The 111047-nt window shown below is 72.9% G+C and carries 106 protein-coding genes, 3 pseudogenes and 1 riboswitch (2 of these 110 only partly in view); of the genes and pseudogenes, 50 read left to right on the top strand and 59 right to left on the bottom strand.

What is annotated here, in order from left to right; genetic code table 11:
• On the top strand, positions 1-689 hold the 3' portion of the coding sequence (gene purB, locus ACFXKZ_RS15860) for an adenylosuccinate lyase (protein WP_380000668.1). Its footprint begins 754 nt before the window's first position; only the last 689 of its 1443 coding nucleotides appear in the window; the start codon falls outside the window, past its left edge; the stop codon is at positions 687-689.
• A 303-nt stretch (positions 690-992) separates the two neighbouring features.
• Positions 993-2535, top strand: a pseudogene (locus ACFXKZ_RS15855) (ATP-dependent DNA ligase).
• A 29-nt stretch (positions 2536-2564) separates the two neighbouring features.
• Here ACFXKZ_RS15855 and ACFXKZ_RS15850 read toward each other — a convergent pair.
• Positions 2565-3263: an amidohydrolase family protein gene (locus ACFXKZ_RS15850; protein ID WP_380001145.1), complete on the bottom strand. Its 699-nt coding sequence runs from the start codon at positions 3261-3263 to the stop codon at positions 2565-2567.
• Positions 3264-3510: 247 nt separating this feature from the next.
• On the opposite strand from ACFXKZ_RS15850, the gene ACFXKZ_RS15845 reads away from it, so the two are divergent.
• The 6 genes from ACFXKZ_RS15845 to ACFXKZ_RS15820 all read left to right on the top strand — a co-directional run bounded on the left by ACFXKZ_RS15845 (position 3511) and on the right by ACFXKZ_RS15820 (position 9916).
• Positions 3511-4008 carry a MarR family winged helix-turn-helix transcriptional regulator gene (locus ACFXKZ_RS15845; RefSeq protein ID WP_380000666.1) on the top strand — a complete coding sequence of 166 codons (498 nt, stop codon included), beginning with the start codon at positions 3511-3513 and terminating at the stop codon, positions 4006-4008.
• A gap of 5 nt (positions 4009-4013) precedes the next feature.
• Entirely contained in the window at positions 4014-4838 is an 825-nt protein-coding gene (locus ACFXKZ_RS15840; protein ID WP_380000665.1) for a GNAT family N-acetyltransferase, read from the top strand.
• 95 nt (positions 4839-4933) lie between these two features.
• On the top strand, positions 4934-5494 hold the full coding sequence (gene mug, locus ACFXKZ_RS15835) for a G/U mismatch-specific DNA glycosylase (protein ID WP_380001143.1): 561 nt from the start codon (positions 4934-4936) through the stop codon (positions 5492-5494).
• A 159-nt stretch (positions 5495-5653) separates the two neighbouring features.
• Positions 5654-5842, top strand: coding sequence for a hypothetical protein (locus tag ACFXKZ_RS15830; protein ID WP_380000663.1), 189 nt, complete (start codon positions 5654-5656; stop codon positions 5840-5842).
• A 430-nt stretch (positions 5843-6272) separates the two neighbouring features.
• Positions 6273-6526: riboswitch (cobalamin riboswitch) on the top strand.
• Positions 6527-6602: 76 nt separating this feature from the next.
• A complete protein-coding gene (locus tag ACFXKZ_RS15825) occupies positions 6603-8921 on the top strand; it encodes a ribonucleoside-diphosphate reductase subunit alpha (RefSeq protein WP_380001141.1) in 2319 nt (772 codons plus the stop codon).
• A gap of 17 nt (positions 8922-8938) precedes the next feature.
• Positions 8939-9916, top strand: a complete 978-nt coding sequence (locus tag ACFXKZ_RS15820) for a ribonucleotide-diphosphate reductase subunit beta (RefSeq protein ID WP_380001139.1) — start codon at positions 8939-8941, stop codon at positions 9914-9916.
• A gap of 120 nt (positions 9917-10036) precedes the next feature.
• Here the strand turns inward: ACFXKZ_RS15820 and ACFXKZ_RS15815 are convergent, their stop codons facing one another.
• On the bottom strand, positions 10037-10837 hold the full coding sequence (locus ACFXKZ_RS15815) for a helix-turn-helix domain-containing protein (RefSeq protein ID WP_380000661.1): 801 nt from the start codon (positions 10835-10837) through the stop codon (positions 10037-10039).
• A gap of 157 nt (positions 10838-10994) precedes the next feature.
• Between ACFXKZ_RS15815 and ACFXKZ_RS15810 the strand changes: the two genes are divergently transcribed.
• A complete protein-coding gene (locus ACFXKZ_RS15810) occupies positions 10995-12008 on the top strand; it encodes an NAD(P)-dependent alcohol dehydrogenase (RefSeq protein WP_380000659.1) in 1014 nt (337 codons plus the stop codon).
• A 93-nt stretch (positions 12009-12101) separates the two neighbouring features.
• On the top strand, positions 12102-12479 hold the full coding sequence (locus ACFXKZ_RS15805) for a VOC family protein (RefSeq protein ID WP_380000657.1): 378 nt from the start codon (positions 12102-12104) through the stop codon (positions 12477-12479).
• A 201-nt stretch (positions 12480-12680) separates the two neighbouring features.
• Here ACFXKZ_RS15805 and ACFXKZ_RS15800 read toward each other — a convergent pair whose 3' ends face one another.
• On the bottom strand, positions 12681-12830 hold the full coding sequence (locus ACFXKZ_RS15800) for a hypothetical protein (protein WP_380000654.1): 150 nt from the start codon (positions 12828-12830) through the stop codon (positions 12681-12683).
• Between the two features lie 187 nt (positions 12831-13017).
• Here ACFXKZ_RS15800 and ACFXKZ_RS15795 point away from each other — a divergent pair, with 187 nt between their 5' ends.
• Complete coding sequence (locus ACFXKZ_RS15795) at positions 13018-13713, top strand: MOSC domain-containing protein (protein ID WP_380000652.1); 696 nt, start codon at positions 13018-13020, stop codon at positions 13711-13713.
• Between the two features lie 3 nt (positions 13714-13716).
• Here ACFXKZ_RS15795 and ACFXKZ_RS15790 read toward each other — a convergent pair whose 3' ends face one another.
• The 4 genes from ACFXKZ_RS15790 to ACFXKZ_RS15775 form a co-directional block, all read right to left on the bottom strand.
• Positions 13717-15144: an amidase gene (locus ACFXKZ_RS15790; RefSeq protein ID WP_380000650.1), complete on the bottom strand. Its 1428-nt coding sequence runs from the start codon at positions 15142-15144 to the stop codon at positions 13717-13719.
• Positions 15145-15175: 31 nt separating this feature from the next.
• A complete protein-coding gene (locus ACFXKZ_RS15785) occupies positions 15176-15772 on the bottom strand; it encodes a LysE family translocator (protein WP_380001137.1) in 597 nt (198 codons plus the stop codon).
• Positions 15773-15930: 158 nt separating this feature from the next.
• Positions 15931-20553 (bottom strand): caspase family protein, encoded by a 4623-nt coding sequence (locus tag ACFXKZ_RS15780; RefSeq protein WP_380000647.1) that lies wholly within the window; start codon positions 20551-20553, stop codon positions 15931-15933.
• Positions 20550-21500: an antibiotic ABC transporter ATP-binding protein gene (locus ACFXKZ_RS15775; RefSeq protein WP_380000645.1), complete on the bottom strand. Its 951-nt coding sequence runs from the start codon at positions 21498-21500 to the stop codon at positions 20550-20552. The genes ACFXKZ_RS15780 and ACFXKZ_RS15775 overlap by 4 nt, the downstream gene beginning before the upstream one ends.
• Before the next feature lie 83 nt (positions 21501-21583).
• On the opposite strand from ACFXKZ_RS15775, the gene ACFXKZ_RS15770 reads away from it, so the two are divergent.
• On the top strand, positions 21584-22387 hold the full coding sequence (locus tag ACFXKZ_RS15770; RefSeq protein WP_380000643.1) for a hypothetical protein: 804 nt from the start codon (positions 21584-21586) through the stop codon (positions 22385-22387).
• A 73-nt stretch (positions 22388-22460) separates the two neighbouring features.
• Here ACFXKZ_RS15770 and ACFXKZ_RS15765 read toward each other — a convergent pair whose 3' ends face one another.
• The gene (locus ACFXKZ_RS15765) at positions 22461-22916 is read right to left on the bottom strand and encodes a hypothetical protein (protein ID WP_380000641.1); all 456 of its coding nucleotides are present in this window, start codon (positions 22914-22916) and stop codon (positions 22461-22463) included.
• Between the two features lie 122 nt (positions 22917-23038).
• On the opposite strand from ACFXKZ_RS15765, the gene ACFXKZ_RS15760 reads away from it, so the two are divergent.
• Both ACFXKZ_RS15760 and ACFXKZ_RS15755 read left to right on the top strand, forming a co-directional pair.
• Positions 23039-23383, top strand: a complete 345-nt coding sequence (locus ACFXKZ_RS15760) for a S26 family signal peptidase (RefSeq protein ID WP_246127020.1) — start codon at positions 23039-23041, stop codon at positions 23381-23383.
• 217 nt (positions 23384-23600) lie between these two features.
• A complete protein-coding gene (locus ACFXKZ_RS15755; protein ID WP_380000639.1) occupies positions 23601-25292 on the top strand; it encodes a dihydroxyacetone kinase family protein in 1692 nt (563 codons plus the stop codon).
• Positions 25293-25381: 89 nt separating this feature from the next.
• On the opposite strand, the gene ACFXKZ_RS15750 is transcribed toward ACFXKZ_RS15755, so the two are convergent.
• The 5 genes from ACFXKZ_RS15750 to ACFXKZ_RS15730 form a co-directional block, all read right to left on the bottom strand.
• Entirely contained in the window at positions 25382-26392 is a 1011-nt protein-coding gene (locus ACFXKZ_RS15750) for a serine hydrolase domain-containing protein (RefSeq protein ID WP_380000637.1), read from the bottom strand.
• The gene (locus ACFXKZ_RS15745) at positions 26389-27318 is read right to left on the bottom strand and encodes a DUF6895 family protein (RefSeq protein ID WP_380000635.1); all 930 of its coding nucleotides are present in this window, start codon (positions 27316-27318) and stop codon (positions 26389-26391) included. The genes ACFXKZ_RS15750 and ACFXKZ_RS15745 overlap by 4 nt, the downstream gene beginning before the upstream one ends.
• Positions 27315-28052, bottom strand: a complete 738-nt coding sequence (locus ACFXKZ_RS15740; RefSeq protein ID WP_380000633.1) for a hypothetical protein — start codon at positions 28050-28052, stop codon at positions 27315-27317. Before ACFXKZ_RS15740 ends, ACFXKZ_RS15745 begins: the two co-directional genes overlap by 4 nt.
• A gap of 54 nt (positions 28053-28106) precedes the next feature.
• Complete coding sequence (locus tag ACFXKZ_RS15735; RefSeq protein ID WP_380000631.1) at positions 28107-28283, bottom strand: hypothetical protein; 177 nt, start codon at positions 28281-28283, stop codon at positions 28107-28109.
• 236 nt (positions 28284-28519) lie between these two features.
• Positions 28520-29413, bottom strand: a complete 894-nt coding sequence (locus ACFXKZ_RS15730) for a virginiamycin B lyase (protein ID WP_380000628.1) — start codon at positions 29411-29413, stop codon at positions 28520-28522.
• A 143-nt stretch (positions 29414-29556) separates the two neighbouring features.
• On the opposite strand from ACFXKZ_RS15730, the gene ACFXKZ_RS15725 reads away from it, so the two are divergent.
• Positions 29557-30189, top strand: a complete 633-nt coding sequence (locus tag ACFXKZ_RS15725) for a TetR/AcrR family transcriptional regulator (RefSeq protein WP_380000626.1) — start codon at positions 29557-29559, stop codon at positions 30187-30189.
• A gap of 33 nt (positions 30190-30222) precedes the next feature.
• Positions 30223-30783 carry a DUF4240 domain-containing protein gene (locus ACFXKZ_RS15720; RefSeq protein WP_380000624.1) on the top strand — a complete coding sequence of 187 codons (561 nt, stop codon included), beginning with the start codon at positions 30223-30225 and terminating at the stop codon, positions 30781-30783.
• Between the two features lie 15 nt (positions 30784-30798).
• Here ACFXKZ_RS15720 and ACFXKZ_RS15715 read toward each other — a convergent pair whose 3' ends face one another.
• From ACFXKZ_RS15715 to ACFXKZ_RS15705, 3 genes are all read right to left on the bottom strand, one after another.
• Positions 30799-31602 carry an APH(3') family aminoglycoside O-phosphotransferase gene (locus ACFXKZ_RS15715; RefSeq protein WP_380000622.1) on the bottom strand — a complete coding sequence of 268 codons (804 nt, stop codon included), beginning with the start codon at positions 31600-31602 and terminating at the stop codon, positions 30799-30801.
• Between the two features lie 61 nt (positions 31603-31663).
• A complete protein-coding gene (locus ACFXKZ_RS15710; protein ID WP_380000620.1) occupies positions 31664-32665 on the bottom strand; it encodes an acyltransferase domain-containing protein in 1002 nt (333 codons plus the stop codon).
• An 86-nt stretch (positions 32666-32751) separates the two neighbouring features.
• Positions 32752-33270 carry a GNAT family N-acetyltransferase gene (locus ACFXKZ_RS15705; protein ID WP_380001135.1) on the bottom strand — a complete coding sequence of 173 codons (519 nt, stop codon included), beginning with the start codon at positions 33268-33270 and terminating at the stop codon, positions 32752-32754.
• A gap of 138 nt (positions 33271-33408) precedes the next feature.
• Here ACFXKZ_RS15705 and ACFXKZ_RS15700 point away from each other — a divergent pair, with 138 nt between their 5' ends.
• Positions 33409-34152: an SDR family NAD(P)-dependent oxidoreductase gene (locus tag ACFXKZ_RS15700; protein WP_380000618.1), complete on the top strand. Its 744-nt coding sequence runs from the start codon at positions 33409-33411 to the stop codon at positions 34150-34152.
• A gap of 6 nt (positions 34153-34158) precedes the next feature.
• On the opposite strand, the gene ACFXKZ_RS15695 is transcribed toward ACFXKZ_RS15700, so the two are convergent.
• On the bottom strand, positions 34159-34677 hold the full coding sequence (locus ACFXKZ_RS15695) for an HD domain-containing protein (RefSeq protein WP_380000616.1): 519 nt from the start codon (positions 34675-34677) through the stop codon (positions 34159-34161).
• Positions 34678-34706: 29 nt separating this feature from the next.
• Positions 34707-35447, bottom strand: a complete 741-nt coding sequence (locus tag ACFXKZ_RS15690) for a L,D-transpeptidase family protein (RefSeq protein WP_380000614.1) — start codon at positions 35445-35447, stop codon at positions 34707-34709.
• A gap of 200 nt (positions 35448-35647) precedes the next feature.
• Between ACFXKZ_RS15690 and ACFXKZ_RS15685 the strand changes: the two genes are divergently transcribed.
• Entirely contained in the window at positions 35648-36577 is a 930-nt protein-coding gene (locus ACFXKZ_RS15685) for a Gfo/Idh/MocA family oxidoreductase (protein ID WP_380000612.1), read from the top strand.
• Between the two features lie 55 nt (positions 36578-36632).
• Here the strand turns inward: ACFXKZ_RS15685 and map are convergent, their stop codons facing one another.
• Entirely contained in the window at positions 36633-37400 is a 768-nt protein-coding gene (map, locus tag ACFXKZ_RS15680) for a type I methionyl aminopeptidase (protein ID WP_380000610.1), read from the bottom strand.
• Between the two features lie 47 nt (positions 37401-37447).
• Here map and ACFXKZ_RS15675 point away from each other — a divergent pair, with 47 nt between their 5' ends.
• Positions 37448-37714, top strand: a complete 267-nt coding sequence (locus ACFXKZ_RS15675; RefSeq protein ID WP_380000608.1) for a helix-turn-helix domain-containing protein — start codon at positions 37448-37450, stop codon at positions 37712-37714.
• Positions 37715-37740: 26 nt separating this feature from the next.
• Here the strand turns inward: ACFXKZ_RS15675 and ACFXKZ_RS15670 are convergent, their stop codons facing one another.
• The gene (locus ACFXKZ_RS15670) at positions 37741-37881 is read right to left on the bottom strand and encodes a hypothetical protein (RefSeq protein ID WP_380000606.1); all 141 of its coding nucleotides are present in this window, start codon (positions 37879-37881) and stop codon (positions 37741-37743) included.
• A 207-nt stretch (positions 37882-38088) separates the two neighbouring features.
• On the opposite strand from ACFXKZ_RS15670, the gene ACFXKZ_RS15665 reads away from it, so the two are divergent.
• On the top strand, positions 38089-38979 hold the full coding sequence (locus tag ACFXKZ_RS15665; protein ID WP_380000604.1) for a phosphotransferase family protein: 891 nt from the start codon (positions 38089-38091) through the stop codon (positions 38977-38979).
• Between the two features lie 638 nt (positions 38980-39617).
• On the opposite strand, the gene ACFXKZ_RS15660 is transcribed toward ACFXKZ_RS15665, so the two are convergent.
• On the bottom strand, positions 39618-41225 hold the full coding sequence (locus tag ACFXKZ_RS15660) for an MFS transporter (RefSeq protein ID WP_380000602.1): 1608 nt from the start codon (positions 41223-41225) through the stop codon (positions 39618-39620).
• Positions 41226-41425: 200 nt separating this feature from the next.
• On the opposite strand from ACFXKZ_RS15660, the gene ACFXKZ_RS15655 reads away from it, so the two are divergent.
• Entirely contained in the window at positions 41426-42133 is a 708-nt protein-coding gene (locus tag ACFXKZ_RS15655; protein ID WP_380000600.1) for a TetR/AcrR family transcriptional regulator, read from the top strand.
• A 69-nt stretch (positions 42134-42202) separates the two neighbouring features.
• On the opposite strand, the gene ACFXKZ_RS15650 is transcribed toward ACFXKZ_RS15655, so the two are convergent.
• Both ACFXKZ_RS15650 and ACFXKZ_RS15645 read right to left on the bottom strand, forming a co-directional pair.
• On the bottom strand, positions 42203-42865 hold the full coding sequence (locus ACFXKZ_RS15650; protein ID WP_380000598.1) for an HAD family hydrolase: 663 nt from the start codon (positions 42863-42865) through the stop codon (positions 42203-42205).
• 74 nt (positions 42866-42939) lie between these two features.
• A complete protein-coding gene (locus ACFXKZ_RS15645; RefSeq protein WP_380000596.1) occupies positions 42940-44562 on the bottom strand; it encodes an acyl-CoA dehydrogenase family protein in 1623 nt (540 codons plus the stop codon).
• Between the two features lie 88 nt (positions 44563-44650).
• On the opposite strand from ACFXKZ_RS15645, the pseudogene ACFXKZ_RS15640 reads away from it, so the two are divergent.
• Positions 44651-45467: pseudogene (locus ACFXKZ_RS15640) on the top strand (MOSC domain-containing protein).
• Between the two features lie 64 nt (positions 45468-45531).
• On the opposite strand, the pseudogene ACFXKZ_RS15635 reads toward ACFXKZ_RS15640, so the two are convergent.
• The 7 genes and pseudogenes from ACFXKZ_RS15635 to ACFXKZ_RS15605 form a co-directional block, all read right to left on the bottom strand.
• Positions 45532-45930 (bottom strand): annotated as a pseudogene (locus tag ACFXKZ_RS15635) (YchJ family protein); the annotation flags it as partial.
• A gap of 67 nt (positions 45931-45997) precedes the next feature.
• Entirely contained in the window at positions 45998-46489 is a 492-nt protein-coding gene (locus ACFXKZ_RS15630; RefSeq protein WP_380000594.1) for a TetR/AcrR family transcriptional regulator, read from the bottom strand.
• Between the two features lie 74 nt (positions 46490-46563).
• Entirely contained in the window at positions 46564-47823 is a 1260-nt protein-coding gene (locus ACFXKZ_RS15625) for an MFS transporter (RefSeq protein WP_380000592.1), read from the bottom strand.
• A 170-nt stretch (positions 47824-47993) separates the two neighbouring features.
• Positions 47994-49454 carry a M1 family metallopeptidase gene (locus tag ACFXKZ_RS15620; protein WP_380000590.1) on the bottom strand — a complete coding sequence of 487 codons (1461 nt, stop codon included), beginning with the start codon at positions 49452-49454 and terminating at the stop codon, positions 47994-47996.
• A 221-nt stretch (positions 49455-49675) separates the two neighbouring features.
• Positions 49676-50521 carry a siderophore-interacting protein gene (locus tag ACFXKZ_RS15615; protein WP_380000588.1) on the bottom strand — a complete coding sequence of 282 codons (846 nt, stop codon included), beginning with the start codon at positions 50519-50521 and terminating at the stop codon, positions 49676-49678.
• A gap of 123 nt (positions 50522-50644) precedes the next feature.
• Positions 50645-51421 carry an SGNH/GDSL hydrolase family protein gene (locus ACFXKZ_RS15610; protein WP_380000586.1) on the bottom strand — a complete coding sequence of 259 codons (777 nt, stop codon included), beginning with the start codon at positions 51419-51421 and terminating at the stop codon, positions 50645-50647.
• Between the two features lie 12 nt (positions 51422-51433).
• Positions 51434-52171, bottom strand: a complete 738-nt coding sequence (locus ACFXKZ_RS15605; RefSeq protein WP_380000583.1) for a class I SAM-dependent methyltransferase — start codon at positions 52169-52171, stop codon at positions 51434-51436.
• Positions 52172-52425: 254 nt separating this feature from the next.
• On the opposite strand from ACFXKZ_RS15605, the gene ACFXKZ_RS15600 reads away from it, so the two are divergent.
• On the top strand, positions 52426-52854 hold the full coding sequence (locus tag ACFXKZ_RS15600) for a response regulator (RefSeq protein WP_380000581.1): 429 nt from the start codon (positions 52426-52428) through the stop codon (positions 52852-52854).
• A gap of 34 nt (positions 52855-52888) precedes the next feature.
• On the opposite strand, the gene ACFXKZ_RS15595 is transcribed toward ACFXKZ_RS15600, so the two are convergent.
• Positions 52889-53830 carry a TetR/AcrR family transcriptional regulator C-terminal domain-containing protein gene (locus ACFXKZ_RS15595; RefSeq protein ID WP_380000579.1) on the bottom strand — a complete coding sequence of 314 codons (942 nt, stop codon included), beginning with the start codon at positions 53828-53830 and terminating at the stop codon, positions 52889-52891.
• A 214-nt stretch (positions 53831-54044) separates the two neighbouring features.
• On the opposite strand from ACFXKZ_RS15595, the gene ACFXKZ_RS15590 reads away from it, so the two are divergent.
• Entirely contained in the window at positions 54045-55664 is a 1620-nt protein-coding gene (locus tag ACFXKZ_RS15590; protein WP_380000577.1) for an MFS transporter, read from the top strand.
• A gap of 21 nt (positions 55665-55685) precedes the next feature.
• Here the strand turns inward: ACFXKZ_RS15590 and ACFXKZ_RS15585 are convergent, their stop codons facing one another.
• Positions 55686-56570 (bottom strand): class I SAM-dependent methyltransferase, encoded by an 885-nt coding sequence (locus tag ACFXKZ_RS15585; RefSeq protein WP_380000576.1) that lies wholly within the window; start codon positions 56568-56570, stop codon positions 55686-55688.
• 222 nt (positions 56571-56792) lie between these two features.
• Here ACFXKZ_RS15585 and ACFXKZ_RS15580 point away from each other — a divergent pair, with 222 nt between their 5' ends.
• A complete protein-coding gene (locus ACFXKZ_RS15580) occupies positions 56793-57170 on the top strand; it encodes a DUF952 domain-containing protein (protein WP_380000574.1) in 378 nt (125 codons plus the stop codon).
• 52 nt (positions 57171-57222) lie between these two features.
• Here the strand turns inward: ACFXKZ_RS15580 and ACFXKZ_RS15575 are convergent, their stop codons facing one another.
• A complete protein-coding gene (locus ACFXKZ_RS15575) occupies positions 57223-58380 on the bottom strand; it encodes a hypothetical protein (RefSeq protein WP_380000571.1) in 1158 nt (385 codons plus the stop codon).
• A gap of 265 nt (positions 58381-58645) precedes the next feature.
• Entirely contained in the window at positions 58646-59443 is a 798-nt protein-coding gene (locus ACFXKZ_RS15570; RefSeq protein ID WP_380000569.1) for an arylamine N-acetyltransferase, read from the bottom strand.
• Between the two features lie 221 nt (positions 59444-59664).
• On the opposite strand from ACFXKZ_RS15570, the gene ACFXKZ_RS15565 reads away from it, so the two are divergent.
• The 6 genes from ACFXKZ_RS15565 (at position 59665) to ACFXKZ_RS15540 (ending at position 67948) form a co-directional block, all read left to right on the top strand.
• On the top strand, positions 59665-60726 hold the full coding sequence (locus ACFXKZ_RS15565; protein WP_380000567.1) for an ATP-binding protein: 1062 nt from the start codon (positions 59665-59667) through the stop codon (positions 60724-60726).
• Between the two features lie 11 nt (positions 60727-60737).
• Positions 60738-62636 (top strand): hypothetical protein, encoded by a 1899-nt coding sequence (locus ACFXKZ_RS15560; protein ID WP_380000565.1) that lies wholly within the window; start codon positions 60738-60740, stop codon positions 62634-62636.
• A 149-nt stretch (positions 62637-62785) separates the two neighbouring features.
• Positions 62786-64999 carry an MMPL family transporter gene (locus ACFXKZ_RS15555; protein WP_380000563.1) on the top strand — a complete coding sequence of 738 codons (2214 nt, stop codon included), beginning with the start codon at positions 62786-62788 and terminating at the stop codon, positions 64997-64999.
• Between the two features lie 112 nt (positions 65000-65111).
• Positions 65112-66341: a sensor histidine kinase gene (locus ACFXKZ_RS15550; RefSeq protein ID WP_380000561.1), complete on the top strand. Its 1230-nt coding sequence runs from the start codon at positions 65112-65114 to the stop codon at positions 66339-66341.
• Complete coding sequence (locus ACFXKZ_RS15545; protein WP_380000559.1) at positions 66338-67018, top strand: response regulator; 681 nt, start codon at positions 66338-66340, stop codon at positions 67016-67018. Before ACFXKZ_RS15550 ends, ACFXKZ_RS15545 begins: the two co-directional genes overlap by 4 nt.
• Before the next feature lie 129 nt (positions 67019-67147).
• Positions 67148-67948: a glutamate racemase gene (locus tag ACFXKZ_RS15540; RefSeq protein ID WP_380000558.1), complete on the top strand. Its 801-nt coding sequence runs from the start codon at positions 67148-67150 to the stop codon at positions 67946-67948.
• 12 nt (positions 67949-67960) lie between these two features.
• Here the strand turns inward: ACFXKZ_RS15540 and ACFXKZ_RS15535 are convergent, their stop codons facing one another.
• The 3 genes from ACFXKZ_RS15535 to ACFXKZ_RS15525 all read right to left on the bottom strand — a co-directional run bounded on the left by ACFXKZ_RS15535 (position 67961) and on the right by ACFXKZ_RS15525 (position 69886).
• A complete protein-coding gene (locus ACFXKZ_RS15535; protein WP_380000556.1) occupies positions 67961-68362 on the bottom strand; it encodes a VOC family protein in 402 nt (133 codons plus the stop codon).
• An 82-nt stretch (positions 68363-68444) separates the two neighbouring features.
• Positions 68445-69284, bottom strand: coding sequence for an NAD(P)H-binding protein (locus ACFXKZ_RS15530; protein ID WP_380000554.1), 840 nt, complete (start codon positions 69282-69284; stop codon positions 68445-68447).
• Between the two features lie 107 nt (positions 69285-69391).
• Entirely contained in the window at positions 69392-69886 is a 495-nt protein-coding gene (locus tag ACFXKZ_RS15525) for an FBP domain-containing protein (protein WP_380000552.1), read from the bottom strand.
• Positions 69887-69994: 108 nt separating this feature from the next.
• Between ACFXKZ_RS15525 and ACFXKZ_RS15520 the strand changes: the two genes are divergently transcribed.
• The 13 genes from ACFXKZ_RS15520 (at position 69995) to ACFXKZ_RS15460 (ending at position 83262) form a co-directional block, all read left to right on the top strand.
• Positions 69995-70561, top strand: a complete 567-nt coding sequence (locus tag ACFXKZ_RS15520; RefSeq protein WP_380000550.1) for a TetR/AcrR family transcriptional regulator — start codon at positions 69995-69997, stop codon at positions 70559-70561.
• A 91-nt stretch (positions 70562-70652) separates the two neighbouring features.
• Positions 70653-71189 carry a DUF1697 domain-containing protein gene (locus ACFXKZ_RS15515; protein WP_380000548.1) on the top strand — a complete coding sequence of 179 codons (537 nt, stop codon included), beginning with the start codon at positions 70653-70655 and terminating at the stop codon, positions 71187-71189.
• A gap of 127 nt (positions 71190-71316) precedes the next feature.
• Positions 71317-71988 carry an ArsR/SmtB family transcription factor gene (locus tag ACFXKZ_RS15510; protein ID WP_380000546.1) on the top strand — a complete coding sequence of 224 codons (672 nt, stop codon included), beginning with the start codon at positions 71317-71319 and terminating at the stop codon, positions 71986-71988.
• Positions 71985-72737: an ABC transporter ATP-binding protein gene (locus tag ACFXKZ_RS15505; protein WP_380000544.1), complete on the top strand. Its 753-nt coding sequence runs from the start codon at positions 71985-71987 to the stop codon at positions 72735-72737. The genes ACFXKZ_RS15510 and ACFXKZ_RS15505 overlap by 4 nt, the downstream gene beginning before the upstream one ends.
• Complete coding sequence (locus tag ACFXKZ_RS15500) at positions 72737-75274, top strand: ABC transporter permease (RefSeq protein WP_380001133.1); 2538 nt, start codon at positions 72737-72739, stop codon at positions 75272-75274. The genes ACFXKZ_RS15505 and ACFXKZ_RS15500 overlap by 1 nt, the downstream gene beginning before the upstream one ends.
• A gap of 211 nt (positions 75275-75485) precedes the next feature.
• On the top strand, positions 75486-75842 hold the full coding sequence (locus ACFXKZ_RS15495) for an arsenate reductase family protein (RefSeq protein WP_380000542.1): 357 nt from the start codon (positions 75486-75488) through the stop codon (positions 75840-75842).
• 89 nt (positions 75843-75931) lie between these two features.
• Positions 75932-78805, top strand: coding sequence for a Na+/H+ antiporter subunit A (locus tag ACFXKZ_RS15490; RefSeq protein ID WP_380000540.1), 2874 nt, complete (start codon positions 75932-75934; stop codon positions 78803-78805).
• Positions 78802-79614 carry a Na(+)/H(+) antiporter subunit C gene (locus ACFXKZ_RS15485; RefSeq protein WP_380000538.1) on the top strand — a complete coding sequence of 271 codons (813 nt, stop codon included), beginning with the start codon at positions 78802-78804 and terminating at the stop codon, positions 79612-79614. Before ACFXKZ_RS15490 ends, ACFXKZ_RS15485 begins: the two co-directional genes overlap by 4 nt.
• Positions 79611-81182, top strand: a complete 1572-nt coding sequence (locus ACFXKZ_RS15480) for a Na+/H+ antiporter subunit D (RefSeq protein ID WP_380000536.1) — start codon at positions 79611-79613, stop codon at positions 81180-81182. The genes ACFXKZ_RS15485 and ACFXKZ_RS15480 overlap by 4 nt, the downstream gene beginning before the upstream one ends.
• Complete coding sequence (locus ACFXKZ_RS15475) at positions 81179-81766, top strand: Na+/H+ antiporter subunit E (protein WP_380000534.1); 588 nt, start codon at positions 81179-81181, stop codon at positions 81764-81766. The genes ACFXKZ_RS15480 and ACFXKZ_RS15475 overlap by 4 nt, the downstream gene beginning before the upstream one ends.
• Positions 81763-82041, top strand: a complete 279-nt coding sequence (locus ACFXKZ_RS15470; RefSeq protein ID WP_380000532.1) for a monovalent cation/H+ antiporter complex subunit F — start codon at positions 81763-81765, stop codon at positions 82039-82041. Before ACFXKZ_RS15475 ends, ACFXKZ_RS15470 begins: the two co-directional genes overlap by 4 nt.
• Positions 82028-82378 (top strand): cation:proton antiporter, encoded by a 351-nt coding sequence (locus ACFXKZ_RS15465; RefSeq protein ID WP_380000529.1) that lies wholly within the window; start codon positions 82028-82030, stop codon positions 82376-82378. The genes ACFXKZ_RS15470 and ACFXKZ_RS15465 overlap by 14 nt, the downstream gene beginning before the upstream one ends.
• Before the next feature lie 221 nt (positions 82379-82599).
• Positions 82600-83262, top strand: a complete 663-nt coding sequence (locus ACFXKZ_RS15460) for a sirohydrochlorin chelatase (protein WP_380000527.1) — start codon at positions 82600-82602, stop codon at positions 83260-83262.
• A gap of 231 nt (positions 83263-83493) precedes the next feature.
• On the opposite strand, the gene ACFXKZ_RS15455 is transcribed toward ACFXKZ_RS15460, so the two are convergent.
• From ACFXKZ_RS15455 to ACFXKZ_RS15420, 8 genes are all read right to left on the bottom strand, one after another.
• Complete coding sequence (locus tag ACFXKZ_RS15455; RefSeq protein WP_380000526.1) at positions 83494-83793, bottom strand: DUF6342 family protein; 300 nt, start codon at positions 83791-83793, stop codon at positions 83494-83496.
• Positions 83794-84067: 274 nt separating this feature from the next.
• A complete protein-coding gene (locus ACFXKZ_RS15450; protein WP_380000524.1) occupies positions 84068-84520 on the bottom strand; it encodes an NUDIX hydrolase in 453 nt (150 codons plus the stop codon).
• Positions 84520-85224: an HAD family hydrolase gene (locus tag ACFXKZ_RS15445; protein ID WP_380000522.1), complete on the bottom strand. Its 705-nt coding sequence runs from the start codon at positions 85222-85224 to the stop codon at positions 84520-84522. Before ACFXKZ_RS15445 ends, ACFXKZ_RS15450 begins: the two co-directional genes overlap by 1 nt.
• 68 nt (positions 85225-85292) lie before the next feature.
• Positions 85293-86120 carry an SWIM zinc finger family protein gene (locus tag ACFXKZ_RS15440; RefSeq protein WP_380000520.1) on the bottom strand — a complete coding sequence of 276 codons (828 nt, stop codon included), beginning with the start codon at positions 86118-86120 and terminating at the stop codon, positions 85293-85295.
• Positions 86117-88888, bottom strand: a complete 2772-nt coding sequence (locus ACFXKZ_RS15435) for a DEAD/DEAH box helicase (protein ID WP_380001131.1) — start codon at positions 88886-88888, stop codon at positions 86117-86119. Before ACFXKZ_RS15435 ends, ACFXKZ_RS15440 begins: the two co-directional genes overlap by 4 nt.
• A 5-nt stretch (positions 88889-88893) precedes the next feature.
• Positions 88894-89676: a TetR/AcrR family transcriptional regulator gene (locus tag ACFXKZ_RS15430; RefSeq protein WP_380000518.1), complete on the bottom strand. Its 783-nt coding sequence runs from the start codon at positions 89674-89676 to the stop codon at positions 88894-88896.
• A 123-nt stretch (positions 89677-89799) separates the two neighbouring features.
• The gene (locus ACFXKZ_RS15425) at positions 89800-91779 is read right to left on the bottom strand and encodes a hypothetical protein (protein WP_380000516.1); all 1980 of its coding nucleotides are present in this window, start codon (positions 91777-91779) and stop codon (positions 89800-89802) included.
• Between the two features lie 105 nt (positions 91780-91884).
• A complete protein-coding gene (locus ACFXKZ_RS15420; RefSeq protein ID WP_380000514.1) occupies positions 91885-94167 on the bottom strand; it encodes an ATP-binding cassette domain-containing protein in 2283 nt (760 codons plus the stop codon).
• Positions 94168-94302: 135 nt separating this feature from the next.
• On the opposite strand from ACFXKZ_RS15420, the gene tsaD reads away from it, so the two are divergent.
• Positions 94303-95379: a tRNA (adenosine(37)-N6)-threonylcarbamoyltransferase complex transferase subunit TsaD gene (gene tsaD / locus ACFXKZ_RS15415; protein WP_380000512.1), complete on the top strand. Its 1077-nt coding sequence runs from the start codon at positions 94303-94305 to the stop codon at positions 95377-95379.
• A 26-nt stretch (positions 95380-95405) separates the two neighbouring features.
• On the opposite strand, the gene ACFXKZ_RS15410 is transcribed toward tsaD, so the two are convergent.
• Positions 95406-95699, bottom strand: coding sequence for a hypothetical protein (locus ACFXKZ_RS15410; protein WP_380000510.1), 294 nt, complete (start codon positions 95697-95699; stop codon positions 95406-95408).
• 77 nt (positions 95700-95776) lie between these two features.
• Here ACFXKZ_RS15410 and ACFXKZ_RS15405 point away from each other — a divergent pair, with 77 nt between their 5' ends.
• The gene (locus ACFXKZ_RS15405; protein ID WP_380000508.1) at positions 95777-96463 is read left to right on the top strand and encodes a helix-turn-helix domain-containing protein; all 687 of its coding nucleotides are present in this window, start codon (positions 95777-95779) and stop codon (positions 96461-96463) included.
• Between the two features lie 19 nt (positions 96464-96482).
• On the opposite strand, the gene ACFXKZ_RS15400 is transcribed toward ACFXKZ_RS15405, so the two are convergent.
• Both ACFXKZ_RS15400 and ACFXKZ_RS15395 read right to left on the bottom strand, forming a co-directional pair.
• Positions 96483-96893 carry a VOC family protein gene (locus ACFXKZ_RS15400; RefSeq protein ID WP_380000506.1) on the bottom strand — a complete coding sequence of 137 codons (411 nt, stop codon included), beginning with the start codon at positions 96891-96893 and terminating at the stop codon, positions 96483-96485.
• 77 nt (positions 96894-96970) lie between these two features.
• The gene (locus tag ACFXKZ_RS15395) at positions 96971-98203 is read right to left on the bottom strand and encodes an MFS transporter (protein ID WP_380000504.1); all 1233 of its coding nucleotides are present in this window, start codon (positions 98201-98203) and stop codon (positions 96971-96973) included.
• A 152-nt stretch (positions 98204-98355) separates the two neighbouring features.
• On the opposite strand from ACFXKZ_RS15395, the gene ACFXKZ_RS15390 reads away from it, so the two are divergent.
• The 3 genes from ACFXKZ_RS15390 to ACFXKZ_RS15380 all read left to right on the top strand — a co-directional run bounded on the left by ACFXKZ_RS15390 (position 98356) and on the right by ACFXKZ_RS15380 (position 100289).
• Positions 98356-99249, top strand: a complete 894-nt coding sequence (locus tag ACFXKZ_RS15390) for a LysR substrate-binding domain-containing protein (RefSeq protein WP_380000502.1) — start codon at positions 98356-98358, stop codon at positions 99247-99249.
• An 87-nt stretch (positions 99250-99336) separates the two neighbouring features.
• Complete coding sequence (locus ACFXKZ_RS15385) at positions 99337-99969, top strand: YigZ family protein (RefSeq protein ID WP_380000500.1); 633 nt, start codon at positions 99337-99339, stop codon at positions 99967-99969.
• A gap of 107 nt (positions 99970-100076) precedes the next feature.
• On the top strand, positions 100077-100289 hold the full coding sequence (locus ACFXKZ_RS15380) for a hypothetical protein (protein ID WP_380000498.1): 213 nt from the start codon (positions 100077-100079) through the stop codon (positions 100287-100289).
• A gap of 103 nt (positions 100290-100392) precedes the next feature.
• On the opposite strand, the gene ACFXKZ_RS15375 is transcribed toward ACFXKZ_RS15380, so the two are convergent.
• Together ACFXKZ_RS15375 and ACFXKZ_RS15370 are read right to left on the bottom strand one after the other, a co-directional pair.
• Positions 100393-100986 (bottom strand): DUF1349 domain-containing protein, encoded by a 594-nt coding sequence (locus ACFXKZ_RS15375; RefSeq protein WP_380000496.1) that lies wholly within the window; start codon positions 100984-100986, stop codon positions 100393-100395.
• A 9-nt stretch (positions 100987-100995) separates the two neighbouring features.
• Positions 100996-102498 (bottom strand): FUSC family protein, encoded by a 1503-nt coding sequence (locus tag ACFXKZ_RS15370; protein WP_380000494.1) that lies wholly within the window; start codon positions 102496-102498, stop codon positions 100996-100998.
• A 73-nt stretch (positions 102499-102571) separates the two neighbouring features.
• Between ACFXKZ_RS15370 and ACFXKZ_RS15365 the strand changes: the two genes are divergently transcribed.
• Positions 102572-103078 carry a MarR family winged helix-turn-helix transcriptional regulator gene (locus ACFXKZ_RS15365; protein ID WP_380000492.1) on the top strand — a complete coding sequence of 169 codons (507 nt, stop codon included), beginning with the start codon at positions 102572-102574 and terminating at the stop codon, positions 103076-103078.
• 28 nt (positions 103079-103106) lie between these two features.
• Here the strand turns inward: ACFXKZ_RS15365 and ACFXKZ_RS15360 are convergent, their stop codons facing one another.
• The 9 genes from ACFXKZ_RS15360 to ACFXKZ_RS15320 form a co-directional block, all read right to left on the bottom strand.
• A complete protein-coding gene (locus ACFXKZ_RS15360; protein WP_380000490.1) occupies positions 103107-103871 on the bottom strand; it encodes a nucleotidyltransferase domain-containing protein in 765 nt (254 codons plus the stop codon).
• Positions 103872-103978: 107 nt separating this feature from the next.
• Positions 103979-104596 carry an HD family hydrolase gene (locus ACFXKZ_RS15355; protein ID WP_380000488.1) on the bottom strand — a complete coding sequence of 206 codons (618 nt, stop codon included), beginning with the start codon at positions 104594-104596 and terminating at the stop codon, positions 103979-103981.
• 25 nt (positions 104597-104621) lie between these two features.
• Positions 104622-106016 (bottom strand): GMC family oxidoreductase, encoded by a 1395-nt coding sequence (locus ACFXKZ_RS15350; RefSeq protein ID WP_380000486.1) that lies wholly within the window; start codon positions 106014-106016, stop codon positions 104622-104624.
• A gap of 67 nt (positions 106017-106083) precedes the next feature.
• Positions 106084-107580: a PQQ-binding-like beta-propeller repeat protein gene (locus ACFXKZ_RS15345; RefSeq protein ID WP_380000484.1), complete on the bottom strand. Its 1497-nt coding sequence runs from the start codon at positions 107578-107580 to the stop codon at positions 106084-106086.
• An 8-nt stretch (positions 107581-107588) separates the two neighbouring features.
• Positions 107589-108356, bottom strand: a complete 768-nt coding sequence (locus ACFXKZ_RS15340) for a TetR family transcriptional regulator (protein ID WP_380000482.1) — start codon at positions 108354-108356, stop codon at positions 107589-107591.
• Between the two features lie 11 nt (positions 108357-108367).
• Complete coding sequence (locus ACFXKZ_RS15335; RefSeq protein WP_380000479.1) at positions 108368-108883, bottom strand: thiol-disulfide oxidoreductase DCC family protein; 516 nt, start codon at positions 108881-108883, stop codon at positions 108368-108370.
• 5 nt (positions 108884-108888) lie between these two features.
• Positions 108889-109347, bottom strand: coding sequence for a hypothetical protein (locus ACFXKZ_RS15330; protein ID WP_380000477.1), 459 nt, complete (start codon positions 109345-109347; stop codon positions 108889-108891).
• Between the two features lie 189 nt (positions 109348-109536).
• The gene (locus tag ACFXKZ_RS15325; RefSeq protein WP_380000476.1) at positions 109537-110748 is read right to left on the bottom strand and encodes an FAD-dependent oxidoreductase; all 1212 of its coding nucleotides are present in this window, start codon (positions 110746-110748) and stop codon (positions 109537-109539) included.
• Between the two features lie 70 nt (positions 110749-110818).
• A protein-coding gene (locus tag ACFXKZ_RS15320) for a hypothetical protein (RefSeq protein ID WP_380000474.1) crosses the window boundary here: on the bottom strand, positions 110819-111047 show its 3' portion. It continues 227 nt past the right edge of the window; the window shows 229 of its 456 coding nt (coding positions 228-456); its start codon lies off the right edge, out of view; the stop codon is at positions 110819-110821.

Below are 111047 nucleotides of genomic sequence, written 5' to 3'. Positions count from 1 at the left end.
TCCAGCTGGCCGCCGCGCCGTCGTCGTTGGCCAAGACGATCCGGCTGATGGCCGGGCACGAGCTGGTCACCGAGGGCTTCCAGCCCGGGCAGGTCGGGTCGTCGGCGATGCCGCACAAGATGAACACACGTTCGTGCGAGCGGGTCAACGGCTTCACGGTGATCCTGCGCGGCTACGCCTCGATGGTCGGCGAGTTGGCGGGCGACCAGTGGAACGAGGGCGACGTGTCCTGCTCGGTGGTGCGGCGCGTGGCGCTGCCGGACGCGTTCTTCGCGTTCGACGGGCTGGTCGAGACGTTCCTGACCGTGCTGGAGGAGTTCGGCGCATTCCCGGCCGTGGTCGCGCGCGAACTCGACCGCTACCTGCCGTTCCTGGCCACGACCAAGGTGCTGATGGCCGCGATCCGCGGTGGGGTGGGGCGCGAAGCCGGGCACGAGGTGATCAAGGAGCACGCGGTCGCCTCGGCGCTGGCGCTGCGGGAGGGCGTCGAGCGCAACGAACTGCTCGACCGCCTGGCCGCCGACGAGCGGCTGCCGCTGGACCGGGCCGCGCTCGACACGCTGCTCGCCGATCGGCTGTCGTTCACCGGCGCCGCGGCGGCCCAGGTGGCCGAGGTGGTCCGCCGGGTCGAGGCGGTCGCGGAGAAGCACCCGGAGGCGGCGAAGTACCGCCCGGGCGCGATCCTGTAGACAAATCGCACCTGCCGCCGAACGGGCCGGGCCATGCGGGAATCCCCGGCATGCCCCGGCCCGTTCGGCGTTCGATGTCCCGGGTTCCTCGGCGCCCCGGCGTCACCGAGGCCGACTCGGGTGCTGCGGTGGCGGCAGGACCGGCGGGCCGCCGGTCGAGCCGGGTTCCACGGCCCGGTGCCGCCGGCCGGTGGGACGGAATCGGTCGCCCGCCCGGCGGGCGACCCGGGGTCGGGGATTGAAATGTGGTCTCGGCGGTCATGGTGGGGGGAGTCGTCGGGAGGAGTGGTGGGTGTGGGGTCGCTGTTGTTTCGGGAGGTGGCCGTCGTGTCCGGGGAGATCGCGGGGGAGTCCGGGCGGACCGCGAAGGCGGAGTTGGTGGCCGACTGCCTGCGGCGGGCGGATCCGGACGAGGCGACCGTGGTGGTCGCCTACCTCGCGGGCACGCTCACCCAGCGGCAGATCGGTGTGGGGCCCGCCATGCTGCGTGCGGTGCCGCCGCCCGCGGCCGAGCCGTCGTTGACCCTCCTGGAGGTGGACGCCGCGTTGGCCGCGATCGGGGCCACCACCGGCACCGGCTCGCAGGCCGCCCGACGGGCCGCGCTCGACGCGCTGTTCGCCCGCGCGACCGAGGTCGAACAGCGCTTCCTGATCGGGCTGTTGGTCGGCGAGGTACGCCAGGGCGCACTGGACGGGGTGATGGCGGACGCGATCGCCCGCGCGGCCGAGGTACCGGCTACGGCGGTACGGCGGGCGTTGATGTTGCGCGGCGCCGCCGGACCGGTGGCCGCCGCCGCGCTGCACGGCGGCCGGGCCGCGCTCGACGCGCTCACCCTCGACGTCGGCCGCCCGGTGCGCCCGATGCTCGCCGCCGCCGCGCCGGACGTGGCCGGCGCGTTGGCCAAGCTGCGGGCCAAGGACCCCGCCGCCGAGGTCGCGTCGGAGTGGAAGATCGACGGCATCCGGGTGCAGATCCACCGCGACGGCGATCGTGTCGCGGTGTTCACCCGCAGCCTGGACGACATCACCCCGCGTGTGCCCGAACTGGTCGAGGCGGTACGGGCGTTGCCGGTGCGTACCGCCGTGCTCGACGGCGAGGCGATCGCGCTGCGCGCGGACGGCAGGCCGCACCCGTTCCAGATCACCGCCTCCCGGACCGGGACCCGCGACGCCGCGCGGCTGCGGGCCGAGACGCCGCTGACGGTGTACCTGTTCGACGTGCTGCACGTGGACGGCGAGGACCTGATCGACCGCCCCGGCGCGCACCGCTGGGCCGCGCTCGCGGACCTGGCGCCGCCCGAACTCCTGGTGCCCCGGCTGGTCACCGGGGACGACGCGGCGGCGCAGGCGTTCTTCGCCGACGCGGTCGCGCGCGGGCACGAAGGGGTGGTGGTCAAGTCCCTGGACACCCCCTACACGGCGGGTCGGCGCGGCGCCGGCTGGGTCAAGGTCAAACCGCGGCACACCCTCGACCTGGTGGTGCTGGCCGCCGAGTGGGGCCACGGCCGCCGGCGCGGCACGCTGAGCAATCTGCACCTGGGCGCGCGGGATCCGGGCGGGGACGGGTTCGTGATACTCGGCAAGACGTTCAAGGGGCTCACCGACGAACTGCTCGCGTGGGCAGACCGAGCGGTTGCGGGAGCTCGAGGTGCGCCGGGACGACTGGACCGTGTGGGTGCGACCCGAACTCGTCGTGGAGATCGCCTTCGACGGGTTGCAGACCAGCACCCGCTATCCGGGCGGCCTCGCACTGCGCTTCGCGCGGGTGTTGCGCTACCGGAAGGACAAGACGGCCGCGGAGGCGGACGACATGGACACGGTCCGGGCGCTCGCGGCCCGGGAGTGAGGGGCGCCGACCGGCCCGCCGGCGAGGGCCTACCCGCGCGGACGGTAGAAGGCGTGCGCGTTGTCGTACCGGACGGCGGCGGCCAGGTCCGGCCCGACCGCGTCGGCGATCAGGTCGAGATCGGCGTCCCGGAACGGGCGGGGCGCGCGGGTCGAGGGCAGGTCGGTGCCGGCGAGCAGGGCCCGCGGGTCCACGGCGGCGACGGCGCGCAGCGTCGCGGATACGTCCGCGTCGAACCGGCCGAAACCGGTGGCCTTGACCCTGGCGCCGTGTTCGACCAGCCGCAACAGATGCGGCAGCCCCTCCCGGGACAGGCCCAGGTGGTCGATGCCCACCCTCGGCAGCGCGGTCAACACCGGCAGCAGGTCGGGCAGATCGCGGGCGTCGAGGTACAGCTCGGCATGCCGGCCGGCGATCGCGTGGACCCGGCGGGCGAGCCGGTCCAGGTGGTCGAGCGTCGCCGAGCCGCCGCGCCGGACATTGAACCGGATCGCCCGCACCCCGGCCGCGTCCAGCTCGGCGATCCGCCGGTCGGGGACGTCGGGCGGCAGCTGGGTCACCCCGACGAAGGTGGGGCCGAGTCGGGCCGGCGCGTCGAGGAGGTAGGTCTGGTCGAAGCCCTGGAACGAGCCGGACACCACCGCGCCGCCGGTCACGCCGAGTGGGACGGCGCGGGCCAGGTAGTCGGCGGTGGTGAAGGTCGGCGGCAGGTAGCCGTGATCGGCCACGAGCGGGAAGCGCGGGTCGACGATGTGCAGATGCGCGTCGAACACGCGACGAGCGGGCGATCCGGACACGGCGGTGCCTCCGTCGGCTGCGGGAACGCCGCATACCGTACCCGGGCGCCGGCCGGGCGTGGCGGATTCGCCGCCGGAGAAGTTGTCAAATGCAACTAATTTCTTCTATGGTTGTGACAGGCAACGAAGTCGCCGCGCGGGCGTACGACCGCCCGGGCACAGGAAGGAGCGAGCCGCCATGGCCACCAGGGAAGCCTGTCGGCACCTGCTCACCGAGCTGGAGGGCATCGTCGGCGTACGCCGCGGCCTCGCCAAGGCCGTCCCGCCCGGCAGCCTGCCGCCCGGCTCCGCAGTCCTGTTCGTGCTCGGCCGCAGTGCCGAACCGCTGCGCGCCGGGCGCGTGGCCGAACTCCTCGACCTGGACATGTCCGTGGTCAGCCGACACCTCGCGCACCTGGTCGAACACGGCTGGGTGGCCCGCCGCCCGGACCCGCGCGACGGCCGGTCGGTACTGCTCGGACTCACCCCGGAGGGGCGCGCCGTGGTCGACCGGGCCACCGAGAGCTGCCTCGCGGTGATCGCCGAGCGGCTGGCCGACTGGCCGGACGAGGACGCCGAGCGACTGTCCGAACTCCTGGGCCGGTTGAAGGCGGGCTTCGGGGTGCACGCGGGCTTCGGAGGGAAAGCGGGCTTCGGACACCGGGCCGAACCGGTGCCGACGGCCGTGTCACACTGACCCGCATGCCGAAGTCCGCCGCGGAACTGCGCGCGCATTTGGAGATCTTCTACGACGCGGTGCCCCGCCGGTTCACCCGCACCGAGGCGATCGGCGCGCTGACGCTGTTCGTCCGGGAGGGCGAAGGGTGGCCCTACTATGCCCGACCCACGCTCGGCGGCCTCGCCGAGCCCACCGTCGCGGACGTGCGCGCGGTCCGGGCGCGGCAGAGAGAGTTGAAAGTGCCCGAGACGTTCGAATGGGTCCACGAGAGCACCCCCGCGTTGCGGGCGGCCGCGATCGAGGCCGAACTGCATGTACACGAGCACCCGCTGATGGTGCTCGACCCGGACGAACATCCGGCCGAGCGCCCGGATCTGCCGGACCTGGTGACGCTGCGGCGAATCCGCGCGGACGCCACCGACTTGGCGATCGTGCACAGCGTCGCGGCGATCGGCTTCGCCAATCCCGGCACCGCGCCCGGCTCCGACGGGCCCGCCGAGCGGGACACCGCAGCGCTGGGCCAGGATCCGGGCCTGCTGTCCTACCTCAACGAGCGGTTGCGCAGCGGCGAGACGGTGATGTTCGCGGCGTACAGCCCGGCCGGACCGCTGTGCGTGGGCAGTTACCAGCACCTGTACGACACGACCGAGATCGTCGGTGTGGCCACCCTGCCCGCGGCCCGGCGCAGCGGCCTCGCGGCGGCGGTGACCTGGGAGTTGGCCCGGCACGCGCTGGAGGGCGGGAGCGAGACGGTGTTCCTGAGCGCGGGGGACGAGGACGTCGCGCGGGTGTACGACCGGATCGGCTTCCGCTCGGTGGGGACGGCGATGATCGCGGAGGCGCCGTGAGCCGGCGGGACGAGGCGCGGACTGCCGAGGCGGGCGCGGAGCAGGCGGGCGCGGCGGGTACGAAGACCGATGCCGCCGCGTCGATCGTGCTGCCGATCCCGCCCGGACGCAATCCCACCGCCGAGGAGTTGGCCGCCGCGCACGGTCGGAGCATCCCGGACGTGATCGCGCCGAACCTGCGGGTGCTGTTCTGCGGGATCAACCCGGGGCTCTGGTCGGGCGCCACCGGGCGGCACTTCGCCCGTCCCGGCAACCGGTTCTGGCCGGCCCTGTACGCCTCGGGCTTCACCCCGCGCCTGATCGAGCCCGCCGCGCAGCGCGAGTTGACCACGCTCGGCCTCGGCATCACCAACGTGGTGGCCCGAACCACCGCGCGCGCCGACGAGTTGACGAAGGAGGAGTACCGGGCCGGCGGCCTGGCGCTCACCGCGAAGGTACGCCGGTACCGACCGGCCTGGTTGGCGGTGCTTGGCATCGGTGCGTACCGCACCGGCTTCGGCCGCCCCAGGGCGGTGGTCGGCCGCCAGTCGGAGACGATCGACGACACCGGAATCTGGGTACTCCCCAACCCCAGCGGCCTGAACGCCCACTGGACGGCCGCGGCCCTCGCCGAAGCCTTCACCGCCCTGCGCACCACGGCCTACCCGCCCGAATAGGAGGGCCGCGCGCGCGGGGCGCCATCCGTGCCGCCCACCATGTGCGGCGGCGACCGGGGGTCGTCGTGGGCGACCCGACCCGGGGCGGGGCCGTCAATCGACCGGGTGGCATCACCCGGTTGGTGGTTACTTCGCGCCTCCTCGTGAGGTTGGGCCGGCATGAAGATCCTGCGGGCCCCGTATGGGCCGTGGCCCACCGAGACGTTCGAGACTCCCGTCTACGAGGCGTTGGTCGCCGAATGGCGCGACTCGGGCCGGGAGGTACCCCGGCCGACGGACCGACCGCAAGGCAGCCCGCCCCGACCCGCCCGCCCACCCGGACCGGGCCCGCGCACGCGTCGCCCGTGAGCCGGCCACGCGGCGCGATCCGGGCCCGGAGGCGACGCGGCTCGTCCCGACCCGAGGGCCGGAGCCGCTGATCCGCTCCGCGTGAATCGGCCGGCCGCGGCGCGATGTGCTTCTTGTCACGCGCCCTCCGACACGCCCGGCGAGGAAGGAATTTGCCGGCCGATCGGTGCGGCGGCCGACGCGCGATCCACCGTCGATCCGGTCCGCCCCCCGCCGTGCTCCCGCCGACCCCGGCCCCGTCCCACGCGGCCCGCGCAGGCCCGGTGGGGCCGGACGGGCGCCGGGGGAGCGGGCGTTCGGGGCGCTCGACGCGCGTCGCATTGCTCGCCGGTCGTACCACCCGGGCACGTCTCCGGCGAACCGTGACACGCCGGGAATCGGGACGCGACACAACACCTGGGGGTGCAACGACCACCCCGCCACTACATATATGCTCTGCGACGCAGCTGGTTCGCCCGACCGAAGTTTCCGGGAAGGCGAGGCAAGAGGGAATCCGGTGCGAGGCCGGAACTGCCCCCGCAGCGGTGAGCGGGAACGAAAGTCGTCATAGAGCGCCGGACGCCGAAAGGCGCACGGGAAGCGACGACCGCTAGGCACTCCGCGGACCACCGAGCACACGCCGTGCCCGGCGGTGCCCCGGCATGCCCGCGAGTCCGAATACCTGCCGGCTGCCCGCGCCTTCGGGCGTGGGGTCACCTGTACGTACGAGCTCGCGAGGAGAGAGCACGTGACCGTTGTGGACAGCGTGGGCGCGACCCGGATGCGGGTCGACGAGAGCCCCGAGGACCGCCTTGCCACCCTGGTGCGCACCCAGGCGCGCGATCTGCCGGAGGTCGATCCGGATCGGGTCGTCCGCCGGGTCGTCGCGGGTCTGAACGAGGGTGCGGACCGCGGCGCGGCGGCCGACCTGGCCGTGCGAACCGCCGCCGAGCTGATCGCCGAGGAGCCCGCCTACTCGCGGCTCGCCGCACGGCTGCTGGCCGGCCGGATCGCCGACGAGGCCGCCGAGGCCGGCGTCGCCTCCTTCAGCGCCGGCATCGCGCTCGGTCACCGCGAGGGCATCATCGGCGCGGAGACCGCGGCGTTCGTCGCCGCGCACGCCGCCGAGTTGGACACCGCCGTCGACGCCGACGGCGACCGCCGCTTCGAGTACTTCGGTCTGCGCACCGTCTACGACCGCTACCTGCTGCGCCACCCCGTCTCGCGCAAGGTGGTCGAGACCCCGCAGCACTTCCTGCTGCGCGTGGCGTGCGGTCTGTCCAAGGAGCCCGGCGAGGCGATCGGCTTCTACCGGCTGATGTCCTCGCTGGCCTACCTGCCCAGCTCGCCGACGTTGTTCAACTCCGGCACCGTGCACACCCAGATGTCCTCGTGCTACCTGCTCGACTCGCCCAAGGACGAGCTGGAGTCGATCTACGACATGTACGGGCGCATCGCCCGGCTGTCGAAGTTCGCCGGCGGCATCGGCGTGGCCTGGTCGCGGGTGCGTTCGCGCGGCTCGCTGATCCGGGGCACCAACGGGCACTCCAACGGCATCGTGCCGTGGTTGAAGACCCTCGACTCGTCGGTGGCCGCGGTCAACCAGGGCGGCCGGCGCAAGGGCGCGGCCTGCGTGTACCTGGAGACCTGGCACCCCGACATCCTGGAGTTCCTCGAACTGCGGGAGAACACCGGTGAGGACGCGCGTCGCGCGCACAACCTCAACCTGGCCAACTGGGTGCCGGACCTGTTCATGCGGCGCGTCGAGGAGGACGGCGTCTGGTCGCTGTTCGACCCGAACGAGCTGCCCGAGCTGCCCGACCTGTGGGGCGCCGAGTTCGACAAGGTGTACGAAGCCGCCGAGCGGGACGGCCGGTTCGTCCGGCAGATGCCCGCGCGCGACCTGTACGCCCGGATGATGCGCACGCTCGCGCAGACCGGCAACGGCTGGATGACCTTCAAGGACGCCGCCAACCGGACCTGCAACCAGGCCGCCGAGCCGGGCAACGTGGTGCACCTGTCCAACCTGTGCACCGAGATCCTGGAGGTCACCAGCGACGGCGAGACCGCCGTGTGCAACCTCGGCTCGGTCAACCTCGGCGCGCACGTGGTCGCCGGCGAGGGTATGGACTGGGACAAGCTGCGCGCCACCGTGCGCACCGCGGTGATCTTCCTCGACCGCGTGATCGACATCAACTACTACCCGACCGACCAGGCCGCCGCGTCCAACCCGCGCTGGCGCCCGGTGGGCCTGGGACTGATGGGCCTGCAGGACGTGTTCTTCACGCTGGGCCTGCCGTTCGACTCGGCCGAGGCGCGCGAGTTGTCCACGCTGATCTCCGAGGAGATCTACCTCACCGCCCTGGAGACCTCCTCGGCGCTCGCCGAGGTACACGGCCCGCACCCGGCCTACGCCGAGACGCACGCCGCGCGGGGCCGGCTCCAGCCGGACCTGTGGGAGGGCGTGTACCCGACGCAGACCAAGCGCTGGGATGCGCTGCGCACCCGCGTGGCCGCGCACGGGCTGCGCAACTCGCTGCTCGTGGCGATCGCGCCGACCGCGACCATCGCCTCCATCGCGGGCGCCTACGAGTGCATCGAGCCGCAGGTGTCCAACCTGTTCAAGCGCGAGACGCTGTCCGGCGAGTTCCTGCAGATCAACGGCTACCTGGTGCGCGAGCTCAAGGCCCGCGGCCTGTGGACCCCCGAGGTGCGCGACCGGATCAAGCGCGCCGAGGGCTCGGTTCAGGGCATCGCCGAACTCCCGGAGGACGTACGGGAGTTGTACCGCACCGCGTGGGAGCTGCCGCAGCGTGCGCTGATCGACCTGGCGGCGGCCCGCTCGCCGTACATCGACCAGTCGCAGTCGCTGAACCTGTTCATGGCCGACCCGACCATCGGCAAGCTGTCCTCGATGTACCGCTACGCGTGGTCCACCGGTCTCAAGACCACGTACTACCTGCGCTCGCGCCCCGCGACGCGGATCCAGCAGGCGACCGTGCCCGCGCAGGCGTCCGCCGCGCCGGTCGAGGAGATCTCGGACCTCGAGGTCATCGCCTGCTCGCTGGAGAACCCCGAAGCATGTGAGGCGTGCACGTGAGCCTGCTCGATCCCGGAATGAACCTCACGCTGCGCCCGATGCGGTATCCGGACTTCTACGAGAAGTACCGGGCGGCGATCCGCAACACCTGGACGGTCGAAGAGGTCGACCTGCACAGCGACCTCGCCGACCTGGACAAGCTCAGCCCGGCGGAGCGGCACCTCGTGCAGCGCCTGGTCGCGTTCTTCGCGACCGGCGACACGATCGTGGCGAACAACCTGGTGCTGAACCTGTACCGGCACATCAACTCGCCCGAGGGCCGGCTGTACCTGTCGCGGCAGCTCTTCGAAGAGGCCGTCCATGTGCAGTTCTACCTGACGCTGCTCGACACCTACATGCCCGACCACGAGGAGCGCGAGCAGGCGTTCGCCGCGGTCGAGCACATCCCGTCGATCCGGCGCAAGGCGGAGTTCTGCTTCCGCTGGATCGACTCGGCGATGGGCCTGGACCGGCTCGAATCGCGGGACGACCGGCGGCAGTTCCTGCTCAACCTGATCTGCTTCGCGGCGTGCATCGAGGGGCTGTTCTTCTACGGCGCCTTCGCCTACGTCTACTTCCTGCGCTCGCGCGGGCTGCTCAACGGCCTCGCCTCGGGGACCAACTGGGTCTTCCGCGACGAGTCCGCGCACATGGACTTCGCGTTCTCCGTGGTCGAGACGGTGCGGGCCGAGGAGCCCGACCTGTTCGACGACGAACTCGCCGAGGACGTACGGCGGATGCTGGCCGAGGCGGTGGACGCGGAGACGGCGTTCGCCGAGGACCTGCTCCAGGGCGGGGTGTCCGGGATGACCGTCGCCGACATGCGCTCCTACCTGGAGCACGTGGCCGACCGGCGGCTGGCCCAGCTGGGCATGGCGCCGGTGTACGGCTCGGCGAACCCGTTCGGCTTCATGGAACTCCAGGACGTGCAGGAGCTGTCCAACTTCTTCGAGCGGCGGGTGTCGGCCTACCAGGTCGCGGTCACCGGATCGGTCTCCTTCGACGAGGACTTCTGACCCGGGTCCGCGTGCCCGGGTACACACCACCGCCGTGCCGTCCCGATTCCGGGGCGGCACGGCGGTTTCGTGCGTTTCGGGGCCGGCCGGCCGCGCCGGTTCCGCTCGGCCCGCCCGGGCTCACGAGCGTTCGGCGGCGCGGCGGCGCAAAGCGGTCGCGGTCGCCTCGTCGGCGGGCAGGAACGCCTCCAGGTGGAGTTCGGACACGGTGACGTCGGTCGCCGTCGCGAACGAGGTGAGGGTGGTGAGCAGGCGCAACTCGCCCCCGCTCGCCGGGTCCCGCAACCGCAGCGGCACCGCGAAGCCGAGGTGGTCGGGGCCCGGTTCCACGTTCGGGACGTAGCCGCGCAGCTCCTCGATGAACGTGTCGAGCAGCGGATCGGGGCTGCGCAGCGCCCGGGCCCGCATGTTCTCGATGACGTGATGGCCCCACGCGGCCAGGTTCTCCACCCGTGTCGCCATGCCCCGCGGATGCAGCATCAGCCGCAACATGTTCATCGGCTGCCCGAGCAGTTCCGGGGCCGCGCCGTCGGTGAGCACGTCGATCGCCGCGTTGGCCGCCACGATCTGCCCGTACGGCCGCAGCACCATCGCCGGATAGGGCAGATGGCCCTCGATCACCGCGCTCAGCGCCTCCTGGACCGGCCGCATCATCGGGGCGTCCCAATCGGACTCGGGGAACACCGGCGCGAAGCCGGCGGTGTGCAACAGCGCGTTGCGCTCGCGCAGCGACAGTTCCAGGGATTCGGCGAGCCGGATGATCATGGTCCGGCCGGGTCGGGACCGACCGCTCTCGATGAAGCTCAGGTGCCGCTGGGAGGTTTCCGCGCGCGCGGCCAGCTCCAGCTGGCTCAGCCGCCGAGCGGTACGCCAGCGCCGCAGTTCGGCGGGGAAATCCGGGCCGTGGGTGATCGTGCTCATGGGGCAGTTCTAGGCAGTGCGAGCACCGCGGGCAATTCCCTTGCGGGAATTGTCCTGTCGGCGGCTCGCTCGCAGGATCGTCACCACGGCCCGCCGAGTGGCGGGCCGGACACAGCGGATCGTCGCACCATCGTCGCAACGTGGAAGAGGCACCACCATGAAGAGCTACCACCTGCAGCCGGGCGCCGGAATCGACGGACTCACCCTGCGGGACCACGACGAGCCCGCGCCGGGTCCGGGTCGGGTGCTGGTCCGGGTCCGGGCCTCCTCGATCAGCCTACGCGAGCTGCTCGTCCTGGCCGGCGACTATCCGCTGCCCGTGCGGCCGGACGTCGTCCCGGGCTGCGCCGGGGTCGGCGAGGTGGTCGCGGTCGGCGCCGGGGTGACCCGGGTGGCGCCGGGGGACCGGGTCGCCGTCACCGTCTTCCCGGACTGGATCGACGGGCCGTTCGGCCTGGACTACGCGGCCCAGCTGGGCAGTTCGCGCGACGGCATGTTCACCGAGTACACGCTCGCGGACGAGCGGGCGCTGGTGCACATCCCCGCGCACCTGTCCTTCACCGAGGCCGCCACCCTGCCGCTGACCGCGGTGACGGCGTGGAACGCGCTGACCGGCGGCCGGGCGCCGATGCCGGGGGAGACCGTGCTCACCCTCGGCACCGGGGGTGTGTCGTTGTTCGCCGTGCAGTTCGCCAAGCGGTCCGGCGCCCGGGTGATCGCCACCACGTCCAGCCCGGACAAGGCGGAGCAACTGCGGGCGCTCGGGGCCGACGAGGTGGTCGACTACCGGCACCATCCCCGGTGGGGCGAGGAGGTGCGGCGGCGTACCGGCGGACGCGGAGTGGACCGCGTCGTCGACGTCGTGGGGGACCTGTCCCAGTCGCTCGCGGCGACCGCGCTCGGCGGCGAGATCGCCTTCGTCGGGCACTGGTTGGGCACGGACGCCCCGGGTCGTACGCCGTCCCCGACCGACTTCTTCAACGCCGGCGCGGTGCTGCGTCCGCTCGCGGTGGGCAACCGGGCGGCGTTCGAGACGATGAACCGCGCGGTGGACGCGTGGGGGGTGCGGCCGACGATCCACCGCGAGTTCGGCTTCGACGAGATCCCGGACGCGCTGCGCCACCACGCCAAGGGCGGCTTCGTGGGCACCGTGGTGGTGAACCACGGCTGACCGACGATCCGTCGGGTACGGCCGGCCGGCCGGTGCGCGGCGGTGGGCGAAACCCGGTTGGTCCGGCCGACCGCTGCGCGCACAATGGCGCGCATGGCCATCTCCTTGCATCACATCGTCATCGACGCACACGATCTGCCCGGACTCGCGCGTTTCTGGGCCGAAGTGCTGGGCTGGCAGGTGTTGTCCGAGCGCGAGCGCGAGGTGGTCATCGGCACCGAGCCGGGAGCGCCGGTCGGTATCTGCTTCATGCCGGTGACGGACGTGAAGACGGTCAAGAACCGACTGCACCTCGACCTGACCCCCGGCGCCGGTCCCGGCGAGCGGGACGCGGAGATCGAGCGGGTGATCGCGCTCGGCGCCCGCCGCGTCGACGTCGGCCAGACCGGCACCGAGTCGTGGACGGTGCTTGCCGACCCGGAGGGCAACGAGTTCTGCGTGGTACGGGCGAAGGCGACGCTGATCGGTTGAGTGGTCGGTCGGCCGGCCGATCGGCCGGTCGGCCTCGGTCGAGGGGGAATTGGCGCTCGGTGTCGCGGAGGAGGGCCGTGAGACGGTCGGTGGCGGGGCGCGGAGGGGGTGACTGCCCGGGGCGTTCGCGAGCGGTGCGCGGGTGCGGCCGATGCGTTCGCCCCGGCTCGGTGGGTCAGGCCAAGGCCCGCCGGACAGGGCCTAGGTGGTCGGCGGGTTGCCGGAGCCGCTGTTGCCGCCGCGACGGCGGGTGAGTCGGTCGCGCAGGTGCCGCTTGCCCTGCTCGACCTGGCGCGGATTGCGGCGGATGTACCCCTGGATTTTCTTCACGGTCTTCGACAGCGCGCTCATGTCGTGGTCCCTCCCTGATGCCCGGAAACGCGGGCGTCGGCGTCCCCGAGGGCGCCGATAACAGGTGTTTGCCCCGTTCTGGACCGGGATACGCGGTTCGACCTGGCCGAATCCCCCGGAACTCCCCCGGAAAACCGCCGAATCGGCCCGCCGAGGCCCGCCGAGAGGGAGCGGGTAGCCTGCCGGTATGTCTCACGTCCTCTCCGTGAACCTGGCCCACCCGCGCGCCAACCCGGTGAAGGCCGGGATCGACCTGACCGGGATCGACAAGCGGCCGGTCGACCACGCGGTCGCCGTGCGACCCCCGGGGCCCAAATACGGCGGCCACGGCAGCGGACTGGTCGGCGACGAGATCTACGACCGACAAAACCACGGTGGCAACGACCAGGCGGTATACGCCTATGCCCGGGAAAACCTGGACATGTGGGCGGCCGACCTGGGCCGCGAACTCGCCAACGGCAGCTTCGGCGAGAACCTGACCACGACCGACCTCGACGTCGAGGCGGCCCTGATCGGCGAGCGCTGGCGGGTGGGCGGCGCGGCGGGTCCGCTGTTGGAGGTCTCCGTCCCGCGTATCCCGTGCTCGACCTTCGCACACTGGCTGGACGAGCGGCGCTGGGTCCGCCGATTCACCCAACGCGCCCTTCCCGGGACCTACTTGCGGGTGCTGGAACCGGGCGAGGTGCGCGCGGGGGATGCGATCACCGTGGTCTCCCGGCCCGACCACGACCTCACGGTCGGGGTGTGCTTTCGGGCGCTGACCATCGAGCCCGATCTGCTGCCCCGGTTGATCGACGTCGAGGAACTGCCGGGCGAGGCACGCGAGGTGGCCCGGAAGCGCACCGGGGTGATCCCGGTGCAGTTCGTCTCCGACGACGAGTAGCCGCTATCGGCCGCCGACGAACGTCGGCGGGACGCGGTCGTGCCAGGGCAGGGCCTGTTCGAGCAGCGCGGCGACCCGAAGGAGGGTGTCCTCGCGACCGAACGGGGCCACCAGTTGCACGCCGATCGGCAGGCCGTCGGCGCTGTGCCCCAGCGGAAGGCTGATCGCGGGCTGGCCGGTGACGTTGAAGAGCGCGGTGAACGGGCCGTAGGCGAAGATCGTCTCCAGCCAGCCTCGAACCGAGTGCTTCGGGTCGTCGAAGTCCAACGTGCCGTGCGGCGCCGGGAGTTGCCCCAGCGTCGGGGTGATCAGCAGGTCGTGATCGGCGAAGAAGGCCCCGACCGAGCGGGACACCCGGTTGTGCGCGTCGAACGCGGCGATCAGGTCGAGCGCGGTCACCGCGTGCACGTCGTGCAGGATCTGCCGGGTGACCGCCTCCAGCTTGGCCGGGTCGGGCGGGCGGGGCGCGCCGAGCAGTGGTGCGGCGACGAACGACACCACCTCCGGCACCAGCCCGTCGAGCACGCTCTCCCAGTCGACCACCGGGCTCGCCTCGTCGACCCGATGGCCGAGTTCGCCCAGCAGCCCGGCGACCGCCGTGGCCGCCCCCGCCGCCTCGGGGTCGACGGCGACGCCGGACCACGCCCGGGTGGTGACGCCGATCCGCAACGGCGGTACGTCGGCGCCCAGTTCGGCGGCGTAGGGCCGCAGCGGGGTGGGCGCGCCGTACTTGTCGCCCGGTGCCGGACCGGAAACCGCGTCGAGCAGATGCGCGGTGTCGCGCACGGTGCGGGTGAGCGCGAAGTTGTACGAGATCCCGAAGAACGACTCGCCCAGGTCGGGGCCGCACGGGGTACGCCCCCGGGTGGGTTTGAGCCCGACCAGGCCGCAGGCCGAGGCGGGCACGCGGATCGAGCCCGCGCCGTCGGTGGCGTGCGCGATCGGGACCGCGCCGGCGGCGACCAGGGCCGCCGCGCCGCCGCTGGAGCCGCCGACGCCGCGCTCCGGATCCCACGGGTTGCGGGTGATGCCGTATTTGACCGACTCGGTCGCGAAGCTGATCGCCATCTCCGGCGCGGTGGTCAGCCCGAGGGTGACGAGACCGGCGGCCCGGAAGCGGGTCATCAGCTCGCTGTCGTGCGGCATGACCACCCCGGGCACCGCGCGGCTGCCCAGGAAGAACGGGACACCGGCCGCGACCGGCCCGGAGTCCTTGATCAGGAACGGCACGCCGGCGAACGGCGCGTCCGGGTCGGCGGAGCGGTCCAGGGCCGGTTCGAACACGGGCAGCGCGAGCCCGTTCAGCTCGGCGTTCACGGCCTCGATCGCCTCCCGGGCGGCCTGCTCGACCTCGGCCGCGGTGACCTCGCCGCTCCGGATCAGGTCACGCAGGCCGACCGCGTCGTACCGGGCGTACTCGTCGAGCCGCATACCGCTCCGCTCCTGGGGGGATGTCGATGGGTCAGGCCGTGGCGGGGTGGCTCCGGTCGGTGGCCAGCTTGACCGCGAGGCCGCCGAGCACGGTGCCCATGACATAGCGCTGGATGCGCAGCCACGACGGCCGCTTGGTCAGGAAGATCGCGATCGAGCCGGCCGCGAGGACCAGGACGCCGTTCACCGTCAGACTGATCAGGATCTGGATGGTGCCGAGCACGAACCCCTGAAGCAGCACGTGCCCGGCCTTCGGGTCGACGAACTGCGGGATCAGCGAGAGGTACATGATCGCGGCCTTGGGATTCAGCAGGTTGGTCAGCAGCCCCATGGTGAACAGCCGCCGGTTGGAGTCGGGCGCCAGTTCCTGCGGGGCGAACGCCGAGACGCCACCGGGCCGCAGCGCCTGCCAGGCGAGCCAGCCGAGGTAGGCGGCACCGGCCAGCTTGACCGCGAGGTAGAGCTCCGGCACGACGAGGAACACGGCGGACAGGCCGAGGTTGGCCATCGACATGTAGATCATGAACCCGAGCGCCACACCGAGCAGCGACACCATGCCGGCGCGGCGGCCCTGGGTGATGCTGCGCGAGGTCACGTACATCATGTTGGGCCCGGGAGTGAGCACCATCCCCAGCGCCACGGCGCTGACCCCGATTATTGCGCTTGTCTCGATCACACGTGCCCCCGCTGTCGCACCACCGGCCGTCTGTCGCTTGCAATCCGCAATTCTGTCGCCTTCACCCTTTTCCCGGCAACCGAGTTGTCCCGCGACCGCGACGGCCGCGCTCACCCCCGCCCAAGCCCGAGCCGCCGCCGCCACGCAGCGGAGATCCGCGGCCGGACCAGGACGACCCCCTGCTGGGTCGCGAGCGCGATGTCGACGTCGGCGAGGAGCGTGGCGCCATTGATCCGGGCGGGCAGGGGTGTGCGCCAGATCGGGTTGCCGTCAGGGAGATGACAGAGGGTGATGCCGTGTTCGTCGTCGACCAACACGAGAGCTTCGCCGTCAGGGGAGTTGCCGGTCCAGAGGAGGCGCTTGGCAGGGACGGCAAGGCGGCCGACGTCGTTCGGGGAGGCGGAATTCCAGATGTGGACCGAATCGGCGCCCGACAGGTCGTCGTCGCGACCCGTGGCGAGCAACAACGCGTCGTTCGAGGGCAGACGGACCCAGGCCATGTCGTGTTCGTCGGCGTAGTCCACCTGCGTCCACCACGCGGCGGGGAGGCGACGCGCCATGCCGACCCGGTACATGCGCCTGTCGGTCAGGTCGAGAACGGCGTAGCCACCCCGGTAGTCGACGCAGGAGACGTGACGGGTACCGGTCCGGGTATGGAACGGCAGCATGCTCATCACCGGATGCGGTGTCTCGAAGCGACCGTGCGCAAGCTCGTTGCCGGTCACCGCGTCTCGGATGCGGATCGCCGTGCCCGAGAGTTGCCTGGGGTCCGGTGGCCCGACTCCCTGGGAGAGCAGGAGTAGCGCCCGGCCGGTCGATGTGGCCAGGGCGGTCGAACTGCACCAGGCCCCGTGGTTGTCCACGGCGGACAGCGGCCAGACCGTTCCGGGATGGTGGCCGGGCGCGGTGAACTCGACGGTGTCCAGGATGGGATCGACGGAGACGAGCCGTGCGCGCGGGTGGCTCACGGACGGCGGAATCAGGTGGAGTTTCGTCATCCTGGACATGTGTCTCGGGAAGGCGAATCGGGTGGTTCGCACCCCTCCGTCGGGGCTCAACCGGTGCCAGACGGTCGAGCCGGACGAATCCGCGCCCAGCGCACCCTCCTTCGCGTTGTGGGAGGCCTGGAAGATGGAGACCACACCGTCGTCGTCTTCGTGGCGTCGTGTGATGGCAAGTCTGTCCGAACCCGGAAGCACGTCGGCGCTCATCGCGCTGTCGGGGCGGTCCCACGGCTCGCGGTCGAGCGTTCGCAGTCCCAGACGGGATGTGACCAGGATCCGGTCCGGTCGTGCTCTCCAACTCCGTACGGACCGCGCCTCGACGGACACGGGCGTCGGCCGACGCGCGGTGCCCGGGTCGGGAACGGTGGTTGTCGGGGGTTGCCAATTCCACAGCCGAACCGTGCCGTCGGCACCGGCCGCGAGGATGTTCAAGCCGTCGGACGAAGACGAAGCGAGTATCCGAAGGGCGCAAACCGCGCTTTCGTGGCCGAGGAGGGGGTCTCCGAGCGGGGTGCCGTCGGTGGCGTCGACGACGTGCACCGCGCCCTTCCACCCGGCCCGGACGACGACGACGCGACCATCGTTTCCCATGGCGACGGCCGAGAGCGGTTTCCTGTCGAGCTGCGTGGAAGACATGGGAAGACCGGACATCGGCAGCGTGTGGATCGTGTGCGTACCACCCACGATGTAGGTGGGGTCGTCGTCCAGCCGCACGAAGCCACCCCATCGCCCGTCGGCCGTCTCCTCCGGTAGATCGAACGAAAGAGATCGGCCGGCGACCCGGACCAGGGTCACCGTCGTCGTGGTCCCTGTCTCCTCTACGAGTGCGAGGAAGGTCTCTCCCCTCGAATTCTCGGCGATGTCGAGGTCGGGTCGGGTACGGAGGCCATCGACCAGAACTTCGGGAGAGGCCGACGGATCTCCCTCCGGGTCGTACAGCACGATCGCGCCGGACTCCTTCCGGAACAAGGGCAACCGCACCGGGAAACCAGGGGTGCGGATCAGCCGACATCCGGTCAGCGGGGCGTTCCCGGCGAGGCGGTGCTCGACCCGCAGGACGACCTGCCCGGTCGTCACGTCCAAAACCTCGACGCCGTCCCATTCTTGGCAGGCGACAACCGCCCTTCCGCTGCTCAGGACACCGGCCGTGACGATCGACCGGTAGCCGGGGTTGTCCGCGCACGGACGCCATGTCGCGTCGTCGACGTTCCATGTCCGCATTTGGCCCTGGTCGTCGAGAGTGACCGCCGTGGGTCGATCGTGCGCGTCCACGAAAGCCGCGGCGGCGAGTATCTCGTTCGGGTGCGGCAGAGTCCTGGCCGCGGACGGGTCGCCCGGGACCCATACATGCAGGCACGTCGCCGCGGGCGGGAGCGCCAACACCAAGGAGCGATTCCGGGGCCGCAGTTCCTCGATCCACCAGTTGTCGTCGATCTCGTCGACCGAGAAGCCCCCTGTGCCGTGGTGCCCGATCACCTGATGCGGTGTCACCGACCGCGGCTCCATCCACACCCGCTCCACGGACGTCGACAAAGCCAGGGCCCGGTCCGCGAATTCGTGCTCGCCGGTCGCCCGGGCCACGAACGCCAGATGGGCGGCCCGATCCCGCTCCCGCTTCCGCAACACCTCCGCGCACCGCTCCACCACCAGCGGCACCATCGACTTCCCCCGGGCGCGTCGAACGGCTCGCAGCAGATCCAGAGGGCCGGCGGCCAGGACGAACGCCGGATCCGTGATCAGTTCACCGATGGTGCCCGCCGCTCCCGCGTGCGTTGCCAGGTGGTAGCGGACATAGGGCTCCGCCTTGTCCCAGTTCGGGCCCATGCCGTCCGGCAAGGGAGGCACCAGGCCCAACAGCGCGGCGACGAAGCACGCCTGGATGTCCACCATGCTCCGGGCGGCCAGCGCCCTTTCGCGCAGGTGGTCCGTCAACTCCTGGTGATAGAGGCGGAAGTACCGATGCTCGCCCACGTCGACCATCGTGAGATAGGAACCCTCCTCGTCCACCAATTCGTCGATGTCGCGCTCGCATACCGCCGCGCCCGACAGCCTGGACGCCACCGCCGTCCATGCGCCCGCGCGGGGCAGGCCGTGGCCCTCGGCGAAGGCCAGGGTCGTGAGCAGGGTGAACGCCGTGGCGCGGCGGGTCGCGGGTAGGCGCTCCAGGTAGGAGCGGAACGCGCCGTCGACGTCGGAGGGGAGTGCGTCGGCCCAGCCCGACGCCGTTACCTTCACCGGCTCCTGCCGCAGCAGGGCGCTTGCCGTCATCCGGGCGACCAGGAAGCAGCGTCCCGCCCGTCGGGCCACCGCCTGTGCGATGACGCGCGCCGTGTCCGGGGCGTCCGCGTACGGCGACCGCACGTCGGCGAGGATGCGCTCGACGTAGTCGGCGACGCTCGTGTCGTCCGCGTAGGCGTCGGTGTCCAGGTCCACGATCGGGGCGTGCTTGCACCAGTCGCTCAGCAGTTCGCGCCGCGACCCCACCACCAACCGCACACACGGCACGTCGCCCAGTGGCCGCAGCAATTCCCACGCGATCCGGCGCGCCTCGACGATGTCGTGGCCCGGGCCCGCCTCGTCCAGCGAGTCCACCACCACGCGATACGGCGCCCGCCGGCCCGCCAGCGCCGCCAACAGCGCGTCCACGCTCGACGCGCGCACGTCCGCCGCGCCGGCGAGGCGGCCGATCAGCGCGTCGATGGTCTGGTGCCGGGCGTTGATCGACACGTCGATCGGCGGTGTGCCGCCGGCGGTGTCGCCTTCGAGGACGATCCGGCCGAGCAGCGCCGATTTGCCCGAGCCGGGCGCGCCGGTGACGGCCAGCGGTCCGCGTCCGCCCGGGCCGGCCAGGCGGGTGCGGACCACGTCGAGGGCGTGTGCGCGGCCGGTGAAGTACGAGCCCGGGTCGTGGACGTGCTCCACGCCGCGTCCGCGTGGCTCGAAGTGGGCGGTCAGGTCGGAGGCTTCGCCCTCCGCCCGGCCGTCCGGTCCGATCTCCGCCGCCGGGTCGAAGGCCGGGTTCGGGAAGAACGGGGGCTGGATCGACTGGTCGGTGACGGAGCATACGGCGCGTTGCGCGTGCCCGGCGGTGACGAAGGCCCGGTTGATCCGGTCGGCGAGCAGCGCGGGGGACAGCCGGCGCTGCGAGGCTCCGTCGCCCGCCGTGTGGGCGCGGGCGAGCTCGGTCACGAAGTGGCCCTCGTCGCTCGCGAGTTCCCGACGACGGGCCGACGCGAGTACCCACGTCCCCGAACCGGGTTCCTCGCCACGTCCCCGGGTCGCTGCGAACGCCGCCGTCACCGCGCCGAGTTCGTCCGCGCCGAGTCCGGCATGGCACGCGTCGACAATGAACAGCACGTCACGGACCGGCGATTCGGCCAGGATCGCCGCCAGGTTCTCCAACGACAACCATGTGCGCGGTCGGGTCGCCACCGAGCCCGCGCAGGCCAGCCGATACGGGCCGGCGATCGGCGGGTCGCCGTGGCCGGCGTAGTACACGACCACGACATCACCCGCCGTCAACCCGCCACCCGCACACCAGTCCGCCAGCGCGTTCTCGAACTCGTCGGCGTCCGGGTCGCGGGACACCTCGGCCGGCACCCGTTCGTAGCCCATCGCCCCGAACAGGTCCACGATCCGCCCGACATCGCGGTGCGCGCCGCGCAGTTCGCCGAGTTCGCGATAGTGCCGCGTCCCGGCCGCGACCAGATATCGGCGCGGTTCGCTCACTCGCCCGACCCGGTGCCGCCCGCCGCCCACCGCAGCGCCTCGGCCCGTGCGTCGAACCGGTCCGACTCGTCCGCGCGCAACCCGGCCACGATCGCCGTCCCCGTCTCCACCGCCGTCAGGTAGCGCGTCGCGTCGTGCATGTGGCTGCCGTTGTCGACCACCACGTCCCGCACCCGCTCGCCGAAGGTGTGCCGCAACTCGCGCACCACGGCGACGACATCGCCCGAGTCGGCGATGTTGGTCCAGGCCCGCAGCCCCTGCGGCCACCACCCCATGCCCTCGATCGGGGCCGGTCGCAGCCGATCGTGTACCAAGGCGCGCATCCCCAGCGGCGAGCCCAGGGTGACCAGGGTGTCCACCCGGTGCGAGGTGTTGCACAACGTCTCGTAGGCCACCACCGACCCGAGCGAATGGGCCACCACCACCCGGGTCTTAGGGGTGAGCCGCGCCGCGACCCGGGCCCGGGCCCGCGCCCGGATGTCCTCGTCGGTGAGATAGCGGACCATCTGCTTCAGGTCGCCGATCAGCGCCCGGTCCAGCACGCCGGTCAGGAAGCGCGCGCCGGTCAACGCGTCCAGGGCCGCCCGCACCGCCCTCAGCCGTACCGCCCGCGAGCCGACCGCGCCGACCGCACCGCGCGTACCGCCGCAGTCCGGGCCCGGCACCCCCGGATCCACCCGCGCGGCCTGCGCCCACCACGCCATCAGCAGGTCGTACTCGTCGTCGTCCACCACGTCGGCCGCGTCGAAGGGCTCGTCCGCCGCCGACCGGCTCCCCGCCGGCCGGAACAGGTCGCCGTAGAAGGCGACCCCGACCTCCTCGGCCGTCGGCACCGGCCCGTCGGCCAGGCGGGTCCCGCCCCGCAGTTCGGGCACCACGTCACGAGCGAGCGAGTCCTCGCTCAGGTACTGCTTGCCGACGCCGTGTACAAAGACGACCTTGGTCACGGACCCCTCCCCCTGATGTCTGCGGCAAGCCTAGCCGGCGGCGTGCGGGCCGGGGGTCCGAAAGCCGGGGCTACGCTGGGCGGATGATCCGCACCGACCCTCCCGAGGAAGGCTTCGTCTTCGTGCGCGAGGCGCGCCCCGGGCCGATGGCCGGCGCGGCCGTCGGGCGCCGGATCGCCAAGGCGGACTTCGAGCCGCCGTGCATCGTGGTCGACCGGGAATTGTCGAGCGTGATCGTCGGCGGGTGGCCGGGCCGGCTGTACCGGGTCGCGGTGACCCCGCCCGAGACGGACGCCGAGCGCGCGGCGCTGACGCAGGCCAACGAGGCGCTGCGCCAACCCGCCAAGTACATCCGGGCGTTCACGGTGGACGTGCTCGCCGAACTGCCCGCGTCCGCGCTGTTCGGCCCGCACGGCGCAGCGGTGGTGGACGTCCTCGACGCGGCCCGCGCGCTCACCACGCAGACCGCCGCCCGGCTCGCCGCGGCCTCGATCCCGGGCGCCGCCGCCCGCTACGGCGCGGCCTGGAATCGTTGGCTCGCCGGTGAGCCGAACGCCGCGCCCCACCTCGACCGCGACCACTCCGCCACCCTCGCCATCCCCGGCGACGGACCGGCCGAGTCGCCGATCGGCAAGGGGTTCCTGGCGGTGTCCGCCGCGATTCGGGCCGCGGCGCGCGAACGCGGCGGCCCGACGGCGTTCGAGACGGTGTACGACGAGGAGGACGGGGAGAGCGAGGAGGTGATGGCCGAGCCGTGGTCGCACGCGTCGGCCCCGCTGCTGCACGCCGCCATGGCGCTCGGCGCGCCCCACCTGATGTCCGCCGCCGACCGGGACGCGCTGACCGCCCCCTGGCGCGCGACCACCGCCGACCGCCCGGCCCGCTGACGCGCACGAAGGCGAACCCGCGCCAAGCCCCCTCACCGACCGCCCCAACGCCCACCGCGCCAAGCCCACCGCCCTACCCCACCCGCGCCCCGACCGCCGCCACGAAGGCGTTTGCCTCCGCGACCGGGCCCGGGCCGAGGTTGAGATGGGTGTCCGCGTTCCAGGCGCCGAGCACCGTGACCCGCGCCCGGGTGAACATGTCGAGGCTCTCCTCCAAGACGAAGTAGCGCGGCTCGCCCACCACATCCGGCCCCAGGAGCAGGGCGAAGTGCGCCTCCGGCGGATGCAGCGCGGGCGGGAAGCGCACCAGCAGGGCGGTCCCCGTGCCCAGCGGCACGTGCGACAGGGCCAGTCCGTCGGCGGGCAGCCGCTGCTCCTCGGGCAGTTCGCCGCCGACGCCGACCCACAGGTCCGCGGTGCGCGCGTTCAGTTCGTCGAGCGGCGCGGCCAGCAGCCCGGCTGCGTTGCGCAGCGCGATCGAGCGAAAGACCACGTGGGCGAATCGGTAGTGGTGCGGTCGGGAGCTCATCCGTGGCCTTTCGGGTGGGTCGTCGAGGGTTGGTTCGTCGGGCCGGCCGGCGGGCGAAAAAAACCCGTGGCCGGTTCGGCGTTCATCCGTCATCCTGTTCCGCGATGGGAATGATGGACAGCATGGCCGCCAAGGTGGCGCGCGGCGCCACCGTCGAGTTTCGCCCGCGCGGGACCTCCATGGCCCCGCTTATTCGCAGTCGCCAACTCGTGACCGTCGCGCCGGTGGACCCGGCCCGTCTCGCTCTCGGGGACATCGTCTTGGCCAGGGTCGCGGGAAAGATGTACCTGCACCTGGTCTCCGCGCTGGATGTCACCCGTTCGCGCGTCCAGATCAGCAACAATCGTGGCCGGACCAACGGCTGGACCTCGTACGCCCGCGTCTACGGAATCTGTGTGTCCGTGGACGGCGTACCGCGTCCGGGCGCCGGCCGCAAGATCCGCGAGTCGGTGCCGGCGGACGGGTGAGTGCCGCCGCACCGACCGGAGTCCGGCTCGTGGCGGAAGTCCTGAGGAGGAACCACTCCCGCCACGGGCCGGGCGGTACGACCGCCGGACGGCGATCCACCGCGCCCCGGGACCTTCGGTCCCGATGATCGACACGCGTGTACCGCCCGTCCGGTTGCCCGTGATTCGGGACGACCCGGTGGATTCGTCCGCGGCGCGGCCAGGTAGAGATGCAGCCATGAAGAAGCTGATCAATTCCGCCCGCGACGTCGTCCCCGAGATGTTGGAGGGGCTGGCGCTGGCCAACCCCGGCATCGCCCTGCTCGACGGCGCGAACGTCGCGTTGCGCGCGGACGCGCGGGCGTACGCGCAGAGCGGCCGGGTCGCGGTGATCTCCGGCGGCGGCGCCGGCCACGAGCCCGCGCACGCGGGATACGTCGGGCCCGGGATGTTGACCGCCGCCGTGTCGGGGGACGTGTTCACCTCGCCGGCCACCGACACGATCCTGGCCGCGATCCGCACCGTCGCCGGCCCCGCCGGGGTGCTGCTCGTGGTCAAGTCGTATACCGGCGACCGGCTCAACTTCGGCCTTGCCGCCGAGTTGGCCCGGGCCGAGGGGATCGCGGTCGAGGTGGTGGTGGTCGCCGACGACGTGGCGCTGGCCGCGGGGGAGGGCACCGCCGGCCGGCGCGGTATCGCCGGCACCGTGTTCGTGCACAAGGTCGCGGGAGCGGCGGCGGACGCGGGCGCGACGCTGGCCGAGGTCCGGGCGGAGGCCGAGGCGGCGGCCCGCGCGATCGGCACGATGGGCGTCGCGCTCAGCCCGTGCACGGTGCCGGCCGCCGGGCAGCCGGGCTTCGAACTCGGCGAGGACGAGGTCGAATTGGGCCTGGGCATTCACGGCGAGGCGGGGGTACGCCGGGACAAGATCGCGCCCGCCGACACGTTCGTGGCCGAACTCCTGGACCGGATCGTGACGGAGACCGGCCTCGAAGCCGGCGACCGGGTCGCGCTGCTGGTCAACAACCTCGGCGGCACCCCGACCATGGAACTGGACATCGTGCTGCGCGGCGCGGTGCGGGACCTGGCCGGCCGGGGTCTGGTCCTGGAGCGGGCCTGGCGCGGCTCGTTCCTGACCGCCCTGGAGATGGCCGGCGTCTCGCTGTCCCTGCTCCGGGTCGACGACGCCCGGCTCGCCCGCCTCGACGCGGCGACCTCCGCGCCCGCGTGGCCGACGCCGGTGGCGGGCCGGGTGGGCGAGGTCACCGTGCTGCCGGCGGCCCCCGCTCCCGGCACCGCCGACGCCGGCACCGCGCTGACCGAGCCGACCCCGCTCACCCGCGCCGTCGAGGCCGCGTGCGCGGCTCTGACCGAGGCCGAGCCGCACCTGACCGAGCTGGACCGGATCGTCGGCGACGGCGACCTGGGCATCAGCCTGGCCCGCGGCGCCGAGGCCGTCCGGCGCGAGCTGCCCGGCTACGGCGGCGGCCATCCGGCCGCCGTGCTGCGCGGGCTCGCCGACACCGTACGACGCGCCCTCGGCGGCACCTCAGGGCCGCTGTACTCGGTGCTCCTGCTGCGCGCGGCGGGCGCGGTGGAGGCCGACCCGTCACCGCACGGGTGGCGCGAGGCGCTGGCCGCCGGCGCTCGGGCGGTCGGCGAACTCGGCGGCGCCCGGGTCGGCGACCGCACCATGCTGGACGCCCTCGTGCCCGCCGGCGAGGCGCTGGTCGGCGGCGCGAGCCTGGCCGAGGCGATCGACGCGGCCGCCGCCGGCACCGAGGAGACGGCGACCCACAGCGCCCGCCGGGGCCGCAGCAGCTACCTCGGCGACCGGGCGATCGGCACGGTCGACCCGGGCGCGGAGGCCGTGGTGATCTGGCTCCGCGCGGTCGCCGACGCCCTGGACGCGGAGGACGAGAGGGCATGACGCACGACCGCCGCGGCCCGGATCCGGGCCGCGGCGGTCGACGTATCGGCTCGCCCCGGTGTGGGGGAGGGTTCAGCGTGGGGGAGGGTTCAGCCCGCTCCGGCGTCGTCCGCGAGCGCCCGCAACGTGTCGTACGCGACCTGGATGAAGACTCCGCGAGCCCCCGCCGACCGGTTCACCAGCGCGGCGAGCCCCACTCCGGTCTGCGGGCTGAAGCCCAGGAACGAGGTGAACCCGCGCGTCGTGCCGGCGTGGAAGATCAGATCGTGCCCCCGGCGCACCCGCAGGTTCCACACCAGGCACAACCGATCACCGCCGTCGGGGCAGATCAGCCGGGGCCGCCGCACGTCGACCAACGCGCGGGCGAGCGAGGCGGGTTGCACCCCGGAGGGATCCAGGTGCGCGGCCAGATACCGGGTCACGTCCGTCCCGCTGCTGCGCAGCGCCCCCGCCGCGGGCAGTCCCGGCATGTCCCACGGCGGCCGGGGCCGACCGCGCAGATACCCCGTCACCTGCGGCCCGTTCGGGTCGCACGTGGTCATCGTCAGCCCCAGCGGCACCCCGAGCCGAGCCACCACCAGGTCCGGGTAGGGCATGCCGGCGGCGCGCGCGAGCGCGTGTCCCAGCAGTGCCACACCCAGGTTGGAGTAGTGCACCCGGGTGCCCGGCCGGGCGTGCGGTCGGGTCCGGCCGAGCAGGGCGAACAGGCGCTGCTCGGTGTAGCCCGCGTACGGGTTCGAATACCACGCGGGCACCGCCGTGCGCAGTGTGCCGGGCGGCAGCCGGGGCAACCCGGAGGTGTGCGTGGCCAGATGCAGCAGTGTGACGTCCGAGGACCAGCGCGGCCGGGCGCCGAGCGGCAGGTAGGTGATCAGCGGATCATCGAGCCGGGCCTCACCGCGCGCCACGGCGTCGGCCAGCAACAGCGCGGTGAACGTCTTGGTCACCGAGCCCAGTTCGAACCGGGAGTCGGCGTCCACCGCGGGCCCCCGGCACGCCACCGACGACTCGCCCGCCCGGACCGTGCCCAGGACCAGCGCGCCTGCTGCGGGCACGGCCCGCAGCAGCGGCGCCAACAACCGTGCGGGGGACTCGCTCACGCGGGTACGGGGGCCGGCGCGGTGCCCAGGGAGCGCGCCAGCGTGATGGTGCCGGCCACGATCGCCACCACGGCGGTGTGCTCGTGGTCCTTGAACGCCTGCTTCGGGTCCTCGTCGATCGGGTCCGCGTCGCGCGGCAGCAGCCCGTCCTCACGCTGCGCCGCCGCGAGCCGCTCCCAGCCCTGCGCGTCGCAGACCGGCTCGGTCAGACACGCGTCGACCGCCAACAACTCGCCGACCAGGTCGAACTGCGCGACCTCGGCCCAGATGTCCACCCACACCGGCAGCCAGATCCGCAGATAGTCACGGATGTCGGCGGGCAGCAGTTCGGGATGCGCGCCCCAGTCGGTGAGGTGGAACACCGTGTGGGTCATGCAGTACGCGGTCATCCAGTCGATCACCCACGGCTCGGGCGTCATGCCCAGCCAGGTGTCGGCGGCGAGCGCGGGCCAGTCGAAGCGGCGGTTCACTCCGGCGACGCGGCTTGCGTTGGCCACCGCGAGCCGTCGGTTGGGCATCAGTTCGATGCCGTGTACCGAGCGCAACTCGGCCAGGTGCTCCTGCAACCGGTCCATCTGCTCGTGCCGCAGGCCGGCTCGGGTGAAGTGCGCGTACGTCTCCAGCGGATCGGTGATCAGCGGATGCCGCACTTGGCGCTCGTAGAGGAAGTTCCCGGACTGGAACTGCTCCCAGGCGAAGTCGATCAGGCTGCGCGCGGTGGCCAGGTCGCCGGGTCCGGCGACCCCCTCGCGCAACATCAGGGAGGTGGCCAGCGCGGTCTCGCCGAGCGGTTTGTACGCGCCGTCGCGGTCGTTGAAGTCGACGATGGTGTGCGTGGGCAGGGTGCCGAACTCGGCGTTGTCGTGCAGCCAGCGCAACGCCCGCGAGCCGATGGTGTGCGCGGTCTTGAGCACGTCGGCGTTCATGAGCCCTCCAGCCCGGTCACGTGTTGGGCGATGCGGGTGTCGAGCACGGTACGGGTGCTGCCGCCGCCGAACAGCCGGACGTGGCGCAGCAGCGGCGCGAGGTCCAGCGGTACGGCGATGCCGTCGGCGGCCACCCACGCGAGCCAGCGGGCGATCCGGGCGGCGGTGCGGTAGTCGCGGCGCAACATCGCCCGTACCAGCCCCCGGGACAGGGCCTCGGCGCCCTCGCGGGCGGCGGTGTGGATGGGGCCGTCCAGGCCGGGCAGGGCCAGGGAGGACAGTTGGGCCATGCGTACCGACCAGGTCTGCCACGACGACGCGTCGGCGACCTGGGCCCCGTCGCCGGGGACGGGCACGTCCACGGTCAGGCCGAAGCGGGTCAGGGTGCGGGCGGTCGCCCAGTCGCGCCAGGTGACGATCCACGCGGTGTCGGACGAGGCGCCCACCGCGTCGGGCGGGAAGACGGCGAACGCCCTGGCGGCGGCCTCGGCCCGATCGGTCGGGACGGGGGTGTCGCGCAGGACGTGGGGGGCGAGCGCGTCCGAACCCAGGACTCGCAGGCCGGGCAAGTCGGCGTCGGCGTCGCGGGTTTGCGCCGCGTGCAGGTCGTCGGCGGCGAATCCGGCGGGGACGACCGCGCCCCCGGCGTCCATGAGGACGCCGAGGGCCTGGCCTGCCACTCGCTCGACCGCCGCCGTGTAGTCCTCGTGTGGCGAGGTGCCGGCGAAGGGCATGGTGGAGATCAACTTTCCGTCGGAACCGGTGGTGTCACGGACAACTCGTCCGGGTCACCGCTCCTTCGGGGGCTTCGGGGACAGCAGAAGGCCGGCCAGCAGCACGCCGACGCCGAAGTCTTCCGGCACGAACAGCGGGGCGTCGCTGATGGTCGTCTCCTCCTCGATCATGAGCGTCGCGACAGTGCCGGCGTGGACCGGCGTGGCCTGACGAACGTGCTGAGTAAGCATCGGGTGCTCCCTCTTCGTGACTTCATCGCCGGGCTCGGCGATGCCCCGTGCTCATCGACCATAGGCACTTTTTGTGAGGCTTTGCACCATTTCGTGATTGGTGTCGGCTGCGGTTCATTTAGCGTGCGCGGGCGCGTGTAGGGGCGCACGGGGGCGTGTTCGGCGTCGGGTCGGATCCGGGAGGGGGCGGCGGATCGGGCCGGTGAATCGGCGTTCACCAGCGGTTTTCGGGTGATTCAGGGCTCGATGCGGGCCAGGCTGCCGGTCTCCAGGGCGACCCAGATCGCGCCGTCGGGGCCCTGGGTGAGGCCGTGCGGTTCGGCGGCGACGCCGGGCAAGTCGTACTCCGTCAGAGTGCCCTCCCGGGCGAGTCGGCCGACCCGGTTCGCGGCCCATTCGGTGAACCAGCAGTGGCCGGTCGCGTCCAGCGCCACCGCGTGCGGGCGAGACTCCCGGTCCGGCAGCGGGAATTCGGTGAACTCGCCGGTCGCCGTGCGGCGACCGATCGCGCCCGCGCCGATCTCGGTGAACCACACCGAGCCGTCGGGGTCGGCCGCGATCCCGACCGGGGCCGCGCCCGGGGTGGGCAGCGGGTATACGGTCACCGCGCCGGTCGTGGTGATCCGGCCGAGCGCGTTGGCGGCGTTGAGGGTGAACCACAGCGCGCCGTCGGCGCCGGTGGTGATCGCCGACGGGAACGCGGCCGGGATCGGCAGGTCGAACGTGGTGACCGCGCCGGTCGGGTCGATCCGGCCGATGCGGTTCGCGGCGGTCTCGGTGAACCACAGCGCGCCGTCGGGGCCGCGGGTGATCCCGTACGGCCCGGAATCCGCGGTGAGCAGGTCGAAGTGGGTCACCGCGCCGGTCGGGGTGATGCGGCCGATGCGGTGGGCCTTGTACTCGGTGAACCACAGCGCGTCGTCGGGGCCCGCGACCAGCACGGTCGGGCCGCAGGTCGGGTCGCCGAGATCGTGGATCGTGGTCTGCCCGTCGGCGGGGTTCAGTCGGCCGATGCGACCGGCGTGCACCAGGGTGAACCACAGGGCGCCGTCCGGGCCGACGGCGATCGAGTACGGGCCGGACTCGCGGTCGGTGACCGCGAGTCCGGTGATCGCGGCGGGGGTGGTCATCCGGGCCTTCTCTCGTTCGGTGCGACGCGGGCGGATGCTTGCCGGCGGGTGCCGGCCGGCGGGTAAATGCAACCTTGTTGCGTTAGTATGAGTATGACGGATGGAGCGTTGCTAATGCAACCGGGTTGCTTTTGGGGTGTCGGGTGAGTGGTGTGGGTGAGGCGCGACCCGGGGGGCGCACCGCGCGGACCCGGGACGCGGTGCGGCGGGCGACGCTGGCCGAATTGGCGGACAAGGGCTTCGACGGATTGACCATGGAGGCGGTCGCCGTGCGCTCGGGGGTGCACAAGACGACGGTGTACCGGCGCTGGCGCAACGCGGCCGGGCTGGCCGCCGACGCGCTCGACCTCGCGGCGGAGGAGCCGTGGCCGCTGCCCGACACCGGTGTGCTCCGCGACGATCTGCGGGCGATCACCGCGATGGTGGTGTCGGGTTTCGAGGACCCCGGGCGCGGGCCGATCGCCCGGGCCCTCGTGGGAGCGGCGGTGCGGGATCCGACCACGGGCGCGGCGCTGCACGGCTTTTTGGTCGGTCGACTCGCCCAGGCCGAGGTGGTGGTGCAACGGGCGGTCGGGCGCGGGGAGTTGCCGGTGGGCACCGATGCGGGCGAGGTGGTGCGCACGGCCGTCGGCGCGCTGTACTACCGCCTGTTCATCACGCGCGAACCGGTCGACGCCGGCCAGGCCCGCCGCGCGGCCGACGCAGCCGAGGCAGCGGCCCGCGCCGGAGTCTTCGTCCGAAACCCCCCGGCCACCGAACCCACCGACCCGCCCTGATGTCGGCACCGACGGTCACAGTGCTGCCGCGCCATGGACACGGACGAATTCCGGACCCTCGTGGAGACCGCCCGGGCGGCCGACGGGCCGTATGCGCCGGCACTGGTCGACATACTCGCCGCGCACCCGCCGGAGCGGATCCTCGACTACGACGATCGGTTTCGCGAGGCGCGCGAAGCGCTCTACCGATGGGACCTGTGGGCCGCGGCCTACCTGATCGGGGGCGGCTGCTGCGACGACGCCTTCATGGACTTCCGTGCGGGGCTGATCGCCCAGGGGCGGGAGACGTACGAGGCCGCGCTGCTCGACCCGGACGGCCTGGCCGGGCTCCCTGTCGTGCTCGCCGAGGTGCGCGCCGGGGGCGACGAGGCGATTTTCGGCGAGGACGCCAACTACTGCGCCGTGAGGGCGTTCGGGCGGTTGACCGGTGACGAGGAGGCGTTTTGGCGGGCGAGTGCGCTGCGGCCCTCGACCTGCCCCGACGGCATCGGGACGGGTCCGGTGGGGGAGGGCTTCGACTTCGACGACGGTGCGGAGATGCGCCGCCGCCTGCCGCGTCCGGCCGCGCTGTTCTGGGGTGGTGGTGGAAGCTGAGCGGTTGGGGGCGGGTCAGCAGAACTCGTCGAGTAGGCGGTAGAAGCGCAAGCGTTGTGGGTCGAGGGTGTTGTCGGGGTCGTAGCGGGCGAGGAAGCGGGCCGTGTGCTCGGGCGAGTACTGGCCGTGGTCGTCGTCGAGGAGGCTGCGGGTGAGCAGAGCCGGGTCGGCGTGGCGGTCGGTGCGACCCAGGCGGCCGAGGTCGATCAGGCCGGTGACCCGCGCGGTGTCCGGGTCGAGGAGCACATTGGGCGGGCAGTAGTCGCCGTGGCCGACCACCAGGTCTTCGGTGGGTGGGACTGTCGCGAGCAGTTCGGCGAGCAGTTCGGGACCGGTGCGGCCCGCCCGTTCCTCGTCGACGTCGTCGAGATCGACCAGGCCGGCCGCGATCGCCTGCTCGGCGGCCGGCACGGTGACCGCGAGTGTGCGGTCGAACGGGCAGTCGGCGACGGGCAGTCGATGCAGGTCGCGGGCCAGGTCGGCGAGCGCGTCCACGACCGCGTCGCGCTGCTCGGCGGGCCACGGGTCGGCGGCCGAGCGGCCGGACACGGCCCGGGTGAGCAGCCAACCCCCGGCGTCGTCCACGTCGTGGTCCAGGATCTCGGCGACCGGCAGCCCCTGTTTCGCCGCCCAGGTGCCCCGGGCCACCTCAGCGGACACGTGGAAGCCGGAATCCGGGTGCCCGTTGGGCGTGCCGATCTTGAGATACAGCTCCTCGCCGCCACGGCCGCGCAGTCGGTACACCCCCGCCCCGGACATGCCGTCGGTGACCGGTTCCCGGGTGTACGCCGCGAAGCGACGTCGAAGATCGTCCCTCATCCCGGCATCCTCGCCCGGAACGTCGGTCGCGCGCCGGCGGATTTTTCCGGATGCGAGAGGGTCACAACGTGAACCAGCCGGTGCGTACGTGCCAGTGGCGGCCGGTGTGTAGGTGGTCGGCGATTGCGCGTTGTAGGGATGTGTTCCGGGGGAGGGATGTGGTGGGTAGGTCGGGGTTGCCGAAGACGAAGCCGATCGGGGCGGTGTCGTCCGGCTGGGGGCCGGTCGGGTCCGAGTACAGGTGGAAGCGGCTTTGGAAGCGGATGATGTTGGACTCGGGCGGCAGGTACTCGCGCAACTGCGGGTCGAGCAGCCACGAACCGCAGACCGCGACCGTGTAGCGCTCGCCGGGGTAGTGGCGCGGGAAGAACGCGCGGGCGAGGTCCAACGACTCGTCGCACGCCGCCGGGGACATCGGGCCGAGGAAATCCGGGATGTGCAGCTCCAGCGCGGGGTCCTCGGGCCCGTGGTCGAGCCCGAGCGCCCTGGCGCTCGCCGCCGCTCTCTCGCGCATCGTCGAACGTTGGAACTGGAGCCGGCCGAGCTGGTACAGCTCGCCGCGGAAGTGGTAACCCGGCCAGTGCCGCGCGCTCAGCCCGCCCGAGCCGTGCCTGCGCCGATGCAGCGCCATGTGCCGGCCCAGGTCGGCGAGGGTGCGGCGGGACACCTCGGGCGGGATGCCGAGCCCGTGGTGGTGGGCCAGTACGTGCGGGAGCGCGGCCACGTACACGTACACGTGGAACCACCGGCCCGCCACGCCCGACGCCGCCGGCAGCGGCGGAAAGGGGCGGCGCCGCGTCGGCGTGCCCATGTCGGCCACCAGCACCCGGACGGCCCGTTCGAACAGCTCGCGCAGCGCCGGATCGGCGAGCAGCACGGACCGGGCGGAGAGCAGTTCGTTGACGTCCTCGTGCGGGACGGACAGGTCCAGGAGCACCGCGGCGAGCCGCTCGCCGGCGGGCAACTCGACCTCGATCCGGCCGTCGGCCTCGGCCGCGGTCAACGCCGCGACCCAGGCCGCCGCCGGCGCGTCCGCGCGCAGCAGCGCCGCGGTGTCCGGCACCGCCGTGGGCGCGGCCGGTGGTGATTGCGGATGCGGGCGAACCGGCTTTGCGCCGGCCGCGGCCCGGCGACCCCGCGGGCGGCCGATCACGCGACGGAGGCGCGCAGGTCGATCGAGTAGAAGTACTTGTCGTAGCGGCGCGCGCCGACCGCGACGAAGTCGTGCAGCCGGCCGTACTCGACGAAGCCGAGCGAGCGATACAGCCGCAGCGCGCCGACGTTGTCGCCCCGGGCATCGAGGGTGAGGATCTCGACCGCCGCGGCCCGCGCGTCGTCGAGCAACGCCTCGGTGAGCCGCCGGCCGATGCCGCGGCCGTGCGCGGGCAGCGCCACCGCGAGCTTCTCCAGGTCGGCGTTGGGCCGATGGGTCGGCCGGGTGTAGCGCCGCCAGTAGCCGAACCCGAGCAGTTCCTCGCCCGCGTACGCGAACCGCAGCGCGGCGTCGCCCGACCGCTGCGCCTCGGCGAGGCCGGTGAGCAGGTCGCCCACCTCTGCGAGGTCCGGCGGATCCACCCAGCCGAGTGCGGCGCCGGCGCGGATCAGCTCGGCCAGGATCGCCCGCAGCGGTTCGGCCGCGGACGCGGCGGCCTCGGCTCCGCGCAGCACGACGGGTCGGGGGTCCGGGGCCGGGTCGGTGCGCGCGGCCTGGTTCGGGTTCGGGTTCGGCGTCACGCGGACAAGGCTATTGAGTCGGCGCCGAGTACGGGGAGCGGGCCCGGGCCGGGAATCCGGCAGACTGTGCCCGTGAGTGGAACCGTTTTGGTCCTCGGAGGCCGCAGTGAGATCGGGGTGGCGGTCGCGGAGCGGCTGATCGCTCGCGGGGCGCGCACCGTCGTGCTGGCGGCGCGGCGCAGTCACGACCTCGACGACGAGGAGGCGCGGCTGCTCGAGGCCGGCGCCCGGCGGGTGGACCGGGTCGAGTTCGACGCGGACGATCTGGCCACGCATCGGCCGATGCTGGACGACGTGATCGCCCGGCACGGGGCCCTGGACGTCGTGGTCACCGCGTTCGGCATCCTGGGCGATCAGCGCCGGGCCGAGGTCGACGCGGCGCACGCGGTCGCGGTGGTGCACACCGACTACACCGCGCATGTGAGCGTGCTGACCCATCTCGCCGCCGTGTTGCGCGCGCAGGGGCACGGCCGGCTGGTGGTCTTCTCGTCGGTGGCCGGGGTCCGAGTACGGCGGGCGAACTACGTCTACGGCTCGGCCAAGGCCGGTCTGGACGGATTCGCGAGTGGTCTGGCCGACGCGCTCGCGGGCAGCGGGGTACGGCTGTTGCTGGTCCGGCCCGGGTTCGTGGTCGGACGGATGACCCAGGGCATGTCGCCGGCGCCGCTGTCCAGCACGCCGGAACAGGTGGCGGACGCGACGGTGCGGGCGCTGGTGCGGGGCCGGGGCGAGGTGTGGGTGCCGGGCACGCTGCGGCCGGTGTTCGCCGGGATGCGGGTGTTGCCTCGGGCGCTGTGGCGGCGGTTGCCGCGCTGAGCGGGGTCAGAACAGGAGCGAGTCGGTTTCGATCGTGGTCGCGAAGTCGTCGAGGGCCTGGAAGATTTCCCACTCCGGGCGGCCCGAGGCGGTCGCGAGGAGCGTGATCAGGTCCTGTTCCAGGGCGGCTACCCGCTTCCCCTTCCAGACCTTGTCGGACAGGCTGACCAGGAGTTCGTCCGGGTCGGTCGGGTTCCAGGCCGCGTGGGTGCGGGCGAAGCGGGCCCGGGAGGGGGACACGCCCTGTGCGGTGAGCAGGTCGTAGCCGGCCTGCTCGTGACACGAACCCGGCCCGGACAACTCCTCCGGGTGCAGGGTCTTGCCGATGTCGTGGGTGGCGGCGCCGAACAGCACCGCGTCCCGGTCGAAGGCCAGTTCCGGGAAGGTCGCCGCGACCCAGTCGCACAGCCGGCACGCGACGTCGTGCACGATGCGCAGATGTTCGACCAGGCGGGGGCAGGGGGTGAGTTGATCCAGCAGGGTGATCACTTCGGCGGGCAGCGGACGGAGCTTGGCGGAGGTCACCCGGACAGGGTAAGAGCCTTGCCGCGAGGTCAGGAAGCGGGGCCGTCCTGGGCCAACGCCGGGCCGTCGCCGAGTACCACGACCGGGTGCGCGGCCGGGTCCAGGACGCGCAGCAGCGCCACCAGCGCCTCGGGCGGCAGGGTGACGCAGCCGTGGGTGGCGCCGCCGTGGTCGATGTGCAGCCAGATGTCGCCGCCGAACGCGTCGCCGCGCGGGCGGACCGGGTCCAGCGGCGAGGTCCCGGGCACCCGGTTGTAGTCGATCGCGATCACGTGGTCGAAGGTGCCGGCCAGGGGCTCGCCGGCGAAGCCGGTGCCGTCGATCGCGAAGTCGTCGGAGCGGTCGTAGGACAGCCGGGTGCCGGGATCGGGGCGCAGGCCGCCGGCGTCGGTCAGGGTGTACACGCCGATCGGCGTGCGCAGGTCGTTCTCGTGGTGGTCGAACGTCCAGCCTTCCCGGCCGTTGTGCGCGGGCCACGCGTCGCGGGCCCGCCAGCCGTCGGGCTCGCGGGTCCAGAACGAGGCGGTGCCGGAGTCCGCGTCCCGGCCGTCGCCGACGACCAGCAACAACTGGGCGGTCTCGGGCGGGATTTGCGCCGCCAGGCGGGCGCCGATGGCGGCGGGGAGGGGAACGCCGGTTCGGGCGGGGGCGGGCGGAAGCGTCGCGCCGGAATTCGGGGCGCCGGCGGCCGCGTGCCGGGCCGGGGGCAGGCCGGAGAGGGCCAGTGCGGCCGGGACGGTCAGGAACAGCGAGCGGCGGGGGATGGTCATTCCTCCACGACTACCCCCTTCGGGCGAGTCATTCCGGCAGGGCGGGCGGTGTGTTCGCCGGTGCCACCCGCTCGGTGGTGTTCGGGGTCACTCGATGGTGGGCGCGGTGCGGGTGGACGGGGCTCGGGGTGTGGGCGCGGGTGTGGTTGGGTTTTGGTGGTCCGGTTGGCCCGGGCGGTGTGGGTGTGCAAGGGGGCGGTATGCGGGTCGGAGTGGTCGGGGTCGGGCGGATCGGGGGGTTTCACGCCCGGGCGTTGAGCGGGATCGCGGCGGTCGAGCGGGTCGTGGTGGCGGATGTGGATCGGGGGCGGGCCGAGGAGTTCGCCCGGGCGGCCGGCGTTGCGGCGGTCGGGCTCGAGGAGGTGTTCGCGGCGGTGGACGCCGTGGTGGTCGCCGCGCCGACGTCGGCGCATGTCGGGCTGCTGCGGGCGGCGGCGGACGCGAAGTTGCCGATCCTGTGCGAGAAGCCGATCGCGCTCGACCCGATCGTCGCGCGCGAGGCGGTGGCGTATGTGGAGGCGCGCGGGGCCGGGCTTCAGGTGGGTTTCCAGCGCCGATTCGACCCGATGTACATCGCGGCGCGGGCGGCGGTCGAGGCCGGCGGACTCGGCACGGTGACCCGGGTGCACGCGGTGAGCGTGGATCGTCGGCCGCCGCCGGCCGCGTTCGTGCCGACCTCGGGCGGCATCTATCGGGACACGCACATCCACGACTTCGACATCGTGCCGTGGGTGACGGGTGTGCCGATCGTCGAGGTGACCGCGATCGGGGCGAACCGGGGCGCGGCGGTGTTCCGGGAGCACGACGACGTCGACGTGTCGGCGGTGCTGTTCCGGCTCGCCGACGGCACGCTCGGCACCGCGCACGCGGGGCGGCACCATGAGCCGGGCTACGACGTGCGGCTGGAACTGGCCGGCACCGCCGGGACCCATGCCTGCGGCGGCGTCACCGAGGGCGACTTCCTGACCCGATTCGGCGACGCCTACCGTGCGGAGCTGGCCGCGTTCGTGGCGATGGCCGCCGGTCGCATCGCCAGCCCCTGTCCGGGCGCCGACGCGCTCGCGGCGCAGGCCGTGGCCGAGGCGTGTGTGGTGTCCCGGCGCGAGGGGCGCACGGTTCGGGTGGGGTAGGTCCCGGTTCGGGTGGGAGCCCCCGAGCGGGGCCGAGGGCTCTGGGGGTGTGGGTTCAGGGCAGGGTCAGGATCTGTGGGCCGTCCTCGGTGATCGCGATGGTGTGTTCGATGTGCGCGGCGCGGGAGCCGTCGGAGGTGTGGAACGTCCAGCCGTCCCGGGCGGTGTAGCACGCGTCCTTGCCGCCGGCGAGCAACATCGGCTCCAAGGCCAGGGTCAGGCCGGGGCGCAGCGCCATGCCGCGTCCGGGGCGGCCCTCGTTTTGTACGTGCGGGTCCTCGTGCATCGTGCGGCCGATGCCGTGGCCGCCCCAGTCGCGCGGCATGCCGTAGCCGGCCCCGCGGGCGACCGCGCCGATCGCGGCGGAGATGTCGCTCAACCGGCCGCCGGGTACGGCCGCCGCGATGCCCGCTTCGAGTGCGAGCCGGGTGTCGGCGATCAGCGTCAGGTCCTTCGGGCGCGGCGTGCCGACGGTGAAGGTGATCGCGGCGTCGCCGGTCCAACCGCGCAGGGTCGCGCCGCAGTCGATGCTGACCAGGTCGCCGTCGCGCAGCCGGTAGTCGGTCGGGATGCCGTGCACCACGGCGTCGTTGACCGAGGCGCAGATCACGCCCGGGAACGGGACGGGCGCGAACGACGGCTGGTAGCCCAGGAACGGGGACGTGGCCCCGGCCTCGCGCAGGATCGTGTGCGCGACCTCGTCCAGTTCCTTCAGCGACACGCCGATGGCGGCGACCTTGCGGGTCGCCTCCAGGGCCTGTCCCACGACTCTCCCGGCCTCGCGCATCGCGGCTATTTCGGCTCGGGTCTTGATTTCGACCATGGGTCCCCTCCTCGACCAATTCTTATACCGGTATTAGTATCACGGTCATGGTGCGAACCCCGCTGACCCCACTGGAACGAGCGCGCGGCCTGCAACTGGGCGCGCTGCTGCGCGGCGCGCGCGGCGAACGCAGCATCGGCCACGTCGCCGTCGCGGCCGGACTGTCGCCGGAGACGCTGCGCAAGATCGAGACCGGCCGGGCGCCGACCCCCGCGTTCTTCACGATCGCGGCGCTGGCCCTGGAGCTGGGACTGTCGCTGGACGAGGTCGCGGCGGTGTGCGCGATTCCCGATCCGGACGCGCTTTCCGCCTAGGGTTTGAAGACACGCCCCAGGTTTGCTCAGGGCGCCGGGCGGAGCAGCGTTTCGATGTTCTGTACGAGCAGGTCGATCGTGAAGGCGAACTGTTCGTCGACCGAGTCCACCGGGGCCATCGCGGCGGTGTGGGCGGTGGTGGGCGGGTCGGCGGTGCGTGGTGCCACGCGTCGTTGAGTCGGACGAAGGCCGCGACGCGCAGAACCAGTTCGCGGAAGATTCGGCTCGCGGTCGCCGGATCCAGGCCGATGGCGACCAGGAAGGTCAGGATCGCCTCGGTGTTGCGCAGCGTGCACCTGGCAGGCTTGTCGTCGGGCGGCGCCGTGTCGGCGACCGCCGGCGAGTGAACCCGTCGCCGAACAGGAGCCCGATCCGTGTCCGTGGCCGTGTCCGAGTCCAAACCGATGCCGAATGCCGAAACGCTTGCCTGGTTGCGGGAGATCGTCGGCGATCTGCCGGTCGAGCCCATGGGGGTCGGCGCCAACCGGCTCTACACGGTCGGCGATCTGGTCCTGCGGGTTTTCCACAACGCGGAGCGGCTGGCCCGGGACCCGTGGTACCGCCCCGAGCAGGAGGCGCGCACGCTGCGTCTGCTCGCCGAAACCCCGGTCCCCGCGCCGGAGTTGGTCGCGGCGCGGTTGGCGGGGGCGGAGCCGGCGCTGTTGACCACGAGGGTGCCGGGTACGCCGGAGCCGCCGGCGGACCCGGCCGTACTGGTGGGCCGGGCGGCCGAGGTGTTGGCGGCGATCCACGCGGTCGACGCGAGCGGGGCGGATTTGGTGGAATACGCCACCTACTACGATCCGGCCGTCGACGGGGCGCGGGCGGTACCGGCGTGGACCACCCGGCCGCACGTGTGGCAGCGCATGTTCGCCGCGCTCGCGGAGGAACCGCCATCGGCCGTGCCGGGGTTCATCCACCGGGACTTCCACGGTGGGCAACTGCTGTGGCTGGGCGAGGAGATCGGCGGGGTGGTCGACTGGACCACGGGCTGTGTCGGTCCGCGCGGGGTGGACCTGGCTCGGATGCGGCTCAACCTGGCGCTCACCCACGGGGTGGCGGTGGCGGAGGAGTTCCTGCCCGCGTACGCGAAGGCCTCGGGGCGGATGGCGGAACACCATCCGTACTGGGACCTGCTGGACGCGGGCGACGCGTTGTTGGATTGGCCGGAGCCTCGTACGGGGGTCGAACTGGTGGAGTGGCAGCGGTTCGAGGCGTGGGTGGGGCGGGCGGTCAGGGGTGCGGTGCGGCTGCGCCTTGGTTGAGGTCGGGTTGGTGTGCCCGCGCGCTCCGCGCGTTGGGGTTTTGCAGCGTCGCCGGCGCCGATTCGGCCTCTGAGCCGAGTGGCTCCGTTGCTTCGGGCGTGGGCTTGTGGTGCCTTGGGCGTGTGTGCGGCGGTTCGTCGGCGGTGGCGTGGCCTGTTCGGGCCTGCGGCCCGGCTGCGCTGTGGCTCTGGACGCTGATGATTGCTGCGCTTGCGCCTTGGTTGGGTTGGGTTGGTGTACCCGCCCGCTCCGCCCGTTGCTTTTGGCGAACACGCTGGGGTTTTGAAGGGTCGGTGGCGCCGACTTGGCCTCTGAGCCGAGTGGCTCCGTTGCTTCGGGTGTGGGCTTGTGGTGCCTTGGGCGTGTGTGCGGCGGTTCGTCGGCGGTGGCGTGGCCTGTTCGGCTCCGTGGCCGGCTGCGGCTGCGGCTGTGGATGCTGATGGTTGTGCTTTGGTTGGGTTGGTGTGCCCGCCCGCTTCGCCCGTTGCCTTTGGTGTGCATGTTGGGGTTGTGCAGCGTCGGTGGCGCCGGCCCGGCCCCTGGGGCGAGCGCCATCCGACGCGTGCGGCCTTCGTGGTGCGTCGGCATCCGGGATCCGGGCTGCCCCGCCCGGCAGGTGCGGGTGAGGGTTCCGGGGGTTAGGCGACTGGTTGCTTTGTGAGGTTGGGGGTTGGGGCTTTGTCTTGAGTTGCTTGCTTTTGGGTGGTTTTGGTGTTGCTGGGGAGGATCAGGGCGACCAGGACTGTGCCTGTTGCCAGGATGATTCCGCCGATCAGGCTCGTGTGGGCCACCGCCTGGGTGAAGGCGTGGTCGGCGGCTTGGATCAGGGCCTGGGCCTGTTGGGGGCCGGCTACCTGGCCTACCTGTTCGGCTGCGGCCAGGGCGCCGCCGATGGAGTCCTGGGCCACGTTCATGGCCTCCGGTGGCAGCTTGCCGTCTACGGCCTTGGTCAGTTCCGACTCGTACGAGGTGGCCAGCACCGAGCCCAGGATCGCGATGCCGAGGGCGCCGCCGAGTTCCACCGCGGTGTCGTTGACGCCGCCGCCCGCGCCCAGTTCGTTCTCCGGGAACGAGCCCATGATCGCCTCCGTGCAGGGCGACACGCTCAGCCCGATCGCGAGGCCGAGCAGAAGCAGCGGGGCGAGGAAGTCGGTGTAGCCGGAGCCGTCCGAGACCCGGGTCATCAGCAGTACCCCGAGGGTGCCGAGGGCCATCCCGCCGGTCACCGTCACCCGCATGCCGAGCCGCGGGGTGAGCTGCCCGGTGGCGATCGCGCCCAGGCAGACCGCGCCGGCCAGCGGCAGCAGTCGCACGCCGGTCTCCAGCGGGCTGTAGCCGAGCACGAACTGGAGGTGCTGGGTGAGGAAGTAGATCGCGCCGAAGGTGCCCAGGAAGAACAGCAGTACGGCGAGCATCGACCCGGAGAAGACCCGCTCGCCGAACTTGCGCAGGTCGAAGATCGGGCGCGGGTGCCGCAGTTCCCAGCCGATGAACGAGCCGAGGCCCAGGACGAAGAGGACCAGCGCGGTCACCGGGCCGGTGCCCCAGCCGAAGTGCGGGCCCTCGATGATCGCGTACACCAGTGAGCCGAGCGTGACGATGGACAGCGCACCGCCGACCAGGTCGAGCCGACCGTAGTCGTGTGCCTTCGACGGCGGGACCACGAACAGCGCGGCGACCAGGGCGATCAGCGCGACGGGCACGTTGATCAGGAAGGTCGAACCCCACGCGTGGCGCTCCAGGAGCCAGCCGGCGATCAGCGGACCGAGGGCGATCGCCAGGCCCGAGGTCGCGGTCCACGCGGTGATCGCCTTGGCTCGCTCGCTGCGCGGGAAGGAGGCGACCAGCAGGGACAGGGTCGCGGGCATGATCACCGCGGCACCCAGGCCCATCACCGCGCGGGCGATGATCACGCCGCTGGTCGAGTGCACCAGGGAGCCGGCGACGGAGCCCGCGGCGAACACCACCAGACCGGTGATGAGCGCGCCGCGGCGGCTGTACTTGTCGCCGATCGCGCCGAGCACGAGCATCAGCGCCGCGTACGGGACGGTGTAGGCGTCGATCACCCATTGCAGGTCACGGCTGGACAGGCCCAGGTCGCGGGTCATGTCGGGGGCCGCCACGATCAGCGAGGTGTTGGCCATGACGATGATCAGCAGGCTCAGGCAGAGCACGCCCAGGGCCCACCAGCGGCGGGTGTATGGCCGGTCCATGCGATCGACCGGCGTGGTGGCGAAGACGGACATCGAACGCCTTTCGGGGCAGGCGGCCGGCGCAGCCGCAGTAGTTGCACAACGATGTGCAACTTAGTTGATTGCACACAGCTGTGCAAATATTGTGGAACGAGTCGGGTGAATCGGGCGGTTCGGCGCGTCGGAACGGAGTGTCGGTGCCGACGGGGCCGGATCTCTGGCAGGCTCCAGGTCACCCCAGGGAGGAACGCGCGATGGAGACGAAACCGGGCGCCGCACGGATTCCGGCCGGTGCCGCAGCGGCCGACGACGCAGCGGTCGGCGACGCGCCCGCGGGGCCCGCCGCCGCGAGTACGCCGCCGCGTCGGCGCAACGCGCAGTCGAACCGGGAACGGATCCTCGCGGTGGCCCGCAGCGAACTGATCCGCGACGCCGACGCGTCGATGGACGACATCGCGCGCGCGGCGGGAGTGGTGCGGCGCACCGTGTACGGGCACTTCCCGAGCCGGGAGGCGCTGGTCGCGGGGCTCGCGGAGGAGGCGCGGCGGGACATCCTGGCCGCGGTCGAGGGTGCGCGCCGTGCGGGCGACTCGCCCGAGGAGGCGGTGGCGCGGTTCGATCTCGCCGCGTGGGAGGGCGGGGAGCGCTATCGGCTGCTGATCAGCTTCGCCCAGCGCAACCTGGAGGACGGCGGGATCCCGGCCATGCTGGCACCGGTCCGGGAGCGTTCGATCGAGCTGATCGCGGCCGGCCAGCGCAGCGGCGTGTTCGCGGACCATCTGCCCGCGTCGGTGCTGGCGCTCGCGCTGGAGGGGATGTGCGTCGCGCTCCTCCAGGCGGCCGAGACGGACATCGTGGTGACCGCCGAGGACCAGGCGGCGGCGGCTCTGGTCGCCCTCGGCGTACCGGCCCCCCGAGCGGTCGAGGTGGTCGCCCGAGTGGTCGCGACCAACCAGGACTGACCCGCAGCGGGCAGCCGCCGCCACCGGCGGCCCCCGCCGACCGCCCCGGCGGGCCGGCCGTGTCGTGGGTCAGGGGGTGCCGGTGATCAGGGCCGGCAGGTCTCGCATCGACTTGAAGACCGTGGTGGTCGGGCCCTCCAGCAGGTGCGGGGGGATCAGGTCGCCCGCGTAGGCGAATGAGCGCATGCCTGCCGCGCGGGCGGCGCGCAGGCCGTTGAGGCTGTCCTCGACCACGACACAGTGTTCCGGGGCGACGCCCATCCGGGCCGCGGCGTGGAGGAAGACGTCGGGGGCGGGCTTGCCGTGGGCGACCTCGGTCGCGCTGAATATCCGGCCCGCGAAGCGGTCGTACAGGCCGGTTCGGCCGAGGGTGTGGGCCATCTTGTCGTGGCTGCCGCTGGAGGCCACGCACGTGGGCAGACCCAGGTCGGCGAGGGTGTCCACGGCGTACTCGATGCCCTCGACCGGACTCAGGCCCGCCTCCACCTCGTCCCGGTGCCGCGCCTCGAAGCCCCGGGTCCACTCGGCGGCCACGTCCGGCCCGACCCGCTCGGCGATCTGCTCGGCGATCGCCGTGGAGGAGCGGCCGACGAACCGCTCGATCACGTCGGCGGGGGTCAGCGGCCAGCCGTGCTCGGCGCCGAGCGCCACGTGTACCCGGATGGCGATGGGTTCGCTGTCCACGAGGACGCCGTCGCAGTCGAAAATGACAAGTCCGACAGAGTTGATCATGAACGGGAGCATAGGGCGTGTGTTCTGTTCCGGTCAGGATTCCCGTTCCCGTGCCCGCTCCCGTCCCCGTTGCGCTACGCGCCGGGGACCCGGGCCAGCAGTGGCGCCGTGTCGGTTCCGGCCGGCAGTGTGCCGAAGGCGTGCCCGCCCTCGCGGGCCAACCGCGTCGCGCAGAACGCGTCGGCCGCCGGGTTCGCGTACCGCACGAGCAACGCGCCTTGGAGCAATACCGCCATCGACTCGACAAGCCGCCGGGCCCGGAACTGCGCCTCGCTCGGATCGGCCAACTCCTTGCGCAGCGCCGCAGCCGCCGCATCGAGTCGGCGATCCGCCCCGGCGACCGCGTCGATCTCGGCGAAGTACGCGTCCACGCACGCCGGTTCGCGAGCCATCGCGCGCAACGCGTCGAGCGCGGCGACGTTGCCGGAGCCCTCCCAGATGGACACCAGCGGCGCCTCCCGGTACAGCCGAGGCAGCCCCGACTCCTCGACGTAGCCGTTGCCGCCCAGACACTCCAACGCCTCGGCCGCGTGCATCGGACCGCGCTTGCACACCCAGTACTTCGACACCGCGACCGCGATCCGGCGAAACGCCGCCTCGGCCGGATCCCCGCGCAACGCCCGGTCGGCCGCGCCCGCGAGCCGCATTGCCACCGTGGTCGCCGCCTCCGACTCGATCACCAGGTCGGCCAGCACGTTGCGCATCAGCGGTTGGTGGATCAGCGCCGCGCCGAACGCCCACCGGTGCGCCGCGTGGTGCGCCGCGCGGACCGCGCCGACCCGCATCCCGACGGCCGCGCCGATCACGCAATCGAGCCGGGTGGCGTTGACCATGGTGACGATGGTCCGAACCCCCTCGCCCTCGGCGCCGACGAGGCGGGCGTACGCGCCCTCGTACTCGATCTCGGCCGACGCGTTCGACCGGTTTCCGAGCTTGTCCTTGAGCCGCATCAGCTGGAACGTGTTGCGCGTGCCGTCCGGGAGCACCCGGGGGACCAGGAAGCAGGACAACCCGCCGGGGGCCTGGGCCAGGGTCAGGAACAGGTCGGACATCGGCGCGGAGGTGAACCACTTGTGCCCGGTCAGCCGGTACGACCCGTCCGCCGTCGGAGCCGCGAGCGTGGTGTTGGTCCGTACGTCGGAGCCGCCCTGCTTCTCGGTCATCGACATGCCGGCCAGCAGCCCGCGCTTGGCGGTCGGCTCGCGCAACCCGAAGTCGTACATCCGCGCCGCCAGCAACGGCTCGTAGCGCTCGGCCAGTTCCGGCTCGACCCGGAGCACCGGCACCGACGCGTAGGTCATCGACAGCGGGCACATGTGCCCCGCCTCGACCTGACCCCACGCGTACAACTTCGCCGCGCGCGCGACGTGCGCGCCGACGCGGTCCTCCTGCCACGGGCTCGCGTGCAGGCCGTGCTCGATCGCGACGGTCATCAACTCGTGCCAGGCCGGGTGGAACTCGACCTCGTCGATGCGGTGCCCGGTGCGGTCGTGGCTGCGCAGGATCGGCTCGTGCTCGTTGGCCAACCGGCCCCACTCCTGCGCCGGTTCGTCCCACGCGCGCAGGCCCAGCTCGCGCACCTCGGCCTCGGCCCAACCCGCCTGTTCGCGGTGCAGGGCCTCGAACAGGGCCGGGTCGGCGGCGGCCTCCCGCGCGGTCGGAGCCGGGACCTGATTGGTGACCTCGTGCGTCGACATGTCCGGTAGTCAAGCAGTGCTACGCGTCGGTAACAAGGGTCGCGCGGTCGCTCGGCGCACGTGTCGCGGCCGTCGATAGGCTCGGGCGATGATCTCCGTAGTCGAACTGATCCACTACCCCGTCAAGGGGTGCGCCGGCATCCCGGTGGAGCGCACCCTGCTCACCCCCGCCGGGCTCGCCCACGACCGGACGTTCATGGTGACCGATCCGGACGGCGTCTTCCGCACCCAGCGACGGGATCCGCGCCTGGCGTCGATCCGACCGGAGATCGACGCCGACGGTACTCGGCTGATCCTGCATCGGCCGGACGCCGACCCGGTCACGATCGAGGTGGACACCGACGGCCCGCGCCGGGACGTGGACCTGTTCGGCGATCCCTATCGGGGCATCGACCAGGGCGACGCGCCGGCCGCGTGGTTGTCGGACGCGCTCGGCGTGCCGAGCCGCCTGGTTCGGGTGCCGCCGGAGCACGACCGGGTGACCGACGGCGCGATACCCGGCACCTGCGGCTACGCGGACAGCTCGCCCCTGCACGTGCTCTCCCGCGCTGCTGCACGCGCGCCTGGCCGAGCGCGGGGAGGCGCCGCTGCCGATGAGCCGCTTCCGGCCGAACGTCGTGGTGGACGGCTGGGCCGAACCGCACACCGAGGACCGGATCCGCCGATTCACGCTCGGCGAGGCCGAACTGGGCTACGCCAAGCTCGCGATCCGGTGCGCGGTCACCCTGGTCGACCAGCGCACGGGGGCCAAGGCCGGCCCGGAACCGCTGCGCACCTTCGCCGGATACCGTCGCGCGCCGCAGGGCGGGGTGGCCTTCGGCGGCAAGTTCGCCGTGCTGCGCCCCGGCAAGGTCGCGGTGGGCGACGAACTCACGGTCACGGAGTGGGGCGAGTCGGAGATGTAGCCGGATCGGGGCCGTGCGCGAACCGGTCGGGTCCGATCCAGGCCGACGGAGGCAGTGGGCCGACGTACACCCACGCGCCCTCGTGCCGGACGAAGCGGCTGTGCTCGCGTACCTCGCCCCGGTTGCCGCGTTCGAGGTAGGTCGCGGTGAACTCGACGGTGCCCTCCTGGTGGAACGAGCCGCCGTCGGTGCTTCCGTGCACCTCCAGGCCCAGCCAGCGGGTGCGGTCGTCGAGGCCGACCCGGTCCGGCCGGGTGTCCGGGTGCCAGGTGCGCAGCAGGTACGGCTCGTCGCCGACGACGAAGGCGCTGTAGCGCGAGCGCATCAGCGACTCGGCGGTGGGCGCGGGGGATCCGGCGTGGCGGGCGCCGCAGCACTCGCCATAGGTCGCGGACAGGCCGCAGGGGCAGGGCGAGGCGGTGGTGACGGCGTCCGGTCGGGGCCGCGAGGTGCGTCGGGACATGACCCGATTCTGGCCCATCCGGCGGGCGGGGGAGCCGGCGACCACACCGCGCGTGGTCGGGCGGGCGTCAGGCGGGCGCCAGGCAGGGGCCCGGCAGCAGGTCGCGGATCATCGCCTCCCACTCGTCGGTGCTCGGCGGCGCGTCGGTGAGCAGCGCCTGGATGAGCAGCCCGTCCAGGGCGCCGACGAAGACCCGGACCCGGACCGGATCGCCGCTGAAGCGCAGCGCGAAGTCGGTGACGGCGGCCGTCCAGTGGTCGGTCGACTCGCGCAACTCCGGGCGGCGGGCGGCGAGCAGGAACAACTCGTACTCGGCGACCAGCCGGCCGGGGGCGGTGCAGATGTGCCGCAGGTGCTCGGCCAGCGCGCGCCGGGGGTCGCCCGGGGTGTCGACGAGCCCCCGGATGTGCACCGCGTCCTCGGTCATACACGTGGTGAGCGCGGCGGTGAGCAGGTCGTCGACGCCGGCGAAGTAGTACGTGGACGCGCTGGTGGGCAGGCCCGCCTCGCGCGAGACGGAGCGGTGGCTGACCCCCGCGGCGCCGTCCCGCTCGACCACCCGCAGGGTGGCCTCGATCAGTGCGCGGCGCCGGCGTTCGCCCTTGGCCCGCCGGCCGTCGACGGCTTCCTCGGTCAGTGGGACTCACCTTCTCGTACGGGTGCGGCCTGGGGCAGCGAGCCGCCGTGCGCGACGGTTGTGCCGACCACGCGCGGGGCGGTCCGCCGCAACACACGGTATCCACCGAGCGCCATCACGACCGCGACGAGGGCCGCGCCGACCGCGACTCCGAAGCCGGCCCGGGCGCCGAAGTGGTCCACGACCAGACCGGACAGCGAGGAGCCGGCGGCCACGCCGATGCCGATGCCGGTGGCGGTCCAGGTCATGCCCTCGGTCAGCCGCGCGGGCGGGACCAGGCGCTCGACCAGGCTGACCGTGAGGATCATGGTGGGCGAGATGGACATGCCCGCGACGAACACGGTCGCCGCGAGTGCGGGCAGGTTGCCCACGAGCAGCAGCGGCAGGATGGTGATCGCGGTGCAGCCCACGCTGATCAGCAACATCCGGGGCAGCGGGGCGGCGAACTTGAACGCGCCGAACGCAACCCCGGCGATGCAGGAGCCGGCCGCGTAGGTGGCCAACACGAAGCTCGCGTTGCTGCGTTGACCGTGCTCCTCGGCGAAGGCGATGGTGACCACGTCGACGGTGCCGAAGATGGCGCCGATCGCGATCAGGGTGACCACGAGCACCTGGAGCCCCCGGATCCGCATGACCGACCTGGTCGGGCCGGCGGTGCGCGGGTGCGGCGGGGGCTCGGTGCCGCGCTGCACGGTGAACAGCAGCACGCCGACGGTGAAGAAGACGATCGCGGCCAGCGGCCCCGCCTCGGGGAAGACGGACACCGAGAGCTGGACGGCGATGATCGGGCCCAGGATGAAACACAGTTCGTCGACCACGGACTCGAACGAGAACGCCGTGTGCAGGTGCGCCGAGCCGCGGTACAGGACCAGCCAGCGGGCGCGGACCATGGCCCCCATGCTGGGCATGCAGCCGGCCGGCACCGCGCACACGAACAGGGTCCACGCGGGGGCGTCGTAGCGGGCGCACAGCAGGAGGGCACCCATCGCGAACACGCTGACGGCGGTGGCAGGCGGAAGTATTCGGCCCTGCCCGTAGCGGTCCACGATCCGCGACACCTGCGGCGCGATCAGCGCGGTGGCCAGTGCGAAGGTGGCCGCCACCGCGCCGGCCAGACCGTATTCGCCGCGCAGTTCGGAGAGCATGGTGACGATGCCGATGCCGGTCATCGAGATGGGCATGCGGGCGATGAAGCCGGCCGCCGAGAATCCCTTGGCGCCGGGCGCGGTGAAGATGTCTCGGTAGGGGTTGCGCACGGGAGTTCCCGTCGATAGAAAAATAAAGTGGGACGTTCGTTCCGGTTTCTATCACGGGAGAGGCGGTCGGCAAAGTCGCTTTCCCGGGGTTGTTTCGCGCGGGAGCACGCCGAACCGGCCCGGGCGCGGCGGTGGTCGGCCGCCGCGCCCGGGATGTCGGGATCGCGCGGTCAGGCCGGGTCGACGGTCCAGTCCGGGTGGCCCGGCATCGGCGGGGTCTTGGCGCCGTACAGCCACGGGGTCAGGAATGGGGCCAGGTCGCGCTGGGCGACCTGGGAGGCCAGGTTCACGTAGTCGGCGGTGCTCGCGGCGCGGCCCTTGAAGCGGGTGGTCCAGGCCCGTTCGATCCGGGCGAAGGTGTCCGCGCCGACCTCGGCGCGCAGCGCGTAGAAGACCAGCGCCGAGCCGTCGTAGCGCATGCGCTTGAACAGGTTCGGCTCGGTGGGCTCGGCCGGCGCGCCGGTGTCCCGGCGCCAGATGTCGTGTTGCCGGTACGCCTCGCGCATCAGCGCCTCCATGTTGGCGCCGCCGTTCTCCTCGCTGTAGACGCGCTCGTAGTAGCGGGCGTGGCCCTCGCTCAGCCACAGGTCGGACCAGCGTTCGATGGCCACGCTGTCGCCGGTCCACTGGTGCACCAGCTCGTGCACCATGTTGCGTTCGGCGTTGATCTTGTCGCCGAGCAGGTCGCCCTCGGGGAGCAGGGACAACCCCTGGGTCTCCAGCGCGACGCCGAGGTCGGTGTGCGCGACGAGCAGGCCGTAGCTGTCGAACGGGTACGGGCCGAGCTTGTCCGTCACCCAGGCCAGGTGTCGCGGGGTCAGCGAGCGGTACTGCTCGACCCGGTCGACCAGGTCCGGCGGGATCGCGTCGCGCAGCCGGGTACCGTCGGCGGCCTTGCCGTCGATCAGGGTGTACTTGCCGACGGCGAGTTGGAAGAGCTGGCCGGCCACCGGTTGCCGGCTGTCGTAGGTCCAGCGGGTGCGGCCGGGAGCGGCCGGGCGCTTGTGGACGAGGGTGCCGTTGGAAAGCGCGGTGAGGTCGTCGGCCGCGGTGATCTCGACCGTGGTGCGGGCGCGCAGGCTCGGGTGGTCGTTGCTCGGGAAGATCATCTTGGCGCCGTCGGGCTGCGGGTAGATCACCGTGCCGTCGGGGGTGGGGATCCAGCCGAACGTCTCGATGGCGTCGTCGCGGTGGCGCTGCTGGGTGGGGTCGGCGGTGTACTCGACCCGGACGGTGAACGCGCGGCCCTTGCGCAGCGGGCGGGCCGGGGTGATCACCAACTCGTCGCCGTCGCGCCGGGTTTCGGCCGGGCGGCCGTCGACGGTGACCCGGCCGAGGGTGTTGCCCGCGAAGTCGAGGTCGAACCGGGACAGCGCCTGGGTGGCGGTGGCCTCGATGGTGGTGACGGCCGGGAACGCGGCGCCGGGCGCCTGCCAGTCGAAGGCGAGCGTGTAGTGGTCGGCGCGGTAGCCGCCGTTGCCGCTCAGCGGGAACAGCGGATCGCCGATGCCGGGCGCGCCCGGGGTGGGCCGGGCGTCGTCGGCGTGGGCCACGGGGGCGACGGCCGCGGTGAGGGTGAGGGCGGTCGCGAGGGCGAGGAGGGATGTGACGGTGTGTGGTGGACGTCTCATGGGCACCACCCTGTGCCGGCCCGATCGCCCGCGGTAGTGCCCCACGCGCGGTTTCACCCGGCCGGCCCGGCAGTTCGCCCGAGCGGCGTGCACCCGCGGTCGGGCCGGAGTGGGCCCGACCGCCGTGCGGCCGTCGCCGCCTCGGGAGTTGGATCCGGGTGTGGTCGGGGCGCGGCGGCGGTCCGGGGGGCGGGGCCGGACCGCCGAGGGGTGGGACGGGTTCAGGCGCGCTGTTCGGCGGCGCGTTCGGCGGCCTTTTCGGCGGCCTTGTCCGCCTGGAAGCCGTCCTCGTCACGGCCCTTGCGCCAGTAGCCGGAGAAGGAGATGTCGGCGCGGTCGACGCCGCGCTCGTCGACCAGGTGTCGGCGCAGTTCCTTGACCACGCCGGCCTCGCCGTGCACGAACGCGTGTACCCGACCGGTCGGGAACTCCAGCGCGCGCAGCGCGTCGAGCAGGCCGGGGCCGGCGTCGCGGGTGATCCAGGTGAGGTCGAGGTCCAGCTCGGGATGGGTCGCGGGCAGGATGCCGGTGGGCGTCTCGGCCGTGGTGCCCACCTCCAGGAGCGCGATCGCCCGGGCGGCGGCGGGCAGCCGCTCCATCGACGCGGCGATCGCCGGGTAGGCGCTCTCGTCGCCGACGAACAGGTGCCAGTCCGCCTCGGGGTCGGGCGCGTAGGCGCCGCCGGGACCGAGCAGGCGCAGCGTGTCGCCCGGCTTGGCGCGCGCCGCCCAGGGGCCGGCCAGGCCCTCGTCGCCGTGGTGCACGAACTCGATGGTCAGCTCGCCGGCCGCCGGGTTGTTCGCGCGCACCGTGTACGTACGGGTGCGCGGCCAGTCCTCGCGCGGGAGTTCGGCCCGGATGACCTCCATGTCGAACGGCTCCGGGTAGCTCACCCCGGGCAGCGGGAAGAGCACCTTGACGTAGGCGTCGGTGTAGCCGTTGTCGGTGAAGTTCCGGTAGCCCTCGCCGCCGGCGACGATCCGGATGAGGTGCGGGCCGACCTGTTCGGTGCTGCGCACCTCGAGTTCGATCAGCTTGCGGGGCTTGCGTACCGGGCTGTCCGCCATGGGGGTTCTCCTCGCCTGCACTGTGCGACTCGGCGCGTGTTTGTTAGGTAACCCTAACCTGACATGCGCGCCGTCGGTCGCCCGGGGCGGGAAAGATTCCGGCCGGGGGCCTGGAGACACGCGCTATCGCCACGGGGTGAGTTCGGCGCGCTTGGGGGCGCGGCCGTCGCCGGAGGAGCGGCCGGTGGCGCGGCGGGCCAGCCAGGGGCCGAGGTGGGTACGGGCCCAGCGCGCGTCGGCGCGCCTGCGGTCGCCCCACGTGCGTGGCGCGGCGGCGGGCAGCGGTGCGCGCCAGTCGTCGTCGCCGGGCAGGCCGAGTGCCTGCGCGGTGGCCTCGGCGACCCGGCGGTGTCCCTCGGTGGACAGGTGCAGCCGGTCGTCCGCCCACATCCGGGGATCGTCGAAGACGCGCGCGGTGAACAGGTCGACCACGGTGGCGTCGTGGCGGGCGCCGACGGTGTCCACGAACTCCACCAGGCGTTCGATCCGGGGCATCAGCCGGGCGGAGGAGCGCAGTCGGCGGGTGGGGTCGGTGCTGCGGAACAGCACCAGGTGTCCCCCGCCGGCGGCGAGCTTGGCCGCGGCCTGCTCGAACACCGCGCAGACCGCGCCGACGTCGCAGCGCGGGCGCAGCACGTCGTTGAGGCCGCCGGCGAGGCTGATCAGCGCGCCGTCGAGCGCGACGGCGGTGTCGACCTGCTCGTCCGCGATCTGCCGGATCAGCTTTCCGCGCACGGCCAGGTTGGCGTAGCGCAGCGTCGGCGTGTCGATGGCGAGTCGGTCGGCGAGGAGGTCGGCCCAGCCGCGGTAGTTGCCGTGGGCGTCCGGGTCGGACATGCCTTCGGTGAAGGAATCGCCTACCGCGACGAAGGTTTCGAAGGTGGGGTGTGTGTTGAGCATCGCCTGACGAGCCTAGTGCGGGCCGCGGTTGGGTGTTGGTCGGGTCGGATTCGGTGTGCCCGCCCGCTTCGCTCGTTGCGTTGTGTCCACGCGCTGGGGTTTCGAGGCGTCGGGCCGGGCCGGTCGGGCCCCTCGGCCCTGTGGCTCCCGGCGTTGGGCCACCCCGAAGAAGTAGTCGCCGAGGAGGGACTTGCTGCCGATGACGTCGAGGCCGTGTCGGGGGAGTTCGGCGAGGAAGTCGCGGGCGTCGAAGCGGTCCTCGGTGGGGTGGTCGAACAGCAGGGCCAGGGTGGGGCGGGCCAGTGCGCGGGCGGTCATCTCGGAGAAGTAGAACCGGCCGCCCGGGCGCAACACCCGGCCCACCTCGGCCAGGCAGGCGCGCCAGTCCGGGATGTGGTGCACGATCGCGAAGTCGAAGACCGCGTCGTAGCTCGCGTCCGCCGCGTCGACCGCGGTGCGCAGGTCGGTGGCCGAACCCTGGACGATGGCGACCCGGCTGTTGCCGTGCCAGCGCCGCCGGGCCCGGGCGAGCGAGTCGGGGTCGACGTCGATGCCGTCCACCCGCGCGGCGCCGAAGCGGTTCAGGATCAGCTCGATGCCCCGGCCGGTGCCGCAGCCGATCTCCAGCGCGTGTGCGCCCGGGTCGAGCCGGCCGCCCAGGCGCAGCAGCAGGGGTGTCTCGTACCAGATCTGCGGGCCCCGGCGCAGTGGACTGGCCACGACCATCTTCTCGACGGTGTTCATCCGCATGGCGGTTCCCCCCTGGTTCGCCGAGCACCGGTCTGCGCATCCGCCCGGTTGCCGAGTGTGACCGACGCCCCACGATGGGCCATCGCGTGATATGCGTCAAGGACCGGGACGGGCGGTGCCGGTGTGCTCTCCGTATCGGTGGACCGGAGGCGTTAGCCTTCGGAGGCGGGTCGGTGGTGCGTGCGCGCCGAGTTCGATGGATGGGTGTCGGTCCGGTCGAGGGTCGGCCGTGGCCGTGATCCGAAGGTGGTGCGATGAGCCAGACCGCGATGACACGAACGCTGACGGTGTTGCTGGTGGAGGACGATCCGGGCGACGCGTTGATGATCGAAGAGGCGTTGCTGGACCGGGAACGGGGGCACACCCTGTGTCGGGTCGCGGACGGCATGGAGGCGCTGGAGTGGCTGCGTACGCATGCGCGGCCGGATCTGGTGATCCTGGATCTGAACATGCCGCGGATGGACGGTCGCGAGGTGTTGTCGGCGATGAAGGCCGACGAGCGGTGGCGGACGATCCCGGTGGTGGTGCTGTCCACCTCGGCCGCGCCCGACGACGTGCGGCGCAGTTACGACCTGCACGCGAACGCGTTCGTGACCAAGCCGGTCGAGTTGGAGTCGTTCCTGGAGGCGGTGCGCCGGATCGACGAGTTCTTCCTGAGCCTGGTGACGCTGCCGCGCGGGTGAGCGCGGGCGCGCCCGCCGTTTCGGCGCGGCGCGCTCACCCGCTCGCGGGGATCAGGCAGGCGATGCCGTCCAGGAGGCGGTCCAGCCCGAAGGTGAACAACGTTTCGAGGCTCAGTTCCAGGTCGGGGTCGGTCAACGCGGCGGAGTACATCGGGAAGTCGCCGCCGGCCAGGATCAGGTCCATGGTCTCGTCCTGGGCCTGCATCCATTCCTCGCTGGACACGCCCGTGGCGCGTTCGGCCTCGGATTCCCCGGCGAGATTGATCGCGGTGCCGCGTACATAGTTGAGCATCGTCACCGCGATGTGGATCATCACGCCCGTCGGCAGCCCCTCGAACTCGGCCATCGCCCACTCCACATGCCGCATGCCGCGCACCGTCGGCAGCGGGCGGGTCATCGACATGACCTGGGCCAGCCACGGGTGGCGGCGGTACATCGCCCACTGCATCCGGCACGAGGCCTCCAGGCGGGCCCGCCAGCCGATGCGCTCCTCGGCGGGGAACGGCGCCCCGGCGAACACGCTGTCGGCCATCGCGGCGAGCAGGTCCTCCTTGCCGGGCACGTGCCGGTACAGGCTCATCGGAGCCACCCCCACCTCGGCGGCGATCTGCCGCATCGACACCGCCGCCAGGCCGCGTTCGTCGGCGATGGCGATCGCGGCCGCGATCACTCGCTCCCGGGTGAGTTCGGCGTCGGTGCGCGGCGGGTGTGTGGGCGGGACGGTGATCGCCCGGACCCGGGCGCGCGGCGCGTCGGAGCGGTCGACGACCACGGTGCCGACCCCGCGCACCGCCCGGACCAGTCCCGCATCGCGCAGCACGGTCAGCGCCTTGGTGGCGGTGGCCATGGCCACGCCCCACTCCGCGGTGATCGCCCGGGTGGAGGGCACCCGATCGCCGGGGCGCAGCTCGCCCGTCTCGATCCGCCGACGCAGCTCGTCGGCGATCCGGATCGACGGCGTGGCGTCGCGGGGCATCGGGGCCTCCCGGGCTGTCGGTACTCCCTGTCCTGGTCAGTGCACTATAGAGCACCCTTGCCGCCGGATTGGTGCACTAGTTTCTGTGCACTACTTGGTGAAGCCTTTATTCCCGCGGAATATCGAGCTGTTGTTGCGCGGCGTACGGTGTGTTTACTCTGTACGCGGCGGAGCGTACGCCGTACGGAAGCAGTGCGGTGCGACAGTGCGAACAATGGGGGAGATTCCAGTGGCGATCGACGAGACGACCGGAAAGCCGGGGGCGGCGCCGTCGGCGGGGCGGCGGGAGTGGGTCGGGCTGGCCGTCCTGCTGGTGCCGCTGCTGTTGGTGAGCATGGACGTGTCGGTGCTCTACTTCGCGGTGCCGTTCATCGGCCGGGCACTGGAGCCCACCGGCACACAGCAGTTGTGGATCCTGGACATGTACGGGTTCGTGCTCTCCGGTCTGCTGATCGTGATGGGCGCGCTCGGCGACCGGATCGGTCGGCGGCGGCTGCTCCTGGTGGGGGCGGGGCTGTTCGCCGGGGCGTCGCTGCTCGCGGCGTACGCGCAGGACGCGCAGACGCTGATCGCCGCACGGGCCCTGCTCGGGGTGGGCGGGGCGGCGCTGATGCCGTCCACGCTGGCGCTGATCCGCACCATGTTCGTCGACCCCAAACAGCGCGGGACGGCGATCGCGATCTGGACCGCGGTGATGACCGGCGGCATCTCGCTCGGGCCGATCCTGTCCGGTGTGCTCGTCGAACACTTCTGGTGGGGTTCGATCTTCCTGATCAACGTGCCGGCGATGGCGATCCTGCTGATCCTGGTCCCGGTCTTCGTCCCGCGTCATCGCGGCGTCGCACACGGGTCGTTCGACCTGATCGGCGCGGTGCTATCGCTCGGCACGCTGCTGCCGGTGGTGTACGGGATCAAGGAGATCGCCCGATCCGGGGCACAGACGTTGCCGATCGCGAGCATCGCTTTCGGGCTGATCGTCGGGGCGCTCTTCGTACGGCGCCAACTCACCGCCGAGCATCCGCTGTTGGACCTGGAACTGTTGCGGATGCGGGCGTTCGGCGGGGCGGTGTTCGCCAATGTGATGTCGATGTTCGCGATCGTCGGATTCGCCATCTTCACCACGCAGTACCTCCAGTCGGTGCTCGGGATGAGCCCGCTGCGCGCCGCGCTGTGGAGCCTGGTGCCGTCGCTGGCGGTCGCGGTGGCCACGCCCGTGGCCACCGTGCTGGCCCGGCGGATCGATCGGGCCTGGGTGATGAGCGGCGGATTCACGGTGGCCATCGGCGGCTTCGCGGTGCTGGCGACCGCTCGGCCCGACTCCTCGCTCGCGCTGCTGCTCGGCGGCGCGGCGGTGTACGCGGCCGGCGTGGTCGCGGTGATGACGCAGGTGACCGAGATGGCGATGGGCGTCGCGCCGGCCGAGCGGGCCGCCTCCGCCTCCGCCGTGTTGGAGTCGGGCAGCGAACTCGGCGGTGCGCTCGGCATGGCGCTGCTCGGCACGATCGGCGACGCGGTCTACCACCGGGCGATGGCCGACACCGGTCCCGGGGGGCCGGCGCGGGAGACCCTGGGTGGGGCGCAGGCGACCGCGGCCCGGTTGTCGGGGGACGCGGGGCGGACCCTGCTGGACACGGCCCGGGACGCGTTCTGCGACGGGATGAACGCCGCGGCGATCGGCGCGGCGGTGGTCATGGTGATCGGGGCCGGCTACTGCGCGCGGTTCCTGCGCGGGGTGCCGGTGGCCGACGCCGGGGCGGGGCAGGGGACTTCGGCGCTCGCCGAGGCGCCGGTCGCGGGCGCGCCCGCGGTCGATGTGCCGGTCGACGCCCGCTGACCCCGGCGCGCGGTCGTCGGCTCAGCGGCGCGGGCAGGCGCGCGCGGTGTGGATCGTGGTCGCGGCGAGGTAGAAGGCGTCCGGGCGCCACAGGATGCCGGTGTCCGTGTCGGGATCGAGCAGGGCGTCGAGGGTGGCCAGGTCCTCGGCGTCCAGGCGGTCGGCCAACAGGGCGCGGCGGTGCGTGAGTTCGGCGTGCAGGTGCTCGCGCGGCAGGGCGTCCAGCGGTGAGGGCAGGTCGATCAGGAACGAGTGGGTGCCGGTCGGGACCAGGCCCGCGCGGGCCAGCATGGCCGGCCGGTCCTCGACCGCCGCCCGGGCGCCGGGCAGGCTCGCCCGCAGCTCGGCGAACCAGTCCTCGTGGGCGGCGTCGAGCCGGGCCTGGAGGCCGGGGCGGCCGATGCCGATGTCGCGGGGCAGGAAGCGGGTGGACAGGCCGCGCTCGGCGATCGCGATCATCCCGCCGGGACGCAGCACCCGGGCCAGGGCGTCCAGCGCGGCTTGCTGGTCGCCGAGGTGGTGGACCACGTCGCCCGCCCAGATCAGGTCGGCGCTGCCCAGGGTGTCCAGGTCGGCGGGCAGCTCGACGTGGTGGGTGTGTACCCGGTGGCTCAGGCCCTCCCGGTGTGCGCGGGCGCCGGCGCGAGCCAGCAGGGCGGGGTTCGGCGCGACGGCGACCACGTCGGCGTTGGGGAAGTAGCGGGCCAGCAGGCAGGACGCGACCCCGGGGCCGCCGCCCAGATCGAGGATCCGGTCCACCCGGGTCAGCGTGCGGTCGCCGTACAGCGCCAGATCGCGCAGCCGTGCGGCGGCCTCCTCCAGGAAGGGGGCGTGCAGCTCGGCCTCGCGTTCGAGGAGCGGGCCTGCGTCCCGCCCCGGGGGGTCGGTGCGGGGGTCGGTGGTCATCAGGTGCGTCTCCCGAGTTCTGGGCTACCGTCGCCGCGGTTGGCCGGGTCCGTCGTCTGCCGTGTGCTGCGTGTGAGGGACACAACGTCGGCGAAGGGCCGCGGTAATCCACGATCGGCGAGCGTTCCCGGCGGCGCACCGGATCGGTGACCTGCGCCGCGGGCGCCGGCGCGCCGGGGTCGGGTGACCGGCCGCCCGGCGGCGCGGCGTTAGGGTCGGGGCATGAGCGAGGAGATCGTCTACAAGCTGGTCGGCGCCGACGAGTGGGCCCAGGCGCTGCGGGCCGGCCGGTTCGCGGGGTCCGGGATCGACCTGGTGGACGGCTACGTGCACCTGTCCACGGGCGCGCAGGTGGCGGAGACCGCCCGGCGGCACTTCGCCGGCCGCGACGATCTGGTCCTGGTGGCACTGGATCCGGCCGTCCTGGGGGCGGCGCTGCGCTGGGAACCCTCGCGTGGCGGCGCGCTCTTCCCGCACGTGTACGGCGTGGTCGACCCGGCCGCGGCGCTGTGGACCGCCCCCCTGGACCTGCCGGCGACCCCCGACGGCGACGACGTGGCCGAGGCGGTCCTCGCGGCACTCGACACCTACGGACACTGACCGCCGGGCGGCCTGTGCCGGGACGCGCGGAGACCGCGGGGCTCAGGCGCCGTCATCGGGTCGGCGTGCGCAGCAGGTCGCCGGAGATCGAGTCCTCGACGAAGGCGTTGATCCCCGGGCCGGTGAGTTCGCGGGGGGCGAAGTCGTCGAAGTAGGCCAGCGGTACGTGTACGCACAGCAATGCCGCGGCCACCAGCACCCGGTGGCGTGAGCGCACCCGGGACGGGGCCGCATCGGGCGGCTCCTGCCCCAGCCACCACCACGCCACCACGGCCGTGTTGGCCAGGAGCAGGAACGCCCAGCGGTGGGTGTCCCATCCGGCGAACGCGGCCACCAGCGGCGCGACGGCCGCCGCGATCGCCAACAGTCGGCGCGGCCCCACCACGGTGCCCCCGGCGAACGCCAGGGCCGGCGCCGCGGCGAGGAGCACCGCGAGCGGGACCAGGAACCACAACACCTCGAATGGCTCGTACATCCGCAGACTCTCCGCCTGCGTCCGGCCGAAGATCTCGAACACGTCGGCCCGGGCCGGGAATCCGCCCTCGCGCAGCCGAGCCTGCAGACCGGGCGCCGCCCCGTCGGCGGCCGGCGAGACGAGCAGCACGGTGCCGCCGACGAGCACCGCGGGCAGCAGTACGGCCGCCGCCCGGCGGATCGGCAGCCGGTCCACCACCAGCAGGGTGAACAGCGGGATCACGGTCAGCATCGCGATCTCGTGCACGCACACCGCGACCGCCATCACCAGCGCGGCGGCGATCACGCGACCCCGGGCGAGCAGCCACCACGCGCCGAACAGGGCCAGGAACAGCAGCTGTTCGAAGTAGCCGACCTCGTGGAAGAGGTAGCCGCCGGTGGGCAGCACCAGCCACCCGGCAACCAGGGCCCGCCGGGCCGGCACCCGGGTGCGCGCCGCCGCGACCACCACGACCGCGAGCAGCGCGGCCAGGATCACGAACGACGTGCCGGCGAACAGCGCGTACGGGTAGTCCGTCGCCTCCGCGACCGGATGCAGCACTGTGCCGACCACGAACCGCCGGTGGAAGCCGTCCTGGAGCGAGATCGTCTGCAATGTCGCGGTCCACGCGCTCGGTGCGCGGATCCCGGTGTACGCGGCCAGTAGCACGCACGCCACGAGGAGCAGCGTGCGGCGGGTGGGCGCCGAGAGGCGTCGTCGGGGCGGCTCGACCGACGCGCAGATGCCCGCGGACATGGCTCGGACGACCGGTTGAACAACCGGTTCGTAGCAGGTTTCGGGCATGACTGACCTCGCCGTCGGCGCCCCGACAAGAGCGCGAAGGTATCGGGAAGGAATGGAGGCTCGGGAATGGTGAACGTGGTGGGTCGGCCGAACCCACTGGTGACTAGACGGGTCGAACGTGTGGGGATGTGACGGGTGAGCCCCGGGATTTCCTGTGGCGCTGATCACAGCCACGGAGTCGGCCGCGCGCCTGCCCGGAGCGTGCGGCCGACCGTGATCAGGGGGTTTCGGTGGGAATCGGCGGGTTCGCCAGTCGGGTCGGGATCCGGTCCAGGGTGATGCCGAAGTGCTCGCGGTAGGCGGCCAGGAGGGCGGCGTCGTCGACGAGTCGCTCCTCGTGGCGGTCGGTGCCGGTGGTCCGGATCAGGGTGCGGTCGGAGATGGTGATCCGTCCGTCCGGGAGGGCGAGCGAGCACACCGGGGCGTGGGTGAAGCGCGACGCCGGCGCGGTCTGGTGCCACCAGCACCCGGTCACGAAGTCGCCCGACACGCGCGGGCGGGGCTCCAGGCGGTACGCACGCTTTCCGTCGTGCAGGATGTCGACCTCGCCGTACTCGCCGTCGACGATCCGGAACACTCCGCCCGGGTCCACCTGGTCCGTCCGCAGATCCAGCCGTATCGGGCGGTGGGTGAAGCGCCCGAAACCGACGTCGACCAGCCACGGATGCTCCAGGTCGACGCGCAGCGCCAAGTGGTCGAACGGGATCCCCACCCGCCCCGAGTCGCCGTAGGTGTACGCGGACAACAGGGTGACGCGGTAGCCGAGTTCGCGCAGCAACACGGCGAACGCACCGCAGAGTTCGTAGCACAGGCCGCCGCGCCGCCGATCCAGGATCTTCGCGAGCAGCGTGTCCTCGTCGAGCGAGAGCGGGCGACCCAGGTGGATGTCCAGGTTCTCGAACGGGACGGTCAGCAGGTGCCGCCACTGCAACTCGGCCAGTGTCCGCGGATCCGGGGACGCCGGGCGAGGGACGCCGAGCAGGGCCAGGTAGCTGTCGATGCGGTTGGGGTTCACCGTGCCTCCGGGCTGTGTGCGTGGTACCGGCCGACTGCGGCCGCGCCTCAGCATGCCCGGCGGGGACCGGCCCCGCCGGCCCGGGTCGGCCTTCCCCGCAGCGGCGCGAGCGGCCGTGCGGGGCGCGGAAATTCGCACGACAGGCCCGGCCCCGCGGCGGCATCATGCGAGGGCCGCAGCCCGACTCCGGCGCCCCCCACACCCCTCGCCGAAAGGTCGCCGTGCAGGCCGCACACACGATCACCCCCGCAGCACTGCCCGACGTCCTGCTGCATACCGCGCTGGTGCGACCGGTCTTCGTGTGGGGCGCTCCCGGGATCGGAAAGTCGTCGCTGGTACGCGACTTCGCCGCCTCGATCGGCCTGGAGTGTGTGTCGCTCCTCGGCACCCAGCTCGCCCCCGAGGACCTGATCGGCGTGCCGCAGGTCGTGGCCGGCCGCAGCCGGTTCTGCCCGCCCGAGCAGATCGCCCGGGACGAGCCGTACTGCCTGTTCCTGGACGAACTCAACGCCGCCTCCCCGGACGTGCAGAAGGCGTTCTACTCGCTGATCCTGGACCGACGGATCGGCTCGTACACGCTGCCCGCCGGGTCGGTGGTGATCGGCGCGGGCAACCGGGCGAGCGACAACGCGCTGGCCCGACCGATGTCTTCGGCGCTGATCAACCGCCTCGTGCACGTACACCTGCGCGCCTCGGTCGACGACTGGCTCGGCTGGGCCGGCGTCAACGGCATCCACCCCTGGATCCTGGAGCACATCCGGGCCCGACCCGACCACCTGTGGAGCGCGCCGCCCAAGACCGAGGAGGCGTTCTCCACGCCGCGCGCGTGGCACATGCTCTCCGACGGGCTGTACTCCTTCGGCCCCGACGTCGGCGACGAACACGTGCGACTGCTCGCCCACGGCACGCTCACCCCCACCCACGCCGCCGCGTTCCTCGGCTTCCTCAAGACCGTGCGCAACGCCTACGGCCTGGACGCCATCCTCAAGGGCGACGCGCGTTGGCCGGCCGCGCCCGCCGACCGGGACCTGCTCTACTTCCTGGTCGAGAGCTTCCGCGCGCGACTGGCCAAGGACCTCCCGGCCGACCGCCGGCACGTCTCGCCCGCGCTGCGCGACTTCGCCTTCCGGGCCAAGGGGCTCTTGACCGAACTCGCCGAGATCTCCCTGGAGATGGCCCAACTCGTGATCGCCGACGACCGGGAGGGCGCCGAGCCGCTGCCCGCGTGGTTTCTGCTCGAAGCCGCCCGCGACCTGCCGCGCCTGGTCGGCGCGCGGCGCTGAACGGGCCGCCGATGGCCGCCCGTCGGGCCGGTGGGAAGAAGCCGGCCGTCAACCACGCGGACAAGGTCGTGGCGGCGCGCGAAGCCGGCTGGTCGGCGACCGACGTGGCGCCGATCGCCTACCTCGCCCACCTGGTGCGGCACGACTACGACACCCTCGGCCCGGGCGCGCTGGGCCACATCGGCGAGCGCGGCACGCTGACCGTGGACCGGCACCGCTACGTGCCACCGCTGCTGTGGGAACGGGCCTACACCCATCTGCTGCTGCACCTGGCGCTCGGCCACCTCGACGGGCACACCCTCGCCGAGGCCGGCCTCGGCCATCCCGCCGCCGTGATCGACGACGCCTACAACACCGCGTGCTGCGTCGCGGTGCACCGCTTCGCCGACGGCCTGGGCATCGGCACCCCCCTGACGGAGTTGCCCCGACTGCCCGACGGCGACGAACGCGAACTCACCCAACGCTGGCGCCTCGAGGGTGTGCCCGAGGCGCTGCGCCGGCTCGGGACCAACGGCACCTCGCCCTGTCTGCGCCGCGAACCGCCGCCGACCCGCGACGCCCCGGCGCCGCGCGACTGGCCCGCGGTGATGGCGCGCGGACTGGTCGAGATGGTCGCCACCTCGTTGGAATCCGCAATGGCCGAACCGGGCGAGCAGGTCGGCGTCGCGGGGCGGGCCCGCACCCGGGGCCCCTGGGACCGCGCGTTGTCCTGGTTCGTCTCCTCCTACCCGCTCCTGGGCGCCCTCGCCGCCGGCCTCACCGTGGTCGCCGACGCCGAACTGGCCCGCTCGTGGGGCATCTCGATCGCCGCGGTCAGCGCCGAGCACGGCGAGATCTACGTCAACCCGCACGTGCAACTCTCGGTGGAGGAATGGCAGTTCGTGCTTGCGCACGAGATGTTGCACGCCGCACTGCGGCACGATCGGCGGCGCGAGCACCGCGACGCGCACCTGTTCAACGTGGCCTGCGACTACGTGATCAACGGGTGGCTGGTGGAGATGGGCGTCGGGGTGATGCCCGGCGGCTTGCTCTACGACGCGCGACTGACGGGACTGTCCGCGGAATCCGTGTACGACACGCTGACCACCGACCTGCGCCGGGCCCGCAAACTGCGCACCCCCGGCTCCCGCGAGCACGGCGACATGCTGGGCGAATGGCTCTCCGAACCGGCCGCGGCGGCGCGGCGGTCCAGTCGGCGCGGCACCCCCGGACCGCTGCCCGCGCGGCCCGGACCCCGGGTCTCCTCGGTTGACCTGGACGCCTTCTATCGGCGCGCGCTGACCGCCGGTCTCGCCTACCACGACGTCGGGCGCGGCCTGTTGCCCGCCGGTCTTGTCGAGGAGATCCGCACACTGGAACAGCCGCCGCCGGCCTGGGACGTGCGGCTGGCCCGCTGGTTCGACGAACACGTACGCCGGCCCGAGACCGTGCGCACCTACGCCCGGGCGGGCCGCCGCCAGGCCGCCACCCCCGACATCCCCCGGCCCGGGCGGGTGCGGCCGGAGGACGTCGACCGGCTGTGTACGTTCGGCGTGGTCCTGGACACCTCCGGATCGATGGACACCACCCTGCTCGGCAAGGCCCTGGGCGCGATCGCCTCCTACGCGAGCGCCCGGGACGTACCGGCCGCGCGGGTCGTGTACTGCGACGCCGCCGCCTACGACGCCGGCTACCTGCCGGTCGAGGACATCGCGCAGCGGGCCAAGGTGCGCGGGCGCGGCGGCACGGTTCTGCAACCGGGGATCCGACTCCTGGAGGGCGCCGCCGACTTCCCGCCCGACGGGCCGATCCTGGTGATCACCGACGGGCACTGCGACGTGTTGCGGATCCGGCGCGAACACGCCTTCCTGGTCCCGGCCGGCGCCCGGCTGCCGTTCTCCCCGCGCGGGCCGGTGTTTTGGGTCGGCTGAAGGGGCCGCCGACCTGCGCGACTACTGCGATTGCGGTGGACGGTCGTGCGGTTTCGGTAGGTCGCGGTGTCCGTAGCCGCATGACGACGCGAGGGGTCGTCCCGAACGAGGCTCGAAGGGTCATCGCTCGTGGATAGGGAGACCCTGACGTGGCGACTTTTCTGTATCGGCTCGGCCTCGCGGCCTTTCGGCGGCGCGGTCGGGTGCTCTTGGTGTGGCTGGGGGTGCTGGTCGTGGTCGCGGTGGGCGCCGCGCAGGCGTCGGGGCCCTCGGACGAGGAGTTCTCGATGCCGGGGATCGAGTCGCAAAAGGCGTTCGATCTGATGGAGCAGCGTTTTCCCGGAACCGCCGCGGACGGCGCCACCGCCCGGATCGTCTTCGTGGCCCCGGGCGGGCACACGGTGACCGACGGCGACCTGCGCAAGGCCGTCGAACAGGCGGTGAGGGCGCTGGGCGAAGGCCCGCAGGTGGCCGGTGTCGCGGACCCGTTCGCGTCGCAGGCGGTGAGCAAGGACGGTGCGACCGCGTATGCGACCGTCACCTACAAGGTGGAGGCCGACGACGTCACCGACGCCGCCCGTACGGCGGTGAACAAGGCGGCGGACCGGGCCCGTTCGGCGGGCCTGACGGTGGAGACCGGCGGATCGGCGATGGACGCCGGCGGCGGCCCCGGCGGGAGCGCGGAGCTGGTCGGCCTCTCGGCGGCGGCGATCGTACTGCTGTTCACTTTCGGGTCGTTGGCCGCCGCGGGCCTGCCGCTGCTGACCGCGATCGTGGGGGTCGCCGTGAGCCTGTTCGCGATCCTGCTCCTCGCGGGCCCTTTGGGCCTGTCCTCGGACACGCTCACCCTCGGGATGATGCTGGGCCTGGCGGTGGGCATCGACTACGCCCTGTTCGTGGTCTCGCGCTATCGGGAGGAGCGTGGGCGCGGGCGGGCGCCGCACGAGGCGGCCGGGGTGGCCGTGGGTACCGCCGGATCGGCGGTCGTGTTCGCCGGGGTCACCGTGATCATCGCGCTCGCCGGGCTGTCGGTGGTGGGGATTCCGACGCTGACGAAGATGGGCCTGGCCGCCGCCGGAGCCGTCGCGGTCGCCGTGCTGGTCGCGTTGACCGTCGTGCCCGCGCTGCTCGGCTTTTGGCCGAACGCGGTGCTCGCCCGCCGGGTACGCAAGGGCCGCGCGCGCGGCGGCCCGGCCGCCGGGCGGGACAACCTCGGCACCCGCTGGGCGCGTTTCGTACTGCGCCGTCCCGTGGCGGTGCTGGTGCTCGGCGTGGTGGGCCTGATCGCGCTCGCCGTGCCGATGGCGTCGCTGCGCCTCGGCATGCCGGGCGACGAGGCCAAGTCCACCGCGACCACCGAGCGGCGTGCCTACGACGCGCTCGCCGAGGGCTTCGGCCCGGGCTTCAACGGCCCGCTGACCATCGTCGTGGACGCGAAGGGAGCGCCCGACCCGCAGGCCGCGGTGCGCGCCGTCGGCGACCGGATCGCCCGTACCGACGGCATCGTGTCGGTCGCGCCGGCCCGCTTCAACGAGGCCGGCGACACGGCGGTCTTCCGGGCCACCCCGTCGACCAGCCCCACGGACGAGAAGACCAAGGACCTGGTGGAGACGATCCGCCGCAACCGTCCGGCCGTGGAGCGGCAGGCGTCGGCGACGTTCGAGGTCACCGGTACGACCGCGCTGAACATCGACGTCGCGGCCAAGGTGCAGTCCGCGCTGGTGCCGTACCTCGCGGTGGTGGGCGCCCTGGCGGTGGTCCTGCTGCTCGTGGTCTTTCGGTCCGTGCTGGTACCGGTCAAGGCGGCGCTGGGCTTCGTGCTGTCGGTGCTGGCGGCGCTGGGTGTACTGGTGCTGGTCTTCCAGAAGGGACACGCCGCGGACCTGTTCGGCGTGGAGCAGACCGGGCCGATCATGAGCCTGATGCCGATCTTCATGATGGGCATCGTCTTCGGACTGGCCATGGACTACGAGGTGTTCCTGGTCTCGCGGATGCGGGAGGCGTACACCCACGGGGAAGGCGCCCATCAAGCCGTCGTGTCCGGGTTCCGGCACAGCTCCCGGGTGGTGACCGCCGCCGCGCTGATCATGGTCGCGGTCTTCTCCGGATTCATCGGGGAGGACGGGTCGCTGATCAAGATGCTCGGGTTCGGTCTGGCCGCCGCGGTGCTGTTCGACGCCTTCGTGGTCCGGATGGCCATCGTGCCCGCGGTGCTGGCCCTGCTCGGCGACCGGGCCTGGTGGTTGCCGACGTGGCTGGGTCGGGTCCTGCCCCGCGTCGACGTGGAGGGCGCGGCGCTCGATCACGCGCGCTCGCACAACCCGCACCCGGATCCGGACGGGCCGGTCCAGGCGCGCGTGTGACGCCGCCGCCCGCGGATTCCGCCCGAGCACGCCCTCTCGGGCGGTCCGCGGGGCCCGCCCGCGCCGTCATCGGCGACGATGGACCTCGGCACGCCCCCTCACGGAGAGCATGATGACCGGCAACCTCGAACGGTACGCGCAACGCCACGCCCGGGTCGCGGACGTGCTGACTGCGGTGGCGTCCTGCGTGTGCACGGTCTTCGGGGCCCGGATCAGTACATCCGAGTCCGCGCCGCCGCACGCCCTGTGGCCCGCCTGGATCCTGCTGCTGTCCGGGGTGGCCGTGGTGGGCTCCCGCAGCCGGCCGCGAGCCGCCCTCGTGGTCACCGCCGCCGCGGCCGCCGTGCTGACCGCGCTGGGCTACCTGCCCAGCCCCCTGCTGCTGGCCCCCGTGATGACCGCCCTGTACTGGCTCGCCGCGCTCACCGATTCGCGGACCGTCGGCTGCTACGGCTCGGCGACCATGACCGTGCTCCTGGCCACCTCGCTGGCCGGCGCGCCGATCGGCGACGACTTCACGCTGCGGACCGTGGGCACGGTCCTGTGGCTGCTGCTGCCGGTGTCCCTGGGCAGTTGGAGCCGGTTGCGGCGCGCCTACGTCGAGTCGGTGCAGGCCCGCGCCGCGCATGCCGAGCGCACCCGCGAGGAGGAGGCCCGGCTTCGCGTCGCCGAGGAACGGATGCGCATCGCCCGCGAACTGCACGACGCCGTCGCCCACCACATGGCCGTCGCGCACGCCCAGGCCGGCACCGCCGCCCACCTCGCCGACACCCACCCGGAGCAGACCCGGAAGATCCTGACCGACCTGGTCGGCACCACCACCGCCGCGCTCCTGGAACTGCGCGTCACGGTGGGCGTGTTGCGCCGCACCGCCGATCCGGACGCCGATCCGCTGGAGCCCGCGCCGGGCCTGGACCGCCTTCCGACGCTGGTCGCGGCCTGCGCGTCGGCCGGTCTGACGGTCACCGTCGACACCGAAGGACAGGCCCGACCGCTGTCCCCGGGCGTGGACCTGACCGCCTACCGGATCATCCAGGAGGCCCTGACCAACGCCACGAAACACGCGTCGGACCACGCGGCCCGGGTCCGGCTCCGCTACGACGACGCGCGCCTGTTCATCACCGTCACCAACGACGGCACCACCGACGGCGGGCCCGTGCCGCCGGTGCCCGGCGGCGGATACGGACTGATGGGGATGCGCGAACGCGCCCACTCCGTCGGTGGCGACCTGCGCGCCGGCCCCCGACCCGAGGGCGGCTTCGAGGTCGCGGCGGCCCTCCCCTTTCAGCCCCGCACCCCGGCGGACACCCCGGCCGGACGACGACACGAGGAAACCCGTTGACCATCCGTGTCCTGCTCGCCGACGACCAGGCCCTGCTGCGCGGCACCTTCCGGCTCCTGATCGACTCCTGCGCCGACATGGAGGTGGTCGGCGAGGCCGCCGACGGCGGGCAGGCGGTGGCGGCGGCCCGCGCCCACCGGCCCGACGTCGTCCTGATGGACATCCGCATGCCCGGCACCGACGGCCTCGCCGCCACCGCCGCGATCTGCGCGGACCCCGACCTCGCCGGCACGCGCGTACTGATCCTGACCATGTTCGAGACCGAGGAATACGTCGCCCGGGCGCTACGGGTCGGGGCCAGCGGTTTCCTCGGCAAATACGTCACTACGGACGCGCTCCTCGACGGCATCCGAACCGTCGCCGGTGGCGAGGCGCTGCTGTCCCCGGGCGCCACCCAGGCACTGATCACCCGCTTCCTCACCACCCCCGCCTCCGGACCGCCGCTGGCCCCGGCCGAACGCCTCGCCGACCTGACACCCCGCGAACAGGAGGTCACCGTCCTGGCGGCGCACGGCAAGTCCAACGACCGGATCGCCGCGGAGCTGGTGCTGAGCGTGCTGACCGTCCGCACCCACATCCAACGCGCCATGACCAAACTCGGCGCGCGCGACCGCGCCCAACTCGTCGTCATCGCCTACCAGAGCGGCCTGGTGCGCCCCGAACCCCCCGGCCTGTGAGGACGGTGGGTGTCGTGTCCCAGGTGCACATCGGTACGCCCGCGGGCCCTGCCGGACGGCGGCGTACACCACGCCCATGGATGTGCCCCTCGTGGGCGTGGGCGGGCGCGGGAGGCTAGGTTGGAGCGCATGCGTGTGGCGTTGATCGATTCCGGGACGGGGTTGCTGCCGACAGCCGGGTGGTTGCGGCGGTTGCGGCCCGATCTGGACCTGTTGTTGTGCATGGACCCCGATCACATGCCCTGGGGCGACCGGAGCGAGGCGGTGATCACCGAACGGGTGCTGGCCGCCGGTGAACTGGCCGTCACGCGCGGCGTCGACGGCATGGTGGTGCCGTGCAACACGGCCACCGTCACCGCGCTCGACACGCTGCGCGCCCGACACGAACCCGCCGTGCCGGTGGTGGGCACGGTGCCCGCGATCAAGCCGGCCGCCGCGGCCGGCGCGCCGTTCGCGGTCTGGGCCACCGCGGCGACCACCGCGAGTGCCTACCAGGCCCGGCTGATCGAGGAGTTCGCCGCCGGACACACCGTGGTCCGGATCGCCTGTCCGGGCCTGGCCGAGGCGATCGACCGGGCCGACGAGCCGGCCATCGCGGTGGCGCTCGCCGACGCGGCGCGCCGCACGCCCGCCCACTGCGCGGGCGTGGTCCTGGGCTGTACGCACTACCCGCTGGTCGCCGAGCGGATCGCCGCCGCGCTGCCTGCCGAGGTGGTGCTGTACGACAGCGCCGAGGCGGTCGCGCGGCAGACGTTGCGCCGGCTGGGGCTGAGCGAGGATGCCGGGGCGACTCCGGGCGGCATCGAGGTGGTGCTCAGCGGGCGCCCCGGCGCGCTCCCGCCGAACGCGCTGGCGTACCCGCTCGGCCGGGCCCTCGCCGGTCGCCGCCCGCTGGAGGCGTCCACCGGGATCGGCGCCGGATCCGCCTGAGCCGGCCGCCGCTCAGGCGTTCCAGGTGCGGGTGCACAGCACCAGCGGGTAGCCGTCCGGGTCGGTGACGGTGACGCCGAACCTGTCCCAGTAGGGGTTGTGCGCGGCGGTGCGGGTGCCGCCCGTCGCGATCAGCCGGTCCACCAGCTCGGGGTCGATCGGGCCGCCCAGGTAGAGCACGAACAGGTCGTCGACGGTCGGTGTCGGTGGCAGCGGGTTTTCCGGGTCCCGGGTGAGTTCGAAGTGCCAGTGGCCCCCGGGCAGTCCGACCATCACCAGGTCGTGCTCGCCGGGGACCTGCTCGGTGGTGCGCCACAGGACGCTCAGGCCCAATCCCTCGACGTAGAACCGCTCGGCGGCGGCGAGGTCGAGGGAGGGGCGGGCGATACGGATGTGCGTGTCGATGTCGATCATGGCGGTGAGGCTAGCGGGCGCCCGCCGGCCGGCCGGGAGCGGACGGGCGCCCGCGACGGTGTGGGGCGGGCGCCCGGCGGTCTCAGGCGAAGTCGGCGGCGTGCTCCTTCGCCCAGTCCCGGAAGCCGCGCGGCGGTGTGCCGGTGAGGTCCTGCACCGTGGTGGTGAGCACGGCCGGCTGCGGCGGGGCGTCGGCGCCCGCCAGCAGCGCGTCCACCAGCGCCGGCGGGCGACCGTCGGCGAGCATCCGGGCCCGGGCGACGGCCGGTGGGACCGGCTCGAAGCGCAGCGGACGGCCGATCGCCGCGCCGATCAGGGCCACCTGGTCGGCCCGCCCGAGCACGTCCGGGCCGGTCAGTACGTAGCCGGCGCCCGCGTGGCCGTCCTCGGTCAGCACCCGGACCGCCACCGCGGCGATGTCCCCCGGATGCACCACCGGCTTGGCGGGCAGGTCGGGCCCGTGCACGACGCCCGTCTCGCGGATCTGCCCCGCCCAGCCCAGCGTGTTGCTCGCGATCGTCTCGGCACGCAGGAAGGTCCACGTCGCATCGGAGCCGGTGATCGTGCGCTCCAGATCGGCGTGCAGGGCGCCGATCGGGTCGTCCCGCCCGGCGAGCGCGTCGCGTACCCGCGACGAGGAGAGGTAGACGACACGGTCGGTGTGCTCGGTGACCGCCGCCAGCACCTCCGGCGCGCCCTCGGCGGTGAGGAAGGGCCAGACCAGGAACACCGATTCGACCCCGGTCAGCGCCGCGGCGAGGCCGGCCGGATCGGCCAGATCGCCGGCGACCACCTCGACGCCGGGGGGCAGGTCGGCGGTTTCGGGACGCCGGACCAGCGCCCGTACCTCGGCTCCCGCGGCGAGCAGTTCGGCCACCACATGGCGGCCGACGTTGCCGGTCGCCCCCGTTACCAGAATCATGCATCGTCCCTTTCGTGCCGTCGGGCGGAGGGGGAGGTGCCGCCCTCCGCCGTCGGACGCTCGCGCGACCGACGCGGACGAGAGGTCAAGCCCGGGTGCGGCGCGGCTTATTCCAGGACCTTGGCCAAGAACGCGGACAGGTTGCCCTTCGTGCGCTCGATCTGCTCGGGCACGGTCAGCGATTCCTCGAACCGGCCGCCGGGGGCCGGCTTCTTCAGGCCGCGGACGTAGAGCGAGCAGGCCAGGTCGGTGCACATGTACACGCCGACGGAGTTGCCGTCGCGGCCCGCGCGGCCGGTGCGGCGCGCGGTCATCAGCGAGACGCCGCTGCCCGGGTGTGTGGTCAGACACAGCGAGCACATGCTGCGGTGCAGGTAGCCACGCCGCTGGGCGGGGAAGCGCAGGGTGACGCCGACGAGGTCGCCGGCGTGTTCGGTCACCAGATAGGTGCGATCCGGTGCGCCCGGATCGCCCCAGCCCAGGAAGTCCAGCTCGGCCCATGGGCGTTCGGCCAGGTCACGGGGCATCGGCAGGCGTTGCGCCTCGCCCTTGGAACAGTTGACGAACGACGTGCGGATGTCCTGCTCGGTCAGTGGGTTCATGCGGCGGAAACTAACAGTGCCTGTGTAGTCTAGGCAAGAACCTAGAGGGACTAGGAAGTGGGAAAAACACCGGGGTGCGATGATCGGCGCCTCGACGGAGGGGGCGGGTTGGCGCGCAAGGGACTGACCGCGGAACGGGTGACCAGGGCAGCCGCGGATCTGGCCGACGAGGTCGGCTTCGAGAACATCACCCTGACCGCGCTGGCGCGCGGCTTCGGGGTGAAGGACGCGAGCCTGTACTCCCATGTGCGCAACCTCCAGGAGCTGCGCGTGGGGATCGCCCTGCTGGCCGCCGCCGAGCTGGCCGATCGCATCGGGGTGGCGGTGGCGGGCCGGGCCGGCCGGGACGCGCTGACGGCGTTCGCCCGGGCGTACCGCGACTTCGCGCTGGAGCACCCCGGTCGCTACGCGGCCACCCAGGCGCGGATCGATCCGGCCCTGCTCGCGTGCTCCGACGGCCATCGGCGCAACGTCGACTACACCTACGCGATGTTGCGCGCCTACGGCCTGGAGGAACCGGATCTGACCGACGCGGGGCGGCTGTTGCGCAGCACGTTCCACGGCTTCGCGGTCCTGGAGGCCAACGGCGGGTTCGGCCACGTGCGCCCGCCGGGGGAGTCCTTCGAGCGGGCCGTGCAGGCGCTGCACGCGGCGCTGGAGCGGTGGCCCGACTGAGCGCTTGCCGCAGCGGCCGGCGCGCGGTTCGATCATGGTGCCCGGCGGCGGGTCGCCGGCCGGGCGGCACCGGGTTCGAGGGAGGCGTGTGGTGACGAGGTACGTGGCGCTGTTGCGCGGGATCAACGTGGGCGGACACCGCAGGGTGCCGATGGCGGACCTGCGCCGGGTGCTGACCGGACTCGGCTTCACCGAGGTGCGCACGCTGCTGCAGAGCGGGAACGCGGTCTTCGCGACCGCCGAGCGGCCGACCGACGAACTCGTGGCGACGATCGAGGCGGGACTGGCCGCCGAGTTCGGGTTCGCGGTGGACGTGATGGTGCGCAGCGACGCGGAGTGGCGGGCGGTGGTGGCGGCCAATCCGCTGGAGGTGCGCGATCCGGCGAAGCTCGCGGTGGCGTTCCTGCGCGCGCCGTTCGACCCGGCGGTGCTGGTCGGGGTCGATCCGGCCGACTACGCGCCGGAGGAGTTCAGCGCCGGCGGGCGCGAGTTGTACATGTACTTCCCGGACGGCCTCGGCAAGGCGCGGCTGACCCCGATCCTGTCCCGCCGGCTCGGCGACGGGGCGACCGTGCGCAACTGGAACACGGTGATCAAACTGCTCGCGCTGCTGGAACCGGCGACCTGAGCCGGACCGGCGACTCGAACCGGCCGCCCCGGGCACCGGGCCGGCCGGAAAACGCGGTGTCGTCCGGATGACGCGGAGCCGTCCGAAAGCATTGCACAATTTTGTGTGCACAGATTAATGTGCACGCATGGGAGAGATGCCGGAACGCCGCGAGGTCACCGAACTCGAAGCGCTGAAGGCACTCGCCCATCCCCGGCGGCAACGGATCATGCGACATCTGGAGGTGGACGGTCCGGCCACCTCCGCGACGCTGGCCCGCTCGCTGGACCTGAACACCGGCGCGACCAGCTACCACCTCCGGGAACTGGCCCGACACGGCTTCGTGGAGGACTTCGACGACCCCGAGGCACACGGCCGGGAGCGGTGGTGGCGCGCGGTGCGTCGGGACCTGCGGTTCCCGCCGCGCAGCGCGCAGAGCGCCGAGGTCCGCCCGGTGGTCGACGAGATGACCCGCCTGGTCTTCGCGGCCGACCTCCAAGACTTCCTCGACGCGAATACCGCACCCGAGGCCGACGAGGAGATGGACATGCCGTATTCGCGCGGCACGATCCACGTCACCCAGGCCGAACTGGGCGAGTTCTTCGAGGAGTACATCGCCCTCCTGAACCGATACAAGCGCACCGGCCCACTGCCCGACGGGGCACGGGCGGTGCAGACCCGGTTCTTCACGTACCGGTCCCCGGCGACCGGAGCGGGAACGAACCTGCCCGGGACGGACACACCCGGGACCGGCGAGCCCGACACGGCGCGCACCACCACGACCCCCGACACCCGAGACAAGGGCGACGCCGCACCATGAGTTCCCACGAACAGATACCCGAAGCCGTGTCCCTGATCGGAGTCGGACGCGTGCACGGCAAGGGCACCGCCGCCGTCACCGCGCTGAGCGACGTCACCGTCGGCATCCCCCGCGGCGCCTTCACCGCGGTCATGGGCCCCTCCGGCTCCGGGAAGAGCACGTTCCTGCAATGCGCGGCCGGCCTGGACCGGCCGACCAGCGGCACCGTGCGGCTCGGCGAGACCGACCTGTCCGGGCTGAACGAGACCGGCCTGACCGAACTGCGCCGCGAGCGCATCGGCTTCGTCTTCCAGGCGTTCAACCTGATGCCCTCGCTGACCGTGCTGGAGAACATCACGCTGCCGCTGCGCCTGGCCGGCCGCAAGGCGGACCGCGACTGGCTCGCCGAGATCGTCCGGCGGGTGGGCTTGGCCGGGCGTACCGAACACCGCCCCGCCGAGTTGTCCGGCGGCCAGCAGCAGCGCGTCGCGATCGCCCGCGCGCTGGTCACCCGGCCCGAGGTGGTCTTCGCCGACGAACCCACCGGCGCGCTGGACACGGTCACCGCCAAGGAGGTGCTGGTCCTGCTCCGCGACACGGTGGACACGATGGGGCAGACCGTGGTGATGGTCACCCACGACCCGGTCGCCGCCTCCTACGCCGACGATGTGCTGTTCCTCGCCGACGGCCGGATCACCGACCGGCTCGCCGGCGCGAGCGCCGAGCAGATCGCGGACCGGATGACCCATCTGGGCGCGTGGGCCGCCTGATGCTCTTCCTCGCCCTGCGTACGCTGCGCGCCCGAAAAGGCGGCTTCGTCGGCGCGTTCGTCGCGCTGGTCTGCGCCGCCGCCCTGGTCACCGCGTGCGGCGCGCTCCTGGAGACCGGCCTGCGCGGGGACATCCGCGTCGAACGCTACGCCGCCACCGACACCGTGGTCACCGCCGACCAGAACCTGCACTGGACCAAGCACAAGAAGGGCAAGACCAAGGTCAAGTCCAAGCCGCTGACCGAGCATGCCTGGCTGGACGACGCCGCCGTGGACCGGCTGCGCACGATCCCCGGCGTGGAGGTGGTGCCCGAACTGACCTTCTCCGCCCACGTGCTCACCGCCGGCGGCCGGGCCCTGGACACCGACGACAACGCGTGGGGGCACGCGTGGGAGTCGGCGCGGCTGACCCCGTTCGGACTGCGCGCGGGACGCGCCCCGGCGGCGGCCGGCGAGATCGTGCTGGACGCGGACCTGGCCCGGCGGGCCCGGGTCGAGGTCGGCGGCACGGTCACCGTGCAGGCCGGATCGGCCCCCGGCGCCTACCGTGTGGTGGGCGTCGCGACGCCGCCCGGTCGGGACGCACTGGCCCGGCAGGCCACCGTGTTCTTCGGCGCCGAGGACGCCCGACGGCTGGCCGGACACCCCGGACAGGTCGCGGCGGTGGGCCTGTTCCCCGCCCCCGGCGCGGACCCGGGCACCGTGCGCAAGGCCGCGAAGACGGCCCTCGCGGGGATCGGCGCGCAGGTACGGACCGGTACCGATCGTGGCCCGGCCGAGTTTCCGGCGGCGGCCAAGGCCCGAGTCACCCTGATCAGCCTCGGCGGCGCGCTCGGCGGCACCTCGCTCCTGGTGGCCGTCCTGGTTGTGGTGGGCACGTTCGCGCTGTCCATCCAACAACGTCGGCGCGAGATCGCGCTGCTGCGCGCGATCGGGGCGACGCCCCGGCAGATCCGGCGCATGGTGGGTCGCGAGGCGCTGGTGGTCGGCCTGCTCGCGGGCGCGCTCGGCGCGTTCGCCGGACTCGGCCTGGCCCGTTGGCTGCACGGGCGATTCGTGGCGTTCGGCGCGATGCCGGATACGCTGGAACTGAGGCTCAGCCCCTTCCCGCTGATCGGCGCGGCACTGCTGACCCTGGTCGCGGCCTGGACCGCGGCCCGCGTGTCGGTTCGGCGCGCGGCGCGGGTGCGGCCCACCGAGGCCCTGGCCGACGCGGCGATCGAACGGCCCCGGGTGGGCGTCGGGAGACTGATCGGCGGACTGATCGCGGCGGCGGGCTACGCCGTGCTGCTCCTGGTGCTCAGCGGGTTGGACACCGAGCCCAAGTCAACCCCCGTCACGTTCCTCACGGTGATCCTGGCCGCCGTCGCGATCGCGCTGCTCGGTCCGATCGTGGCCCGCGCGGCGACCGCCGTGTTCGGCGCGGTGGTCGGGCGCCTGTCGCCGGTGAGCGGCTTCCTGGCCGCGCGCAACGCCCGGGCCGCGGCCGAGCGGGTGGCCGCCGTGGTCACCCCGCTGAGCCTGGCGGTGGCGATGGCCTCGACCATCCTGTTCACCCAGACCACCGCGAGCCACGCCGCGCAGGAGCAGGCGAAGGCGGGCACGTTGGCGTCGTACACGCTGGCCGCCGGCCCCGGTGTGCCCGGCCGGGCGGCCGAGGCGGCGCGTGCGGTGCCCGGGGTCGAGGTGGTTACCGAGGTACTGCACACGCTCGTGCGGGCCGGCCAGGACAAGTTCCCCGCCCAGGGCGTCACGCCCAAGGGCCTGGAGCGCACGCTCGACCCGAAGACGAAGTCCGGTTCGTTGACGGCGATGACCGACACCACGGTCGCGGTGAGCGACCTGGCCGCCAAGACCAAGGGGGTGGGGATCGGCGACGACCTGAAGGTCACCATGGGCGACGGCGTGGTGGTCACGCTCAAGGTGGTCGCGGTCTACGAACGCGGCCTCGGCTTCGGCGACCTGACCCTGCCGTACGCGGTGACGGCGGCGCACGTGGACCGGCCGGCCGCCGCGGCGGTGCTGATCTCCGGGACACCCGCGTTGTCCCGGGAGCCGCTGCGGCGCGCGATGGCCGACTTCCCCGGGGTCCGGGTGCTCGACCGCGGCGAGGTCGAACAGGCCCGGCGGGACCAGGCCGGCACCCAGGCCCAGGTCAACTATGTCGCGATGGGGCTGATCATCGCGTTCACCGGGATCGCCGTGGTGAACACGCTGGTGATGGCCACCTCGGCCCGGCGGCGCGAGTTCGCGCTGCTGCAACTGGTGGGCACCACGCGCCGACAGGTGATGCGGATGTTGCGCTGGGAGACCGGGGCGGTGGTGCTGCTTGCCGCGGGGCTTGGCTCGCTGGTCGCCTACGCGACGCTGACCGCGTACAGCATGGGCATGACCAAGAGCGCGTCGCCGTACGCGCCGCCGGTGACCTACGCGACCGTGGTGGTCGTGGCGGCGGTGTTGGCGCTGGTGTCGACGGTGGTGCCGGCGCGGGTCGCACTGCGCGGAAACCCGGCGGACACGATGGGGCTGCGCGACTGATCGCCGCATGGACGGGGGGAACGCCGGCCGGGCCTCGGGTGGCCCGGCCGGCGTCGTGTGGTGGGGGAGTCGGAACGGTCGAACGCCTCGGGCCCGCCCCTCCGCGTCCCCGATTCCCACGGGGTTTCGAACGCGGCTCCGGCCGTTCGCCGTCGGGGGGCGGGGTGGGGTTGAATGGCGGGTCTTGTCGGTCGGGTCGGGAGGCGGCGGCGTGGAGATTTGGCTCAATCCGGCGTGTTCGAAGTGTCGGGCCGCCGTGGATCTGTTGGACGCGGAAGGCGCCGCCTACACCGTGCGGCGGTACCTGGAGGAGCCGCCGTCCGCGGCGGAGATCGAGGCGGTGCTCGGGCGCCTGGGGCTGGAGCCCTGGGACCTCACCCGCCTCGGGGAGGCGGTCGCCGCGGAACTCGGCATCGCCGACTGGGGGCGGGATGCCGGGGATCGGGCACGCTGGGTCGCGGCGTTGGCAGCGCATCCGGTGTTGATCCAGCGGCCGATCATCACGGCCGACGACGGTCACGCGGTGGTGGGACGCAGCCCCGAGGCGGTGCGCTCGGCTCTCGGGTGAGGGCGGGTGCTCGTCGGGGAGAGGGGAAAATCGGGAGACATGTGTCCGATTTGAGGTGATTTAGGGTAGTCACGTCCTAACGTAGCGTCATGATCCTCTCGGTGGCCTCGTACTTCGTGGTCGCGGCGATCGCTCCATGGCTGGTTCGCCGCCTCGGGCGCAACGCCTTCGTGGTGCTCGCCGCGCTGCCGGTCGCGACCACCGGCTGGGCCCTCGCCCAGGCCGGCCCGGTCTTCGACGGCCACGCCCTGGTCGAGTCGCGGGCGTGGATTCCCCAGCAAGGCGTCGCGCTGGCCTTCCGGTGTGACGCCCTGGCGCTGCTGATGGTGTTCCTCGCGGCGGGCGTGGGCGTACTCGTCCTCGTCTATTGCGCGCGCTACTTCGACGACGACGAGCCCGGGCTCGGTGCCTTCGCCGGGGTCCTGGTCGCCTTCGCCGGCGCGATGATCGGGCTCGTCACCACCGACGACCTGATCCTGCTGTACGTGTTCTGGGAGTTGACCACGGTCTTCTCCTACCTCCTGATCGGCCACCGCAGCGAACACCGGGGCTCGCGCCGGGCCGCGATGCAGGCGCTGACCATCACCACCTTCGGCGGCCTGGCGATGCTGGTCGGGCTGATCCTGCTCGGCGAACGAGCCGGCACCTACCGGCTCTCCGAGATCTTGGCCGATCCGCCCGGCGGCACGCTCGTGACCACCTCGATCGTGCTGATCCTGGTCGGCGCGCTGGCCAAGTCGGCGATCGTGCCGTTCGGATCCTGGCTGCCCGCCGCCATGGCGGCGCCCACCCCGGTCAGCGCCTACCTGCACGCCGCCGCGATGGTCAAGGCCGGCGTGTACCTGATCGCCCGGCTCGCCCCCGGCTTCGCCGAACTCGCGCCCTGGCGGCCGATCGTGCTGATCACCGGCTGCGCCACGCTGCTCCTGGCCGGGTGGCGCGCGCTGCGCGAGAACGACCTGAAACGTGTCCTCGCCTACGGCACGGTCAGCCAACTCGGCCTGCTCACCGTGGTCACCGGCGCCGGCACCCGGGACGCGGCGCTCGCCGGCATCGCGATACTGGTCGCGCACGCCCTGTTCAAGGCCTGTCTGTTCCTCGTGGTCGGCATCATCGACCACGGTGCCGGCACCCGCGACCTGCGCCGACTGTCCGGCCTGGCCCGCGCCATGCCGGTCACGTGCCTGGTCGCGGTGGTCGCCGCGCTGTCCATGGCCGGACTGCCGCCGACGGCCGGGTTCGTCGCCAAGGAGGCGGTGTACGAGGCTTTCCTGCACCGGGGCCGGGCCGACACCGTCGTGCTCGGCGTCCTGGTCGCCGGATCGGCGCTGACCGCCGGCTACAGCCTGCGCTTCGTGTGGGGCGCCTTCGCCCGCAAGCACGGCGTGCCCACCACCACGTGCGCGCCCCTGGGGGGACTGCTCCTGGCCCCGGCCCTGCTGCTCGGCGCGAGTTGCCTCGGGCTCGGCCTGGCCGCGCCCGCGCTCGACCACTGGATCTCCTCGTACGCCGACCTGTTCCCGCCCGGCGGCACCGACTATCACCTGGCCCTGTGGCACGGCCCCGGCATCGCGCTGAACCTGTCCACCGCCGCCGTCTGCCTGGGCATCGTGCTCTTCCTGGCCCGCGAGCCGGTGGTGCGGGTACAACTGGCCACCGCGCGAGTCGAGCCCTCGCGGTTGTACGACCTGCTGGTGCGCGGCGTCGATCGGGGCGCGTTGCAGCTGACCGGTACCACCCAGCGCGGGTCGATGCCGGTGTACGTCGGGGTGATCCTGCTCAGCCTGATCGCGATCACCGCCGCCGCCGCGCTCGGCCGACTCCCGCTGCCCTTCCCGGACACGCCACGCTGGTGGGACTCCGCCGCCCAGGTCGTGGTCGCCCTCCTGGTCGTGGCCGCCGCGCTGATCGCCGCCGGCACCCGGGGCAGGCTGCCCACCGTGCTGCTCGTCGGCGTCACCGGCTACGGCTGCGCGACGTTGTTCGTCCTCCAGGGCGCCCCCGACCTCGCGCTCACCCAGGGCCTGGTGGAGACGGTCAGTCTGGTGGTGTTCCTGCTGGTCCTGCGCCGACTGCCCAGCCGCTTCCGAAATACCACCCGACCCGTGCGCCGCGCCGTGCACATCGTAATTGCGGTGCTGACCGGGGGCGTGCTCGCGAGCGTCGCGGTATCGGCGTTCGCCGCGCGGACGCGGCCCCCGGTGTCCGAGGCGTTCGCCGCCGCGGCCAAGGAGGCCGGGGGCAAGGAGATCGTCAGCGTGCTGCTCGTGGACATCCGGGCCTGGGACACGATGGGCGAGATCGCGGTGCTCGCGGTCGCCGCGATCGGGGTGACCAGCCTGATCTTCGTGCGCCGGACCCGGGAGTTGCCCCGACTCGCCGACCGCGCGCCCGACGCGCCGCCGCTGCCCGTCGACGGTGACGACGCACATCCGAGCCACGAACCCGAGCCGGCCGGCCGCCTGGTCGCCGCCCGCACGCTCGCCCCCGAGCGGCGCACGGTGCTGTTCGAGGTGGTCGCCCGGGTGGCCTTCCCGACCGTGCTCATCCTCTCCCTCTACTTCCTGTTCAGCGGCCACTCCACGCCGGGCGGCGGCTTCGCGGGCGGCATCACCGCCGGACTCGCGCTCCTGGTGCGCTACCTCGCGGGCGGCCGGTACGAACTGGCCGAAGCCGCGCCGCTGCCCGCCGGGCGGCTGCTCGGCACCGGCCTGGTGGTCGCCGCCGGCGCCGCCCTGGTCGGCCTGATCGTCGGCGGCGCACCGCTGCGCAGCACCGTGCTCGACGCCGATCTGCCGGTGTTCGGCGGCGTGCACATCGCGACGTCGGTGTTCTTCGACATCGGCGTCTACCTCCTCGTGATCGGCCTCGTGCAGGACGTGCTGAGCGCGTTGGGCGCGGAGTTGGACCGACGCATCGAACAGACCCGCGACCCCGATGCCGAACGGACGGTGATCGTATGAAAAGCCCCACCCTGATCCTGGTACTCACCGCGGCGGTCCTGGTGGGCGTCGGGGTGTACCTGATCCTCGAACGCAGCCTCACCCGCGTGCTCCTCGGCGTGGTGCTGATCGGCAACGGAGCCAACCTCATCGTGCTCTCCGGCGGTGGCTGGGCGGGTGGCGCGCCGGTGCTCGGCGTGACCCTCCCGGGCCGGATGAACGACCCGCTGCCCCAGGCGATGGTGCTGACCGCGATCGTGATCACCCTCGCGGTGACCGCGTTCGTGTTGTCGATGGTGCACCGGCACTGGGAGTTGACCGGGACCGACGAGATCCAGGACGACGCCGAGGACCTGCGCGTGGTGCGCCGCGCCGAACGCGGCGACCTGCGGGCCGAACACCGGCGGCTGCGGCGCGAGTTGCGCGAGCAGACCGCGGCCAGGCGGGCGGTGGTGCGCAGGCTCGCGGTCGAGGCGCGGGCCAACTACGCGGCCGAATGCCGGCGGCTCGGCGTGGACGAGCGCGGGCACGGCGGGCGGCCCGAGGAGCAGCGGATCGCCCGCGAGCGGCGCGCCGAGCTGCGCCTGCGGCTGCGCGGGATCAAGTCCGAACACCGGGTCCAGCAGCGCGAGTTGCGCGCCCGCTTCCGGGCCGCGCGGCGCGAGTTGAACCGGCAGGCGCGGGCCGAGCGGGCGGCCGTGGCGCGGGCGGACGGCGTGGTGGACGCGGTGCCGGACACCGAGTTTCCGCGCGAGACGACCACGATCGGGTCCGGCCACGGCGCGACGGCGTTCCGGGCGGACCGGGGCGGGAACGAGCCGCGCCGATGAATCACCTGGTCGCGCTGCCGGTACTGCTGCCGCTGTTCGGCGCGGGCCTCAAGCTGGCCATCGGCGGCCGGCTGCCGCGGGGCCAGCGGGTGATCAGTGTCGGCGTGTTGACCGCCGTACTCGGCGTGGCCGTTGCGCTGCTCGTGTCGGCCGACCGGGACGGTCCGGTGGTGGCGCGGATGGCGGGCTGGCCCGCGCCCACCGGCATCGTGCTGGTGGCGGACCGGCTCTCCGCGCTGATGCTGGTGATCTCCTGCGCGGTCACCCTGGGCGTGCTGATCTACTCGATCGGCCAGGGACGTGCGGACGAGGACGAGGCCACGCCGCTGTCGGTGTTCCACCCCACCTACCTGATCCTGGTCGCCGGCGTGGCCGACGCGTTCCTGGCGGGCGACCTGTTCAACCTGTACGTGGGCTTCGAGGTGCTGCTCGCGGCCAGCTACGTGTTGTTGACCGTCGGCGGCACCGCCGCGCGGGTGCGCGCGGGCGCGGGCTACGTGGTGGTGGGCCTGCTGTCCTCGCTGGTGTTCCTGGCCGCGATCGCGATGGTGTACGCGGCCACCGGCACGGTCAATCTGGCCCAGCTCGCGGTGCGGTTGCCCGAGGTGGACCCCGGGGTGCGGTTGATCCTGGAGTCGATGCTGCTGATCGCGTTCGGGGTCAAGGCGGCGGTGTTCCCGCTGTCCGCGTGGTTGCCCGACGCGTACCCGACCGCGCCCGCGCCGGTCACCGCGGTGTTCGCCGGGCTGCTGACCAAGGTCGGGGTGTACGCGATCATCCGAGTGCAGACGCTGCTGTTCCCGGACGGGCGGGTGCGCGAACTGCTGCTCGTGGTCGCCGCGGCGACGATGATCGTGGGCATCCTGGGCGCGATCGTGCAGCGCGACCTGAACCGGTTGTTGTCGTTCACGCTGATCAGCCACATCGGCTACATGGTGTTCGGGATCGCCCTGGCGAGCGCCGCAGGTCTGGCCGGGGCGGTGTTCTACGCGGTCCACCACATCACCGTGCAGACCTCGTTGTTCCTGGTCGCCGGGCTGATCGAGCGGCGCGGCGGAAGCACCGACCTGGGCCGGCTCGGCGGTCTGGCCCGGATGTCGCCCGTGCTCGCGGTGTTGTTCTTCGTGCCCGCGATGAACCTGGGCGGGATTCCGCCGCTGTCCGGATTCCTAGGTAAATGGCTGCTGTTGCGCGCGGGTGCGGAGTTCGGCACGGTCACCTCGTACGTGCTGATCGGCGCGGCGGTGGCGACCAGCCTGCTCACGCTGTACGCGATGGCCCGGGTGTGGGGGCAGGTGTTCGGCGGTACGGCCGACCACTCGGGGGCGACCGCCTACTCCTCGGGCGCGAGCCTGAGCGGGCGCGACATCGCGGCGACCACCAGTGTGCTGCCGCGCGCGATGACACTGGCGACCTGCGCGCTGGTCGCGGTGGGGGTGGCCTTCACCGTGTGGGCCGGCCCGCTGGTCGCGCTGGCCGATCGTACGGGGGCCGAACTGGTGGGTCGCTCCGCCTATGTCGACGCCGTCCCGTTGCCCGGCGGGGTGCACCGCAGCGGAGGCCGATGAACGCCACCCGGGTCGACGCGGCGCGCCCCCGGCGGCGCATCTCGCCGCTGCTCGTGGTGTGGCTGACCGCCGTGTGGGTGGCGCTGTGGGGCACGTTGACCGTGGCCAACGTGCTCACCGGGGTGGTGTCCGCGGTGCTCCTGCTTGCCCTGTTGCCGCTGTCGCCGGCGCGGGATCGGCTCGCCTTCCGGCCCTGGGGGCTGGTGCGCTTCGTGCTGCGCTTCGGGCTCGACCTGGTGGTGTCCTCGCTACGTGTCGCGTGGCAGGCGCTGTGGCCGGGCAGGTTGCCGCGCAACTCGGTGCTCGCGGTGGAACTTACGCCCCGCTCCGACCTGTTGCTCACCCTCACTGTGCTGGCCCTGAACGTACTGCCCGGCAGCATCGTGATCGAGATCGATCGGGGCCGCTCGACCACGCTGTTCATCCACGCGCTCGGCGCCGACACACCGGCGGCGGTGGCCGCGGCCCGCCGGGCGGTGCTGCGATTGGCCGCCCGCGCGGTCGGCGCGTTCGGGACCCGCGCGGACCGCGCCGGCCCGGAGGATCCGTCCCTGTCCGCCCGAACTCCCGGGGAGCACCCATGAATCCACTCGTCGGCGGCACCGTGATCGTGCTGCTCGGCTCGGCCGCGCTGATGGCGCTGATCCGGCTGGTGCGCGGGCCGTCCACGCTGGACCGGGCGGTGGCGGTGGACATGCTGCTCGCGGTGATGTTGGCAGCGATCGCCGCCGAAGCGACGCTGAACCGGCACACCACCACCGTTCCGGTGCTGCTCGCGCTCGGCCTGGTCGGTTTCCTGGGCTCGGTGTCGATCGTGCGCTTCTCCGCCCGGGAGGGGAGCCGACGTGCGCGCGGGTGAGTTCGCCGACGGCGCGGCGGTGGGCTGCCTGCTCGCGGGCTGCGCGCTCGCCTTCGTCGCGGGGGTGGGCGTGTTGCGCTTCCCGGACACCCTGTCGCGGATGCACACCGTGGCCAAGCCGCAGGTGCTCGGGCTGCTCCTGGTCACCCTCGGCCTCGGCCTGCGGCTGCGCAGCGGGATCGACGTCGGGATGCTGGTGATGGTGGCGTTCTTCCAACTGACCACGGTCCCGGTGGCCACCCACCTGGTGGGCCACGCGGTGTACCGCCTGCCGCACCTGCCGACGGGCGACCTCGTCGTCGACGAACTCGCGGAGCGGCCCGACCCGGCGGGTTGATCCGGATCCGGACGGTGCTCGTGGCGCCGCGCGGTCGGATGATCGGCTGATGGTCGGATTTCACTCCGATGGCCGGGGTTGGTGCGCCGGTTCGGTGGATACCCGGGACGAGACAACCATCCGAGCGCGGCCGGCCGAGAAAGGAATCCACGATGAATCCCGAACCCCGCGAGGCAGCCGGCCGGCCCGGGCGCGATCGTGCCCCGAACGGCGGTTGAGTCGTGGCGGAGCGGGTGGCCGTGGTGGCGGTCGGCGGGCACGAGAGCGCGCACGGCGCGGCGCTGCCGGGACTGCTCGGCCCCGAGGTGACCTCGGTGGCGGCCGGTCGGCAGACGCAGCGGGCGGTGTCCGCGCTGCTGGGCCGGGGGGCGGACCGGGTGTGCGTGGTGCCGATGACGCTGGGTCGGGACGCCGGGCTGCTCGCGGAGACCACGCGGACCCTGCGCGCGCTGCCGGCGGCGGAGCGCCCGCGGGTGGTGCTCGGTCGGCCGTTCGGTGCCGGCGGACAGCTGATCGGGTGGTTGCGCGCGGCGGCGGCGCGGGTGCCCGCGCGGGCCGCGATCCTGGTCACCGCGCCCGCGGCGGGACCGGACGAGGACGCGGAACTGTACCGACTGGCCCGGCTGGTGTGGCAGTACGGCACCCACCGGATCGTGGAGGTCGCGCTGATCGGCGGCGACCCGGACCTGGGCCGCGCCCTGGAGCGCTGCCGCGTGCTCGGCGCGGCCCGTACCGTCGCGATCCCCGCCTCGTTCGTGCTGCCGGCGGTGCCGGGCGTGGCCCCGTTGTTGTCGAAGGCGACCGCGGCCGGCATCCTCGCCGCCCGGGTCGGCCTGGCCGTGGACGGCTTTCGCCCCCGCGTCCGCACGGCCGAGCCCGCCTGATCCGGGCGAGCGCGCCCGAGACCCCGGCCGGCCGGGAACGACGGTGGGAGCGGCGGCGGGCCCTTGCCCCCAACCCCCACCGTCGTTCGGACGCGCTCGGGCGCCCTGGTGCCGTTCACGTTCCCCGGGGCTCACCTACGGCGGCGCCGCCGATGCCGATGAGGTGCCCGTGTGCCGCGTAGCCTGTCGTGCGCGGTGTCGCGGGCACGGGGGGTCGACGCGCGTCACCCGTCAGTACGACAGGTCCTTTTGGTCCGTGATCAGCTTCCCGGCGATGCGCAGGTTTCCGTCGGAGTCGAGGACCGCGATGATCTTCTTCGTGGAGCCGTGGTACGTCGTGAAGTAGATCTTGTCCGCCTCCTGGGAGGTGGAGTAGTTCGTGTTCACCGACAGCTCGATGCTCACCGGCGAGCTGATCAGCACGTCCTTCTTGGGCGAGGTCGGGTAGACCTGGTTCTGCCGCAGCTTGATGCGGCCGTGGGTGTCGCCCTCTTCCCAGTCCGACGCAAGTCCGAGATCGATGTCCGCCATGAGGCTTCCTCTCTTTTCCCCGGCGGGTCGTGTCTCGTCTCGGACCTCGACGCTGTTCCGTGCCCGAGGTCCGATCGTGCACGCCCGCCCTCCAGTGAAGAGCCTTGCTCGGCCGAGGTGACGCGGTACGTCACCCGGACCGAGCACGAACGTACACAGGCGGTTCGCTTGATGGCATCGGGTTCCGCATCATTGGCTTATTTACTGAATATCAACCGCTTTTCGGTCAAGCGGTGCGCATTGACACGTGTCGTATGAAGAAGGCGCCGCACGGTCAACGCGCCGAGGCGGAGTGGGTGCGGAAGAGGTCGAGGGTGGCCGCGCACTGCGAGTGCAGCGGTGCGGGCGGAGTGTCGGGGGTGAACCAGGCCAGGGCGTCGAATTTGTGGGGTTCGCCGATGGTCGCACCCTCCGGGTCGATGCGGACCGCGAAGACGACCGCGACCCAGTGCGACGCGATCGGGTCGCCGCGCAGGACGTTGCGGGCGCCGAGGGGCTCGATGGACAGCGGCTCGGTGCCGTACTCCTCGCGCACCTCGCGCGTGACCGCCTCCTCGAACGTCTCGCCCCACTCCAGCGCGCCGGCGCCGGTGTCCCACGTGCCGGGCTCGTCCCGGGCGGCGGCCGCGCGGCGGGCCAGCAGCACCCGCCCGGCGCCGTCGTGGCAGACGAAGACGCAGGACACCGAGGGCCCGGCGGGCCGGTTCGCGGCCCGGTCGGCGGCCATCAGAAGTGCCGGAGCAGGTCGGGGAACGCGGCCAGGGTGAGCACCCGTTCGTCGTGCGGGTCCAACTCGCTCTGCTCCAGGACCCACGTGTGCGCGTTCGGGATGAACACCGCGCCCAGGCCCGCGCCGCGCGCCGGCAGGATGTCCGATTTGGGGGAGTTGCCGATCATCCAGGTGGTCTCCGGCGCCAGCGCGTGCTCGCGCATCAGGTCGACGTACACGTCGACGCCCTTCTCCGGCACGATGTGCGTGCTGCGGAAGTGGTGGGCCAGCGCGGAGGCGTCGATCTTGCGCTGTTGCTCCTCGGTGTCACCCTTGGTGAGCAACATCAGGTCGTGCCGGGCGCCGAGCGCGGTGAGCGTCTCCACCACACCGGGCACCAGTTCCATCCGGTCCTCCAGGAGCGCGACCGCCAACGTGTCGATGTGCCGCAGCTCCGCCTCGGTGGCGGAGCGGGCGTACAGCCGCTCCAGCGTTTCGCCCAGGCTGCGCAGGAACATCTTGCTGCCGTAGCCGTGGGTGATCGCGTTCGCGGCCTCCACGTCGTTGAGGATCGCCCGGATCTGGGTCCGGTCCAGGGTGGGGTGGGCGACCCAGTCGAGGTAGTTGTCGATGACCCGCTCGAACAGGATGTTGTTCTCCCACAGAGTGTCGTCCGCATCGAAGATCAGGACCTGACGAGGGGAGCCCGCTGTGGTGTGCATGGTTCGGTTCATTTCTGTCCGGTCGGCGATACGGCGCCGTTCATCCTAGAGCCGAAACCCCCGCACGATCATCGGGTTATCTCTTCCGCCGGCGGATTTCGGACGGTGGCCTCGTCCCGCTCCGCGAGCAGTTCCCGGGCCCGCCGCGCCGCCGCCGCGGCCAGTCGTTCCAACTCGCCGGCCGGGATGCCCGGGGCGGGGGCGACGCGCAGCGGCGCGGCGGGTTCGTGCACCGGCGGCGGGTCGGTCGGCAGGGCGTCGACCGCACGATACGCCGCGCGCGCGTCGATCCCGGCCGCGTCGCCCGGTTTCGTGGTGGGACGCGGCTGCCGCGTGCGCAACCGCTCCAGCACGGCCGGTTCGTCCCGGCCGCGCATCAGCAACAACACGAACGGGTCCGCGTCCAGCAGCCAGGCCGTCTGATAGCCCAGTGCGGCGCCGTGTCGACACGGCAACTCCCAGTCGGGACAGTCGCATTCGTGATCCAGCTCGTCCATGCCCGGCAGCAGGGACACGTCCGCGTCCGCGGCGGCGGCCACCAGCTCGCGTGGCAACTCCCGCTCCAGGAGCGCGGCCAGGTGCCCCGCCTCGGCGGCCACCTGGTCGAGCAGGCGCTCCCAGCGCGCGTCGTCCAGCGGCTCGATCCGCACCTCGGTGCGGTACGACGTGCCGTCGGCGTCGGACACGCGCGCGGTGATCCGGCCCGGTGCGATCGTGATCGGCCCGACCCGGCCGGAGGCGGCGTATGCGCGGCCGTTGCGCAGCGGCCGGCCGTCCAGCGCGGCGTGTTCGAGGGCTTCCGTCCAGGCGCGGCCCCACCAGGTCCGACCCGCGAGGCCGTGGGCGCGGCGCGGGGCGAAGGCGGGAAAGGCGCGGGCCGACGCGGCGGCGGTCATCGGGCACTCCTCAACTGGACCAGGTCGGCGAGTTCGGTGTCGGAGAGTTCGGTCAGCGCGGTCTCGCCGTGGGCGAGCACGGAGTCGGCGAGCGCGCGCTTGTCCCGCAACATCTCGGCGATCCGGTCCTCGATGGTGCCCTCGGCGATGAACCGGTGCACCTGCACGGGTCGGGTCTGCCCGATCCGGTACGCCCGGTCGGTGGCCTGCTCCTCCACGGCGGGGTTCCACCAGCGGTCGTAGTGCACCACGTGGTCGGCGCGGGTGAGGTTGAGCCCGGTGCCCGCGGCCTTGAGCGAGAGCAGGAAGACCGGGACCGCGCCTTCCTGGAAACGGGTGACCAGCGCGTCGCGGCGGGCCACCGAGGTGCCGCCGTGCAGGAGTTGGTTGCCGATGCCGCGGGCGGTCAGGTGGGTGCGCAGCAGTCGGGCCATGGCCACGTACTGGGTGAACACCAGCACCGAGCCGTCCTCGGCCAGGATGGTGTCCAGCAACTCGTCGAGCAGTTCGAGTTTGCCGGAGCGGCCCGCGAGCCGGGGCTCGGGCTCCTTCAGATATTGCGCCGGGTGGTTGCAGATCTGCTTGAGGCCGGTGAGCAGCTTGACGATGCGCCCGCGCCGGGCCATGTCGGAGCCGGCCGCGTCGAGTTCGGCCATCGCCTCGCGCACCGCCGCCTCGTACAGTCCGACCTGCTCGCGGGTGAGCGCCACCGGCTGGTCGGTCTCGGTCTTGGCCGGCAACTCGGGCGCGATGCCCGGGTCGGACTTGCGGCGGCGGAGCAGGAACGGCGCGACCAGCCTGGCCAGTCGCTCGGCGGTGGGCCCGTCGCGGTCCGCCTCCACCGGCTTGGTCCAGCGTCGGCGGAACGTGCTCGCGGTACCGAGCAGGCCCGGGGTGGTCCAGTCCAGGATCGCCCACAGCTCGGTCAGCCGGTTCTCCACGGGTGTTCCGGTGAGCGCGATCCTGGCCCGCGCCGGGATGCGGCGCAGCGCCTTGGCGGTGGCGGAGGTGTGGTTCTTGACGTGTTGCGCCTCGTCGGCGACCACCAGGTCCCACGGCACGGCGGCCAGGCGGGCCGCGTCCAGGCGCATCGTGCCGTAGGTGGTGAGGACGAATCCGGTGGTGAGGTCGTCGAGGCTGCGGGCGCCGCCGTGGAAGCGGCGCACCGGGGTGCCCGGTGCGAAACGGGTGATCTCCCGCTCCCAGTTGCCGAGCAGCGACGCCGGACAGACCACCAGGGTCGGCGCGGCGCCGTTCGGGTCCTCGGCGTCGGCCGCGCGGTGCAGGTGCAGCGCGATCAGGGTGATCGTCTTGCCCAGGCCCATGTCGTCGGCGAGGCAACCGCCCAGGCCCAGCGAGGTCATCCGGTCCAGCCAGCGCAGTCCGCGCAGCTGGTAGTCGCGCAGCGTCGCGGCGAGCGCGGCGGGGGCGCCGATCGGCTCGCCGCCGCCGTCCGGGTCGGCGATCCGCGCGCGCAGCTCGTCCAGCCATGCCGAGGTGCCCACCTCGATGCGTTTGCCGGCCACCTCGATGCCGCCGGTCAGCGCGCCGGTCAGGGCCTCGATCGGGGTGAGCGGCTTGATCGAACGATTGCGGGCCTTGGCCATCAGGGCGGGATCGACCAGCACCCAGCGGTCGCGCAGGCGCACCACCGGGCGGTGCGACTCGGCCAGCGCGTCCAGTTCGGCGGTGGTCAACGTGTCGCCGCCGAGCGCGAGTTGCCAGTCGAAGCCGAGCGGGGTGTCGCCGCCGAGAAAGGCGCGCAGGTCCCGGGGCGCGTGGTCGTGGGCGCCGATCACGGCCCGGGCGGTGAGATCGCGGACCAGGTCGCGGGGCCAGTGCACCTCGACGCCGGCGGCGGCGAGTCGGGCGGTCGCGGCGCCGAGCAGGGTGCCCAGGTCGTCGTCGGCGACCACCACGCGGTCCGGGACGCTCGCGGTCAGCAGCGGTTCCAGGGCGGGCCAGATCCGGGCCGCCCGGCGCAGCGCGACCAGCACGTCGGGCCGGGCCCGTTCGCCGAAGCGCGCGTCGGTGCCGGTCCACAGCGTGTCGGCGTCGACCACGGCGGTCGGGTCGGCGAGCGAGTGCGCCTGGACGATCGCCACGAACGGCGCGCGCTCGACGTCGTTGCTCTCCAGCCGCAGCGAGATCCGGACACCCCGGTCGTGCCCGGCGGCCACCCGGTCCGACCACGGGCGCAGCGCGGGCAACTTCCGCGCGGCGGGAGCGGCGAACGCGCCGTCGCCCGCGTGCGGCCCGGCGGCGGTGCGCGGCATGGTGTCGGCGACCGCGTCCAGGAAGGCCCGGACCAGCGGGGTCGCCGCCGGGAGCAGGGTGCCGCCGTCGGTCGGGATCGCCCGCGCCTCGCCGGGCATCGCGTCGGCCAGCGCCCGCACCCGCTCGACGTCGGCGACGTCCAGCGGACCGGCCCGCCACGCGTCGTGGTCGGCGGCGGAGAGTCCGGGCAACATGCGCCCGCGCGCGACCAGTTGCAGGGCAAGCACGGTGGCCGCGCCCCAGAACGCGGCGGCCGGATGCGCGTCGGGGGCGCGCCGGGCCCGGGAGAGCACCCGGACCGCGTCGGCGACGGGCAGCCGTACGGCGGGATGGGTGCGGGCCACGCCGTCGGCGTCGAGCACGGTGATCGTGTCCGGGCCGTCCTCGTGCGGCCAGAACGCGACGGTGCCGGCGCGTGGCGGATCGGCGGGCGCGAAGGTGGCCGCGTGGCGGGTCAGATCGAGCGGGGGGTGCGGGGCGCGGGTGGCGATGTCCGTTACTCCTGGGGTGCCGGGGACGCGGTGGGGGAGCGCCGCGAGCGGATCAGGTTCTCGATGCCGTCCAGGACCAGGCGCAGGCCGAATTCGAAGCCCGCGTCGGGGGCCTGCTCGTAGACGCCGCCCTCCCAGATCCGGGTGAGGGTGGGGAAGCGGGTGGGCCGGATCAGTTGCTCCAGGTAGGGGGTGCTCTCCGCCCACCAGTCGTCGTAGCCGGCGCCGCCGGCGAGTGCGTCCCGACCGACGTCGACGGTCACCTGGGCGACGCCTCGCACGTAGCCGTCGACGAGGCCGACGACGTGCGCCATCTCCGCGTCGGACAGCCCGAGGTCGGCGACCGTGCGCAGCCCCGCCTCGGCCCGGGCGGTCAGTCGCGGGCCCATCAGCAGCAGGCCGGGTCCCCACAGGCGCACCACCCATGGATGCCGGCGGGCCAACTCCCGGTCGGCGCGGGCCCGTTGTTCGAGCGCCGCGCGCCAGCCGATCCCGGTCGGATCGGGCAGGGCGCACTCGCCGAGCACGGTGTCGAACATGACGTGCAGCAGCTCCGCCTTGCCCGGCACGTAGGTGTAGAGCGACATGGTGCCGACGCCGAGGCGTTCGGCGACCGCGCGCATCGACAACGCGTCGATCCCGTCGGCGTCGGCCAGCTCGATCGCGGCGCGGACGACACGATCCACGGTCAGCCCCTGCTTCGGCCCCCGGGTGGGCCCGTCGCCCGTACGCCACAACAGCGCGAGCGTCCGCGCGGGATCCGCGCGCCCACCCCGTTCCCGTGCCACTCCTACGCCCTTCGTCGGAAACTCCGTATGGCGTACCGTACGCTATGCGGAGTGGTTCCGTACAGTGTACCGAGTTCCCTTTTCGGTCGGCGGTCGGTGCGGTCGACGGCTGCCCGACCCGGGTCAGGCCGGGCCGTCACCCCGCTCGACGACGTCCCACGCGTGGGCGAACAGTTCGGGCAGGGTCAGGTGCCAGGTGTGCCGCCCCCAGACCCGGTCGCCGATCGTCTGCACGCCGAGCAGCTTCGCCTTCCACACCTCCATCGGCCACAGCCACTTGTGCGTTGCCCTGGCCCAGTCGCCCGGGAGGAAGATGCCGCGCCCGGCCCGTGCGCGCTTGTCCGCGACCACCACGCCGGCCGCCTCCAGCGCGCCGGCCGCCCGCTTGTGGCGTGCGGTGTTCCAGCCGTTCCAGCGGCGCACCCGGCGATCGCTCGGGCGTTCGAGGACGAGGATTTGCAGGTACAGGGCCGCCGCGTCGGTGTCCACCGACAGCGCCTTGGCGACCCGGGCCACCGTCTCGGGCGCGGCGACGGCCGGGTCGCACTCGTACCCGCCGACCGGCAGCGCGCCGCTCGTGATGCGCTCCGCCACCCGCCTGCTCCAGTCGCCCCGGATCAGGTCGACCACGTCGCGGGCGTACGCGCCACTGGAGGCCACCTCGCGCAGCAGCGTGGAACGTTCGTCGTCGGTGTAGTACGCGGGTCGGAAGTGCAGGCGGGTCCTCGGGTCGGGGTGGCGGTCGGTGGGCTCGGCGATCGAGGCGATGGTCAGGCCGTCGTCGAAGGTCGTCGTGGTGAGCGGGATCGGGCCGACGTAGGGGCGATCGCCGAACAACTCGCGCAGCCGGTCCGCGGAGTCGCACGTCCGCGCCGCGTAGCCGGCGGCGAGGAGCAGGCCCGGATGATCGAACCGGGCGCGCAACTCGGCCAGCAGGGCGGGCAGTCCGGCTCGGACCGGGTCCCCGGCGGGCAACTCGGCGTAGATCACGGGCAGCGCGCCGGCGAGCGACTTCAGGAACTCCTCGAACCAGCGCACCCCCTGCCCCTCGCTGGTGCAGTACACCCCGCCGACGCCCTCGGCCAACCAGGGATCGTGGTCCACGCTGCTCAGCGGGTGGGTGGCCGGGGCCAGGAACGCGGCGCAGATGTGGGCGGCGGGGGTGTGCAGCGTGACGTGGTCGAGTTCGGCCAGCACCGCCAGTGTCTCCTCCGGCACCGGGGTCGTGCGCCCGAACCGGGCCACCCACGCGGCACCGATGCGCTCGGCGAGTGCGTCGGCGCCGGTCGGCTCCCACAGGTCGGCCGGATCGTCCGGGAGCACGCCCGCGAACACCTCCAGGCGGTCGGTCTCGGTGAGGCGGCGCAACTCGTCGAAACCGGCTTCGAGTTCGGCCGGGCCGAGGCCCAACTCCCGGCGCTGGTCCGGCTCCATCCGGGGCACGGTGTTGATGCCCCCGGCGTTGCCGGTCAGCAGCAACGCCGACGCCGCCCGGGAGACCCCGGTCGCCTCGGCCAGTCGGCCGCCCGCGTCGGCACGCCACGGCATCGGCCCGCGGGCGCGCACCGTCTCGACCAACCGGCGCAACTGCCCCGCGTCGCCCCAGCCGCGCGGCGCGTCTACCCACTCGACCGGCCCGCCGAACTCGGGCGGCGCCGCGTCCCCGGTCCACACCTGGAGCACGTCGCAGCGGCCGTCCCGGGGCCACGAGGTCGCGATGGTGGCCCCCCGGTCGTCGCGCACCGCCGTCGCCTCGGCGCGTGCGTTGCCGATGCGGATCCGCGCGGCCGGGTCGGCGAACACCGTGTCCGCCCACAGGTCGAGCAGCGCGAGCAGCGCCTCGCGGTGCTCGGGTTTGGTCGACGGTGCCGCCGCGCGCAGCGCGACCGCCTCGATCCGGCCGATCAGCGCCGGCCAGGACCCGTCGCCGACACAGCCCGGCCCGTCGGACTCGGCGGGCGGGGACCAGGTGCCGCCGAGGTAGCCGCCGACTCGGGTGAAGCCCGCCAGGATCTCGCGATACCACATGCCCGAGCCGGTGACGAGGCCGCCGAGCGCGGAGGAGAACCACTGGTCACGGGGGTCGACAGTCGTATGTGCCATCCGACATGCCTATCGTGTCGCCCCGACGCCGACTCCGGCGGCCCGCGACCCCCGCCACCCCCGGCGGCCCGCCACCCCGCGGGCCCGCGCGTCCCCGGTCGTGGGTCAGCCCACCCGCGCCCGCTCGGCGGACGCGAGCGCCGCGCGCAGGAACTCGCCCGTCGCCGAATGCTCCGCCTTGACCAACTCGGCCGGGGTGCCCTCGAACACGACCGTGCCGCCGTGCTTGCCGCCGCCCGGACCCAGGTCGAGCACATGGTCGGCGCGCCGGATCACGTCCAGGTTGTGCTCGACCACCACGACCGTGTTGCCCGCGTCCACGAGCCGGTCGAGCAGTCCGACCAGGGTGTCCACGTCGGACATGTGCAGGCCGGTGGTCGGCTCGTCGAGGATGTACACGCTGCCCGTCTTGTGCAGCTCGCTCGCCAGCTTGAGTCGCTGCGCCTCGCCCCCGGACAACGAGGACAGCGGTTGGCCCAGCGTCAGATAGCCGAGTCCCACCTCGACCAGCGTGGTCACCCGGGCACGCAACTCCGGTTCGACGAACCAGTGCACCGCCTCGTCCGCGGTCAGCGCCAGCACGTCCACGATCGACTTGCCGCGCAGGGTGTACGCCAACACCTCGTTGCGGAACCGCCGTCCCTCGCACACCTCGCAGCGGGTGGTCACCGGGTCCATGAACGCCATGTCGGTACGGACCACGCCGCGCCCCTCGCACTCGGGGCACGCGCCGGTCGAGTTGAAGGTGAACCACCCCGGGTCCACGTCGTTGGCCTTGGCGAACAACCGGCGCAGCCGGTCGAGGACACCCACGTAGGTGATCGGCGTCGAGCGCGAGGTGGTGCCCACGCCCGACTGGTCGACCACCACCGCCTCCGGATGCGCGGCGACCAGGACGTCCGAGATCAGCGTGCTCTTGCCGGAGCCCGCGACGCCGGTGACCACGGTGAGCACGCCGGTGGGGATGTCCGCGTCGACGTCGCGCAGGTTGTGCAGGTTCGCGCCGCGGATGCGCAGCACGCCGGTCGCGGTGCGCACGATCGGCTTGAGTGCGGCCGGCCGACGCAGCGCCCTGCCGGTCGGCGAGTCGGCGGTGCGCAGGTCGGCGAACGGGCCCTCGAACACCACGGTGCCGCCGTGTACGCCCGCACCGGGACCGACGTCGACCACGTGGTCCGCGATCGCGATCACGTCCGGGTCGTGCTCGACCACGAGCACCGTATTGCCCTTGTCCCGCAACCGGGTGAGCAGATCGCCCAGCCGGACCACGTCGCGCGGATGCAGGCCCACGCTCGGCTCGTCGAAGATGTACGTCATCCCGGTCAGACTCGACCCGAGGTGGCGCACCATCTTCAGGCGTTGCCCCTCACCGCCGGACACCGTCGAGGTGGGCCGGTCCAGGTGCAGGTAGCCGAGCCCGATCGCGACGATCCGCTCCAACGCGGCGGCGGCCGGCTCGGCCACCCGACGGGCGACCGGATCGCTCAGCCCGGTGAGCACCGGCACCAGGTCGGCGATCTCCATCGCCGCGTAGTCCGGCAACGAGCGCCCCTCGATCAGCGACGCCCGCGCCGCCGCGTTCAACCTGGCCCCCGCGCAGTCCGGACACGCGCCCTCGGTGACGAATCGGGCCAACGTCTCGCGGCTCTTCTCGGCCAGCGCCGAGGTGTCCCGCTTGAGATAGAGCCGATTGAACCGGTCGACCAGACCCTCGTAGTCGATGTGGTGCCGGCCGTTGCTGTTGACGATCTCCACCTTGGCGCCGGTGCCGTACAGGAACAACCGCCACTGCTCGTCGGTGAACTCGCGCACGGGGACGTCGGTGGGGTACAGGCCGTGGTGCGAGTAAAGCTGCCACTGCCAGCCGCCGACGGGGAACGCGGGGTGGCGGATCGCGCCCTCCCGGATCGACCGCGACGGATCGATCAGCGCGTCCAGGTCCAGCCGTACGCTCCGGCCGAGCCCCTCGCAGGTCGGACACATGCCGCCGGGCGCGTTGAACGAATAGTGGTTGGCCGGCCCCGCCGAGGGGGTGCCGTGCCGGGAGAACAACACCCGAAGCAGCGGATGGATGTCGGTCATGGTGCCCACCGTCGACCGGGAGTTGCCGCCGATCGGGCGCTGGTCGACGACGATCGCCGTGGACAGGTGCTCGATCGAATCGGCCCGGGGCCGCTCGTGTTTGGGCAGCCGGTTGCGGACGAACGCCGGGAACGTCTCGGCGAGTTGCCGCTGCGACTCGATGGCGATGGTGTCGAACACGATCGACGACTTGCCCGACCCGGAGACCCCGGTGAACACCACGATCCGGTTCTTGGGGATGCGGAGCGAGACATTTTTGAGGTTGTGTTCCCGGGCGCCGGTGATCACGATGTCGTCGTAGTTCATGCCGCCACGGTATGAAGGGGTCCCTGACAGATGCTGTCAAGGATTCGCGCGCGATCCCGGACCGACCCGGGGAAGCGCCGCCGGTTTGTTGCAGGTGATGTGCAAATAGCTGTGGGTGGCAACTAGGCTCGGCGCATGAGTGCCTCACCCATCGTCCTCGGCATCGAATCGTCCTGCGACGAGACCGGGGTCGGTCTGGTCCGCGACGGCCGGCTGCTCGGCCACGCCGTGTCCACGAGCATCGCCGAACACGTGCGCTTCGGTGGCGTGGTGCCGGAGATCGCGGCCCGTGCGCACGTGCACGCGGTGACCCCGACGGTCCGGGCCGCGCTGGAGTCGGCGGGGCTGCGGCGCGGCGACATCGGCGCGGTGGCGGTGACCACCGGGCCGGGCCTGGCCACCGCGCTCCAGGTCGGCGTGGCCGCCGCCAAGGGCTTCGCGCTCGCCCTGGACGTGCCCCTGTACGGGGTGCACCACCTGGCCGGGCACGTCGCCGCCGACACCCTCGAACACGGGCCGCTGCCCGACCCGAGCGTGGTGCTGATCGTCTCCGGCGGACACACCTCGCTGCTCCTGGTGCGCGACCTCGCCCGCGACCCGATCGTGCACCTTGGCGACACTCTCGACGACGCGGCGGGGGAGTGCTTCGACAAGGTGGCCCGAGTGTTCGGCCTGCCCTACCCGGGCGGTCCGGCCATCGACCGGGCGGCGCGCGACGGCGACCCCGACTCGGTGGCCTTCCCTCGCGGACTTACCGGCCCGCGCGACGACCCGTACGCGTTCTCCTTCTCCGGCCTGAAGTCCGCCGCCGCCCGCTGGGCCGAGCGCGTGCGTGCGCAGGGCGCCGAACTCCCGGTCGCGGATGGCGCCGCCGCGCTCCAGGAGGCGGTGGCCGACGTGCTGACCCGCAAGGCGGTCGCGGCCTGCCGTGCCCACGACGTACGCACCCTGGTCGTGGTCGGCGGTGTCGCGGCCAACTCCCGGGTGCGCTCGCTCGCGGCGGAACGCTGCGCCGCCGCGGGCATCGAACTGCGGGTGCCGCCGCCGCGCCTGTGCACCGACAATGGCGCGATGATCGCGGCCGTCGGCGACCTGTTGATCCGCGCCGGCGTCGCCCCGGCCCCCCTCGACGTCTCGATCGACCCGTCGGCGCCGCTGGAATACGCGTCGCTGAACCCGACGGCGCCGACGGCGCGGCGGGCGGCCGGGTAGTCCCCGTCCGCCCGCCGCTCGCCTCGTCAGGGGGTGTAGCGCAGGAGCCAGTCGCGATCCGGGTCGCGGCCGAAGTCGGGGTCGTTGGGCGGGTCGGCCGGCTTCTCCTCGACCAGGTCGGCTGCTGCCACCCGCTCGGGCAGGTGGCCCCAACGTGCGGCGCGGGCGGCCTGATCGGCGTCCGGGTCGGCCGCCGTGCGTGCCGCGGTCGGCGGCTGCGGGTGGTCGTGGCCTCGCTCGGTTTCGGGCCGTTGTCCGGTGCCGGGTCGTGCTTCGTCGTTCGGCTGTGGTTCGAGGTCGGACCGTTGTTCGTTGCCCATGACTACCCCTGCCCTGTTCAGGCCGTGCCCGCTTGACGGCTCAACCGTACCTCCGGCGGCGCGGGGATAATGGGGCCGTGTACGTCGAACGTCGTTCCCACCTGGCTCCGCTGATCGTCTGGACCCGAACCGTCGAGGAGGACGGATCCGCGCGGGTACTCCCGGACGGCTGCATCGACCTGATCTGGTCCGGGGACGAGCTGGTCGTGGCCGGTCCCGACACGCTGGCCCACGTGGTGGAGGACCGGGTCGGGGCGCGCTACGCGGCGGTGCGCTGCGCCCCCGGGGTCGGGCCCGCGCTGCTCGGGACGCCCGCCGACGCGCTGCGCGATCGACGGATCCCGCTGGCCGACGTGTGGGGCGAGCGCGACGTGCGGATCCTGAGCGAACGCCTCGCCGCCGCCCCCGACCCGGCGGCGTTCCTGGAGGAACTGGCCGCCGCGCGGCTGCGCGACCGCGACCCCGAGGCGGCCCGCTTCGCCGGCACCGTGGTCGGCGAGTTGCGGGCCGGCGCCGACGTCGCGACGGTCGCCGCCGGCGTGCGACTGAGCGAGCGCCAACTGCACCGCCGCTCGCTGGCGGCCTTCGGCTACGGGCCCAAGACGCTGGCCCGGGTGTTGCGCCTGGAACGGGCGCTCGACCTGGCCCGCACCGGAATGCCACCGGCCCGGGTCGCGGCGGGCACCGGCTATGCCGACCAGGCCCACTTCGCCCGCGACGTCAAGGCGCTGGCGGGCGTGCCGCTGCGCACGCTGCTGGGCTGAGCGCGCGGCCCCGCCCGGGCTACGCGGCCTGCGACTGCGGGGCGAGCAGGTCCACGCCGTTGCCGTCCGGGTCGTGCAGGACGGCGTACCGCTGTCCCCAGAACGCGTCCCACGGCGCCCGGTATCCGGTGAACCCGGCCGCGACCAGCTCGGCGTACTTCTTGTCCACCTCCGCCGGATCGGCGAACGCGAAGGCCAGCGAGGCCCGGTGGCCACCCGTGGGCGGGGTCCAGTCCGGGGCGAACGAGCGGACCGTCGCGATCGTGTCGAGGACCAGCAACGGGCCGTCCGGCAGCGGCACTTCGACATGCGGCTCGGCATCGGCGTCGGCCGGGACGGGCAGACCCAGGGCCCGGTAGAACGCGAGCGAGGCGGCCATGTCGGCGACCACGAGCCCGATGAAGTGGAAGCGGGGTGTAGGAGAAGTCATGCCCGCACGCTAGCCGGCCGCGGCGCTCGTGGTCTTGAACGAATCGGACGTGTCGCCGGGATGGCCCCGGGTCCACCTCAGCGCCCGGCACGCCGGCCCCACACCAGCGCGAGCAGCGTGGTCGCCGCGGCCAGGGCGGCGCCGAACCACAACACGCTCGACGTGGCCACCGCGTCCACCGCGACCCCGCCGAGCAGCGAACCCAGCGAGATGGCCAGCTGGAACCCGGTGACGAAGACGGCCGAGCCCGCCTCGGGCGCGTCCGGCGCCACCCGCAACATCCACCCCTGCAACGCGACCGGTACCGCGCCGTACGCCAGCCCCCACACGAGCATCGCCGCCGCGGTCCCCGGCGTCCACGTCCCCGACGCCGCGAGCACCACGACCGCCGCGGTGAGCAGCCCGGCCGCGAGGGCCAGTGTGCGGTGCGGCGGGCGGGCGGAATACGCCCCGGCCAGTACGTTCCCGACCACCCCGGCCACGCCGTAGCCCAGCAGCAGCGCGCCGATCGGCCCCGGTCCCAGGCCGGCCGACTCCTCCAGGACCGGTCGTACGTAGGTGTACGCGCCGAAGTGCCCGGCGATCACCAGGACCAGCGCCGACGCGCCGGCCACCACCCCGCCGCGCCGCAGCAGCGCCGGGATCTCGCGCAGCCGCACCGCCCGTTCGGCGGGCAGCGGCGGGAGCAGGACGAGCAGGGCGACCAGCACCGCCGCGCTGAGCCCGGCCATCGCGGCGAAGGCGGCCCGCCAGCCCGCCCACTCGCCGATCATCGTGCCCACCGGCACGCCGACCACCGAGGCCACCGACACGCCGCCGAAGATCACCGCCGAGGCCCGACCGACCGAACCGGCCGGCACCAGTCGTACCGGCAGGCTCGCGCCGATCGCCCAGAAGCCGCCGATGCTGACGCCGACCAGGACGCGAGCCACCAAAAGCGTGGCGAAGTTCTGCGCGAGGGCGGCGATCGTATTGGCGGCGAGCAGCACGATCATCATCGCGGCGAGCACGATCCGCCGATCCACCCGCCCGGCGGCCACCAACACCGTCGGGGCGGCGAACCCGGCGACCACGGCGGCCAGGGTCATGGCCAGGCCAGTGGTGCCGTCGGAGACGTGCAGGCCGTGCGAGATCGGGGTGAGCAGGCCGACCGGCATCATCTCGGTGCTGACCACCGCGAAGGTGCCGACGGCGATCGCCGCCACGGCGAGCCAGGAACGCAACGACGCGGTCCCGGGCGCCGGATCGGCGGGAGTGGATCGGGCAGGGTCGGGCAGGTGCGCGTCGGTGTCGACGACCGGGTCGGACATGCCCTCCACCCTGGACACGGCCCCGATCCCGAACAACGGCGAAGATCGCATGCGAGCATAGGGGCCGCTTATGCTCGCAGGTCGGAACGTGGGAGACGGCCCACCCGGGCCCGGCGCCCGGTGCCCGGGGCCGAGCGCGGGAGGGGAACGGGATGAGTGTGGAGTTCCGGGAGCTGGAGTGCTTCGTCGTGCTGAGCGAGGAGCTGCACTTCACCCGTACCGCCGCCAGGCTCTACACCTCGCAGGCCCGGGTCAGCCAGTTGCTGCGGCAACTGGAGGACCGGATCGGCGCACGACTGTTCGAGCGCAGCAGTCGCCGGGTCCGGCTCACTTCGCAGGGCGAGCTGTTCCTGGCCGAGGTACGACCCGCCTACGTCACTCTCACCGGCGCGGTCGACCGGGCCAAGGCCCGCGCCCGGGGCATCGAGGGCGTGCTGCGGATCGGCTTCGTCGGCACCCCGTACGGCGCCCTCCTCGACCTGGTCGGCGACTTCCGCGCCCGGCACCCGCAGGCCCGCGCCGACCTGGTCGAGACGCCGCTGTCGGACCCGTTCGGCCCGGTGCTGCGCGGCGAGATCGACGCCGCCTTCGTGACCCTGCCCGTGGGCGATCCCACGCTGCGCACCGGCCCGGTGATCGCCGCCGACCCGCTGGTGCTCGGCGTCTCGACGCGGCACCCGTTCGCGCGGCGTGCGCGGGTGGACGCGGAGGAGCTGGCCGACTGCGTGTTCGTGGAGATCACCGGACCCGCGCCCGCGCCCTGGCGTGAGCTGCAGTCGCCGACGGTGACCCCGGGTGGGCGGCCGATCCCGCGTGGACCCGGCGCCGGCACCCTCCAGGAGGTGCTGTCGCTGATCGCGGGCGACCACGGCGTGCTGCTGTTCTGCGCCCAGTTCGCCGCGTACAACGGCCGCCCCGACGTGGCCTTCGTGCCGGTGACCGGGCTGACCGAGTCGGCGGTGACGCTCACCTGGCGGCGCGGGGACGAGACCACCCTGCTGCGCGCGTTCGTGGCCGCCTCGGGGCGGCAGATCGTACCGGCGTAGCCGCGCACGGTGAGCCCGGGCCCGGGTCCGGCGCCGTCGGGCCCTACCGTGGGGGCGTCCGTCGATCCCGTACCGAAGGCCCCGGTCATGCCGCTGCTCACGATCAAGTCCGAAGGTGAGGTCGAGGTCGAGGTTCGGCGTTCCCGCTTCGTGTGCGCCCTCGCCCGGGTGTCCGACGACGCGCAGGCGCAGGCGTTCCTGGCCCGCCGCCGGGCGCTGCACGCGTCCGCGCGGCACAACTGCTCCGCCTGGATCGCGGGCGGGCAGGAGAGGGCGTACGACGACGGCGAACCGTCGGGCACGGCCGGTGCGCCGATGCTCCAGGTGTTGCGGCGCCGCGAGCTGACCGAGACGGTCGCGGTGGTGACCCGGTACTTCGGCGGCATCATGCTCGGCGCCGGCGGCCTGATCCGCGCCTACGGCTCGGCGGTGACCGAGGCGGTGGACGCGGTCGGCGTGGTCGAGCTGCGCCCGATGCTGGTGCTGACCGTGGATGTCGACCACGCGCACGCCGGGCGGCTGGAAAACGACCTGCGCGGGCTCGGCCACGAGGTGCGCGACATCCGCTACGGCGCCGAGGTGGCGATCGACGTGTGCGTTCCGGAGCCGGATCGGGACCGCTTCGTGGCGCGGTTGACCGACCTGACCGGCGGCCGGGCGAGCGCCCGCGAGACCGGGCGCACGTTCGTCGAGGTGGACGCCTCCCCAAACAATTCCTGACGTACTTCTCGCGCCCGTACGCCCCATGCCGGTTGAAACCCGCCTCAGGTCGGAACACCAATGGGTGTACGGGTACTCGCGCGGGGGCTGCGGGAAATGAGGAAGTGATGACGGCTGGATACGACGAGAAGTCGGCCATCGACCAGGCCGAGGTCGTCCGGGCGGTACGCGAGCGGGTGATCCGGGCCCGTTCCGTGCTGGCGGAGGCGAGTGACGCGCACGACACGAACGCCTTGCCGCCGGCGCTCGACGAGCTGGAGGACGCGCTGCACGAGGCGCGGGAATATGGCGTGAGCGTTCCACCGGCGGGCGAGACCTGAGCGGTCGCCGACCGGCTTCGAGGGTGGTTGATTCAGAGGTGCCTGTTTCAGGGGCGCTTGTTTCGCGGGTGCCTTTTTCGAGGGTGCCTGCTTCAGGGGTTTTTCAGGGGTTTTCGTGCAGGCCCGCGTCGGCGGGACCGAGGACGAAGCGGGTGAAACGCACCCGCAGGCCCGCGCGCTCCGGTGAGCAGCAGAACGGCCCGGCAGCGGCCGACGCGTCCGGGGACAGTGGGGCGAGTCGGATGGTCCGCCAGGGCTCGTCGCCGTGCCGTGCCCGGATGGTGAGCGCGTCGCCGGCTCGGCTGACCCGGACGGTGATCGGGCCGCCGGCCCACTCGGGTACCGGAGCGATCGACCAGTCGGAGACACCGCGCGTGACCACGGCTCCGACGTGCAGCGCGCCGTCGGTGACCTCGACGCCCGCCTTGACCCAGGTTTGCTCGTCCACCCGGACGAACACCCCGGCCTGGTCGTAGAGCTCGTCGAAGTCCGCCTCGAAGGTGACCTCCACCGCCGTGCCCGGCGGCAGGTCGGTGAGCAGCGCACTCCCGGTGTCGCGGGTGAAGCCGTAGGACGTCTGTCGCCAGAAGTCGGCGCCCGGCACCGGGGTGACCACCAGTGCGTCGCCGTCGCGCTCGGCGCCGGCCGGCGGGTTGAGCCAGTGTGCGTCGTCCCAGTCCACCGCCACGGAATGCATCCGCCGACCCTATCCGGGCGCCGGTCCGGACCGGTCCCGGTACTCGCCCCCCGGCTCCGGTGCGGCCGGGTGGAAGATCGTGGCGAGGCCGGCAAGTGCCGTGTCGAGGTCGGTGAGCGGGCTTCCCGGGGTTCGGTGGGTGATGGGCAGCGGGCGGTACGGCGTGCCGGGTCGACGGCCGATTGCGCGGCGCACGGCGCCGATGTTGGCCGCCACGGCGGTCCTGGCCTCGGTTGTCGGGGTGTGTCCGGGGGCGGGTTCGGCGAGGCGGTGAGCCGGTTCTACGCAGGCGCGTACGGCGTCGATCGCCTGGACGGGGTGCGGGCCCGGGCGGTGTCGGCGGACCAGTCGGTGGTGGGCGCGCAGGGCCGGTTCGAGCGGATGCAGCGCGGCGACGGCGGCGTCGAAACGGTGCACCGGGTGGTCGGTGGACGACGGTGCGCCGGTGGGGCCGGCGAGGAGCGGGGTGAGTGCGGCCAGGGCGTCGGCGACCCGGCGGCGCAGGATGTCGACGGTGCGGATCGGCAGGATCAGCCAGGTGCCGGCCACGCCGAGCGCGGCTCCGAGCAGGATTGCAGCGAGGCGATCCACCAGCAGGTCGCCGGCGGGTTGGCCGAAGTAGCCATAGAGCAGGGACAGTACGGCGGTCACGCAGGCGGCCCAGTAGGCGTAGTCGATCGTGCGAAGCCAGGAGCCGAGGGCGAGCAGGGCGAACATGACCGGTACGGCGCCGGCGTCGTGGGCGGCGAACGCGCCGCCGAGCACGCCGGCGAAGGCGGTGCCGGCCGCGGCGCCGACGGTGCGCACCAGACCCCGGTGCAGCGCGTCGCCGCGGCCGCGGGTGCCGGCGCAGACGAGGTAGGTGGTGAGCACGGCCCAGGACCAGTGCGTGGGCCAGAGAAGGCGGCCGAGGGCGAAGGCCGCGCCGAGGGCGAGACCGGTCTGCAGGGCCATTCGCGTACTCGCGGGGAGGCGGCGCCGGGTGCCGGTGGGGGTGCCGTTTCGGCGTGGCTTGGGGCCGGGGCCGGGGCCGGGGATGGGGATGGCCAGGTGCACCGCGCCGACCCAGACAGCGGTGACCAGGGTGCTCAGGCCGACCCACAGGGTGTGCGTGTGATCGGTGGGGCGGGTGCCGACGGCGGGCAGGACCAGACTCGCCACCAGGGGCAGCGCCGCGACATTTGCGGCGACGGCGATCCGGGAGGCGAAGCGGCGCAGGTCGACGGTGGTTGCCATGGCGAGTGCGAACAGGGTGCCGCCGACGGCGGGATGACGCGGGATCAGGGCGCCGATCTCGGCGGCGAGCATGGCGACCGGGGGCAGGACGAGGCAGGCGAGCGCGCGGTCGAGCGGGTCGGCGTCGCGCTGGGTGCGGGCCAGGGTCAGCGCGATCACCACGGTCGCGACGACGATGTCGGCGTGTAGGTGGGCGGTGCGTTGCAGGAGGAGGGCCGAGCCGTAGGCGGCGAGCACCGAAACCATCGCGACGGTGGTCGCGCGAGGCGATTCCATGGCGGAAATCGTAAGCGCAAGCTTAGTAAATGGTAAGTGATAGCTTGGCAATATGACCGGAGCGGGAGCGAGCATGGAGTCGTCGACGGCCACCGGGCAGGGCGGCGGACGGGCCGACGCGCCGGTCGAGCCGGGCGATGTGGCCGAGATTCGGCGCGGGATCACCGCGGTCGCCGGGCGCATGCGGGCGAGTCGGTCGGCCGACGCGTTGAGCAGTAACAAGGTGGTGGTGCTGGGCCGGCTGCTGCGGCACGGGCCGTGTACGCCGGGCGAACTGGCCGCCGCCGAGCATCAGCAACCTCAGTCGCTCACCCGGGTCTTCGCGGAGCTGGCCCGGGACGGTCTGCTCACCCGGGCCAGGGACGCCCGGGACGGGCGGCAGTCGGTGCTCACGCTGACCCCGGCCGGCCGCGCGGCGCTGGTGCGCGACGCGGCGGAGCGGGACGCGTGGCTGGCCGGGGCGATGGGATCGCTCACCGAAACCGAGCGGCAGGTGTTGCGCCTCGCCGCCGACCTGATGCGGCGGATGGCCGGCGACGGGGCGAGTGGCGTGGAAGTACCACCCGAGGGTGATAAGTGACCACGTACTACATGGCTGCGGTGACACGTCAGTCCGGGCGGCTTGCCGTCAGGGCCTTGTCGAGCAGTTCGCGCGTGTCGGCGATCGCGGTGGACAGGGTGGACACGGTGAGTCGGCCGGCGATCTCGTCGACGTCGCGCAGGCCCGTACGGTCGAGCAGGGTCTTCTCGTTGGTCACCCACTCGCCGCGGCCGGCCGCCACCGCGTGTGCCGCCTCGCAGGCCGCCCGGCCGATCGCCCCCGCGACGTCGGTGACATGCCCGTGCGCGGCGTGCGCCTGGTCCGCGTAGGTCAGGGTCAGGCGCGCGTCGTCGCTCCACCGGGCGTGTGCGGCGCGGCGCAGCGCCGACGGGTAGGACGGTCGCGGCAGGTCGCCGAACAGCACCCGGTTGACCGCGAGTTCGGCGACCACGAGGTAGGTGGGCACGCCGGCGAGGTGGAACATCAACCGCTCGACCTCGAAGCGTCCCGCCCGCGCCTCGGCCAACCTCCGCTCCACGTCCGCGAGTTCGCGGTAGTGGAGGTCGATGGCCCGATCCTCCACGGTGAGCCAGGCGCCGCCGTTGAAGACCCCGCCGCCCCAGGCGCCGAACTCCGACACCTCGCCCGGCCAGCCCAGTCCCCGGATTGCGTCGGGGGTGAAGCCGTCGCGGTAGTAGACCGCGAAGTCCCAGTCGCTGTCGGGTCGGTGGGTGCCCTGGGCACGAGACCCGCCGAGCACCACGGCGGCCACTCCGGGCAGGGCGGCGAGACGTTGGGTGACGTGTGTGGTGAAGGATGCGTCACTGGTCATGTTCGGCAGCGTATCCCGGCGCCGGCGGAACGGTTGGCCGGGGCGCGTGGGTCGAGGCTCGTCGGTTGGGGTTCATCGGTCGGGGCTCGTCGGTCGGGGTTCGTCGGTCAGGGCTTGAGGTAGCCGCGTCGCACCGCCTCGTCGATCAGTTCCAGGGTGTACGCCCACAACGACGGGGAGCCGTCCTCGATCGTGCTGCCCTGCTTGGCCAGCACCTCGGTGCGGGTGAGGTCGTACTCGCGCCAGGTGCCGCCTTCGGTGTGGAAGTTGAGCAGGCACGGCTGGAACCGGTCGATCGCCTTCGCGAAGCGCGCGTCGGGCGTCTCGCGGGCCTCGAACTCCTCCCACAACGCCCGGAGTTCGTTGCCCTGCGGAGCCGGAAGCAGGCCGAATATGCGGTCCGCGCCGCGCTGTTCGCGCTCGACCTGGTCGACCTCGGCGACGCTGTCGTAGTAGAAGGTGTCGCCCGCGTCGATCTCGGCCAGGTCGTGGATCAACAACATCCGGGTCACCCGGGCCACGTCGACATCGGTCGCGGCGTGCTCGGCCAGCGTGCCGGCCAGCATGGCCAGGTGCCACGAGTGCTCGGCGGTGTTCTCGCGCCGGGAGGCGTCCGCGATCAGGTTGCGCCGCACCACGCCCTTGAGCCGGTCGATCTCCAGGATGAAGCCGACCTGCGCGGCCAGGTGCGGGTCGGTGGGCGGGAACAGGGGAACACTGGACAAGACGACTCCTGGCTAGGCCGAACGATCACGCGGTATCCAGATCGCACCACCGTTCCGCGAGCGCGGTCACCAGCAGGTGGGTATTGGTACGCGGCACGGTCGGGATCACGGACGCGTCCACGATATGCAATCCGCGCAACCCGAATACCGCCCCGGTCGGGTCGACCACGCCGGCGGCCGGGTCCTCGGCCATCCGGCAGGTACCGACGCCGTGGTAGAAGGCGTAGTGGTTGCGCCGGATCAGTTCGTCGGACTCGGCATCGCCGAGCGCGGCCGCGCGGTCGGCCTCGGTGTTGTCGAGGAGGATTCCGCTCTCGCGTGCGATGCGAGCGGCGAGGCGGCGGCCCTCGCGCAGCCGGGCCAGGTTGTCGGGGTGGGCCGGGAACGGCCAGTCGATTCGGGCGGGCGCGGCGGGATCCGTGGCGGTGGGGGTCACCGCACCGGCGCCGGCGGGGAGTTGCAGGCTCACGCTGATGTCCAGCTCGCACGTGCCGTCCGGATTGCGCCGGGCGACGGGGGTCAGCTGGAGGTCGTGGCGCCGGCGGGCGGTCGCCTTGGCGATCACCTGGAGGGTGGGCGCGTCGGCCGGGACCGCGTCGGGGTCGACCCGGGCGGCGAAGGAGACCACCGGGTGGTCGGTCAGATGCCGGCCCACGTGCGGATTCGCGGCGGCGAGCCCGGAGCGGGCGAGCAGGAGCGGGGACTGCACCACGCCGGCCGCGAGGACCACCCGACCGGCGGGCACGATGGCGCCGTCGGCGAGTTCGACGCCGACCGCACGGTCGTGTTCGACCAGCACGCGTGCCACGTGCGTGTCGGCGCGTACGGTGACCCGGTCGGCCGTGCCGACCAGGTAGGCGGCGGCGTTGGAGACCCGGGTGCGGTCCCGGCGGTTCATCGGTATCGGGCCGACGCCGGTGCCGGTGGGCGCGTTGTGGTCGGCGCAGTCCGGCATGCCGACGGCCGCGCAACCGGCGGCGAACGCGGCCTGGAGCGGGGCCCAGTCGGTGCGCGGGTGCCGGATGATCGGGATCGGCCCGTCGGTGCCGTGGTAGGGCCGGTCGCCGAAGTCGAGATCGTGCTCGATCCGGTTCAGACACGGCAACATGTCGGCCCAGGACCAGCCCTCGGGCCAGGTGTCGAAGTCCTCGGGTTCGGGGCGCATGGCCACCGCGCCGTTGGTGGCGGACGAGCCGCCGACCACCCGGCCGCGCGCGTACCGCAGGTCCCGATCGCCGGAGACGACCGTGTCGCCCCAGTCGTAGGGCGCCCGGATCGGGCGGGACAGTCGCCGCAACTCCTCGGGCAGTGCTGCGGGTCCGGCCTCCAGCAGGAGCACGTCGTAGCGCTCCGACAACCGCGCGGCGACCACACACCCGGCCGACCCGGCCCCGACCACGACAACCTCGAAACCCCGCATGTTGCCCACTTCCGCGCGAACCGACGACCCGTCATAGCTATCATGGCCATGATGGAGTGACAAGAGATCACCCGGGAGGCGGCGGACCTATCGCCGGCGGACCGTAGACCGCCGGTAGGCCCGCGTCGTAGGCGCGGGGGATCAACGCGACGACGTCGCCGCGGCGTTCGACCAGGGTGGAGGGCTGGACGGTCCCGGGGTCGGCGCGGGGGGCGGACGCGATGGTGTGCACGCGGCCCGCCCGATGTCGGTCGCGCCGTTCGAGGGTGAAGCCGTGTGGTCCCGGGCGGGGGTGTCCGGCTCCCGAGGCGTCGCGGCCGGAGTCGCCGACGACGGTGTAGACGTGGTTTTCGTCGACGCCGGCGATGAGCATCACGTCGAACATCCGGTCCGACCCGGGGCTGTCGCTGACCCATCGGGCCCTGCCGGTGTCCAGGTCCAGGGCCACCATCCGCAACGGCAGGTGCCGGTCCCGCCCGGTGTACGTGCCGGCTCGGGCCGGTGCGTAGAGCACGCCGTCGGCCACACACATCCCGGAGGATCGAGGACCGCGGTCGTCGCCCGCCCGGTACGGCAGCGCCAACGACCCCCACGGGCCCTCCGGGGGGATGCGGCGGGTGATGCGGCCGTGGTCGTCCAGGACCAGGATGCGCGGCGCGCCCTCCTCTGATGTCCGCATGTGCGCGATCAGCACGGGCGGATCCGCCGACACGATCGTGAAGAGGCCGCCGTCGCCGGTCCCGCCGCCCATCACCCGCCGGCTCCAGCGCACGGCCCCGGTGCGCGGGTCGAGGCGGGTGGCGTACGACGACTCCTCCCGCCCGGACGACGCGGAGGACCCGACCAGCAGGCCGCTCGGCCCCGAGGTCAGCGCCTGGACCCAGGTCCGGCCGGAGCCGGCGCCCGCGTCGTGCGCCGGCACGGGAAAGGACCAGCGCGCGGAGCCGTCGGCGAGGTCGTACGCCGCGACCGTCGACAGCCGCGCCCCCGTCCCCGTGTCCGCGGTCGCCGCCGCTCCCATCGCCACGACGCCGTCGGCGAGCACGATCGGAGTGCCGACGGCCGCCCATCGGGGCAGCGCGGGCACGCGCCGGGTCCACACCTCGGCGCGGGTGCGCACGTCGTACGCGGTGAGCAGGTCGCAGGCCCCGTTCGGCCCCGGGGACGACCACAACACGACACCGACCGTGCCGGCGATCCCCGAACTCATCGTGCACACGGTGGCGCCGACCTCCGGCGCCGGCAGCCGCTGCGCGGCACCGGTGCGCAGGTCGTACGCCGTCACCCCCGAGCCGACCGCCCCCATCACCAGGGTTCGCTCCCACACCCGACTCGCGCTCTCCGGGTACACGGTGTCCGCGCCCGGCGCGGGCTCGGCGCGAGCGGGCGGCGACCACAGTCGCTCCAGCGGTGCGCCCGGGGGCGGTGCCGGCCGGATCGTGTCGGCATGATCGCCGGGTGGTGTGCCGTCGTCGACGTCGACTCCGATGCCACCCAGCAGCACCAGCAACACCGTGACCACGACCGGTAATCGGCCGCGCCGCGCCACGCCCCCCGAACGCATGCGGTGGGTTATCCGTGCTGCTTCGGCGGGTCGGGGGGCGTGACGCCCTCCGGGACGATGTAGTCGCGGATCAGGCGTTCGGCGTCGCGGACCAGCGGTCGGAAGACCTTGTAGCGGGACAGGGTGATCACGCGTTCCACCATCGGGGTGGTGCGGGCCACGAAGGCGCGGGACTTGGCGCGCTCGGGGGAGCGGTCGTACACCCAAAAGAGCACGATGCCCATCAGGTGCAGCCACAACAACTCCGGGAGCAGTTCGGCGAGTTCGTCGTCGATGCGGAGCGAGGAGCCGCGCAGCACGTCGGCGAACAGCTCGGTGACCTGTTCGCGGATCGGGTACGACTCCGCGGAGAACGGGCTGAGCGGGCTCTCCGGGTCGGCGGCGTTGCGGAAGAACTGGACCGCGAACGCGTGATACGGCTCGGCCACCTCCAGCCACACCGACAACACCACCTGGAGCCGGTCGCCGAAGTCGCGGACACCGCGCAGCTCCTGCCGGCAGCGGGTGATGTGCTCGTGGGTGAGGCGGTCGTAGAAGCCGTGGATCAGGTGCTCTTTGGAGCCGAAGTAGTAGTAGGCGTTGCCGACCGAGACGCCGGACTCCTGGGCGATGGCCCGCATGGTCGTCTTGTCGTAGCCGCGCTCGCGGAAGAGCCGCAGCGCGGTCTCCAGGATCAGGGACCGCGTCTGCTCGCTCTTGCCGGGGCGCCCGACCGGGTCCGGCCTGTCGCCGCCGTCGGTCGGGTTCGCTGCGTCGGTGCCTGCCACGTGCTCCACGAGAGGCAAGGTTAGTGGGCGAGCTCGCAGTCACCGTCACACTCGACGACCGTCCAGGGTTCCCGGTAGGGGTTCGCGTCCGGGTCGGGCGGCAGTGGGCCCCGATGTGTGGCCGAGCGGATCCGGGCCGCGCCCAGGACGGCGGCCCGGGCCATCGGCATCCCGATCGGCGTGCCGAGCCGGAAGGACAGGCCGCGGTACGCGCGCAGCGCCCACAACACGGTGACCCACGCGGCGGCGCCGGACCACACCTCGCCCGAGCCGCCCACCACGGTGAGTTCGCGCAGCGTGGCCTCGTGGTCCAGGTCGGGATAGCGGTTGCGGGCGCGCGGCGAGCCGGCCGGCACCAGATCGACCGCGATCAGGGTCGGCTGCCGGGCGATCCAGCCGGACAGCGCGGTGCACAGCGGGCAGTCGGCGTCGAAGAGGATGGTGATCCGGCGGACCGGGGGAGGCGGGGCGGGGGTACCGCGCCGGGCCGTCCCCTCCGATCGGCCCGGCGCGGTGTTCCCCTGGGAGATGGTCATCGGGATCAGACCCCGGGCGCCGGGTGGGTGGAGCCCTGGGGTGCGATCGGCGGACCGTAGGCGCGACCGGACAACTTCCGGGCCCGCTGGGGCGCGTGCGTGCCCGGATCGGTCGCCTCGTCCAGGCCGCGCCGCCGGATCCGACTCAGCACGTAGACGTTGAGCAGGTGCAGCCCACCCAGGACCAGCGAGACGGTGCCGAGCTTGACGGACAGCGCCTCGACCGAGCCGCGTGCGTCGTCGACGGTGTCGCCGACCTTGAGGTAGAGCGCGACGAAGCCGAGGTTGACGAGGTAGAAGCCGACCACCAGGAGGTGGTTGACGGCGGCCGCGAGTTCTTCGCGGCCGCGCAGGACGTCCTGCAGGAAGATCTGTCCGTTGCGGCTCAGTGTGCGTGCCACCCACACGGTGAGCGCGATGCTGATGCCCAGGTAGATGGCATAGGTCAGGACGGTCATGTCCATGGACCGGCTCCTTTTTGAACGTGTTCAAACTGGCCGACGTCGGTGACTCTAGACCTGTTTTTGAACACGTTCAAGTTGTTGGCCGGGTAGGTGTGCGAGACGGGTCGGAACGCACGAAACCCGTCGATCACCCCGCAAAGGCGAGGTGATCGACGGGTGTTGGGGAGTGGGTGGGGCGGGAGGGGGCGGTCAGGCGGCGACCGGCGCGGACCAGTCGATGTGGTGGCGCTGCGCCTCGCCGAACATCCGTTCCGGGGTCAGTACGGTGCGGGTCATGATCGGCATCAGCAGAGCCATGACGGCCTTGGTGAGCGGCCCGGCGGCCTTGCTGTTGTTGGTCTTGGCGGCAGCGGCGGCGATCTTCTCGACCCGGGGTCGGCGCATCGCCTCGTACGCGGCGAACGCGGCGGTGGGGTCGGGGAAGTCGCGCAGGCAGCGGGCCAGTTGGACGCCGCTCTCCATCGCGAGTGAGGCGCCCTGGCCGGAACTGGCCGAGGGGGCGTGCGCGGAGTCGCCGACCAGGACCAGTCGTTCGCGGTGCCAGTGCGGCAGCGGGGGCATCAGTTCGAGCGGACCGGCGACCAGGAGGTCGTCGGCGGAGGCCGCACGCAGCACCGCCTCGGCGGGAACGTCGCCCGCGTGCGCCTCGCGCAGCAGGCCGAGCCACCGTTCGGCGGGGACCGCGCGGGCCTCCGCGGTGGTCATCGGCGGGTGCGGCAGATTGCTGAACAGGGCCACGCTGCCGTCGGATCGGGTCCAGTAGCCGAAGAAGGCGCGCTTGCCGAAGGCGAAGTGCATGGTGCCGGGGGCGGGCCGGGTGTCGTCGTCGCCTGAGAGGGAGGCGCCGACGCCGAAGCCGAGCAGGCCGACGTATTTTGCGGCGGGCGCGGCGGGGTCGATCAGGGTGCGGACCGTGGAGCGGATGCCGTCCGCGCCGATCAGGATGTCGGCGGTCGCGGTGCTCCCGTCGGCGAACTCGGCGGTGACACCGTCGGGTTCCTCCCGCACCCCGACGAGCCGGCGGCCGTGCTCGGTGCGGATGTCGTGGCCGAGGGCGTGCTCGCGCAACACCCCGTGCAGGTCGGCGCGCAGCACGGTGCGGCTCGGGGGCAGGCCGGGCAGACCGGTGGCGGCGCCGAGGCGTCGGCCGCGACCGTTCTCGAAGACCATGTCGGAGGTCGGCTCACCGATCGCGCACACCGCCTCCTCGGCGCCGATCGCTCGCAGTGCGTCGAGCCCGTTGGGCGCGATGCTGAGCGCGCCGCCCGCCGCGTCGCCGGGCGTGATGTCGGCATACGCCTCGTACACGGTGGCCTCGATGCCGGCCCTGCGCAGCGCGCATGCCGTCACCGGTCCGGCGATGCCGCCGCCGATGATCATCGCGGTCCTGACGCGGTTCATGTCTTTACTCCGAGGTGAGGGGGACGGGGCAGGCGGGGCCCGACCCGAGCGGATATCGGGAATTGCCTGGTCAGGGTGTGTGCGCGGGGTCGGCCACGGTGGGCGTGGTGCCGTCGCGGCGGGCGCGTCGTACGTCCTCGACGAACTCGCGGCTGAACATCGCGGACAACACCGCGACACCGCTGCGGTGGATCCGGACCTCGCCGTGGTCGATCGCACCGACCAGGCGGATCACCCGGCCCTTGGCGGCAGTCGGCGCGGCGGAGTCCTTGACCCGGCCGCGACCGGTCCAGCGCAAC

Source organism: Embleya sp. NPDC059237, assembly GCF_042754105.1.
In the GTDB taxonomy this organism is placed as follows: Bacteria; Actinomycetota; Actinomycetes; order Streptomycetales; family Streptomycetaceae; genus Embleya.
The sequence above is the reverse complement of the archived record's forward strand: the minus strand, read 5'-3'. Positions and strand labels throughout refer to the sequence as shown.

Excerpts from the sequence above, each read along its gene's own strand:
- ACFXKZ_RS15660 (WP_380000602.1), bottom strand. The coding sequence starts at position 41,225 with ATGTCCGTCTTCGCCACCACGCCGGTCGATCGCATGGACCGGCCATAC.
- ACFXKZ_RS15615 (WP_380000588.1), bottom strand. The coding sequence starts at position 50,521 with ATGGCGGACAGCCCGGTACGCAAGCCCCGCAAGCTGATCGAACTCGAG.
- ACFXKZ_RS15755 (WP_380000639.1), top strand. The coding sequence starts at position 23,601 with ATGAAGAAGCTGATCAATTCCGCCCGCGACGTCGTCCCCGAGATGTTG.
- ACFXKZ_RS15445 (WP_380000522.1), bottom strand. The coding sequence starts at position 85,224 with ATGCACACCACAGCGGGCTCCCCTCGTCAGGTCCTGATCTTCGATGCG.
- ACFXKZ_RS15375 (WP_380000496.1), bottom strand. The coding sequence starts at position 100,986 with ATGCATTCCGTGGCGGTGGACTGGGACGACGCACACTGGCTCAACCCG.
- ACFXKZ_RS15610 (WP_380000586.1), bottom strand. The coding sequence starts at position 51,421 with ATGCTCAACACACACCCCACCTTCGAAACCTTCGTCGCGGTAGGCGAT.
- ACFXKZ_RS15510 (WP_380000546.1), top strand. The coding sequence starts at position 71,317 with ATGGGAGAGATGCCGGAACGCCGCGAGGTCACCGAACTCGAAGCGCTG.
- ACFXKZ_RS15825 (WP_380001141.1), top strand. The coding sequence starts at position 6,603 with ATGCGGGTCGACGAGAGCCCCGAGGACCGCCTTGCCACCCTGGTGCGC.
- ACFXKZ_RS15535 (WP_380000556.1), bottom strand. The coding sequence starts at position 68,362 with ATGATCGACATCGACACGCACATCCGTATCGCCCGCCCCTCCCTCGAC.
- ACFXKZ_RS15745 (WP_380000635.1), bottom strand. The coding sequence starts at position 27,318 with ATGAACGCCGACGTGCTCAAGACCGCGCACACCATCGGCTCGCGGGCG.
- ACFXKZ_RS15485 (WP_380000538.1), top strand. The coding sequence starts at position 78,802 with ATGAAAAGCCCCACCCTGATCCTGGTACTCACCGCGGCGGTCCTGGTG.
- ACFXKZ_RS15410 (WP_380000510.1), bottom strand. The coding sequence starts at position 95,699 with ATGGGCAACGAACAACGGTCCGACCTCGAACCACAGCCGAACGACGAA.
- ACFXKZ_RS15620 (WP_380000590.1), bottom strand. The coding sequence starts at position 49,454 with ATGAGACGTCCACCACACACCGTCACATCCCTCCTCGCCCTCGCGACC.
- ACFXKZ_RS15370 (WP_380000494.1), bottom strand. The coding sequence starts at position 102,498 with ATGGAATCGCCTCGCGCGACCACCGTCGCGATGGTTTCGGTGCTCGCC.
- ACFXKZ_RS15420 (WP_380000514.1), bottom strand. The coding sequence starts at position 94,167 with ATGAACTACGACGACATCGTGATCACCGGCGCCCGGGAACACAACCTC.
- ACFXKZ_RS15455 (WP_380000526.1), bottom strand. The coding sequence starts at position 83,793 with ATGGCGGACATCGATCTCGGACTTGCGTCGGACTGGGAAGAGGGCGAC.
- ACFXKZ_RS15730 (WP_380000628.1), bottom strand. The coding sequence starts at position 29,413 with ATGACCACCCCCGCCGCGATCACCGGACTCGCGGTCACCGACCGCGAG.
- tsaD (WP_380000512.1), top strand. The coding sequence starts at position 94,303 with ATGAGTGCCTCACCCATCGTCCTCGGCATCGAATCGTCCTGCGACGAG.
- ACFXKZ_RS15675 (WP_380000608.1), top strand. The coding sequence starts at position 37,448 with ATGGTGCGAACCCCGCTGACCCCACTGGAACGAGCGCGCGGCCTGCAA.
- ACFXKZ_RS15390 (WP_380000502.1), top strand. The coding sequence starts at position 98,356 with ATGAGTGTGGAGTTCCGGGAGCTGGAGTGCTTCGTCGTGCTGAGCGAG.
- ACFXKZ_RS15380 (WP_380000498.1), top strand. The coding sequence starts at position 100,077 with ATGACGGCTGGATACGACGAGAAGTCGGCCATCGACCAGGCCGAGGTC.
- ACFXKZ_RS15335 (WP_380000479.1), bottom strand. The coding sequence starts at position 108,883 with ATGACCATCTCCCAGGGGAACACCGCGCCGGGCCGATCGGAGGGGACG.
- ACFXKZ_RS15595 (WP_380000579.1), bottom strand. The coding sequence starts at position 53,830 with ATGCCCCGCGACGCCACGCCGTCGATCCGGATCGCCGACGAGCTGCGT.
- ACFXKZ_RS15760 (WP_246127020.1), top strand. The coding sequence starts at position 23,039 with ATGGCCGCCAAGGTGGCGCGCGGCGCCACCGTCGAGTTTCGCCCGCGC.
- ACFXKZ_RS15325 (WP_380000476.1), bottom strand. The coding sequence starts at position 110,748 with ATGAACCGCGTCAGGACCGCGATGATCATCGGCGGCGGCATCGCCGGA.
- ACFXKZ_RS15580 (WP_380000574.1), top strand. The coding sequence starts at position 56,793 with ATGAGCGAGGAGATCGTCTACAAGCTGGTCGGCGCCGACGAGTGGGCC.
- ACFXKZ_RS15765 (WP_380000641.1), bottom strand. The coding sequence starts at position 22,916 with ATGAGCTCCCGACCGCACCACTACCGATTCGCCCACGTGGTCTTTCGC.
- ACFXKZ_RS15400 (WP_380000506.1), bottom strand. The coding sequence starts at position 96,893 with ATGACTTCTCCTACACCCCGCTTCCACTTCATCGGGCTCGTGGTCGCC.
- ACFXKZ_RS15585 (WP_380000576.1), bottom strand. The coding sequence starts at position 56,570 with ATGACCACCGACCCCCGCACCGACCCCCCGGGGCGGGACGCAGGCCCG.
- ACFXKZ_RS15655 (WP_380000600.1), top strand. The coding sequence starts at position 41,426 with ATGGAGACGAAACCGGGCGCCGCACGGATTCCGGCCGGTGCCGCAGCG.
- ACFXKZ_RS15360 (WP_380000490.1), bottom strand. The coding sequence starts at position 103,871 with ATGACCAGTGACGCATCCTTCACCACACACGTCACCCAACGTCTCGCC.
- ACFXKZ_RS15560 (WP_380000565.1), top strand. The coding sequence starts at position 60,738 with ATGGCCGCCCGTCGGGCCGGTGGGAAGAAGCCGGCCGTCAACCACGCG.
- ACFXKZ_RS15600 (WP_380000581.1), top strand. The coding sequence starts at position 52,426 with ATGAGCCAGACCGCGATGACACGAACGCTGACGGTGTTGCTGGTGGAG.
- ACFXKZ_RS15440 (WP_380000520.1), bottom strand. The coding sequence starts at position 86,120 with ATGACCGCCGCCGCGTCGGCCCGCGCCTTTCCCGCCTTCGCCCCGCGC.
- ACFXKZ_RS15715 (WP_380000622.1), bottom strand. The coding sequence starts at position 31,602 with ATGAGGGACGATCTTCGACGTCGCTTCGCGGCGTACACCCGGGAACCG.
- ACFXKZ_RS15805 (WP_380000657.1), top strand. The coding sequence starts at position 12,102 with ATGGCCATCTCCTTGCATCACATCGTCATCGACGCACACGATCTGCCC.
- ACFXKZ_RS15830 (WP_380000663.1), top strand. The coding sequence starts at position 5,654 with ATGAAGATCCTGCGGGCCCCGTATGGGCCGTGGCCCACCGAGACGTTC.
- ACFXKZ_RS15605 (WP_380000583.1), bottom strand. The coding sequence starts at position 52,171 with ATGCGGATGAACACCGTCGAGAAGATGGTCGTGGCCAGTCCACTGCGC.
- ACFXKZ_RS15735 (WP_380000631.1), bottom strand. The coding sequence starts at position 28,283 with ATGCTTACTCAGCACGTTCGTCAGGCCACGCCGGTCCACGCCGGCACT.
- ACFXKZ_RS15525 (WP_380000552.1), bottom strand. The coding sequence starts at position 69,886 with ATGAACCCACTGACCGAGCAGGACATCCGCACGTCGTTCGTCAACTGT.
- ACFXKZ_RS15395 (WP_380000504.1), bottom strand. The coding sequence starts at position 98,203 with ATGTCCGACCCGGTCGTCGACACCGACGCGCACCTGCCCGACCCTGCC.
- ACFXKZ_RS15795 (WP_380000652.1), top strand. The coding sequence starts at position 13,018 with ATGTCTCACGTCCTCTCCGTGAACCTGGCCCACCCGCGCGCCAACCCG.
- ACFXKZ_RS15685 (WP_380000612.1), top strand. The coding sequence starts at position 35,648 with ATGCGGGTCGGAGTGGTCGGGGTCGGGCGGATCGGGGGGTTTCACGCC.
- ACFXKZ_RS15500 (WP_380001133.1), top strand. The coding sequence starts at position 72,737 with ATGCTCTTCCTCGCCCTGCGTACGCTGCGCGCCCGAAAAGGCGGCTTC.
- ACFXKZ_RS15540 (WP_380000558.1), top strand. The coding sequence starts at position 67,148 with ATGCGTGTGGCGTTGATCGATTCCGGGACGGGGTTGCTGCCGACAGCC.
- ACFXKZ_RS15345 (WP_380000484.1), bottom strand. The coding sequence starts at position 107,580 with ATGCGTTCGGGGGGCGTGGCGCGGCGCGGCCGATTACCGGTCGTGGTC.
- ACFXKZ_RS15785 (WP_380001137.1), bottom strand. The coding sequence starts at position 15,772 with ATGGTGCTCACTCCCGGGCCCAACATGATGTACGTGACCTCGCGCAGC.
- ACFXKZ_RS15480 (WP_380000536.1), top strand. The coding sequence starts at position 79,611 with ATGAATCACCTGGTCGCGCTGCCGGTACTGCTGCCGCTGTTCGGCGCG.
- ACFXKZ_RS15365 (WP_380000492.1), top strand. The coding sequence starts at position 102,572 with ATGGAGTCGTCGACGGCCACCGGGCAGGGCGGCGGACGGGCCGACGCG.
- ACFXKZ_RS15740 (WP_380000633.1), bottom strand. The coding sequence starts at position 28,052 with ATGCCCTTCGCCGGCACCTCGCCACACGAGGACTACACGGCGGCGGTC.
- ACFXKZ_RS15530 (WP_380000554.1), bottom strand. The coding sequence starts at position 69,284 with ATGATTCTGGTAACGGGGGCGACCGGCAACGTCGGCCGCCATGTGGTG.
- ACFXKZ_RS15840 (WP_380000665.1), top strand. The coding sequence starts at position 4,014 with ATGCCGAAGTCCGCCGCGGAACTGCGCGCGCATTTGGAGATCTTCTAC.
- ACFXKZ_RS15820 (WP_380001139.1), top strand. The coding sequence starts at position 8,939 with ATGAACCTCACGCTGCGCCCGATGCGGTATCCGGACTTCTACGAGAAG.
- ACFXKZ_RS15770 (WP_380000643.1), top strand. The coding sequence starts at position 21,584 with ATGATCCGCACCGACCCTCCCGAGGAAGGCTTCGTCTTCGTGCGCGAG.
- ACFXKZ_RS15720 (WP_380000624.1), top strand. The coding sequence starts at position 30,223 with ATGGACACGGACGAATTCCGGACCCTCGTGGAGACCGCCCGGGCGGCC.
- ACFXKZ_RS15790 (WP_380000650.1), bottom strand. The coding sequence starts at position 15,144 with ATGCGGCTCGACGAGTACGCCCGGTACGACGCGGTCGGCCTGCGTGAC.
- ACFXKZ_RS15800 (WP_380000654.1), bottom strand. The coding sequence starts at position 12,830 with ATGAGCGCGCTGTCGAAGACCGTGAAGAAAATCCAGGGGTACATCCGC.
- ACFXKZ_RS15845 (WP_380000666.1), top strand. The coding sequence starts at position 3,511 with ATGGCCACCAGGGAAGCCTGTCGGCACCTGCTCACCGAGCTGGAGGGC.
- ACFXKZ_RS15385 (WP_380000500.1), top strand. The coding sequence starts at position 99,337 with ATGCCGCTGCTCACGATCAAGTCCGAAGGTGAGGTCGAGGTCGAGGTT.
- ACFXKZ_RS15550 (WP_380000561.1), top strand. The coding sequence starts at position 65,112 with ATGACCGGCAACCTCGAACGGTACGCGCAACGCCACGCCCGGGTCGCG.
- ACFXKZ_RS15645 (WP_380000596.1), bottom strand. The coding sequence starts at position 44,562 with ATGTCGACGCACGAGGTCACCAATCAGGTCCCGGCTCCGACCGCGCGG.
- ACFXKZ_RS15810 (WP_380000659.1), top strand. The coding sequence starts at position 10,995 with ATGAAGAGCTACCACCTGCAGCCGGGCGCCGGAATCGACGGACTCACC.
- ACFXKZ_RS15815 (WP_380000661.1), bottom strand. The coding sequence starts at position 10,837 with ATGAGCACGATCACCCACGGCCCGGATTTCCCCGCCGAACTGCGGCGC.
- map (WP_380000610.1), bottom strand. The coding sequence starts at position 37,400 with ATGGTCGAAATCAAGACCCGAGCCGAAATAGCCGCGATGCGCGAGGCC.
- ACFXKZ_RS15650 (WP_380000598.1), bottom strand. The coding sequence starts at position 42,865 with ATGATCAACTCTGTCGGACTTGTCATTTTCGACTGCGACGGCGTCCTC.
- ACFXKZ_RS15330 (WP_380000477.1), bottom strand. The coding sequence starts at position 109,347 with ATGGACATGACCGTCCTGACCTATGCCATCTACCTGGGCATCAGCATC.
- ACFXKZ_RS15350 (WP_380000486.1), bottom strand. The coding sequence starts at position 106,016 with ATGCGGGGTTTCGAGGTTGTCGTGGTCGGGGCCGGGTCGGCCGGGTGT.
- ACFXKZ_RS15425 (WP_380000516.1), bottom strand. The coding sequence starts at position 91,779 with ATGGCACATACGACTGTCGACCCCCGTGACCAGTGGTTCTCCTCCGCG.
- ACFXKZ_RS15590 (WP_380000577.1), top strand. The coding sequence starts at position 54,045 with ATGGGGGAGATTCCAGTGGCGATCGACGAGACGACCGGAAAGCCGGGG.
- ACFXKZ_RS15475 (WP_380000534.1), top strand. The coding sequence starts at position 81,179 with ATGAACGCCACCCGGGTCGACGCGGCGCGCCCCCGGCGGCGCATCTCG.
- ACFXKZ_RS15490 (WP_380000540.1), top strand. The coding sequence starts at position 75,932 with ATGATCCTCTCGGTGGCCTCGTACTTCGTGGTCGCGGCGATCGCTCCA.
- ACFXKZ_RS15450 (WP_380000524.1), bottom strand. The coding sequence starts at position 84,520 with ATGGCCGCCGACCGGGCCGCGAACCGGCCCGCCGGGCCCTCGGTGTCC.
- ACFXKZ_RS15470 (WP_380000532.1), top strand. The coding sequence starts at position 81,763 with ATGAATCCACTCGTCGGCGGCACCGTGATCGTGCTGCTCGGCTCGGCC.
- ACFXKZ_RS15690 (WP_380000614.1), bottom strand. The coding sequence starts at position 35,447 with ATGACCATCCCCCGCCGCTCGCTGTTCCTGACCGTCCCGGCCGCACTG.
- ACFXKZ_RS15575 (WP_380000571.1), bottom strand. The coding sequence starts at position 58,380 with ATGTCCGCGGGCATCTGCGCGTCGGTCGAGCCGCCCCGACGACGCCTC.
- ACFXKZ_RS15505 (WP_380000544.1), top strand. The coding sequence starts at position 71,985 with ATGAGTTCCCACGAACAGATACCCGAAGCCGTGTCCCTGATCGGAGTC.